At 70.8% G+C, this 111,942-nt stretch carries 113 protein-coding genes and 1 pseudogene (1 of these 114 only partly in view); 82 read left to right on the top strand and 32 right to left on the bottom strand.

Going from position 1 to position 111,942, the window contains the following annotated elements; all coding sequences use genetic code 11:
• The 36 genes from ABZ079_RS20070 to truA form a co-directional block, all read left to right on the top strand.
• Nucleotides 1-1,745 carry the 3' portion of a hypothetical protein gene (locus ABZ079_RS20070; RefSeq protein WP_356940764.1) on the top strand. 295 nt of this gene lie to the left of the window's left edge, so only the last 1,745 of its 2,040 coding nucleotides appear in the window; its start codon lies beyond the left edge, outside the window; the stop codon is at nt 1,743-1,745.
• Nucleotides 1,742-2,281: a hypothetical protein gene (locus tag ABZ079_RS20065; protein WP_356940763.1), complete on the top strand. Its 540-nt coding sequence runs from the start codon at nt 1,742-1,744 to the stop codon at nt 2,279-2,281. The genes ABZ079_RS20070 and ABZ079_RS20065 overlap by 4 nt, the downstream gene beginning before the upstream one ends.
• Nucleotides 2,282-2,435: 154 nt before the next feature.
• Nucleotides 2,436-2,858: a hypothetical protein gene (locus ABZ079_RS20060; protein WP_356940762.1), complete on the top strand. Its 423-nt coding sequence runs from the start codon at nt 2,436-2,438 to the stop codon at nt 2,856-2,858.
• 50 nt (nt 2,859-2,908) lie between these two features.
• Nucleotides 2,909-5,137, top strand: coding sequence for a hypothetical protein (locus ABZ079_RS20055; protein WP_356940761.1), 2,229 nt, complete (start codon nt 2,909-2,911; stop codon nt 5,135-5,137).
• Between the two features lie 36 nt (nt 5,138-5,173).
• Nucleotides 5,174-6,280: a hypothetical protein gene (locus ABZ079_RS20050; RefSeq protein ID WP_356940760.1), complete on the top strand. Its 1,107-nt coding sequence runs from the start codon at nt 5,174-5,176 to the stop codon at nt 6,278-6,280.
• A 408-nt stretch (nt 6,281-6,688) separates the two neighbouring features.
• Nucleotides 6,689-6,997: a 30S ribosomal protein S10 gene (gene rpsJ / locus ABZ079_RS20045; RefSeq protein WP_003948644.1), complete on the top strand. Its 309-nt coding sequence runs from the start codon at nt 6,689-6,691 to the stop codon at nt 6,995-6,997.
• Nucleotides 6,998-7,015: 18 nt separating this feature from the next.
• Nucleotides 7,016-7,660 (top strand): 50S ribosomal protein L3, encoded by a 645-nt coding sequence (gene rplC, locus ABZ079_RS20040; RefSeq protein ID WP_020135811.1) that lies wholly within the window; start codon nt 7,016-7,018, stop codon nt 7,658-7,660.
• Nucleotides 7,661-7,668: 8 nt separating this feature from the next.
• The gene (gene rplD / locus ABZ079_RS20035) at nt 7,669-8,322 is read left to right on the top strand and encodes a 50S ribosomal protein L4 (protein ID WP_356940759.1); all 654 of its coding nucleotides are present in this window, start codon (nt 7,669-7,671) and stop codon (nt 8,320-8,322) included.
• Nucleotides 8,322-8,741 (top strand): 50S ribosomal protein L23, encoded by a 420-nt coding sequence (rplW, locus tag ABZ079_RS20030; RefSeq protein ID WP_356940758.1) that lies wholly within the window; start codon nt 8,322-8,324, stop codon nt 8,739-8,741. The genes rplD and rplW overlap by 1 nt, the downstream gene beginning before the upstream one ends.
• A gap of 40 nt (nt 8,742-8,781) precedes the next feature.
• Entirely contained in the window at nt 8,782-9,618 is an 837-nt protein-coding gene (gene rplB / locus ABZ079_RS20025; RefSeq protein WP_356940757.1) for a 50S ribosomal protein L2, read from the top strand.
• 12 nt (nt 9,619-9,630) lie between these two features.
• Entirely contained in the window at nt 9,631-9,912 is a 282-nt protein-coding gene (gene rpsS / locus ABZ079_RS20020; protein ID WP_004984529.1) for a 30S ribosomal protein S19, read from the top strand.
• Between the two features lie 43 nt (nt 9,913-9,955).
• Nucleotides 9,956-10,303 (top strand): 50S ribosomal protein L22, encoded by a 348-nt coding sequence (gene rplV, locus ABZ079_RS20015; RefSeq protein ID WP_006130776.1) that lies wholly within the window; start codon nt 9,956-9,958, stop codon nt 10,301-10,303.
• Nucleotides 10,303-11,127 (top strand): 30S ribosomal protein S3, encoded by an 825-nt coding sequence (gene rpsC / locus ABZ079_RS20010; protein ID WP_010036723.1) that lies wholly within the window; start codon nt 10,303-10,305, stop codon nt 11,125-11,127. The genes rplV and rpsC overlap by 1 nt, the downstream gene beginning before the upstream one ends.
• 5 nt (nt 11,128-11,132) lie before the next feature.
• Nucleotides 11,133-11,552, top strand: coding sequence for a 50S ribosomal protein L16 (gene rplP, locus ABZ079_RS20005; RefSeq protein ID WP_009190136.1), 420 nt, complete (start codon nt 11,133-11,135; stop codon nt 11,550-11,552).
• Nucleotides 11,552-11,776 carry a 50S ribosomal protein L29 gene (rpmC, locus tag ABZ079_RS20000; RefSeq protein ID WP_007494763.1) on the top strand — a complete coding sequence of 75 codons (225 nt, stop codon included), beginning with the start codon at nt 11,552-11,554 and terminating at the stop codon, nt 11,774-11,776. Before rplP ends, rpmC begins: the two co-directional genes overlap by 1 nt.
• Complete coding sequence (gene rpsQ, locus ABZ079_RS19995) at nt 11,773-12,060, top strand: 30S ribosomal protein S17 (protein WP_020941675.1); 288 nt, start codon at nt 11,773-11,775, stop codon at nt 12,058-12,060. The genes rpmC and rpsQ overlap by 4 nt, the downstream gene beginning before the upstream one ends.
• A 95-nt stretch (nt 12,061-12,155) precedes the next feature.
• Entirely contained in the window at nt 12,156-12,524 is a 369-nt protein-coding gene (gene rplN / locus ABZ079_RS19990) for a 50S ribosomal protein L14 (RefSeq protein ID WP_003998823.1), read from the top strand.
• Nucleotides 12,525-12,526: 2 nt separating this feature from the next.
• Entirely contained in the window at nt 12,527-12,850 is a 324-nt protein-coding gene (rplX, locus tag ABZ079_RS19985; protein WP_076097138.1) for a 50S ribosomal protein L24, read from the top strand.
• Nucleotides 12,850-13,407: a 50S ribosomal protein L5 gene (gene rplE / locus ABZ079_RS19980; protein WP_030345436.1), complete on the top strand. Its 558-nt coding sequence runs from the start codon at nt 12,850-12,852 to the stop codon at nt 13,405-13,407. The genes rplX and rplE overlap by 1 nt, the downstream gene beginning before the upstream one ends.
• A gap of 5 nt (nt 13,408-13,412) precedes the next feature.
• Complete coding sequence (locus ABZ079_RS19975; protein WP_003948630.1) at nt 13,413-13,598, top strand: type Z 30S ribosomal protein S14; 186 nt, start codon at nt 13,413-13,415, stop codon at nt 13,596-13,598.
• 213 nt (nt 13,599-13,811) lie between these two features.
• Nucleotides 13,812-14,210, top strand: coding sequence for a 30S ribosomal protein S8 (gene rpsH, locus ABZ079_RS19970; RefSeq protein ID WP_014674378.1), 399 nt, complete (start codon nt 13,812-13,814; stop codon nt 14,208-14,210).
• Between the two features lie 24 nt (nt 14,211-14,234).
• Nucleotides 14,235-14,774 carry a 50S ribosomal protein L6 gene (gene rplF / locus ABZ079_RS19965; protein WP_356940756.1) on the top strand — a complete coding sequence of 180 codons (540 nt, stop codon included), beginning with the start codon at nt 14,235-14,237 and terminating at the stop codon, nt 14,772-14,774.
• A 3-nt stretch (nt 14,775-14,777) separates the two neighbouring features.
• Nucleotides 14,778-15,161, top strand: coding sequence for a 50S ribosomal protein L18 (gene rplR / locus ABZ079_RS19960; RefSeq protein WP_030174556.1), 384 nt, complete (start codon nt 14,778-14,780; stop codon nt 15,159-15,161).
• 41 nt (nt 15,162-15,202) lie between these two features.
• On the top strand, nt 15,203-15,808 hold the full coding sequence (rpsE, locus tag ABZ079_RS19955) for a 30S ribosomal protein S5 (RefSeq protein WP_009190144.1): 606 nt from the start codon (nt 15,203-15,205) through the stop codon (nt 15,806-15,808).
• Nucleotides 15,809-15,810: 2 nt separating this feature from the next.
• On the top strand, nt 15,811-15,993 hold the full coding sequence (gene rpmD, locus ABZ079_RS19950) for a 50S ribosomal protein L30 (RefSeq protein ID WP_003998814.1): 183 nt from the start codon (nt 15,811-15,813) through the stop codon (nt 15,991-15,993).
• Between the two features lie 2 nt (nt 15,994-15,995).
• On the top strand, nt 15,996-16,451 hold the full coding sequence (rplO, locus tag ABZ079_RS19945; protein WP_356940755.1) for a 50S ribosomal protein L15: 456 nt from the start codon (nt 15,996-15,998) through the stop codon (nt 16,449-16,451).
• A 234-nt stretch (nt 16,452-16,685) separates the two neighbouring features.
• Nucleotides 16,686-17,999: a preprotein translocase subunit SecY gene (secY, locus tag ABZ079_RS19940; protein ID WP_356940754.1), complete on the top strand. Its 1,314-nt coding sequence runs from the start codon at nt 16,686-16,688 to the stop codon at nt 17,997-17,999.
• Complete coding sequence (locus ABZ079_RS19935; protein WP_356940753.1) at nt 17,999-18,664, top strand: adenylate kinase; 666 nt, start codon at nt 17,999-18,001, stop codon at nt 18,662-18,664. The genes secY and ABZ079_RS19935 overlap by 1 nt, the downstream gene beginning before the upstream one ends.
• A gap of 121 nt (nt 18,665-18,785) precedes the next feature.
• Nucleotides 18,786-19,622, top strand: a complete 837-nt coding sequence (gene map, locus ABZ079_RS19930) for a type I methionyl aminopeptidase (RefSeq protein WP_356940752.1) — start codon at nt 18,786-18,788, stop codon at nt 19,620-19,622.
• 162 nt (nt 19,623-19,784) lie between these two features.
• A complete protein-coding gene (infA, locus tag ABZ079_RS19925) occupies nt 19,785-20,006 on the top strand; it encodes a translation initiation factor IF-1 (RefSeq protein WP_003948620.1) in 222 nt (73 codons plus the stop codon).
• Nucleotides 20,007-20,066: 60 nt separating this feature from the next.
• Nucleotides 20,067-20,180, top strand: coding sequence for a 50S ribosomal protein L36 (gene rpmJ, locus ABZ079_RS19920; protein ID WP_003998809.1), 114 nt, complete (start codon nt 20,067-20,069; stop codon nt 20,178-20,180).
• 190 nt (nt 20,181-20,370) lie between these two features.
• The gene (gene rpsM / locus ABZ079_RS19915) at nt 20,371-20,751 is read left to right on the top strand and encodes a 30S ribosomal protein S13 (RefSeq protein WP_067240336.1); all 381 of its coding nucleotides are present in this window, start codon (nt 20,371-20,373) and stop codon (nt 20,749-20,751) included.
• A gap of 65 nt (nt 20,752-20,816) precedes the next feature.
• Nucleotides 20,817-21,221 carry a 30S ribosomal protein S11 gene (gene rpsK, locus ABZ079_RS19910; protein ID WP_003956432.1) on the top strand — a complete coding sequence of 135 codons (405 nt, stop codon included), beginning with the start codon at nt 20,817-20,819 and terminating at the stop codon, nt 21,219-21,221.
• A gap of 146 nt (nt 21,222-21,367) precedes the next feature.
• Nucleotides 21,368-22,390, top strand: coding sequence for a DNA-directed RNA polymerase subunit alpha (locus ABZ079_RS19905; protein ID WP_003966937.1), 1,023 nt, complete (start codon nt 21,368-21,370; stop codon nt 22,388-22,390).
• Between the two features lie 160 nt (nt 22,391-22,550).
• The gene (rplQ, locus tag ABZ079_RS19900; protein ID WP_356940751.1) at nt 22,551-23,042 is read left to right on the top strand and encodes a 50S ribosomal protein L17; all 492 of its coding nucleotides are present in this window, start codon (nt 22,551-22,553) and stop codon (nt 23,040-23,042) included.
• Between the two features lie 106 nt (nt 23,043-23,148).
• The gene (gene truA / locus ABZ079_RS19895; RefSeq protein ID WP_356940750.1) at nt 23,149-24,000 is read left to right on the top strand and encodes a tRNA pseudouridine(38-40) synthase TruA; all 852 of its coding nucleotides are present in this window, start codon (nt 23,149-23,151) and stop codon (nt 23,998-24,000) included.
• 1 nt (nt 24,001) lies between these two features.
• On the opposite strand, the gene ABZ079_RS19890 is transcribed toward truA, so the two are convergent.
• On the bottom strand, nt 24,002-24,877 hold the full coding sequence (locus tag ABZ079_RS19890; RefSeq protein ID WP_356940749.1) for a hypothetical protein: 876 nt from the start codon (nt 24,875-24,877) through the stop codon (nt 24,002-24,004).
• Between the two features lie 287 nt (nt 24,878-25,164).
• On the opposite strand from ABZ079_RS19890, the gene rplM reads away from it, so the two are divergent.
• The 3 genes from rplM to glmM all read left to right on the top strand — a co-directional run bounded on the left by rplM (nt 25,165) and on the right by glmM (nt 27,706).
• Nucleotides 25,165-25,608 carry a 50S ribosomal protein L13 gene (rplM, locus tag ABZ079_RS19885; protein WP_014674395.1) on the top strand — a complete coding sequence of 148 codons (444 nt, stop codon included), beginning with the start codon at nt 25,165-25,167 and terminating at the stop codon, nt 25,606-25,608.
• Between the two features lie 42 nt (nt 25,609-25,650).
• Nucleotides 25,651-26,163: a 30S ribosomal protein S9 gene (rpsI, locus tag ABZ079_RS19880; RefSeq protein ID WP_004927169.1), complete on the top strand. Its 513-nt coding sequence runs from the start codon at nt 25,651-25,653 to the stop codon at nt 26,161-26,163.
• A gap of 184 nt (nt 26,164-26,347) precedes the next feature.
• The gene (gene glmM, locus ABZ079_RS19875) at nt 26,348-27,706 is read left to right on the top strand and encodes a phosphoglucosamine mutase (protein WP_356940748.1); all 1,359 of its coding nucleotides are present in this window, start codon (nt 26,348-26,350) and stop codon (nt 27,704-27,706) included.
• A gap of 131 nt (nt 27,707-27,837) precedes the next feature.
• Here glmM and ABZ079_RS19870 read toward each other — a convergent pair whose 3' ends face one another.
• The gene (locus tag ABZ079_RS19870; protein ID WP_356940747.1) at nt 27,838-28,770 is read right to left on the bottom strand and encodes a DUF389 domain-containing protein; all 933 of its coding nucleotides are present in this window, start codon (nt 28,768-28,770) and stop codon (nt 27,838-27,840) included.
• 31 nt (nt 28,771-28,801) lie between these two features.
• Nucleotides 28,802-29,791 carry a type I pantothenate kinase gene (gene coaA / locus ABZ079_RS19865; RefSeq protein WP_356940746.1) on the bottom strand — a complete coding sequence of 330 codons (990 nt, stop codon included), beginning with the start codon at nt 29,789-29,791 and terminating at the stop codon, nt 28,802-28,804.
• A gap of 471 nt (nt 29,792-30,262) precedes the next feature.
• On the opposite strand from coaA, the gene glmS reads away from it, so the two are divergent.
• Nucleotides 30,263-32,110 (top strand): glutamine--fructose-6-phosphate transaminase (isomerizing), encoded by a 1,848-nt coding sequence (glmS, locus tag ABZ079_RS19860; RefSeq protein WP_356940745.1) that lies wholly within the window; start codon nt 30,263-30,265, stop codon nt 32,108-32,110.
• Between the two features lie 19 nt (nt 32,111-32,129).
• Here the strand turns inward: glmS and ABZ079_RS19855 are convergent, their stop codons facing one another.
• On the bottom strand, nt 32,130-32,981 hold the full coding sequence (locus ABZ079_RS19855; protein WP_356940744.1) for a helix-turn-helix transcriptional regulator: 852 nt from the start codon (nt 32,979-32,981) through the stop codon (nt 32,130-32,132).
• 151 nt (nt 32,982-33,132) lie between these two features.
• Between ABZ079_RS19855 and ABZ079_RS19850 the strand changes: the two genes are divergently transcribed.
• The gene (locus ABZ079_RS19850) at nt 33,133-33,894 is read left to right on the top strand and encodes an SDR family oxidoreductase (protein WP_356940743.1); all 762 of its coding nucleotides are present in this window, start codon (nt 33,133-33,135) and stop codon (nt 33,892-33,894) included.
• 72 nt (nt 33,895-33,966) lie between these two features.
• On the opposite strand, the gene ABZ079_RS19845 is transcribed toward ABZ079_RS19850, so the two are convergent.
• Nucleotides 33,967-34,416 (bottom strand): hypothetical protein, encoded by a 450-nt coding sequence (locus tag ABZ079_RS19845; protein ID WP_356940742.1) that lies wholly within the window; start codon nt 34,414-34,416, stop codon nt 33,967-33,969.
• Between the two features lie 383 nt (nt 34,417-34,799).
• Between ABZ079_RS19845 and ABZ079_RS19840 the strand changes: the two are divergent.
• The 3 genes and pseudogenes from ABZ079_RS19840 to ABZ079_RS19830 form a co-directional block, all read left to right on the top strand.
• Nucleotides 34,800-35,171, top strand: a pseudogene (locus ABZ079_RS19840) (histidine ammonia-lyase); the annotation flags it as partial.
• Nucleotides 35,168-36,088 carry a MurR/RpiR family transcriptional regulator gene (locus tag ABZ079_RS19835; RefSeq protein WP_356940741.1) on the top strand — a complete coding sequence of 307 codons (921 nt, stop codon included), beginning with the start codon at nt 35,168-35,170 and terminating at the stop codon, nt 36,086-36,088. The pseudogene ABZ079_RS19840 and the gene ABZ079_RS19835, both read left to right, overlap by 4 nt.
• 98 nt (nt 36,089-36,186) lie before the next feature.
• Nucleotides 36,187-36,771 carry a hypothetical protein gene (locus ABZ079_RS19830; RefSeq protein ID WP_356940740.1) on the top strand — a complete coding sequence of 195 codons (585 nt, stop codon included), beginning with the start codon at nt 36,187-36,189 and terminating at the stop codon, nt 36,769-36,771.
• Here the strand turns inward: ABZ079_RS19830 and ABZ079_RS19825 are convergent, their stop codons facing one another.
• The 5 genes from ABZ079_RS19825 to ABZ079_RS19805 form a co-directional block, all read right to left on the bottom strand.
• Nucleotides 36,772-37,146 (bottom strand): hypothetical protein, encoded by a 375-nt coding sequence (locus ABZ079_RS19825; protein ID WP_356940739.1) that lies wholly within the window; start codon nt 37,144-37,146, stop codon nt 36,772-36,774.
• Nucleotides 37,147-37,156: 10 nt separating this feature from the next.
• Complete coding sequence (locus ABZ079_RS19820) at nt 37,157-37,660, bottom strand: roadblock/LC7 domain-containing protein (RefSeq protein WP_356940738.1); 504 nt, start codon at nt 37,658-37,660, stop codon at nt 37,157-37,159.
• A 31-nt stretch (nt 37,661-37,691) separates the two neighbouring features.
• Nucleotides 37,692-38,492: a transcriptional regulator gene (locus tag ABZ079_RS19815; RefSeq protein WP_356940737.1), complete on the bottom strand. Its 801-nt coding sequence runs from the start codon at nt 38,490-38,492 to the stop codon at nt 37,692-37,694.
• Nucleotides 38,489-38,872: a hypothetical protein gene (locus ABZ079_RS19810; RefSeq protein ID WP_356940736.1), complete on the bottom strand. Its 384-nt coding sequence runs from the start codon at nt 38,870-38,872 to the stop codon at nt 38,489-38,491. The genes ABZ079_RS19815 and ABZ079_RS19810 overlap by 4 nt, the downstream gene beginning before the upstream one ends.
• A gap of 179 nt (nt 38,873-39,051) precedes the next feature.
• Nucleotides 39,052-40,437 carry a diaminopimelate decarboxylase gene (locus tag ABZ079_RS19805; RefSeq protein ID WP_356940735.1) on the bottom strand — a complete coding sequence of 462 codons (1,386 nt, stop codon included), beginning with the start codon at nt 40,435-40,437 and terminating at the stop codon, nt 39,052-39,054.
• 139 nt (nt 40,438-40,576) lie between these two features.
• On the opposite strand from ABZ079_RS19805, the gene hutU reads away from it, so the two are divergent.
• The 4 genes from hutU (at nt 40,577) to hutI (ending at nt 46,192) form a co-directional block, all read left to right on the top strand.
• Complete coding sequence (gene hutU, locus ABZ079_RS19800) at nt 40,577-42,241, top strand: urocanate hydratase (protein ID WP_356940734.1); 1,665 nt, start codon at nt 40,577-40,579, stop codon at nt 42,239-42,241.
• A 176-nt stretch (nt 42,242-42,417) separates the two neighbouring features.
• A complete protein-coding gene (locus ABZ079_RS19795) occupies nt 42,418-43,620 on the top strand; it encodes an allantoate amidohydrolase (protein ID WP_356940946.1) in 1,203 nt (400 codons plus the stop codon).
• Nucleotides 43,617-44,978 carry a formimidoylglutamate deiminase gene (locus ABZ079_RS19790; RefSeq protein ID WP_356940733.1) on the top strand — a complete coding sequence of 454 codons (1,362 nt, stop codon included), beginning with the start codon at nt 43,617-43,619 and terminating at the stop codon, nt 44,976-44,978. Before ABZ079_RS19795 ends, ABZ079_RS19790 begins: the two co-directional genes overlap by 4 nt.
• A gap of 38 nt (nt 44,979-45,016) precedes the next feature.
• Nucleotides 45,017-46,192: an imidazolonepropionase gene (gene hutI, locus ABZ079_RS19785; protein WP_356940732.1), complete on the top strand. Its 1,176-nt coding sequence runs from the start codon at nt 45,017-45,019 to the stop codon at nt 46,190-46,192.
• Nucleotides 46,193-46,354: 162 nt separating this feature from the next.
• Here the strand turns inward: hutI and ABZ079_RS19780 are convergent, their stop codons facing one another.
• From ABZ079_RS19780 to ABZ079_RS19765, 4 genes are all read right to left on the bottom strand, one after another.
• Nucleotides 46,355-47,341, bottom strand: a complete 987-nt coding sequence (locus tag ABZ079_RS19780) for a DMT family transporter (protein WP_356940731.1) — start codon at nt 47,339-47,341, stop codon at nt 46,355-46,357.
• On the bottom strand, nt 47,338-47,502 hold the full coding sequence (locus tag ABZ079_RS19775; protein ID WP_356940945.1) for a hypothetical protein: 165 nt from the start codon (nt 47,500-47,502) through the stop codon (nt 47,338-47,340). Before ABZ079_RS19775 ends, ABZ079_RS19780 begins: the two co-directional genes overlap by 4 nt.
• 409 nt (nt 47,503-47,911) lie before the next feature.
• Nucleotides 47,912-49,468 (bottom strand): RICIN domain-containing protein, encoded by a 1,557-nt coding sequence (locus ABZ079_RS19770; RefSeq protein ID WP_356940730.1) that lies wholly within the window; start codon nt 49,466-49,468, stop codon nt 47,912-47,914.
• A gap of 281 nt (nt 49,469-49,749) precedes the next feature.
• The gene (locus ABZ079_RS19765; protein ID WP_356940729.1) at nt 49,750-50,646 is read right to left on the bottom strand and encodes an RNA polymerase sigma factor SigF; all 897 of its coding nucleotides are present in this window, start codon (nt 50,644-50,646) and stop codon (nt 49,750-49,752) included.
• Nucleotides 50,647-50,892: 246 nt separating this feature from the next.
• Here ABZ079_RS19765 and ABZ079_RS19760 point away from each other — a divergent pair, with 246 nt between their 5' ends.
• The 6 genes from ABZ079_RS19760 to ABZ079_RS19735 all read left to right on the top strand — a co-directional run bounded on the left by ABZ079_RS19760 (nt 50,893) and on the right by ABZ079_RS19735 (nt 57,083).
• Nucleotides 50,893-51,270 carry an STAS domain-containing protein gene (locus ABZ079_RS19760; protein WP_356940728.1) on the top strand — a complete coding sequence of 126 codons (378 nt, stop codon included), beginning with the start codon at nt 50,893-50,895 and terminating at the stop codon, nt 51,268-51,270.
• Between the two features lie 319 nt (nt 51,271-51,589).
• Nucleotides 51,590-52,159: an ATP-binding protein gene (locus ABZ079_RS19755; RefSeq protein WP_356940727.1), complete on the top strand. Its 570-nt coding sequence runs from the start codon at nt 51,590-51,592 to the stop codon at nt 52,157-52,159.
• Nucleotides 52,160-52,892: 733 nt separating this feature from the next.
• Nucleotides 52,893-53,591 carry an LPXTG cell wall anchor domain-containing protein gene (locus ABZ079_RS19750; protein ID WP_356940726.1) on the top strand — a complete coding sequence of 233 codons (699 nt, stop codon included), beginning with the start codon at nt 52,893-52,895 and terminating at the stop codon, nt 53,589-53,591.
• A gap of 121 nt (nt 53,592-53,712) precedes the next feature.
• A complete protein-coding gene (locus ABZ079_RS19745; protein ID WP_356940725.1) occupies nt 53,713-54,483 on the top strand; it encodes a hypothetical protein in 771 nt (256 codons plus the stop codon).
• Nucleotides 54,484-54,675: 192 nt separating this feature from the next.
• Nucleotides 54,676-55,728 carry a hypothetical protein gene (locus ABZ079_RS19740; protein WP_356940724.1) on the top strand — a complete coding sequence of 351 codons (1,053 nt, stop codon included), beginning with the start codon at nt 54,676-54,678 and terminating at the stop codon, nt 55,726-55,728.
• A gap of 2 nt (nt 55,729-55,730) precedes the next feature.
• Nucleotides 55,731-57,083: a hypothetical protein gene (locus ABZ079_RS19735; RefSeq protein WP_356940723.1), complete on the top strand. Its 1,353-nt coding sequence runs from the start codon at nt 55,731-55,733 to the stop codon at nt 57,081-57,083.
• Between the two features lie 69 nt (nt 57,084-57,152).
• On the opposite strand, the gene ABZ079_RS19730 is transcribed toward ABZ079_RS19735, so the two are convergent.
• Entirely contained in the window at nt 57,153-58,691 is a 1,539-nt protein-coding gene (locus ABZ079_RS19730; protein ID WP_356940722.1) for an oligopeptide:H+ symporter, read from the bottom strand.
• 494 nt (nt 58,692-59,185) lie between these two features.
• On the opposite strand from ABZ079_RS19730, the gene ABZ079_RS19725 reads away from it, so the two are divergent.
• Both ABZ079_RS19725 and ABZ079_RS19720 read left to right on the top strand, forming a co-directional pair.
• Nucleotides 59,186-59,863, top strand: coding sequence for a response regulator transcription factor (locus tag ABZ079_RS19725; RefSeq protein WP_356940721.1), 678 nt, complete (start codon nt 59,186-59,188; stop codon nt 59,861-59,863).
• A gap of 32 nt (nt 59,864-59,895) precedes the next feature.
• Entirely contained in the window at nt 59,896-61,167 is a 1,272-nt protein-coding gene (locus ABZ079_RS19720; protein ID WP_356940720.1) for an ATP-binding protein, read from the top strand.
• Between the two features lie 33 nt (nt 61,168-61,200).
• On the opposite strand, the gene ABZ079_RS19715 is transcribed toward ABZ079_RS19720, so the two are convergent.
• Entirely contained in the window at nt 61,201-61,707 is a 507-nt protein-coding gene (locus ABZ079_RS19715; RefSeq protein ID WP_356940719.1) for a GtrA family protein, read from the bottom strand.
• Between the two features lie 182 nt (nt 61,708-61,889).
• Here ABZ079_RS19715 and ABZ079_RS19710 point away from each other — a divergent pair, with 182 nt between their 5' ends.
• Genes ABZ079_RS19710 through ABZ079_RS19700 form a run of 3 tightly spaced genes read left to right on the top strand, consistent with a single transcriptional unit; the run spans nt 61,890 to nt 64,749 of the window.
• Nucleotides 61,890-63,029: a 5-(carboxyamino)imidazole ribonucleotide synthase gene (locus tag ABZ079_RS19710; RefSeq protein ID WP_356940718.1), complete on the top strand. Its 1,140-nt coding sequence runs from the start codon at nt 61,890-61,892 to the stop codon at nt 63,027-63,029.
• Nucleotides 63,026-63,547: a 5-(carboxyamino)imidazole ribonucleotide mutase gene (gene purE, locus ABZ079_RS19705; RefSeq protein ID WP_356940717.1), complete on the top strand. Its 522-nt coding sequence runs from the start codon at nt 63,026-63,028 to the stop codon at nt 63,545-63,547. The genes ABZ079_RS19710 and purE overlap by 4 nt, the downstream gene beginning before the upstream one ends.
• Before the next feature lie 5 nt (nt 63,548-63,552).
• Nucleotides 63,553-64,749, top strand: a complete 1,197-nt coding sequence (locus tag ABZ079_RS19700; protein ID WP_356940716.1) for a dipeptidase — start codon at nt 63,553-63,555, stop codon at nt 64,747-64,749.
• On the opposite strand, the gene ABZ079_RS19695 is transcribed toward ABZ079_RS19700, so the two are convergent.
• Nucleotides 64,689-65,828 (bottom strand): alkene reductase, encoded by a 1,140-nt coding sequence (locus tag ABZ079_RS19695; RefSeq protein ID WP_356940715.1) that lies wholly within the window; start codon nt 65,826-65,828, stop codon nt 64,689-64,691. The two genes, ABZ079_RS19700 and ABZ079_RS19695, sit on opposite strands and share 61 nt — an antisense overlap.
• 59 nt (nt 65,829-65,887) lie before the next feature.
• Here ABZ079_RS19695 and ABZ079_RS19690 point away from each other — a divergent pair, with 59 nt between their 5' ends.
• Nucleotides 65,888-66,247, top strand: coding sequence for a MerR family transcriptional regulator (locus ABZ079_RS19690; protein WP_356940714.1), 360 nt, complete (start codon nt 65,888-65,890; stop codon nt 66,245-66,247).
• A gap of 436 nt (nt 66,248-66,683) precedes the next feature.
• Entirely contained in the window at nt 66,684-67,247 is a 564-nt protein-coding gene (locus ABZ079_RS19685) for a MarR family transcriptional regulator (protein ID WP_356940713.1), read from the top strand.
• A 294-nt stretch (nt 67,248-67,541) separates the two neighbouring features.
• On the opposite strand, the gene ABZ079_RS19680 is transcribed toward ABZ079_RS19685, so the two are convergent.
• Together ABZ079_RS19680 and ABZ079_RS19675 are read right to left on the bottom strand one after the other, a co-directional pair.
• Nucleotides 67,542-67,934, bottom strand: a complete 393-nt coding sequence (locus tag ABZ079_RS19680) for a VOC family protein (RefSeq protein ID WP_356940712.1) — start codon at nt 67,932-67,934, stop codon at nt 67,542-67,544.
• 21 nt (nt 67,935-67,955) lie between these two features.
• Complete coding sequence (locus ABZ079_RS19675) at nt 67,956-68,315, bottom strand: VOC family protein (protein ID WP_356940711.1); 360 nt, start codon at nt 68,313-68,315, stop codon at nt 67,956-67,958.
• 83 nt (nt 68,316-68,398) lie between these two features.
• On the opposite strand from ABZ079_RS19675, the gene ABZ079_RS19670 reads away from it, so the two are divergent.
• Complete coding sequence (locus ABZ079_RS19670; protein ID WP_356940710.1) at nt 68,399-68,905, top strand: CGNR zinc finger domain-containing protein; 507 nt, start codon at nt 68,399-68,401, stop codon at nt 68,903-68,905.
• Nucleotides 68,906-69,032: 127 nt separating this feature from the next.
• On the opposite strand, the gene ABZ079_RS19665 is transcribed toward ABZ079_RS19670, so the two are convergent.
• Nucleotides 69,033-70,376: a UDP-glucose/GDP-mannose dehydrogenase family protein gene (locus tag ABZ079_RS19665; RefSeq protein WP_356940709.1), complete on the bottom strand. Its 1,344-nt coding sequence runs from the start codon at nt 70,374-70,376 to the stop codon at nt 69,033-69,035.
• A 180-nt stretch (nt 70,377-70,556) separates the two neighbouring features.
• On the opposite strand from ABZ079_RS19665, the gene ABZ079_RS19660 reads away from it, so the two are divergent.
• The 3 genes from ABZ079_RS19660 (at nt 70,557) to ABZ079_RS19650 (ending at nt 73,369) form a co-directional block, all read left to right on the top strand.
• Nucleotides 70,557-71,714 (top strand): acyl-CoA dehydrogenase, encoded by a 1,158-nt coding sequence (locus ABZ079_RS19660; RefSeq protein WP_356940708.1) that lies wholly within the window; start codon nt 70,557-70,559, stop codon nt 71,712-71,714.
• Between the two features lie 390 nt (nt 71,715-72,104).
• Nucleotides 72,105-72,467 (top strand): four-helix bundle copper-binding protein, encoded by a 363-nt coding sequence (locus ABZ079_RS19655; protein WP_356940707.1) that lies wholly within the window; start codon nt 72,105-72,107, stop codon nt 72,465-72,467.
• A 119-nt stretch (nt 72,468-72,586) separates the two neighbouring features.
• Nucleotides 72,587-73,369 carry a methyltransferase domain-containing protein gene (locus ABZ079_RS19650; RefSeq protein ID WP_356940944.1) on the top strand — a complete coding sequence of 261 codons (783 nt, stop codon included), beginning with the start codon at nt 72,587-72,589 and terminating at the stop codon, nt 73,367-73,369.
• Here the strand turns inward: ABZ079_RS19650 and ABZ079_RS19645 are convergent.
• Nucleotides 73,366-74,673: an LCP family protein gene (locus ABZ079_RS19645; protein WP_356940706.1), complete on the bottom strand. Its 1,308-nt coding sequence runs from the start codon at nt 74,671-74,673 to the stop codon at nt 73,366-73,368. The genes ABZ079_RS19650 and ABZ079_RS19645 overlap by 4 nt on opposite strands.
• Nucleotides 74,674-74,764: 91 nt before the next feature.
• Here ABZ079_RS19645 and ABZ079_RS19640 point away from each other — a divergent pair, with 91 nt between their 5' ends.
• Complete coding sequence (locus tag ABZ079_RS19640; protein ID WP_356940705.1) at nt 74,765-75,340, top strand: acyl-CoA thioesterase; 576 nt, start codon at nt 74,765-74,767, stop codon at nt 75,338-75,340.
• Nucleotides 75,341-75,521: 181 nt separating this feature from the next.
• The gene (locus ABZ079_RS19635) at nt 75,522-77,180 is read left to right on the top strand and encodes an LCP family protein (RefSeq protein WP_356940704.1); all 1,659 of its coding nucleotides are present in this window, start codon (nt 75,522-75,524) and stop codon (nt 77,178-77,180) included.
• A gap of 86 nt (nt 77,181-77,266) precedes the next feature.
• Here ABZ079_RS19635 and ABZ079_RS19630 read toward each other — a convergent pair whose 3' ends face one another.
• Nucleotides 77,267-78,640, bottom strand: coding sequence for an LCP family protein (locus tag ABZ079_RS19630; RefSeq protein WP_356940703.1), 1,374 nt, complete (start codon nt 78,638-78,640; stop codon nt 77,267-77,269).
• Between the two features lie 281 nt (nt 78,641-78,921).
• On the opposite strand from ABZ079_RS19630, the gene ABZ079_RS19625 reads away from it, so the two are divergent.
• Nucleotides 78,922-79,950, top strand: a complete 1,029-nt coding sequence (locus tag ABZ079_RS19625; RefSeq protein ID WP_356940702.1) for a glycosyltransferase family 2 protein — start codon at nt 78,922-78,924, stop codon at nt 79,948-79,950.
• Nucleotides 79,951-80,022: 72 nt separating this feature from the next.
• On the opposite strand, the gene ABZ079_RS19620 is transcribed toward ABZ079_RS19625, so the two are convergent.
• The 4 genes from ABZ079_RS19620 to ABZ079_RS19605 all read right to left on the bottom strand — a co-directional run bounded on the left by ABZ079_RS19620 (nt 80,023) and on the right by ABZ079_RS19605 (nt 85,982).
• The gene (locus ABZ079_RS19620) at nt 80,023-81,618 is read right to left on the bottom strand and encodes an LCP family protein (protein WP_356940943.1); all 1,596 of its coding nucleotides are present in this window, start codon (nt 81,616-81,618) and stop codon (nt 80,023-80,025) included.
• 251 nt (nt 81,619-81,869) lie between these two features.
• Nucleotides 81,870-83,621: an LCP family protein gene (locus ABZ079_RS19615; RefSeq protein WP_356940701.1), complete on the bottom strand. Its 1,752-nt coding sequence runs from the start codon at nt 83,619-83,621 to the stop codon at nt 81,870-81,872.
• A 232-nt stretch (nt 83,622-83,853) separates the two neighbouring features.
• Nucleotides 83,854-85,035, bottom strand: coding sequence for an LCP family protein (locus tag ABZ079_RS19610; protein ID WP_356940700.1), 1,182 nt, complete (start codon nt 85,033-85,035; stop codon nt 83,854-83,856).
• A 191-nt stretch (nt 85,036-85,226) separates the two neighbouring features.
• A complete protein-coding gene (locus ABZ079_RS19605) occupies nt 85,227-85,982 on the bottom strand; it encodes a TIGR03089 family protein (protein WP_356940699.1) in 756 nt (251 codons plus the stop codon).
• A gap of 130 nt (nt 85,983-86,112) precedes the next feature.
• On the opposite strand from ABZ079_RS19605, the gene ABZ079_RS19600 reads away from it, so the two are divergent.
• On the top strand, nt 86,113-87,528 hold the full coding sequence (locus ABZ079_RS19600) for a peptidoglycan recognition protein (RefSeq protein WP_356940698.1): 1,416 nt from the start codon (nt 86,113-86,115) through the stop codon (nt 87,526-87,528).
• Nucleotides 87,529-87,785: 257 nt separating this feature from the next.
• Nucleotides 87,786-88,868 carry an NDP-sugar synthase gene (locus tag ABZ079_RS19595; protein ID WP_356940697.1) on the top strand — a complete coding sequence of 361 codons (1,083 nt, stop codon included), beginning with the start codon at nt 87,786-87,788 and terminating at the stop codon, nt 88,866-88,868.
• 446 nt (nt 88,869-89,314) lie between these two features.
• On the opposite strand, the gene ABZ079_RS19590 is transcribed toward ABZ079_RS19595, so the two are convergent.
• From ABZ079_RS19590 to ABZ079_RS19575, 4 genes are all read right to left on the bottom strand, one after another.
• The gene (locus ABZ079_RS19590) at nt 89,315-90,337 is read right to left on the bottom strand and encodes a DNA-3-methyladenine glycosylase 2 family protein (protein ID WP_356940696.1); all 1,023 of its coding nucleotides are present in this window, start codon (nt 90,335-90,337) and stop codon (nt 89,315-89,317) included.
• Nucleotides 90,338-90,422: 85 nt separating this feature from the next.
• Nucleotides 90,423-91,730: a coenzyme F420-0:L-glutamate ligase gene (locus ABZ079_RS19585; protein ID WP_356940695.1), complete on the bottom strand. Its 1,308-nt coding sequence runs from the start codon at nt 91,728-91,730 to the stop codon at nt 90,423-90,425.
• Nucleotides 91,727-92,686 carry a 2-phospho-L-lactate transferase gene (gene cofD, locus ABZ079_RS19580; protein ID WP_356940694.1) on the bottom strand — a complete coding sequence of 320 codons (960 nt, stop codon included), beginning with the start codon at nt 92,684-92,686 and terminating at the stop codon, nt 91,727-91,729. Before cofD ends, ABZ079_RS19585 begins: the two co-directional genes overlap by 4 nt.
• 33 nt (nt 92,687-92,719) lie before the next feature.
• Nucleotides 92,720-93,247: a cysteine dioxygenase family protein gene (locus ABZ079_RS19575; RefSeq protein ID WP_356940693.1), complete on the bottom strand. Its 528-nt coding sequence runs from the start codon at nt 93,245-93,247 to the stop codon at nt 92,720-92,722.
• 673 nt (nt 93,248-93,920) lie between these two features.
• On the opposite strand from ABZ079_RS19575, the gene ABZ079_RS19570 reads away from it, so the two are divergent.
• The 3 genes from ABZ079_RS19570 to ABZ079_RS19560 all read left to right on the top strand — a co-directional run bounded on the left by ABZ079_RS19570 (nt 93,921) and on the right by ABZ079_RS19560 (nt 99,650).
• The gene (locus ABZ079_RS19570) at nt 93,921-94,184 is read left to right on the top strand and encodes a WhiB family transcriptional regulator (RefSeq protein WP_003975777.1); all 264 of its coding nucleotides are present in this window, start codon (nt 93,921-93,923) and stop codon (nt 94,182-94,184) included.
• A 211-nt stretch (nt 94,185-94,395) separates the two neighbouring features.
• Complete coding sequence (locus ABZ079_RS19565; RefSeq protein ID WP_356940692.1) at nt 94,396-98,139, top strand: glycosyltransferase; 3,744 nt, start codon at nt 94,396-94,398, stop codon at nt 98,137-98,139.
• A complete protein-coding gene (locus ABZ079_RS19560) occupies nt 98,136-99,650 on the top strand; it encodes a DUF5719 family protein (RefSeq protein WP_356940691.1) in 1,515 nt (504 codons plus the stop codon). Before ABZ079_RS19565 ends, ABZ079_RS19560 begins: the two co-directional genes overlap by 4 nt.
• A 65-nt stretch (nt 99,651-99,715) precedes the next feature.
• Here ABZ079_RS19560 and ABZ079_RS19555 read toward each other — a convergent pair whose 3' ends face one another.
• Nucleotides 99,716-100,102 (bottom strand): metallopeptidase family protein, encoded by a 387-nt coding sequence (locus tag ABZ079_RS19555; RefSeq protein ID WP_356940690.1) that lies wholly within the window; start codon nt 100,100-100,102, stop codon nt 99,716-99,718.
• 350 nt (nt 100,103-100,452) lie between these two features.
• Here ABZ079_RS19555 and ABZ079_RS19550 point away from each other — a divergent pair, with 350 nt between their 5' ends.
• From ABZ079_RS19550 to ABZ079_RS19515, 8 genes are all read left to right on the top strand, one after another.
• Nucleotides 100,453-100,881: a DUF3499 domain-containing protein gene (locus ABZ079_RS19550; RefSeq protein WP_356940942.1), complete on the top strand. Its 429-nt coding sequence runs from the start codon at nt 100,453-100,455 to the stop codon at nt 100,879-100,881.
• Nucleotides 100,882-101,024: 143 nt separating this feature from the next.
• Complete coding sequence (locus ABZ079_RS19545; protein ID WP_356940689.1) at nt 101,025-102,389, top strand: phosphomannomutase/phosphoglucomutase; 1,365 nt, start codon at nt 101,025-101,027, stop codon at nt 102,387-102,389.
• Between the two features lie 332 nt (nt 102,390-102,721).
• Entirely contained in the window at nt 102,722-102,892 is a 171-nt protein-coding gene (locus ABZ079_RS19540) for a Trm112 family protein (RefSeq protein WP_014673093.1), read from the top strand.
• Nucleotides 102,893-103,060: 168 nt separating this feature from the next.
• Entirely contained in the window at nt 103,061-104,188 is a 1,128-nt protein-coding gene (locus ABZ079_RS19535) for an SIS domain-containing protein (protein WP_356940688.1), read from the top strand.
• A 136-nt stretch (nt 104,189-104,324) separates the two neighbouring features.
• Nucleotides 104,325-105,476 carry a mannose-6-phosphate isomerase, class I gene (manA, locus tag ABZ079_RS19530; RefSeq protein ID WP_356940687.1) on the top strand — a complete coding sequence of 384 codons (1,152 nt, stop codon included), beginning with the start codon at nt 104,325-104,327 and terminating at the stop codon, nt 105,474-105,476.
• A 146-nt stretch (nt 105,477-105,622) separates the two neighbouring features.
• Nucleotides 105,623-106,603: a cation diffusion facilitator family transporter gene (locus ABZ079_RS19525; protein ID WP_356940686.1), complete on the top strand. Its 981-nt coding sequence runs from the start codon at nt 105,623-105,625 to the stop codon at nt 106,601-106,603.
• Nucleotides 106,604-107,209: 606 nt separating this feature from the next.
• On the top strand, nt 107,210-108,667 hold the full coding sequence (gene ahcY, locus ABZ079_RS19520) for an adenosylhomocysteinase (RefSeq protein ID WP_356940685.1): 1,458 nt from the start codon (nt 107,210-107,212) through the stop codon (nt 108,665-108,667).
• A 150-nt stretch (nt 108,668-108,817) separates the two neighbouring features.
• The gene (locus tag ABZ079_RS19515; RefSeq protein WP_356940684.1) at nt 108,818-109,432 is read left to right on the top strand and encodes a hypothetical protein; all 615 of its coding nucleotides are present in this window, start codon (nt 108,818-108,820) and stop codon (nt 109,430-109,432) included.
• 29 nt (nt 109,433-109,461) lie between these two features.
• Here ABZ079_RS19515 and ABZ079_RS19510 read toward each other — a convergent pair whose 3' ends face one another.
• Nucleotides 109,462-110,433 (bottom strand): RDD family protein, encoded by a 972-nt coding sequence (locus tag ABZ079_RS19510; protein WP_356940683.1) that lies wholly within the window; start codon nt 110,431-110,433, stop codon nt 109,462-109,464.
• A gap of 143 nt (nt 110,434-110,576) precedes the next feature.
• Between ABZ079_RS19510 and ABZ079_RS19505 the strand changes: the two genes are divergently transcribed.
• Nucleotides 110,577-111,584, top strand: a complete 1,008-nt coding sequence (locus tag ABZ079_RS19505) for a stage II sporulation protein M (protein ID WP_356940682.1) — start codon at nt 110,577-110,579, stop codon at nt 111,582-111,584.
• Nucleotides 111,585-111,942: the final 358 nt, after the last annotated feature.

Below are 111,942 nucleotides of genomic sequence, written 5' to 3'. Positions count from 1 at the left end.
CGGTGCGGCAGGAGGCGACGGAGGCGGGGATGCGGGTCTCCGACCGGGGACTGGTGGCGGTGGACCCCGAGCACGGGAAGGGCGGGGAGCACCGGTCGGCCGTCCGCTCCTGGCAGGACCACATCGACAGGGCGGTCCGGGACGTCACGGACGCGGACACCGGCGTACGGACCGCGCTCGCGGCGGTGGTCGTCGCCTCCGATGCGCTGGCCGGGGGCCGGGGCTTCAACGGCAGGGCGAAGGGCGACGTCGAGAAGTACGAGGCGGTGGAGGCGGAGAAGGCCCTCGCGAGACTGAGCCGGGGCGACCACCTCTCACGCGAGGAGCTCGCCGAGCTGGCGCGGGCGTTCCGGGACAACGCCGACGACGAGGCCTTCTCGCGGACGCTGCTGGACGACCTGGGAGCAGCGGGCACCATCAGGCTGACGAACGAACTGAACGACCTGGTCCATGTGCGGGGCGGCGACCGAACCGGCGACTACTCGACCCTTGAGAAGGGCCTGGCGCAGACGCTGGCGACGGCGACGAGAGACACGGACTCGCCCTGGTACCAGCGCTGGCGCGCAGACATGCGGCAGGCCGGCATCGAGCACTACGCCACGGACGTGCAGGGCGAGCGGCTGGACAAGGCGGTGGGCTACCAGTCGCTGGTCACGCTGATGAGCCACGGCAACGGATACGCGCCGCGCATGCTCGAGGACCTCACGGACGACATGATCACGGCGGAGAAGAGCCATCCGGGCGTCTGGCGGTCGAAGGGGGACTACAGCGGCAGACATGGCGGCTGGTTCGCCAACGACCCGGTGGACGGCGCGCTGGGCATCATGAGCCGGGATCCCGCGACGGCTGCGCACTATCTGTCCTCGGACGCCCATATGAAGTACCTGATGCATGACCGTGACTGGAAGGTCAGCCTGCACGAGCAGGACGGGCCGAAGGCGGGCCGCTACACGGCGCGGCCCGACGCGGACGACCGGGCGGGCTTCGGGGCGGCGCTCCAGGCGGCGGCGACCGGGATCGACCCGTCGGACCGGCACGCGCACTACGCCGCGCACGGCAAGCAGAACGAAGCGGTCTTCAAGTCGGCCCTGGGCCACCTGGCGGACCAGGGCGACGACTTCCCGCCGTCACTGCGGCGCCCGATGGCCAACGTCCTGGTCAATCACGGTGCCACGGTCCACGCCTCCATGAGCGAGATCGACATCGCCCACTCCCCGCTGAAGCAGGACCAGCTCTTCGAGGTGGCGAAGCAGATCTCCAAGGACAAGGAGGCCTACGGCACGCTGAACGGGGGGTTGAACCAGGCGATGGTCTCCCAGATCCACGGGGACCACTCCAACTCCGCGGAATCCCTGACCCGAGCCGGCCGCACGGTGGGCTTCCTGGAAGAGGCCCGCGTCCAGGCGCAGGGGGAGCCCAAGGCCGCGGAGTTCGAAGCAAAGCCTCTCTTCGACACGGCGATCAGCTATCTGCCGGTGGCGAGCGGCGATGTGCAGGCTGGGTTCGACTATGTGACGGATCAGTGGCTTGCGGATGAGCAGAAGAGGCTGGATGAGAACCAGGCGGAAGACAATGTTAGGGCCTATTCCAAGAGGAACGGCCAGCTGATGGCACTAGCGAAAGAATGGATGAAAACACACAAGGTGGATGAGAATTCGTATTGCCAGCCGAAGGAAGAGATCAATAGGTCCGCCCGCGATGGGATCGCTCACGCGGCTGGGATGTCAGGGGAACGGCCTGCGTGAACCTGTTCCGGCGGTTCGTCTTCTTGGGGCTGGTTGCTCTGCCCCTCTCCCTCTGTGCGCTCTCGTGCAGCAGCTCCGCTGACGGCACTGTCCCTGCAACTCTCTGTGGCACTCGCATCGATCCTGCTTTGACTCGTCTGCTCCTGCCGTCCTCCGAAGACCTGCATGAGTTCACCCGGGTCGATCGAGAGGAAGCGATCACGGCACCTTGCGTGCTTTTGGCGGGACGTGAGCCTGCGCTCGAATTTCAGTTTTCGTGGGATGAAGGTGCCACGAACCTGATGTACCTAGCGACGGGCAGTGGCTCTGTCTCACATGTGAATGAGCCTCGCAATGCGGATTTCGCCATGAAGGCCGTCGTAGGGACCGATGGAGCCATCGCTACCACTCGATGTAAAACCAAAGGCGGAAACTACTTCACCCTCACCCTCCAGCTACCCCGGATCAAGACCGGGGACCATTCCCACCGCGAGGACATCGAGACGTTCATGCGGGCCTACTTTCCTGCCACCGTCAAGACGCTCGGCTGTTCGTGATGTGGCGGTCTCGGCCATGCAGGTCAACGGCACCCCATCGGCGAGCCATGGGACGTTAAAGAAACGCCAGGCGGCAGTGCCCAACTGCCGCTTGCGGGCCCGGCGTTGTTAGCGTGACGCGAGCACGCCAGAGGCACAGACGGGGGTTGGCATCGTGGCGGGAAGTGATGGCGAACAGGCCGTGGGAATGCGGCTCAACCAGTACCCGGCCGACCCGGGCGGCGGCGGATCGACCGGCGGCGGCCAGCCGGACCTCGCCTCCTCGCCCGCTGAGAAGCGCGCCGCGGCGAACTCGATCGAGAACAACATCGAGCCCGGCACCAAGAAGGCGGGCGACGCCGCCGACGAGCAGACCGACGCGGTGGTGAAGGCGTTCGACGCGAAGGACGGACACGGCTGGCTCACGTCCGCTGCCGTCAGCAAGGCGCACAAGACCTGGGGCGAGCAGGTCCAGACCCTGATGACCCGGCTGTCGTCGGAGAAGGCGGCGCTGCGCGGCACGAACACCGTGCTCTCGGGCACGGACCTCGGCGTCGCGTCCGGCGTCCGCACCTCGTCCGCGCTCGACGCGTACTGAGCCCGCGCCCGACCGCCGCCGGAACATCATCGCTCACTCAACGGGGAACCATGCCGACCTACCACGAGATCCTGGCCACCGACCTGTCCACACTCAGCACGGCAGCCGAACACTGGGACGACGTGGCCAAGGGCTTCCACACGCAGGAGACCACCTATCGGCGTGACGTGCACGGGATCACGCTCGGGTCGACATGGCAGGGGCTGAGCGCGAACGCCGCCAACGGGCGGTTCGACGTCACGCTGAAGGAGTTCCAGAAAGCGCAGACGGAGGCGAAGGCGATCGCCTCGCTCTTCCGTGACGCGCACACGCAGTTCGTGGACCTGCGCAAGAAGCTCGAGTCGGCCCGGGACGACGCCGTGGCCCAGGGGATGAAGGTCTCGGACCAGGGAGTGGTCTCGTACGACACCGGGAAACTCAGCCAGGGGAACCGCCAGGCGCTGGCCCACGACCCCGACTACCAGGAGAGCGTCCGTACGTCCGTCGCCTCCTGGCAGGCCCGTATCGACCAGTGCGTGAAGGACGTGAACGACGCCGACAAGGGCGTCGAGGTCGCCTTCCAGGCCGTGGTGACCGACTCCGACACCGCCGACGGCACGATCGGCGGGTTCAACGGCAAGGCGCAGGGCGACATCGAGAAGTACGAGGCGAACGAGGCCAAGGACATCGCCGCGCGCGTCAACACCGGCAAGGCGACCGCGAGCGACTACAAGGAACTGCAGCGGCTCTTCCACGACAACTCCGGCGACACGGCGTTCAGTCAGACCCTGCTCGACGACCTCGGCGCGCGGGGCACGCTGCAGCTCTCCAACAGCCTCGACAGCCTCGCCCACTACGACGACAAGAAGCACGGCGGCCAGTACCTGGACATCCAGAAGGGCCTGGCCACCACGCTGGCGACCGCGACGCAGGACCCGCACTCGTCCTTCTACAAGGACTTCCGCGCGGACATGCGGAAGGCCGGGACCGAGCAGTTCAAGGTCGACGGCCTCAGCCCCATCCCGGACGAGAAGGTCCGCGGCTACCAGAGCCTCGTCACGCTGATGCAGCAGGGGAACGGCTACTCCGGCCAGTTCCTGGAGGACACCGCCGACGACATCCGGCACGCGGAGGAGTCGCACATGGCCGAGGGCAACACCGAGTCCCTCTGGGCCCTGCGGGACGAGTTCAGCGGCAAGGACCGCGGCTGGTTCGCCAACGACCCGCTCGACGGCGTGCTGGGCATCATGTCCCACGACCCCAAGACCAGCACCGAGTACCTGGACCCGGCCCACAACGACAATCTGCAGTACCTGCTCCACGGGCGGGACTGGGACACCGTCGTGGACCACTTCGCGACCCCGCCCGGCGGCACGACGACCGGCATGCCCGTCATGGCGGAGGACGGTGACGTCCGCAAGGGCTTCGGCGCGGCCCTGGAGGCCGCCACGACCGGGCAGGCGCCGGGCGACTACCACGCGATCGGCCGGCACACCGAGCCGCAGGCCCGCATCCTGCAGCACACGATCAACACGCTGTACACCGACAAGCACGCCCAGGACCTGCCGAAGAACCTCACCACCCCGCTGGCCCACATCCTGACGTCGTACACGCCCGACACGCACGAGATCTACGCGGAGTCGTCGTCGAAGTACGACACCGACTGGGACAGCGAGGGCTCCGTCTGGACCGACAAGGACGGGACGCACATGGCCGTGGGGCACCAGCGTCTTGCCGCCGTCATGAGAGGCGTCGCCAACGACCCGGAGGCGTTCGGGCATCTCTACGGGGCGGAACAGCAGTACTCACACCATGTCCTGGAGACGATTCCCGCGGACGCCGGCGACAAGACGATCCGGGACCGGATCGTGGAGTCGTCCCGTGCCATGGGCGCCTACGACGGCATCCGGTCGGACATCATCTACGACGAGCGGTTCAAGAAGACGCAGTGGGCCGCCGACTTCAACCAAGGGCTCGGCACGTCCTTCGGCACGGCGCTGCTGTTCAACCCCGTGAAGGATCTCAGCCCCGTCGGAGACCTCACCTCGAAGGCCCTCGACGTGTGGGTGTACGAGTCGAACAAGGAGCACGTGGCCGAGGCGAACCTCGCCGCCACCGAGCAGAACGCCAAGACGTACGACGCCGGTCAGCATGACGTCGAGAAGCTGGTCAGGGCCTGGGCGGACAGCCGTGGCCATGCCGTCGACAGCGACTGGACGAAGTACTACGTCCACGCGGGTCAGAACGATTACGAGCACGGCCGTGACCGCACGCTGAGCACGCTCCGCGCCGACCGCTGACACGGCCCGCAACGGCCTCCCGACAGAATGAGCACGATGCAGATGAAATCCGGGTTCCGGCGTATGCACGCGGGATGGTACGCAGGGGCGTGCCTGCTGGCTCTGGCGGTGCTGGGTCTCGTGCTCTACGGCACCGGGACCCTCGGCACGCGTGACGACCGCTCACTGGACCGGGCCTGCGACGGCACCCTGGCCCAGGGCGGGCTGCGGGCTGCTCTGCACTCGTCGGACCTGAGCGCCGGTGACGAGGGCGACGGCGACTATCTGACCGCCTGCAGTGTCCACACCGCGGAATCCGGACCCCAGGGCAGCTCCCTGCGGCTGAAGCTGCGCTGGAGCACGGCGGCGCCCCCCTCCGACACCCTCACCTGGTACAACGCCGACTACAACGGTGTGAGGGCGCAGGCGGCCCCGCTCGGCCACGGCTGGTCCGGTGTCGTCAGGCGCGACGGCACCTACCAGGTCATGGTCACGCTCGACTGTGTGAACCAGAAGAACAAGGCCCTGGTCGCCTACGGTGACCTGCTCGGCACGGCGAACAGCTCGACCCTGGGCGGTCTCGGCCGGGTGACCACCGAGACCGCCCAGAAGGCAGCCGGGAAGCACGGCTGCCAGGTGAGGGCCGGGAAGCGCCTCACCAGCCTGTCCACGGCACGGCTCGGCCCGCCCGGCACGGCGAAGCCGCTGGAGCGGGCTCAGGGGTCGTGCGTCGCGCTGCGCGGCACGGCGGCGGCACGCAACGGCATGCCCGAGGTCATGGAGTACCCCGCGGACCCGGACGCTCCGCAGACCAACTGCTACCTGGTCACGAAGGCGAAGAAGCCGGGTTACGGCCTCTACGCCTATTACGGTGCCGCCGCCAAGGACTTCCTGAGCAGCGAGGGCAGCCGGCTCAAGGAGGGCTACGGCCCCACCCACGGTGACCGCGACTACGCCTGGGCCACCGCGACGTGTCCGCAGTCGGCGCAGCCCGCCGTGTTCGTGCTGTACCGCCTGTACGACAGGGATACCGACACCTATCCGGTCCCGCACCACTCCGCCTCGTTCGCCGACGCCGCCCTCAAGGCGTTCGCCGATCACGAGGCGAAGCAGCACGGTTGCACCGAGTCGTCGAAGGCCCCCCGAACGGGCGCGACGGTTTGACCTACGTCACCTTCGGGGTAATCTCTTCCGCCCGATTGGCCAGGCCCCTGCCCCATATGGCAAACTGTCGGAGTTGCTCGGTCGAGTGTTGATGCTGCGCGCCTCCCGCCGGGAGGACTGGAAGCGAGTCCCACAGTACTCGTCGCCCTAACTGCCTGATGGCAGCACTGGGGCGGACGTACGGGAATCTTCCGGGAAGCGTGGGCGCGGCACCGGCCAGGCGCCCGGTGGGCCTTCCGCCCCTGGCTTGCGGTTCCGGAAGGGCCGTGTGCATTCCCCGCAGGGATGTTCGAACAAGGGACATCTGTGTCAGCGGGAACGCGACACGCCCGACCGCGTGGGTCGGAGGAGAAGGGTACGGAACCACCGGGTTCCAGAGCGTAAGAGAGACAGGACTACTGAGTAGCCATGGCGGGACAGAAGATCCGCATCCGGCTCAAGGCCTACGACCACGAGGTCATCGACTCCTCGGCGAAGAAGATCGTCGAGACGGTGACGCGCACTGGTGCGTCGGTCGCGGGCCCGGTGCCGCTGCCCACTGAGAAGAACGTGTACTGCGTCATCAAGTCGCCGCACAAGTACAAGGACTCGCGCGAGCACTTCGAGATGCGCACGCACAAGCGCCTGATCGACATTCTCGACCCGACCCCCAAGACCGTTGACTCTCTGATGCGACTCGACCTCCCGGCCGGTGTCGACATCGAGATCAAGCTCTGAGGCCCGGTGATCTGAAAGATGGCTAAGCAGATCAAGGGCATCCTGGGCGAGAAGCTCGGCATGACGCAGGTGTGGGACGAGAACAACCGTGTTGTTCCGGTCACCGTCGTCAAGGCCGGCCCCAACGTCGTCACCCAGGTCCGCACGAACGACGTCGACGGCTACGAGTCCGTCCAGATCGCGTTCGGCGAGATCGACCCGCGCAAGGTGAACAAGCCCCTCAAGGGCCACTTCGCCAAGGCCGACGTCACTCCCCGCCGCCACCTCGTCGAGATCCGTACCGCTGACGCCAGCGAGTACACCCTCGGCCAGGAGATCACCGCCGAGGTGTTCGAGGCCGGCATCAAGGTCGACGTGACCGGCAAGAGCAAGGGCAAGGGCTTCGCCGGTGTCATGAAGCGTCACAACTTCAAGGGCCTCGGCGCCGGACACGGCACCCAGCGCAAGCACCGCTCGCCCGGTTCCATCGGTGGCTGCGCCACCCCGGGCCGCGTGTTCAAGGGCCTCCGCATGGCGGGTCGCATGGGCAACGAGCGGGTCACCACCCAGAACCTGACCGTCCACGCCGTTGACGCGGAGAAGGGTCTGCTGCTCATCAAGGGCGCGGTTCCCGGTCCGAACGGCGGCCTCGTCCTGGTCCGCACCGCGGCCAAGGGGGCCTGAGGTAACCGATGAGCACTGTTGACATCCTTTCGCCGGCGGGCGACAAGGCCGGTTCCGTCGAGCTCCCCGCGGAGATCTTCGACGCCAAGGTCAGCGTTCCGCTGATCCACCAGGTCGTCGTCGCGCAGCTGGCCGCTGCCCGTCAGGGCACGCACAAGACCAAGACCCGTGGCGAAGTCCGTGGTGGTGGCAGGAAGCCGTACCGCCAGAAGGGCACCGGTCGCGCCCGTCAGGGTTCGACCCGTGCGCCGCAGTTCGCCGGTGGTGGCGTCGTGCACGGTCCCGTGCCGCGTGACTACTCGCAGCGGACCCCGAAGAAGATGAAGGCCGCCGCCCTGCGCGGTGCCCTCACCGACCGGGCGCGTCACAACCGCATCCACGTCGTCTCCGGCGTGGTCGAGGGCGAGAACCCCAGCACGAAGGCCGCCAAGAGCCTGTTCGGCAAGATCTCGGAGCGCAAGAACCTGCTCCTGGTCGTCGAGCGCGCCGACGAGGCCGCGTGGCTGTCCGCCCGCAACCTGCCCCAGGTCCACATCCTGGAGCCGGGCCAGCTGAACACGTACGACGTTCTCGTCTCGGACGACGTGGTCTTCACCCAGGCCGCGTTCGAGTCCTTCGTGTCTGGCCCCAAGGCCGCTGACACCGAAGGGAGCGAGGCCTGATGGCTACGCGTCACCCGAGCATTGCCTCGAAGGCCGCCAAGGCCGCCAAGGCCGCGCGCGTCGCCAAGGCGCGTCGCCACGCCACCGAGGGCAAGAACACTGTCGAGACCCCGCTGAGCAAGTCCTTCACGGACCCCCGTGACGTGCTGCTCAAGCCGGTCGTCTCCGAGAAGAGCTACGCGCTCCTCGACGAGGGCAAGTACACGTTCATCGTCGCCCCGGGCGCCAACAAGACCCAGATCAAGCAGGCCGTCCAGGCGGTCTTCGACGTCAAGGTCACCGGGGTCAACACGATCAACCGCCAGGGCAAGCGCAAGCGCACGAAGACCGGTTTCGGTCAGCGTGCCGGCAGCAAGCGCGCGATCGTGACCCTCGCCGAGGGCGACCGTATCGACATCTTCGGCGGTCCGACCGCCTGAGGGCGGTCCGGATCGTCCGATATCGGACGAGGACTGAGAAATGGGAATCCGCAAGTACAAGCCGACTACGCCGGGCCGTCGTGGCGCCAGCGTCGCCGACTTCGTCGAGGTCACGCGGTCCACGCCGGAGAAGTCGCTGGTCCGCCCGCTGCACAGCAAGGGCGGCCGTAACAACGCCGGTCGTGTGACCGTTCGCCACCAGGGTGGCGGACACAAGCGCGCCTACCGCGTGATCGACTTCCGTCGTCACGACAAGGACGGCGTGCCGGCGAAGGTCGCGCACATCGAGTACGACCCCAACCGCACCGCGCGCATCGCGCTGCTGCACTACGCCGACGGTGAGAAGCGCTACATCCTCGCCCCGCGCAACCTGCAGCAGGGTGACCGCATCGAGAACGGTCCCGGGGCCGACATCAAGCCGGGCAACAACCTGGCCCTCCGCAACATCCCGGTCGGTACCACGATCCACGCGATCGAGCTCCGTCCCGGTGGCGGTGCCAAGTTCGCCCGCTCCGCCGGTGCCTCCGTGCAGCTGCTCGCGAAGGAGGGCTCGATGGCCCACCTCCGCATGCCGTCCGGCGAGATCCGCCTGGTCGACGTCCGCTGCCGCGCCACCATCGGCGAGGTCGGCAACGCCGAGCAGAGCAACATCAACTGGGGCAAGGCGGGCCGCAAGCGGTGGCTGGGCGTTCGCCCGACCGTCCGTGGTGTGGTCATGAACCCGGTTGACCACCCGCACGGTGGTGGTGAGGGCCGGACCTCCGGTGGTCGCCACCCTGTGTCCCCGTGGGGCAAGAAGGAAGGCCGTACTCGTTCGCCCAAGAAGGCGTCGAACAAGTACATCGTCCGCCGCCGCAAGACGAACAAGAAGCGCTAAGGACGGGTTGAGATGCCTCGTAGCTTGAAGAAGGGGCCCTTCGTCGACGACCACCTGATCAAGAAGGTGGACGCCCAGAACGAAGCCGGCACCAAGAACGTCATCAAGACCTGGTCCCGTCGCTCGATGATCGTCCCGGCCATGCTCGGTCACACGATCGCGGTGCACAACGGCAAGACCCACATCCCGGTGTTCGTCACCGAGTCGATGGTCGGCCACAAGCTCGGCGAGTTCTCGCCGACCCGCACCTTCCGGGGCCACGTCAAGGAAGACCGGAAGTCGAAGCGCCGCTAGTAGCGGATCGCATTCAGACACGTAAGTAACTGAAGGGACAACCATGGAAGCCAGGGCCCAGGCGCGGTACATCCGCGTCACGCCCATGAAGGCCCGCCGCGTGGTGGACCTCATCCGTGGCATGGACGCCACGGAGGCCCAGGCCGTCCTGCGATTCGCTCCGCAGGCCGCCTCCGTGCCGGTCGGCAAGGTGCTCGACAGCGCCATCGCCAACGCCGCGCACAACTACGACCACACCGATGTCGACAGCCTCTTCATTTCCGAGGCCTACGTCGACGAGGGCCCGACCCTGAAGCGGTTCCGTCCGCGTGCCCAGGGCCGTGCCTACCGGATCCGCAAGCGGACCAGCCACATCACCGTGGTCGTCAGCAGCAAGGAAGGAACCCGGTAATGGGCCAGAAGGTAAACCCGCACGGGTTCCGGCTCGGTGTCACGACCGACTTCAAGTCGCGTTGGTACGCCGACAAGCTGTACAAGGACTACGTCAAGGAAGACGTCGCCATCCGTCGGATGATGACGTCCGGCATGGAGCGCGCCGGCATCTCCAAGGTGGAGATCGAGCGCACCCGTGACCGCGTGCGTGTGGACATCCACACCGCTCGTCCGGGCATCGTCATCGGCCGCCGTGGCGCCGAGGCCGACCGCATCCGCGGCGACCTCGAGAAGCTCACGGGCAAGCAGGTCCAGCTGAACATCCTCGAGGTCAAGAACCCCGAGACCGACGCTCAGCTGGTTGCCCAGGCCGTCGCCGAGCAGCTCTCCTCCCGCGTCTCCTTCCGCCGTGCCATGCGTAAGAGCATGCAGTCGGCGATGAAGGCCGGCGCCAAGGGCATCAAGATCCAGTGCGGTGGCCGCCTCGGCGGCGCCGAGATGTCCCGCTCGGAGTTCTACCGCGAGGGCCGCGTGCCCCTGCACACGCTCCGTGCGAACGTGGACTACGGCTTCTTCGAGGCCAAGACGACCTTCGGCCGCATCGGTGTGAAGGTCTGGATCTACAAGGGCGACGTCAAGAACATCGCCGAGGTCCGCGCCGAGAACGCTGCCGCCCGTGCGGGTAACCGCCCGGCCCGCGGTGGCGCCGACCGCCCGGCCCGTGGTGGCCGCGGTGGCGAGCGGCGCGGTCGCAAGCCGCAGCAGGCTGCCGGTGCCGAGGCCCCCAAGGCCGAGGCCCCCGCGGCTGCCGCTCCGGCTGAGAGCACCGGAACGGAGGCCTGACCGAAATGCTGATCCCCCGTAGGGTCAAGCACCGCAAGCAGCACCACCCGAAGCGCAACGGTATGTCCAAGGGTGGAACGCAGGTTGCGTTCGGCGAATACGGCATCCAGGCGCTGACCCCGGCCTACGTGACGAACCGCCAGATCGAGGCGGCCCGTATCGCGATGACCCGTCACATCAAGCGTGGCGGCAAGGTCTGGATCAACATCTACCCGGACCGTCCCCTCACCAAGAAGCCGGCCGAGACCCGCATGGGTTCCGGTAAGGGTTCTCCGGAGTGGTGGATCGCGAACGTCAAGCCCGGACGTGTGATGTTCGAGCTGTCGTACCCCAACGAGAAGATCGCCCGTGAGGCGCTGACTCGTGCGGCCCACAAGCTGCCGATGAAGTGCCGGATCGTCAAGCGCGAGGCAGGTGAAGCGTGATGTCGGCCGGTACCAAGGCGTCCGAGCTGCGCGAGCTGGGCAACGAGGAGCTTCTGGCGAAGCTCCGCGAGGCCAAGGAAGAGCTGTTCAACCTCCGCTTCCAGGCGGCGACGGGTCAGCTCGAGAACCACGGTCGGCTGAAGGCCGTCCGTAAGGACATCGCGCGGATCTACACCCTGATGCGCGAGCGCGAGCTGGGCATCGAAACGGTGGAGAACGCATGAGCGAGAACAACGTGACTGAGCAGAACACCGAGGCGCGGGGCTTCCGCAAGACCCGTGAGGGCCTCGTCGTCAGCGACAAGATGGACAAGACCGTCGTCGTCGCCGTCGAGGACCGCGTCAAGCACGCGCTGTACGGCAAGGTCATCCGCCGTACCAACAAGCTCAAGGCGCACGACGAGCAGAACGCCGCGGGTGTCGGCGACCGCGTCCTCCTCATGGAGACCCGGCCGCTGTCCGCGACGAAGCGCTGGCGCGTCGTCGAGATCCTCGAGAAGGCCAAGTAATTCCTGCGGGGCAAACCCGCAGGTCAGTTCCGCCAGGCTCCGGGGGCCGCTGAAAGGCGGCCCCCGGGGAACCGGCAGACGATCAGGAGATAGACGTGATCCAGCAGGAGTCGCGACTGCGTGTCGCCGACAACACTGGTGCGAAGGAGATCCTTTGCATCCGTGTGCTCGGTGGCTCCGGTCGCCGCTACGCGGGCATCGGTGACGTCATCGTCGCCACCGTCAAGGACGCGATCCCCGGTGGCAACGTGAAGAAGGGTGACGTCGTCAAGGCGGTCATCGTTCGCACCGTCAAGGAGCGCCGCCGTCCGGACGGCTCGTACATCCGCTTCGACGAGAACGCCGCCGTCATTCTGAAGAACGACGGCGACCCTCGCGGCACCCGCATCTTCGGCCCGGTCGGGCGTGAGCTGCGCGAGAAGAAGTTCATGAAGATCATCTCGCTGGCTCCGGAGGTGCTGTAAGCATGAAGATCAAGAAGGGCGACCTGGTCCAGGTCATCACCGGCAAGGACAAGGGCAAGCAGGGCAAGGTCATTGCCGCTTACCCGCGCGAGGAGCGTGTCCTGGTCGAGGGTGTCAACCGGGTCAAGAAGCACACCAAGGCTGGTCCGACCGCTCGCGGTTCGCAGGCCGGTGGCATCGTCACGACCGAGGCGCCGATCCACGTCTCCAACGTCCAGCTGGTCGTTGAGAAGGACGGTCAGAAGGTCGTCACGCGTGTCGGTTACCGCTTCGACGACGAAGGCAACAAGATCCGCGTTGCCAAGCGGACGGGTGAGGACATCTGATGGCTACCACCACCACTCCGCGTCTGAAGCAGAAGTACCGCGAGGAGATCGCGGGCAAGCTGCGTGACGAGTTCAAGTACGAGAACGTCATGCAGGTTCCCGGCCTCGTCAAGATCGTGGTCAACATGGGTGTGGGCGACGCCGCCCGCGACTCCAAGCTGATCGAGGGCGCCATCCGCGACCTCACCACGATCACCGGTCAGAAGCCGGCCGTCACCAAGGCCCGCAAGTCCATCGCGCAGTTCAAGCTGCGTGAGGGTCAGCCGATCGGTGCCCACGTCACGCTCCGTGGCGACCGCATGTGGGAGTTCCTGGACCGCACCCTGTCGCTCGCGCTCCCGCGCATCCGCGACTTCCGTGGTCTGTCCCCCAAGCAGTTCGACGGCCGTGGCAACTACACCTTCGGTCTCACGGAACAGGTCATGTTCCACGAGATCGACCAGGACAAGATCGACCGTGTCCGGGGTATGGACATCACCGTGGTCACCACGGCGACCAACGACGAAGAGGGCCGCGCCCTTCTCCGTCACCTCGGCTTCCCGTTCAAGGAGGCGTGAGCGAGATGGCGAAGAAGGCTCTGATCGCAAAGGCTGCTCGCAAGCCCAAGTTCGGTGTGCGTGGCTACACGCGCTGCCAGCGCTGCGGCCGTCCCCACTCCGTGTACCGCAAGTTCGGCCTGTGCCGCGTGTGCCTTCGTGAGATGGCTCACCGTGGCGAGCTGCCGGGCGTGACCAAGAGCTCCTGGTAATCCCCGTATTTAGGGATTCCTGGACCTCTCGGTAAGCAACTGGGTCGGCGGAGGCCCACCCCTTCCATGCCGTAGGCTAGGGGGGTTGGGCCTCTGTCGCCCTGGATCGACTTACTACGCCGTAGGTCCCCGCGCCGCACCCGTCCCGTCCATGTACGGGGAGAGGGATGGCGCATATAGGAAACCCCGGCGAGAAAGGCCACAGGCCAATTCATGACCATGACTGATCCGATCGCAGACATGCTTACGCGTCTGCGGAACGCGAACTCGGCTTACCACGACTCGGTGTCGATGCCGCACTCCAAGATCAAGTCGCACATCGCGGAGATCCTCCAGCAGGAGGGCTTCATCACGGGCTGGAAGGTCGAGGACGCCGAGGTCGGCAAGAACCTCGTTCTCGAGCTGAAGTTCGGCCCGAACCGTGAGCGCTCCATCGCGGGCATCAAGCGGATCTCCAAGCCCGGTCTCCGGGTGTACGCGAAGTCCACCAACCTGCCGAAGGTGCTCGGCGGCCTGGGCGTGGCGATCATCTCCACGTCGCACGGGCTCCTCACCGACAAGCAGGCCGGCAAGAAGGGCGTGGGTGGGGAAGTCCTCGCCTACGTCTGGTAGCAGAAGGGAACGGAGGAAACAGCTATGTCGCGCATCGGCAAGCTCCCCATCGCGGTTCCCGCCGGCGTGGACGTCACCATCGACGGCCGTACGGTTTCGGTCAAGGGCCCCAAGGGCTCGCTGACCCACACCGTCGTGGCGCCGATCGACATCGCCAAGGGCGAGGACGGCACCCTGCAGGTGACCCGCCCCAACGACGAGCGTCAGAGCAAGGCCCTGCACGGCCTGTCCCGCACGCTGGTGGCGAACATGATCACCGGCGTGACCCAGGGTTACGTGAAGAAGCTCGAGATCAGCGGTGTCGGTTACCGAGTGACCGCCAAGGGTTCGAACCTCGAGTTCGCGCTTGGCTACAGCCACCCGATCCTGGTCGAGGCCCCCGAGGGCATCACCTTCAAGGTGGAGTCCCCGACCCGTTTCTCGGTCGAGGGCATCGACAAGCAGAAGGTCGGCGAGGTTGCGGCCAACATCCGCAAGCTGCGCAAGCCCGACCCGTACAAGGCCAAGGGCGTCAAGTACGAGGGCGAAGTCATCCGCCGCAAGGTCGGAAAGGCGGGTAAGTAAGCCATGGCATACGGACAGAAGATCCTGAAGGGCGACGCCTACAAGCGCGCCGCGATCAAGCGCCGTCACATCCGGATCCGCAAGCGGATCGCGGGTACGGCGGAGCGTCCCCGCCTGGTGGTGACCCGGTCCAACCGCCACATCGTGGCCCAGGTGATCGACGACCTCAAGGGTCACACCCTTGCGTCGGCGTCCACCCTGGACACCTCGATCCGCGGTGGCGAGGGCGACAAGTCCGCGCAGGCCAAGCAGGTCGGCGCCCTGGTCGCCGAGCGTGCCAAGGCCGCCGGTGTCGAGGCCGTCGTGTTCGACCGTGGTGGTAACCAGTACGCCGGGCGCATCGCCGCCCTGGCGGACGCCGCCCGCGAGGCCGGACTCAAGTTCTGAGTCGGTTCCGTAGCTAGCGGAGACAGAGAGAGGTAATTCCAATGGCTGGACCCCAGCGCCGCGGTGGCGGTGCCGGTGGCGGCGAGCGGCGGGACCGGAAGGGCCGTGACGGCGGCGCAGCTGCCGCCGAGAAGACCGCGTACGTTGAGCGCGTTGTCGCGATCAACCGCGTCGCCAAGGTTGTGAAGGGTGGTCGTCGCTTCAGCTTCACCGCGCTGGTCGTGGTGGGCGATGGTGACGGCACCGTGGGTGTCGGTTACGGCAAGGCCAAGGAGGTGCCGGCCGCCATCGCCAAGGGTGTTGAGGAGGCCAAGAAGCACTTCTTCAAGGTCCCCCGTATCCAGGGCACCATCCCCCACCCCATCCAGGGTGAGAAGGCTGCCGGCGTCGTGCTGCTCAAGCCCGCGTCCCCGGGTACCGGTGTTATCGCCGGTGGTCCGGTGCGTGCCGTGCTCGAGTGCGCCGGTATCCACGACGTGCTGTCGAAGTCGCTCGGCTCCGACAACGCGATCAACATCGTGCACGCGACCGTGGAGGCCCTGAAGGGCCTGCAGCGTCCCGAGGAGATCGCGGCCCGCCGTGGTCTGCCGCTCGAGGACGTCGCTCCCGCGGCCCTGCTGCGTGCGCGTGCCGGGGCGGGTGCGTAATCATGGCGCAGCTCAAGATCACGCAGGTCAAGTCCTACATCGGCAGCAAGCAGAACCACCGTGACACCCTGCGGTCGCTTGGTCTCAAGGGGATCAACACCGTGGTCGTCAAGGAGGACCGCCCCGAGTTCCGCGGCATGGTGCACACCGTCCGCCACCTCGTGACGGTCGAGGAGGTCGACTGATCATGGCGGAGAGCAACCCGCTCAAGATCCACAACCTCCGTCCCGCCCCGGGCGCCAAGACCGCCAAGACCCGTGTCGGTCGTGGTGAGGCGTCTAAGGGTAAGACGGCCGGTCGTGGTACCAAGGGCACCAAGGCCCGCTACCAGGTTCCGGAGCGCTTCGAGGGCGGCCAGATGCCGCTGCACATGCGCCTCCCGAAGCTGAAGGGCTTCAAGAACCCGTTCAAGACCGAGTACCAGGTCGTGAACCTCGACAAGCTGGCCGCGCTCTACCCCGAGGGTGGCGAGGTCACGGTCGAGGGTCTGGTGGCCAAGGGTGCCGTTCGCAAGAACAGCCTCGTCAAGGTCCTCGGCCAGGGCGAGATCTCGGTGGCGCTGCAGGTGACGGTCGACGCCGTCTCCGGCTCCGCCAAGGAGAAGATCACCGCCGCCGGCGGTACGGTCACCGAGCTGGTCTGAGTCCCTCAGGCTCCTCGATGACGTGAACGATCCCGACCGGGGATACCCCACAAAAGGGGTATCCCCGGTCGGTCGTTCCTAGGGCGGTGCTCTCGCCGGTAAGGTGGCTTGCACTGCCCACTTTCACTGGGTGCTCCCCATGGGGCACCCTGAGCGGCAGTTGACCGTTATCTATTCGTCGAACCTCAAGACCGTCACCCTTGACGCAGTTGCGCGGGGGTCGCAGGAGGCACCGTGCTCACCGCGTTCGCCCGGGCGTTCAGGACGCCCGACCTGCGCAAGAAGCTGCTCTTCACGCTGGGCATCATCGTGGTCTACCGGGTCGGTACCCACATCCCGATCCCAGGCGTCAACTACAAGAACGTCCAGCAGTGTGTCCGCGAGGCCTCCGGTAACCAGGGTCTCTTCGGGCTGGTCAACATGTTCAGCGGTGGTGCGCTGCTGCAGATCACGATCTTCGCGCTCGGGATCATGCCGTACATCACGGCCAGCATCATCCTGCAGCTGTTGACGGTCGTGATCCCGCGTCTGGAAGCGCTCAAGAAGGAGGGACAGGCCGGCACTGCCAAGATCACGCAGTACACCCGCTACCTGACCGTGGCGCTGGCCATCCTTCAGGGAACCGGCCTGGTGGCCACCGCCCGCAGCGGTGCTCTGTTCGGCACCTGCTCCGTGGCCAACCAGATCGTCCCCGACCAGGCGATCTTCACGACGATCACCATGGTCATCTGCATGACCGCCGGTACCGCCCTCGTGATGTGGCTCGGTGAGCTGATCACCGACCGCGGCATCGGCAACGGCATGTCGATCCTGATGTTCATCTCGATCGCCGCGACGTTCCCGTCCGCGCTGTGGGCCATCAAGAAGCAGGGCACCCTGGCCGGGGGCTGGATCGAGTTCAGCACCGTGATCCTGGTCGGCCTGGTCATGGTCGCGCTCGTCGTCTTCGTCGAGCAGGCCCAGCGCCGTATCCCGGTGCAGTATGCGAAGCGCATGATCGGCCGGCGCTCCTACGGTGGTACGTCCACATACATCCCGCTCAAGGTGAATCAGGCGGGTGTGATTCCCGTCATCTTCGCCTCCTCGCTGCTCTACATCCCGGCGCTCGTGGCGCAGTTCGCGGGAGGCAAGTCGGGCTGGAAGACCTGGATCGAGCAGAATCTGACCAAGGGCGACCACCCGATTTACATCACCTTGTACTTCTTGCTCATCGTGTTCTTCGCGTTCTTCTACGTGGCGATCTCCTTCAACCCCGAGGAAGTCGCCGACAACATGAAGAAGTATGGTGGCTTCATCCCGGGCATCCGGGCTGGCCGACCGACCGCTGAGTACCTCAGCTACGTGCTCAACCGGATCACCTGGCCGGGTTCGCTGTATCTGGGTCTGATTGCTCTCGTGCCAACAATGGCGTTGGTCGGGTTCGACGCGTCGAACAACTTCCCGTTCGGTGGAACCAGCATCCTGATCATCGTGGGTGTCGGTCTCGAAACGGTGAAGCAGATCGAGAGCCAGCTCCAGCAGCGCAATTACGAAGGGTTCCTCCGCTGATGCGTATCGTCCTCGTCGGGCCGCCGGGTGCCGGTAAGGGAACGCAAGCCGTCCGCCTCGCAGAGAAGCTGGCCGTCCCGCACATCTCCACGGGTGACCTGTTCCGGGCCAACATCAGCCAGCAGACCGAGCTGGGCAAGCTCGCGAAGTCCTACATGGACGCCGGCAACCTCGTACCCGACGAGGTCACCATCGCGATGGCCAAGGACCGCATGGAGCAGCCGGACGCGGAGAACGGCTTCCTGCTGGACGGCTTCCCGCGGAACGTCTCGCAGGCCCAGGCGCTGGACGAACTGCTGGAGACCGAGGCCATCACGCTGGACGCCGTCCTGGACCTGGAGGTCCCCGAGGACGAGGTCGTCAAGCGGATCGCCGGCCGGCGCATCTGCCGTAACGACTCCTCGCACGTCTTCCACGTGACGTACAGCCCGCCGAAGCAGGAGGACGTCTGCGACGTCTGCGGTGGCGAGCTGTACCAGCGCGACGACGACTCCGAGGGCACGGTCCGCAAGCGGCTGGAGGTCTACCACACGCAGACCGAGCCGATCATCGACTACTACAAGGCCCAGGGCCTGGTCGTGACGATCTCCTCCCTGGGTCCGGTGGACGAGATCACGCAGCGGGCGCTGGAGGCGCTGAAGCGCGAGAAGGCCGGGAACAAGTAGATCGCGGTTCTTCCGGCCGCGGTGCCCTCCCCCAGACGTCGTCCGGGGGACCCCAGGGTGCCGCGGCCGTACTGTTGTGTAGGTAACCAGCCGACGTGAGTGACGGAGAGCGCAGGCCCCCATGGTGCAGATCAAGACCCCCGAGCAGATCGCCAAGATGCGTGCGGCGGGCCTGGTCGTAGCCGCCATCCACGCGGCCACGCGCGAAGCCGCCGTCCCCGGGGCCTCCACCAAGGATCTGGACGAGGTCGCCCGCAAGGTCCTCGCCGAGCACGGTGCCAAGTCGAACTTCCTGGGCTACGGCGGCTTCCCGGCGACGATCTGCACCTCGGTCAACGACGTGGTCGTCCACGGCATCCCCTCCGAGGACGTCGTCCTCAAGGACGGCGACATCATCTCCATCGACTGCGGCGCGATCGTCGACGGCTGGCACGGCGACGCCGCCTACACGGCCTTCGTGGGCTCCGGTCACGCCCCGGAGCTGGTCGAGCTGTCCCGGGTGACGGAAGAGTCGATGTGGGCCGGCATCGCGGCCATGAAGCAGGGCAACCGGCTCGTCGACATCTCGCGGGCCATCGAGACGTACATCCGCCGCCAGCCGAAGCCCGGCGGCGGCCGTTACGGCATCATCGAGGACTACGGCGGCCACGGCATCGGCACCGAGATGCACATGGACCCGCACCTGCTGAACTACGTCGACCGCCGTCGCGGCAAGGGCCCCAAGCTGGTCCCCGGCTTCTGCCTCGCGATCGAGCCCATGGTGTCCCTCGGCACGCCGAGGACCGAGGTCCTCGAGGACGACTGGACGGTTATCACCACGGACGGCACCTGGTCCTCCCACTGGGAGCACTCGATCGCGCTCACCGAAGAGGGCCCCCTGGTCCTTACGGCCCCGGACGGCGGCAAGGCGAAGCTGGCCGAGTACGGCGTCACCGCGGCACCGGACCCGCTCGCATAGTCACCCTCCGCGTGGGGCAGGCTTCCTCGATTCGCCTTTCCGGGTGCGCCGACGTAGACTGACTCGTCGGCTCTCGTGCACCCGCATGTCCGCATGCACGCGCACTTGCCTCCCGGGGTAAGCGAGAGAGTCGATCAAGGTAGTCGATTCGAAGGGCGAAGCGTGGCCAAGAAGCAAGGTGCCATCGAGATCGAGGGCACTGTCGTCGAGTCTCTGCCGAACGCCATGTTCAAGGTCGAGCTCCAAAACGGCCACCAGGTCCTGGCACACATCAGCGGCAAGATGCGTATGCACTACATCCGCATCCTCCCTGACGACCGGGTCGTGGTGGAGCTGTCTCCGTACGACCTGACGCGTGGCCGGATCGTCTACCGGTACAAGTAGATCTTGCCCGCGCCCCGGGCCCGCCCGGAGCGATGGCACTGACCCGGAGAACCTCACCCAATGAAGGTCAAGCCGAGCGTCAAGAAGATCTGCGACAAGTGCAGGGTGATCCGCCGTCACGGCCGGGTCATGGTCATCTGCGAGAACCCGCGCCACAAGCAGCGCCAGGGCTGACGCACGACCGATCCCTCTGTATCCATCGCAGAGATTCGCGCGACGCAAGCTGAATATGTTCATACGCAGGGCCCGAGTCCGAGATGGCTCGACACCCCCGGTTCGGAGGCCGGGGACCCAGTTCGTACCTGATACGGCGGCTGGGAGCCGGTTCTGCGGAAGACCTCCGAAGATCACCAGGAGCCATTGAATGGCACGCGTTTCCGGTGTTGACATCCCGCGCGAAAAGCGCGTGGAGATCGCCCTCACCTACGTGTTCGGCATCGGCCGGACCCTCTCGAAGGAGACGCTGGCTGCGACCGGCGTCGACCCGAACACCCGCGTTCGTGACCTGACCGAAGAGCAGCTGGTCGCGATCCGCGAGTACGTCGACAACAACATCAAGACCGAGGGTGACCTCCGTCGCGAGATCCAGGCCGACATCCGCCGCAAGGTCGAGATCGGCACCTACCAGGGTCTCCGTCACCGTCGCGGTCTGCCCGTCCGCGGTCAGCGCACCAGCACCAACGCCCGCACCCGCAAGGGCCCGCGTCGCGCCATCGCCGGCAAGAAGAAGCCGGGCAAGAAGTAGTCCGCAGCGGACACCTGTCCACGGTCTTCGCTGTAGGACCGACCACCTCCCGTAGGAGTTAGTAGATGCCCCCCAAGGGACGTCAGGGCGCTGCCAAGAAGGTGCGCCGCAAGGAAAAGAAGAACGTCGCTCACGGCCACGCGCACATCAAGAGCACGTTCAACAACACGATCGTCTCGATCACGGACCCGTCCGGCAACGTGATCTCCTGGGCCTCCGCCGGCCACGTCGGCTTCAAGGGCTCCCGGAAGTCCACGCCGTTCGCCGCGCAGATGGCCGCCGAGTCGGCTGCCCGCCGCGCCCAGGAGCACGGCATGCGCAAGGTCGACGTGTTCGTCAAGGGCCCGGGCTCCGGTCGTGAGACCGCGATCCGCTCCCTGCAGGCCACGGGCCTCGAGGTCGGCTCCATCCAGGACGTCACCCCGACCCCGCACAACGGCTGCCGTCCGCCGAAGCGTCGTCGCGTCTGACGCACGGTCGCGTGAAGAGTCCGGGCGGTACGGCTTCGTAAAGGGTCGTGCCGCCCGTACCCTTGCAATACCCGCGCTTTTCACAGGTGCGGTTTCCGTCGGGCGTCAAATAGCGGGCGTCCACGAATGAAGGATCTGATCCACACATGCTGATCGCTCAGCGTCCCTCGTTGACCGAAGAGGTCGTCGACGAGTTCCGCTCCCGGTTCGTGATCGAGCCGCTGGAGCCGGGCTTCGGCTACACCCTCGGCAACTCCCTCCGCCGTACCCTCCTGTCGTCGATCCCCGGCGCTGCTGTCACCAGCATCCGCATCGACGGCGTCCTGCACGAGTTCACCACCGTGCCGGGTGTCAAGGAGGACGTCACCGACCTGATCCTCAACATCAAGCAGCTGGTCGTCTCCTCGGAGCACGACGAGCCGGTCGTGATGTACCTGCGCAAGCAGGGCCCGGGTCTGGTCACCGCCGCCGACATCGCGCCCCCGGCCGGTGTCGAGGTGCACAACCCCGACCTGGTCCTCGCCACGCTCAACGGCAAGGGCAAGCTGGAGATGGAGCTGACCGTCGAGCGCGGTCGCGGCTACGTCTCCGCCGTGCAGAACAAGCAGGTGGGTCAGGAGATCGGCCGTATCCCGGTCGACTCGATCTACTCGCCGGTCCTGAAGGTCACGTACAAGGTCGAGGCCACGCGTGTCGAGCAGCGCACCGACTTCGACAAGCTGATCGTCGACGTCGAGACCAAGCAGGCGATGCGTCCGCGTGACGCCATGGCCTCCGCGGGCAAGACGCTGGTCGAGCTGTTCGGTCTCGCCCGCGAGCTGAACATCGACGCCGAGGGCATCGACATGGGCCCGTCGCCGACGGACGCCGCCCTGGCCGCCGACCTCGCGCTGCCGATCGAGGAGCTGGAGCTCACGGTCCGCTCCTACAACTGCCTCAAGCGTGAGGGCATCCACTCCGTGGGTGAGCTGGTCGCGCGTTCCGAGGCCGACCTCCTGGACATCCGCAACTTCGGTGCGAAGTCCATCGACGAGGTCAAGGCGAAGCTGGCCGGCATGGGCCTGGCCCTGAAGGACAGCCCGCCCGGATTCGACCCGACGGCTGCGGCTGACGCCTTCGGGGCCGATGACGACGCCGACGCCGGTTTCGTCGAGACCGAGCAGTACTAAGAGCTCGGGACCGACGGCCGGACCTTCCCTGCGGACCCGCTGCGGCTGGTCGCGCAGTTCCCCGCGCCCCTGTGGCGCGGGGTCTCCGACAGGCGACCGCCTGCTCGGATACTGACCCCGGTACCTGATACGGCCGGGGCAGACACACAGGAGAAGAACCATGCCGAAGCCCGCCAAGGGTGCCCGTCTGGGCGGCAGTGCCGCGCACGAGAAGCTGCTCCTCGCGAACCTCGCGAAGTCGCTGTTCGAGCACGGCCGCATCACCACCACCGAGGCGAAGGCGCGCCGCCTGCGCCCGTACGCCGAGCGTCTGGTCACCAAGGCGAAGAAGGGCGACCTTCACAACCGCCGTCAGGTGCTCCAGGTCATCACGGACAAGAGCGTCGTCCACACGCTCTTCACCGAGATCGGCCCGCGGTACGAGAACCGCCCCGGTGGCTACACCCGCATCACCAAGATCGGTAACCGCCGTGGCGACAACGCGCCCATGGCCGTCATCGAGCTGGTCGAGGCGCTGACGGTGCAGCAGAAGGCCGTGGGTGAGGCCGAGGCCGCCACCAAGCGTGCGGTCAAGGAGTCCGAGGAGGCCAAGGCCGAGGAGACCCAGGTCGAGGAGACCGAGGCTCCGGCCGAGGAGTCGAAGGACGCCTGAGGCTCTGCCTGACACTGGAAGCGGGCTCGCCCTTCGGGGCGGGCCCGCTTTCACGCTTTCACACGGCTCTGCCCGGGGAGGAGTCAGAGCTTGAGAGGATCTGTTTGTGAGTGAAGTACAGCCCGGATTCGTACGCATCCGCCTCGACCTCTCCTACGACGGCACCGACTTCCACGGCTGGGCCAAGCAGGCCGGCGGCAAGCGGACCGTGCAGGGGGAGATCGAGGACGCCCTGCGAACGGTGACCCGGTCGAAGGAGACGTACGAGCTGACCGTGGCCGGGCGGACGGACGCGGGCGTACACGCGCGCGGGCAGGTGGCGCACGTCGATCTGCCGGCGGAGCTGTGGGCCGAGCACCGCGAGAAGCTGCTGAAGCGGCTCGCCGGGCGGCTGTCGAAGGACGTACGGGTCTGGCGGCTCAGCGAGGCTCCGGCGGGGTTCAACGCCCGGTTCTCGGCGATCTGGCGCCGGTACGCGTACCGGGTGACGGACAACCCCGGGGGCGTCGATCCGCTCCTGCGGGGTCATGTGCTCTGGCACGACTGGCCCCTGGACGTCGACGCCATGAACGAGGCCGCGGGGGCGCTGGTCGGCGAGCACGACTTCGCCGCCTACTGCAAGAAGCGGGAGGGCGCGACCACGATTCGCACGCTGCAGGAGCTGAGTCTCGTGCGGGGCGCGGACGGGGTGGTCACGGCGACGGTCCGGGCGGACGCGTTCTGTCACAACATGGTGCGCTCGCTGATCGGCGCGCTGCTCTTCGTCGGGGACGGGCACCGGGGGCCGGAGTGGCCCGGAAAGGTGCTGGCCGCCGGCGTGCGGGACTCCGCCGTGCACGTCGTACGGCCGCACGGGCTGACCCTGGAGGAGGTCGGCTACCCCGCCGACGAGCTGCTGGCCGCGCGCAACAAGGAGGCGCGGAACAAGCGCTCGCTGCCGTCGGCGGGGTGCTGCTGAGCTACTGGTTCGCTGCCGCGGAGGCCTGGGCCTGGCCGCGGCGGTAGATCTGGTCGAAGGTGAACTGCTGGAGGTCCTTGCCGATGGCGAAGACCTTCGCGTCCTTGTTGGTGACGTTCTTGCCGCTGGTGAAGCCGCCGGTCGTGAAGTAGGCGTAGCGGCCGACGGCATTCGTGGTCGTCAGGCAGATGGCGGCGTTGCAGAAGTCCTTGACGCCCTTGCCCGGCAGGGAGCGCACCATGGCCTTCTTGGTGGCCTGCTTCCTGACCTTCGCGGCCTGTGCCTGGTCGTCGAAGACGGCGACGCCGACGGTGAACGCGATGCCGCCGTTGGTGTAGGTCGCGCGGATCACGCGGGTGCAGCCGTTCGCGGTGAGGATCTTCGGCAGGTTGCCGCCGGCGGCGGAGACGCAGGTTGTGGTGTCGGCCGTCGCGCCCTTCTTGTACACCGTGTCGCCCATGGTCAGCCGGGTGCCCGGGAAGAGGGCGTCGGGGCTGAGCGGCGCGGTGTCCTTCTTGGCGCTGGAAATGAAGTCCTTCGGATCCAGCGGTGGCGGGGCGCTGGTGGGCGCGAAGGACGGCGTCGCGCCGGCCGAGCCGGGCAGGGAGGCGCTGGCGGGCAGATTGGTGGGGCCGCCGTGCGGGTCGTCGCTGTTCGCGGAGACGACGGCCATCGCGACGGCGGTGCCGATCGCGACCGTGGCGAGCGCGCCGCCGCCGATGAACAGGAGCCTGCGGCGCTTGTTCCGGGTCTCCGAGGCCTCCGCCAGCGCGGCCCAGTCCGGAGTCCCGTCGTCGTCGCCGCTGCTCCATGGCTGCTGGGAATGCGGTTTCCAGGGATCCCACTGAGACTGGGGTCCCCCCTGCCCGTAACTCATGGGGCGCATCTTAGACGGGGGCCGGGGGGTGCTGGAGCGCGTCCGTCGGCATGCCGTGTTTGTCCGTCGGCATGCCTCGTTTTGACCCGTACGGGGGCCTACCGGTAACCTGCTTCTTCGTTGTGTATTGGCTTGCTCATTCTCACGGGACGGGCCCTTACACCGGTCCACCGGGCCGATGACCAGCGATCAGCACGCGGTTGCGTCACCGCAGTGCGGTCAAGGCTGTCGTGATCGTTTCGGTGACCTTGTTTAGGACCATTCACTCGAAGCGAAGGCTACGAACCGTGCGTACGTACAGCCCCAAGCCCGGCGATGTGACGCGCCAGTGGCACGTCATCGACGCTCAGGACGTTGTCCTGGGCCGTCTCGCCACCACCGCAGCCACCCTTCTCCGGGGCAAGCACAAGCCGATCTACGCGCCGCACGTCGACGCTGGTGACTTCGTCATCATCATCAACGCCGACAAGGTGCACCTGTCCGGCAACAAGCGGACCCAGAAGATGGCGTACCGCCACTCCGGCTACCCGGGTGGTCTGCGCTCCGTCCGCTACGACGAGCTGCTCGACAAGAACCCCGAGAAGGCCATCGAGAAGGCCGTCAAGGGCATGCTCCCCAAGAACTCCCTGGGCCGTCAGATGCTCTCGAAGCTGAAGGTCTACAAGGGTGACCAGCACCCGCACGCTGCCCAGCAGCCGGTGCCGTTCGAGATCACCCAGGTCGCGCAGTAAGTCCGGCCACCCCCTAAGACTGAAGAGAATCTGAGGAGAATCGTGGCCGAGACCACTGCCGAGCAGCCGCTCGAAGAGCTTGACATCGACAGCTACACCACCGAGTCCGAGGTCCCCGTCGAGGGCGAGTACACCTCGGAGTCCATGGCCTCCCGCTTCGGCGAGCCGCAGCCGGCCGCCGGCCTGGGCCGTCGCAAGAACGCCATCGCCCGCGTCCGGATCGTCCCGGGCACCGGCAAGTGGAAGATCAACGGTCGCACCCTCGAGGACTACTTCCCGAACAAGGTGCACCAGCAGGAAGTCAACGAGCCCTTCAAGGTGCTCGAGCTGGAAGGCCGTTACGACGTCATCGCCCGCATCGCGGGTGGCGGTGTCTCCGGTCAGGCCGGTGCGCTCCGTCTCGGTGTCGCCCGCGCCCTGAACGAGGCCGACGTCGACAACAACCGCGGCCCGTTGAAGAAGGCCGGCTTCCTCAAGCGCGACGACCGTGCGGTCGAGCGCAAGAAGGCCGGTCTGAAGAAGGCCCGCAAGGCTCCGCAGTACAGCAAGCGCTAACCAGCAGCTGCCTGCTCGTACTCCGAACGCCCCGGCGGCACGCCACATGTGCCGTCGGGGCGTTCGTTTATCCCGGCCAAGGGCGTATAACGACACAAGACGCTCAAGGGCTTATGCGATCGGATGTTACGGCGCCTGCCATCATTTCCGGCAGCAATGCAGTGACGCTTCCTCTGGAGGACAAGTGGGACGACTCTTCGGCACGGACGGCGTGCGCGGTGTCGCCAACGCGGATCTGACGGCCGAGATGGCGCTCGGTCTCTCCGTCGCGGCGGCGCATGTGCTGGCCGAGGCGGGCACCTTCGAGGGCCACAGGCCGACGGCGGTGGTCGGACGGGACCCGCGCGCGTCCGGGGAGTTCCTGGAGGCGGCCGTGGTCGCGGGCCTGGCCAGCGCGGGCGTGGACGTGCTCCGCGTCGGTGTGCTGCCGACGCCGGCGGTCGCGCACCTCACCGGCGCGCTCGGCGCCGACCTGGGGGTGATGCTCTCCGCCAGTCACAACGCCATGCCGGACAACGGCATCAAGTTCTTCGCCCGCGGCGGCCACAAACTCGCCGACGAGCTGGAGGACAGGATCGAGGCGGTGTACGAGTCGCACCGGCACGGTGAGCCCTGGGAGCGGCCGAGGGGCGCCGGGGTCGGCCGGGTGCGGTCGTACGACGAGGGCTTCGAGCAGTACGTCGCCCATCTCCTGTCGGCGCTTCCCAACCGGCTCGACGGACTGAGGATCGTCCTGGACGAAGCGCACGGCGCGGCGTCCGTGGTCTCGCCGGAGGCGTTTGCCCGGGCGGGCGCCGAGGTCGTCACGATCGGTGCCGAGCCGAACGGGCTCAACATCAACGACGGCTGCGGCTCGACCCACCTGGGCAAGCTGAAGGCCGCCGTCCTCGAGCACGGTGCGCACCTCGGCATCGCGCACGACGGTGACGCCGACCGCTGCCTGGCCGTGGACCACACCGGTGAGGAGGTCGACGGCGACCAGATCCTCTCCGTGCTCGCGCTGGCGATGCGGGAGCACTCCGCTCTGCGGGCCGACACGGTGGTCGCCACGGTGATGTCCAACCTGGGCTTCAAGCTGGCGATGGAGCGTGCGGGCATCCGGCTCGTGCAGACGGCCGTCGGCGACCGTTACGTGCTGGAGGAGATGAAGGAGCACGGGTTCGCCCTGGGCGGCGAGCAGTCCGGGCACGTGATCATCCTCGACCACGCGACGACCGGTGACGGCACGCTGACCGGGCTGCTGCTGGCCGCTCGGGTCGCCGAGACCGGCCGTACGCTGCGGGAACTGGCCTCCGTCATGGAGCGGCTGCCGCAGGTGCTGATCAATGTGCCGGACGTGGACAAGTCGCGGGTGAAGACCTCTGCCGACCTGGCCGCCGCCGTTGCCGAGGCGGAGCGGGAGCTGGGGGAGACGGGGCGGGTGCTGCTGCGGCCTTCGGGAACCGAGCCTCTGGTCCGGGTGATGGTGGAAGCCGCGGACATCGATCAGGCCCGGTCTGTTGCCGGGCGGCTCGCCGATGCCGTGAAGTCGGCGTTGGGATAGTCCCGCGTCCGGGGTGCCGTGGCTACCGCTTGCGGGCTGCGGGCTGCGGGCTCCGGGCTGCGGGCTGCGGGCTTCGGGTTCGTCGTGGCTCGTCGCGCAGTTCCCCGCGCCCCTGGGTCGGCTGCGCCGCCCTAGTGGAGATGTTCCCTCTGCCTGGCCCAGAACCACCTCTGGGCCAGGAGTGTGAAGGTGCCTGCCAGGACGATGCCCAAGAGGTTCAGCAGGAGCTGGTTCGTCGAGCCGATCGTCTGGGACGTGTCGCCATAGGCGAGGGCCACCGCCGCGTTGGCCGCGGCCGGGACCGTTGTCACCGAGATGGCCACGCCCACCAGCGCGCCCGACTTCGCGGAGGTCAGGGAGAGGGTGCCGGCGATGCCGGCCAGGACCGCGACGATGAACGAGAAGGCGTCGGGGGCGTAGACGAACGCCGTGTTGGGGCGTTCGCCCTCCAGGTCGGACTCGTGGAACAGGCCGAGGGCGTCCATGAACAGGCTGAAGCCCACCGTCACCGCCATCGCCAGCGCGAAGCCCACCAGCAGCGCGATCAGTGAGCGCAGGGCCAGTCGCGGGTGACGCCGCACCAGGGCCGTGCAGAACCCGGCCAGCGGACCGAACTCCGGTCCCACCGCCATCGCGCCGACGACGAGGATGGCGTTGTCCAGCACCACACCGCACGCCGCGATCATCGTGGCCAGCGTGATGAACGCGACATAGGTGACCGACAGCGTCGACTCCTCATGGGTCGCGTCGGTCAGGCCCTCCCACAGCACCGCGTCCGCGCCCTCGCCCGGAGCCTCCTCCTCCGCCTTGTCCGCCCGCCGGGACAGGGAGAGGTCGATGTTCTCCACCGCGATGGACCCGGTCCTGTCCAGGCCCAGCTTGCGCAGCGAGGTGAGGAGTTCGTCGCCCGCCTCGCGCGCCACGTCGCACATCACCACGTCCCCGGCGGGATTGCGGGCGGCTCCCGGCAGGACCACGAGGTGGGTGGTGCCGACCGTCTTCTCGATCAGCCGCACCACCTCGTCCGTCGACTCGGCCGGGGTGATCAGGCGCAGATGCAGCATGGCGCCTTTCTAACAGGCCCGGCAGGACACCTCACAGCTTGCGCAGTCGCAGGCGCTGCACCTTGTGGTCCTGGCCCTTGCGCACGATGAGGGTGGCGCGGCCGCGGGTGGGGGCGATGTTCTCGACCAGGTTGGGCTTGTTGATCGCCCGCCACAGCGTGCGGGCGTAGTCGAGGGCTTCTTCCTCGGAGACCTGGGTGTACTTGCGGAAGTAGGAGTTCGGGTTCTGGAAGGCCGTCTGACGCAGCTTCTTGAAGCGGTTGAGGTACCAGCGTTCGATGTCCTCGACGCTCGCGTCGACGTACACGCTGAAGTCGAAGTAGTCGGCGAGACCGACCCGGGTGCGGCCGTCCTTGCCGGGCAGGGCGGGCTGGAGGACGTTCAGGCCCTCGACGATCAGGATGTCCGGACGGCGGACGGTGAGCCGCTGGTCGGGGACGATGTCGTAGATCAGGTGGGAGTAGACGGGGGCCGTCACCTCGGCCTTGCCGGCCTTGATGTCGGCGACGAAGCGGGTGAGGGCCCGGCGGTCGTAGGACTCGGGGAACCCTTTCCGCGACATCAGGCCCCGGGCCTCCAGCTCTCTGGTGGGGAGCAGGAAGCCGTCCGTGGTGACCAGTTCCACATGCGGGTGTTCGGGCCAGCGGGAGAGCAGGGCCTGGAGCAGGCGGGCCACGGTGGACTTCCCTACGGCGACCGATCCGGCGACCCCTATGACGAACGGGGTGCCGGACTGGGAGCCCTGCTCGCCGAGGAAGGTGTTCAGCGCGCCTCTCAGGCCGTCCGTGGCGCCGACGTAGAGGTTGAGGAGCCGGGAGAGCGGGAGGTAGATGTCCCGTACCTCGTCGAGGTCGATGACGTCACCGAGACCGCGGAGCTTCTCCACCTCCTCGGCCGTGAGCGGCAGCGGAGTCTTGTCGCGCAGCGCGCTCCACTCGGCGCGGGTGAGGTCGACGTAGGGAGTCGCCTCCGGCTTGTGCCGGTGGGCGCTCCGGGGCATCGAGGAGACCGGTGAGATCACAGTCCATTGTTAACGGAGTTCGAACGGACCGGCGGGTGGGGTCCGTCACGCACCCGGCCCCCGCCGGTCACTCCGGTCGCACCAGCCTCGCCAAGCGGTCGGTGCCGTGGTCCTCGTGCCGTCGCCCCGGCTGGTGCCGTCCAGCCGGGGCCGATCTCGCGCGGCGTCGGGCCGGGCGGAGTCCAGCAGGAGCCGTATGCCCCTGCCTCCCTCTGCGGCGCGGGCGGGCGGGGCCCGGGGGGCCGGGCGCGGCCCGCAGCCGCAACAGAGGATCCGGTCAGCCCGCTCAGGCCGAAGTCCTCCTCCTACGCGGCGCCGTACGGCGCGCGGTGCCGCCTGGCCACCCTCATCTCCCCGACCGGTCCTCGCACCGGTGCCTGCGCGCGGGACCCTTCGTACGACGGTGGGAATTTCCGATTTCGGGCAGGCGGAGGCCGGTTCGGGACGTTCCCGAGCCGTAGGCTGCCGCCCATGTGCGGAATCGTGGGATACGTAGGGCCGCAGCCGGCGCTCGATGTCGTGATGGCCGGGCTCAAGCGGCTGGAGTACCGGGGGTACGACTCGGCGGGTGTCGCCGTGCTCGCGGACGGCGGGCTGGCCACCGCGAAGAAGGCCGGGAAGCTGGTCAACCTCGAGAAGGAACTGGTCGAGCGGCCGCTGCCGACGGGTCCGACGGGCATCGGCCACACGCGCTGGGCCACGCACGGCGGTCCCACGGACGCGAACGCGCACCCGCACCTGGACAACGCCGGCCGGGTCGCGGTGGTCCACAACGGCATCATCGAGAACTTCGCGGTGCTGCGGGCCGAGCTGGCCGAGCGGGGTCATGAGCTGACCTCCGAGACGGACACGGAGGTGGTCGCCCACCTGCTGGCCGAGGAGTTCTCGGTGACCGCCGACCTCGCGGAGGCGATGCGGCTGGTGTGCCGGCGGCTGGAGGGCGCGTTCACGCTGGTCGCGGTGCACGCCGACGATCCGGGGGTGGTCGTCGGCGCACGGCGGAACTCCCCGCTCGTGGTGGGCGTGGGGGAGGGGGAGGCGTTCCTGGCCTCCGACGTCGCCGCGTTCATCGCCCACACGCGGTCGGCGATCGAGCTGGGCCAGGACCAGGTGGTGGAGCTGCGCCGCGACGGCGTCACGGTGACCGGCTTCGACGGCCGCCCGGCCGAGGTCCGCTCCTACCACGTGGACTGGGACGCCTCCGCCGCGGAAAAGGGCGGCTATGACTACTTCATGCTCAAGGAGATCGCCGAGCAGCCCAAGGCGGTCGCCGATACGCTGCTCGGGCGCATCGACCCGTCCGGCTCGCTGACCCTGGACGAGGTCCGGATCAGCCCGTCCGAGCTGCGCGAGGTCGACAAGGTCGTCATCGTCGCCTGCGGTACGGCCTTCCACGCCGGTCTGATCGCCAAGTACGCCATCGAGCACTGGACGCGCATCCCGTGCGAGGTGGAGCTGGCGAGCGAGTTCCGCTACCGGGACCCGATCCTGGACGGGCGCTCCCTTGTCATCGCCATCTCCCAGTCCGGCGAGACCATGGACACCCTCATGGCCCTCCGGCACGCCCGCGAGCAGGGCTCCAAGGTGCTGGCGATCTGCAACACCAACGGTTCGACGATCCCCCGCGAGTCGGACGCGGTGCTGTACACGCACGCCGGCCCGGAGGTCGCCGTCGCCTCCACGAAGGCGTTCCTGACCCAGCTGGTGGCCTGCTATCTGGTGGCCCTGTATTTGGGCCAGGTGCGGGGCACCAAGTGGGGGGACGAGATCCAGGCCGTCATCAGGGACCTGTCCCGGATCTCGGAGGAGGTCGAGCGGGTCCTGGAGACGATGGAGCCGGTACGGGCCCTGGCCCGCACCCTGGCCACCAAGAACACCGTGCTGTTCCTGGGCCGGCACGTGGGCTACCCGGTCGCCCTCGAAGGCGCCCTGAAGCTCAAGGAACTGGCCTACATGCACGCCGAGGGCTTCGCGGCGGGCGAGCTGAAGCACGGGCCGATCGCGCTGATCGAGGAGGATCTGCCGGTGGTGGTGGTCGTACCGTCGCCACGTGGCCGGTCCGTCCTGCACGACAAGATCGTCTCCAATATCCAGGAGATCCGGGCGCGGGGGGCGCGGACGATCGTGATCGCGGAGGAGGGGGACGAGGCGGTGGTCCCGTACGCCGACCACCTGATCCGCATCCCCGCGACGCCGACGCTGCTGCAGCCGCTGGTGGCCACGGTGCCGTTGCAGGTCTTCGCGTGCGAACTGGCCACCGCCCGGGGCAACGAGGTGGACCAGCCGCGCAACCTGGCGAAGTCCGTGACGGTGGAGTGAGGTGGGTGCCGGGCACCGCTCAGCGGGCGGTGCTCGACTCCCAACTGCCCAGCAGACCGAGGCGTTCCGCGGTCTCCGAGCCCGGCTCCGGCGTGTACACCACGATCGTCTGTTCCGGGTCCGCCGGGACCGTCAGGGTCTCGTACGGCAGGGTCAGCAGGCCGGCCACCGGGTGGCGTACCTTCTTCACGCCGTACGCGCACTCCCTGACCTCGTGGTCCGCCCACAGTCGGCGGAAGTCCTCGCTCTTCAGCGACAGTTCGCCCACCAGCGCGCACAGTTCGGTGTCGTCGGCGTACCGGCCCGCGTTCAGGCGCAGGTGGGCGACCGTCTGGGCGGCCACCGCTGCCCACTCCGGGTAGAGGTCCCGGCCCGCCGGGTCGAGGAAGACCTGCCGGGGGACGTTCCGCTCGGCCGGTGCCATCCGGCTGAAGCCGTTCACCGCGTCGCCGAGCGCGTTCCACGCCAGGACGTCCATGCGGCGGCCCAGGACGAACGCCGGGCTGCGCTCCATGCCGTCCAGCAGTGTCCGGATGCCGGGGCGGACGCGGGGCGCGGGCCGCTTGCGCGGCCGGCGGGGCGGGCGGGCGACCGTCCGCAGGTAGGCGTGTTCGGTCTCGTCCAGCCGCAGCACCCGCGCGATCGCGTCCAGGACGGCGTCGCTCACGCTCGCCCCCCGGCCCTGCTCCAGCCGGATGTAGTAGTCCACGCTCACCCCGGCGAGCTGGGCCACCTCCTCGCGGCGCAGGCCCGGCACGCGGCGCCGCCCGTGCGAGGGCAGCCCCACGTCCTCGGGCTGGATGCGGGCGCGCCGCGAGCGCAGGAAATCGCCCACCTCTCCTTCCCGCCCGTCCCGCCGTTCCCCGTTCATGCCTGAGATCGTAGGGCAGCGGCGGCGCGCCAACCTGGTACTGCCAGACCCAGGACAAGCGCATCCCTGGGTACGGCCGCCGGATGCGGCGAGGCTGGTGCCAGCCGCCGGGGAGACGCCTCGGCAGGGCACTGAGCCAGGGGGAACACCCATGTCGTACGAGAACCTGTCCGGCCGTACCGCCGTCGTCACCGGAGCCGCCAGCGGCATCGGCGAGGCCGTCGCCCTGCAGCTCGCCGCCGCGGGCGCCCGCGTGGCGCTGCTCGCCCGGCGCGCGGACCGGCTCCAGGCGCTGGTGCAGAGGATCCGGGCCGGCGGGGGCCAGGCGCTCGCCGTGGCCGCCGACGTCACCGACGACGCGTCCGTCGAGGCCGCCCGGCATCTGGTGCACGAGACGTTCGGAGCCGTCGACCTGGTCGTCAACAACGCCGGTGTCATGCTGCCGAACCCGATCGACGAAGGACGGTTCGACGAATGGCAGCGGATGCTCGACACCAACGTCGCCGGTGTGCTGCGGATCATCCGTGCCTTCGCCGCCGACCTGGTGGCCGCCGGCGCCGAGGGCCGCACCGCCGACCTGGTCAACGTCTCCTCCATCGGCGCCCACGTCCCCTTCCCCAACTACGCGGTGTACGGGGCGACCAAGGCGGCCGTGACCTATCTGTCGCAGTCCCTGCGCACCGAGTTCGGGCCGCGCGACGTGCGGGTCACCAACATCGAGCCGGGGCTGACGGAGACCGAGCTGAAGACGCACGTCGACAGCGCCGAGCTGTCCGGTCAGCTGGACGGCATGTTCGAGGCGATCGGGGCGCTCGGGGCGGCGGATGTCGCGGATGTCGTCGCCTACGCCGCCAGCCGGCCCCGGCACGTCAACCTCCGCCAGATGATCGTGCTGCCGACCCGGCAGGCGTGAGGCCGCGGCCACCGGGCGGACCGAGGTACCGCCGGCGGCCGCCGGTCCGGTCGGCCGCCCTGGACGGGCCGGTCAGTCGTCCGGGGTGGACCGGTCCCGGCCGCGCCGGCCGGTGAGGAGTTCCGGGTCGAGCCGCACGGCCTGCACCGCGTTGACGCCGACGATGCCGACCCAGGTGGCCACCATCCCGGACATCCCGGCGAGGGCGCCGGCGATCGCGGACAGCGGGATCGCCAGGACCAGCGTGATCAGCGCGAAGCCATAGCGTTCGGCCCAGGAGTCGGCCGGTTTCGGCCGCCGGGTCCCGCGGACCGCCGCCATCTGCTGCTCGGCCAGGTACCGCCGTGCCCGAAGGTCCACCACGTCGTCGATCCGCTGCCCGACCTTCTCCAGGAACGAGTCCACCAGCGCGGAGTCGTACTCCTCGCCCAGCTCCCTGCGTGCCCGTACGGTGGCGTCGAGGTCCTTCCGCAGATCCGGATCCTGCTCGAGGCCGACGTTCCGCGGGTCCAGTGCGCTCATGTGATCCACCCTAGGGAGCGCTCACGCCCTCCACACTGGGGACAGCCCCCCTGTTCGTGCCGTTGCCGCCCAGTGGGTCAGCGCCCGCGGGGTGGTCGTGAGATGCCCCTTGCCCGGTTGTATAACCTCATGCAGAGTTCTTGGTGTCTGAATAGGTTGCCGGTGCTCGGTCTCGATCCGAGGTGACCGATGACCCCAGAGCAAGATCGGATGTCCGGGTCGAGGGGAGTTTGGGCGTGATGTCGTCTCCCGTCATGGACGCTCCGGAGGCCGTGCGGTCCGCGACGATCGTCCTCGACGGGGACGGACCCGCCGTCGAGGACGCCGTACGGCTCGCCGACGGGGTCGCCTCGCACGTGCCCACCGAGGCCGCCGCCGGACACGGCTTGCGCCTGCTGGCCGGGGCGGCCCTCGGCGATCCGCGGGCCTTCCCGGCCCCCGCCTCGCTCGGCCACGCTGTACTCTCCCGGGGCGTCGAGGAACAGGCGGGTTTCGCCTCGCTCACCGCGCGGCAGACCCTGCGCGCGTGCGGTGCGTACCGTCTGGTGGTCGGCTGCGAACTCGTCGCCGCCGTCCGGGGGCCGCGCCGGCGCGATCCGCGGCCCGGCCCGGGGCTGCCGTCCGGACGGGCGTTCGCGCTCGCCGAGTCGGTCCTCGACGCCGAATCGGCCGACCGGCCGCGTACGGACGATGTGACGGTGGCGGCCGCACCGCTCGACCGGTTCACGGACATCTGGAGGGGGAGCACGTCATGAGCGCGGACAGCAGCACCGGAGCGACGCCCGGGGTGACCAGCGGTGGGCCGGCCGGGGTGACGTCCGGTGGGCCGTCCGGTGTGACGGACAGCCCGGCCACCCGGCTGCAGGCCCTCTTCGAGGGGCACCGGCTCACGCCCACCCAGCGGCGCATCGCGCACAGCATGGTGCGGCGGGCCGCCGACGTGGCCTTCCTGTCCAGCGTGGAGCTGGCCGAGCTGGCGGGTGTCAGCCAGCCGTCGGTGACCCGGTTCGCGGTCGCGCTCGGCTTCGACGGCTACCCCGCCCTGCGCAGGCATCTGCGCGAGGTCGTGCCCGCCGAACCGGCCGCCGAGGCGGGCTCGTACAACGAGTACCAGCAGGCCGTCGAGGCCGAGATCGAGAACCTCAGGCACCTCGCCGAACTGCTCGCCGACCCCCGCCCGGTGCAGAAGGCCGGCCGGATCCTGGCCGCCTCCCGGCCGCTGCCGGTACTCGGGCTGCGCGCCGCCGCCTCGCAGGCGTACGGCTTCGCGTACTTCGCCGCCAAGGTCCACCCGGACGTCCGGCTGCTCCACGAGGGCGGCACGATGATCCACGACCGCATCGACGCGGCCGTCCGTGCGGGCGCCACGGCCCTGCTGTGTTTCGCGCTGCCCCGGCATCCGCGCGAGGTCGTCGACACCCTGGCCTACGCCAAGGAGGCGGGTCTGACCGTCGTCACGGTCGCCGACTCCGCCTTCGCGCCGGTCGCCAAGTACTCCGACCTGCTGCTGCCCGCCGCCGTCGGCACCGGGCTCGCCTTCGACACGGCGTGCGCGCCGATGCTGCTGGGCCGGGTGCTGCTGGAGGCGCTCTGCGACGATCTGCCGGACGCGCAGGCCCGGTTGGAGGAGTTCGACGCGCAGGCGGCGGCCCGCGGGCTGTTCGTGGAGTGACCTTGTCCCCGGCGGGCTCTCAGATTCGTCTCGCGTTCTGCTATTAGCCTTCCTACGAGACACAGGCGCTTTGCGGAGACGTGACACGGGAGGCTGACGTGACACGCGGAGGACAGGGGCTGGCTCGGGTGGCCGTCGTCGTACGGGCGGGGGCCGCGCCGATGTGGTGGCTCGGGGTGTTCGCTGCGGCGATCGGTGTGCTGGTGCCCGGGGTGACCGGGCGCCGGATCGGGGTGCTGGCCGGGGCCGCGCTGTTCCTCATCGGCGCGGCCGTCGTGGTGCTGGTGCGCCGGAGCCGGTATGCGGCCCTCGCCCGCGGGGCGGCCCGCGCGGGCAGGTACGACGTCCTGCAGGACCGGGCGGTGACCGTGCGCAACTGGCGCCGGGGACACCGCTGGTGGCTGTTGCTGGCGTTCCTGGTCGCGCTCGGCGGCTCCTTCGCGGTGCCCGCGGCCGGCGGCATGCTGCTCGCCGGGATCGGCACCGGGCTCCGGCTGAAGGCCGCCTGGCTCGGCCGGCGCGAGCGGGCTGAGGAGACGCTGCTGTGGGTGCGCGTCGACTGGCTCGACAAGCGCGGCGGGTGCCCGGCGGGCAAGGCCGTGAAGGGCCTGCGCGCTACGGGTATCGCGGCCGGCGACGCGGCCCCGGGCGGGGCCCGCCGCCGTACCGCGGCGCTGGTCTGACTAGACCTCCAGCTCCTCCTCGATCTTCTTCAGCTGGTGCCGGGCCATCGCCAGGTTGGCCCGGCTCGAGTCGAGGACCAGGTAGAGGAACAGGCCGTTGCCGCCGCGGCTGCTGAGCAGGCGGATCAGGTGGTACTGGTCCGACAGGGTGATCAGGATGTCCTCGATGCCGGCCTTGAGGCCCAGCATTTCCATCGTGCGCATCTTGGCGCGGATCACGTCGGTGTTGCCGGCGGCGGCCACGTTCAGGTCGAAGGTCTTGCTGCCGCCCATCGTGCCCAGCGCCATCCCGCTGGTGTAGTCGACGAGCGCGACGCCGGTGGCGCCCTCGATGGAGGTGAGGGCTTCCTTCAGTGCGGTCTCGGTGTTGGCCATGGTGGTCCTCTCAGCAGTCGGTTGCGGTGCGCGCTTCGGCGCTCGTGGTGCGGGTCGTACGGGTACGGGTCGGGGGTGCGGTGCTGACGGCGCCCAGCGGTCTGCCGGCCGGGCGGGCGGCCCGGGCGGCGGCCTCGGCGGCGTCGAGCAGTTCCCCGACGCGCGCGCCGGCCCGGCGGCCCTCCAGGTGGAGCCGGCCGACGTTGACCCGGTCCTGGGCGAGCAGGGTCAGTACGGCGGTGCGGCCGGCCGCGTAGGTGGCGACGTAGCCGCGCTCGCCGCGCACCAGCAGCTCGCGGAAGCCGCCGTGTCCGGTGGTGTCGGTGACCCGTACGGCTACGCCGAGCGCGGCGGCGGTGAGCGCCGACAGGCCCTCCGGGTCGACCCCGGGGGTGTCGTGGGCGACGACGAGGCCGTCGACGCCGGCCGCGAGGGCGCCGGTGAGCTGGGGCACCCGGCTGCGCAGCCGGTGCAGCTCGTCCAGGACGGCCTGCCGGTCCTCCTCGGACAGCATCAGCTCTCTCCTCTCGGCGGGGCGGTGCCGTTCAAAGCGCCTCCAGCGCATCCCTGAGCCTCTTCAGCAGCGCGATGTCGGGGTCGGTGACCGGGGGTGGGGGCGGTGGGGCGGGTTCCGTGAACGCGGGTGTCACCGGGGTGACATGGCCGGCGGCCGCGAGTCGGCGCACGTCGACGAGCGTGTGGAAGGCCTGCCGGCCCAGGTTCCGGGCGATCCCGACGGCCGTGCGGACGCCGTCCACGCGGTCCAGGACCGCCCGCTGCCGGGGCGTGACCGGCGCGGCCGTCGCCGGGTCCGCGCGGATCAGCGGGGCGCTGTCGGCGGCCGGGTCGGGCCAGAGCCGGTGCAGCAGCAGGCGGCGGCGCAGCGTCTCGCGTTCCAGCGCGATGACCGGTACCGAGGGCAGCGGGCCGATCCGGGGCGTGTTGTCGTAGCGGAACCGGCCCGGAGCGCTGCTCGGCGCCAGCGCGAAGTACCCGGCGTCGTACAGCGCGTCCAGGTGGCACAACTCCAGGGCGCCCGCCGGTAACAGTCCGGCTTCCAGCAGAAGTTCGGCGGCCTGCAGTGGGCCCGCGCTCCGGGCGGCGGCCCGCTGCCAGGCGGCGGCCGCGAGGGTGCCGTGGGCCGTGAGGAGCACGTCGAGGCCGGGGGCGAGGGGGCTCTCGGCGTGCACCACCCGGCCCTCGGCGAGGTACAGGGTGCCGTGCTCGCGGAGCAGGACGCCGGTGGCCCGCTCCTCGGCGAGCCGGGTCAGCATCGGGGACAGGGCGCGGGTGGCCGCCTTGTCCCGCACCGGCAGGGGCGGCGGAGGTGTCTGGACCACGGTCATCCCAGCACCAGCCGGGCGGCCATCTCGCCGAGCCGGATGCGGGCGAGCGCGAGGTTGCCCTCCTCGCGGCCGAGCCACAGATGCAGGAACACGCTGCTGTCGAAGGACGTGTCCACGAACCGCAGCAGGTGGTAGCTGTCGCGGTTGCTGACGATCACGTCCTCGATGGGCGGGTGCCCCTCGCCGTGGACCGCGAAGGCGCCGTGTTCGGCGGCCATCCGGGCCAGTTCGGCGGCCTCGGCGGCGGTCGTCTCGTGATCACCGCCGGGTGCCTCCCCGACCGTGCCGAGGGCCAGTCCGCTCGTCCAGTCCACCAGCGCGGCTCCCCGGGCACCCGGTAACCGCATCGCTTCCAGCAGGCACTCGTCGATTCCGGGCACCGTGGCTCCCCTCCCGCCTGGGACTCCGGCTGAGTGACAGAGACACTACGCAACGTGTGTGCGGGAGGGTGAGGCCTTTGGCATTTTCCAGTGGAACGTGCGTCCGGCGTACTAGTGTGGGTCAACTGACGTGTGTTCCAGGCTGGTTGGCCCATTTGTTCGAGTGAGGTCGGTGTGCGTCAACGGCTTCTGGGGGCGTGGAGGGTGGTGAGCGCCGCCGCGTGCGCCCCGCCGCACTCCGCCACGACGTCCGCGATCGTCTGCGGTTCCCGTACGGTCGCGAAGGCGATGCCGCCCGAGCCGTCCGGTGCGAAGCCGTAGATGCCGGGGCGGACGAGGGAGTTGTAGGCGTAGTGGTGCGTGAAGTAGTACGCGCCGGTGTCGAGTGCCGCCGCGTGGTCGCCCTGCTCCAGGAGGGGCAGCGCGCGGCCCTCGGCCAGCAGGTCGCCCGAGAAGCAGGCCGGTCCGGCCACGTCCTGCACCACGTCCGGCCCCGCCTTGGGGCACCCCTTGGCGTCGTACGCGGCGATCCTCAGCGGCCACGCCCCCGGCGCGTACACCGTCCGCGTCGCCAGCTGCACGCCCGCGTGCGTCACCGCGATGGGCCGCCCGCCCGCGCTCTTGGCGTACTCCACCCGGGCCACCACCGTCCCGTGTTTGGCCAGCAGTGACCGCCCGAACTCCGTCACGAGCCCGTACCGCCCGTCGAAGAGCCCCGGCACCTCCTCCGCCAGCAGCCGCGCGAACCGCGCGTACGTCGGTGTCGTCCCCTCGGAGGCGAAGTTCACCGGCAGCCCGCCGCCGATGTCGAGCGTGTCGATCTGGTGGCGTCCGGCGCGCGCGTTGATCTCCTCCGCGAGCGCGTACGTCTCTGCCGCACCCCGCGCCATCAGTGACAGCGGGATGCCCTGCGAGCCGGTGTGCGCGTGCAGCCGGGTCAGCCACGGCCGCTCCAGGCAGGCCCGTACGATCCACTCGCGCGCCCCCTCGTCGCGCAGCGCCACCCCGAACTTCGACGTCTCCGTCGCCGTGGAGGTCGCCCCGATCGTGCCGCCGCCGACCTGCGGGTTGATCCGGATGCCGAGCGGCGACCGGCTGGGCGTGGACCGTACCAGGGCGTCCAGCCGGTGCAGCTCCTGTGGATTGTCGGCGTTCACGGCGATGCCCAGCGCCAGCGCCTCGCGCAGCTCCGCCGGCGTCTTGGCGGGCGAGTCCAGCACCGTCCGGGTGGGCGGCACCCCGGCCGCCCGGGCCAGCGCCAGCTCCCCGGGGCTCGCCACCTCCGCGCCGATGCCCGCCTCGTGCAGCAGCCGCAGCACCGGCACCAGCGGGGTCGCCTTCACCGCGAAGGCGTGCAGGACCGGCGTGCCGGGCGCCGTGACCGCGTCGAACGCCGCCCGCAGGGCCGCGGCCGACTCCTGGATGCCCGCGACGTCCAGCAGTCCCACCACGGCCGCGTCCGGGCCCAGCAGCCCCTGCTCGACCGCCGCCCGTACCGCCTGGTCCCGCCGGCTCGCGCGTTCCCGGGCCTCGCTCGCGATGTCGTGCTCGTGCTCGTTCTCCACGGCGTCCCCGTCCTGTCTCGGCTACCGGTGCTTCCAGCCAAACACCCACCGCGCCCGGACGGGGTCGCCCCGATGTATTGACTAGTTCTATTCAGATCGACAGGATGTGAATAGAAGCAGCTACAGGAGGAGGCAGACGATGTCGGGACCCCGCCCCGTACGAGCACCGCGCGGCACGGAACTGAGCGCCCTGGGATGGCAGCAGGAAGCCGCCCTGCGGATGCTGCAGAACAACCTCGACCCCGAGGTCGCCGAGCACCCCGACAAGCTCGTCGTCTACGGCGGCACCGGCAAGGCCGCCCGCGACTGGCGCTCCTTCGACGCGATGGTCCGCACGCTGCGGACCCTCAAGCAGGACGAGACCATGCTGGTCCAGTCCGGCCGCCCGGTCGGCGTGATGCAGACCCACGAGTGGGCCCCGCGCGTCCTCATCGCCAACTCCAACCTCGTCGGCGACTGGGCCAACTGGGAGGAGTTCCGCCGCCTGGAGGCCCTCGGCCTGACCATGTACGGCCAGATGACCGCCGGCTCCTGGATCTACATCGGTACCCAGGGCATCCTGCAGGGCACCTACGAGACCTTCGCCGCCGTCGCCGCGAAGAAGTTCAACGGCACCCTCGCCGGGACGATCACCCTCACCGCCGGTCTCGGCGGCATGGGCGGCGCCCAGCCCCTCGCGGTCACCATGAACGACGGCGTCGCCATCTGCGTCGACTGCGACCCGCGCGCCATCGAGCGCCGCATCGAGCACCGGTACCTGGACGTCAAGGCCGACTCCCTGGACCACGCGCTCCAGCTGGCCGTCGAGGCCCGCGATCAGCGCAAGCCGCTGTCCATCGGCGTCCTCGGCAACGCGGCCGAGGTACTCCCGCAGCTGCTCGCGATGAACGCGCCGATCGACATCGTCACCGACCAGACCTCCGCCCACGACCCGTTGTCCTATCTGCCCGTCGGCATCGCCTTCGAGGACATGGCCGACGCCGCCGCCAAGGACCCGGCCGGTTTCACCACGCGTGCGCGTGAGTCCATGGCGAAGCACGTGGAGGCCATGGTCGGCTTCCTGGACGCCGGCGCGGAGGTCTTCGACTACGGCAACTCGATCCGAGGCGAGGCCCGACTCGCGGGCTACGACCGCGCGTTCGCCTTCCCCGGCTTCGTCCCCGCGTACATCCGTCCCCTCTTCTGCGAGGGCAAGGGCCCCTTCCGCTGGGCGGCGCTGTCCGGCGACCCCGCCGACATCGCCAAGACCGACAAGGCGATCCTGGAGCTGTTCCCCGAGAACGAGTCCCTGGCCCGCTGGATCAAGATGGCCGGTGAGCGCGTCCACTTCCAGGGCCTGCCCGCGCGCATCTGCTGGCTCGGCTACGGCGAGCGCGACAAGGCCGGCGAGCGCTTCAACGACATGGTCGCCTCCGGTGAGCTGGCGGCTCCGCTGGCCATCGGCCGCGACCACCTGGACTGCGGCTCCGTCGCCTCCCCGTACCGCGAGACCGAGGCCATGCTCGACGGCTCCGACGCGATCGCCGACTGGCCGCTGCTGAACGCCATGGTCAACGTGGCCTCGGGCGCGTCCTGGGTGTCCATCCACCACGGTGGCGGCGTGGGCATGGGGCGGTCCATCCACGCCGGCCAGGTGACGGTGGCCGACGGCACGAAGCTGAGCGGGGAGAAGATCCGCCGGGTGCTGACCAACGACCCCGGTATGGGTGTCATCCGGCACGTGGACGCGGGATACGACGTCGCGGAGTCCGTGGCGCAGGACCGCGGGGTCCGGGTGCCGATGCGCGAGGGTGACCAGGCGTGAGCGACCTTCAGGGCGGGCCGGGCGACTCCCGGGCGGGGACTGAGGTCTCGCCGCCGCCCGCGGGTCCGGCTGTGCCCACCCTCCCCGAGGAATCTCCGGCAAGCTCCGGCCCGACCCCCATCGCTCTGCGGAGCGACTGCCCGCAGCCCGTGCCGACAGCGCGTTCCTTCCACCAGATGTGGCGCGAGCTGCTCCCCATCGGCCGGCACCCCGGCTCCGGCGGCTACCGGCGTTACGCCTGGACCGGTGCCGATGCCGACTGCCGGGCCTGGTTCAAGGAGCAGGCCGAGGCACGCGGGCTGTCGTACGAGGTCGACCGGAACGGGAACCAGTGGGCCTGGCTCGGGGACCCGGCCGCCGGGGACGCCGTCGTCACCGGGTCGCATCTGGACTCGGTGCCGGACGGCGGTGCCTTCGACGGGCCCCTCGGTGTCGTGTCCTCCTTCGCCGCCCTGGACGAGCTGCGCGGCAGGGACGTGCGGTTCACCAGGCCCCTGGCGATCGTCAACTTCGGGGACGAGGAGGGTGCCCGGTTCGGACTCGCCTGTGTCGGCTCCCGGCTCACCGCCGGGCAGCTGACCGTCGAGCAGGCCCACCGGCTCACGGACGGGGACGGGGTCAGCCTGCCGCGGGCCATGGCGGCCGCCGGCCACGACCCCGACGCCATCGGACCCGACCCCGAGCGGCTGGGCCGGATCGGCGCCTTCGTGGAGCTGCACGTCGAGCAGGGCCGCGCGCTGGACCTGTCCGGCGACCGGGTCGGCATCGCCAGCGCCATCTGGCCGCACGGCCGCTGGCGGTTCGACTTCCGGGGCGAGGCCAACCACGCCGGCACCACCCGGCTGGCCGACCGCCGCGACCCGATGCTGTCGTACGCCGAGACCGTCCTCGCCGCCCGCCGCGAAGCCCGACTCGCCGGTGCCGTCGCCACCTTCGGCAAGATCGCGGTGGAGCCGAACGGGGTCAACGCGATCCCCTCGCTGGTGCGCGGCTGGCTCGACTCCCGCGCCGCCGACCAGGAGACCCTGGACACGGTGGTCGGCGGCATCGAGAAGGCGGCCCGGGAGTACGCGGCCGCCCACGGCATCGACCTGGACGTCGTCCGGGAGTCCTTCACGCCGGTCGTGGAGTTCGACCACGCCCTGCGCGACGAACTCGGCCGCATCCTGGGCAAGGACACCGGTCTGACGGTGCCCGTCCTCGGGACCGGCGCCGGACACGACGCCGGAATCCTCTCCGGGAGCATCCCGACCGCCATGCTGTTCGTGCGCAACCCCACCGGTGTCTCGCACTCCCCGGCCGAGTTCGCGGCCGAGGACGACTGCGCGGCCGGGGTGAGCGCGCTCGCCGACGTACTGGAAGGGCTGGCCTGCAGGTGACCGAGCGGACCTACTGGTTGGAGCATGCCTGGCTCGGCACGAACGTCGAGCCGGGGGTCGTGGTCACGGTGCCGATCAGCGGCTCCGCCGCGGGCGCGGCAGGCCGGATCGGCACCGTCCGCACCGGCGTGCCCACCCCGCCGCCCGGTGCCGAGATCCTGCGCGGGCTCACCCTCCCCGGACTGGCGAACGCCCACAGCCACGCCTTCCACCGGGCGCTGCGCGGCACCGTCCAGGTCGGCTCCGGGACCTTCTGGACCTGGCGCGAGGTGATGTACTCCGTCGCCGACCATCTGACCCCGGAGACCTACCACGCCCTCGCCCGCGCGGTCTACGCCGAGATGGCGCTGGCCGGCATCACCTGCGTCGGCGAGTTCCACTACGTGCACCACGCGCCCGGCGGCACCCCCTATGCCGACCCCAACGCGATGGGCGAGGCGCTGATCGCGGCCGCCGCCGAGGCCGGCATCCGGATCACCCTCCTCGACACCTGTTACCTCTCCTCAAGCTTCGGCGAGCCACCCAGCAGCCACCAGCTGCGGTTCTCCGACGGCAGCGCGGAGGCCTGGGCCGAACGCTGTGCGGTTCTCAAGGAACGGGATCACGCACGGATCGGGGCGGCGATCCACTCGGTACGGGCCGTGCCCTCAGGGCAGTTGGCGACCGTGGCGGGGTGGGCCGAGGAGCGGCGGGCCCCGCTGCACGTCCACCTCTCGGAGCAGACCGCGGAGAACGACGCGTGCCTCGCCGCGCACGGCCGCACCCCCACCCGGCTGCTCGCCGACCACGGCGTCCTCGGGCCGCGCACCACCGGCGTGCACAACACCCACCTCACCGGCGAGGACATCGCCCTGCTCGGCGGCTCGGGCACCGGCACCTGCATGTGCCCGACGACCGAACGCGACCTGGCCGACGGAATCGGCCCGGCCGTCGCCCTGCAGCGGGCGGGCTCCCCGCTCTCCCTCGGCTCCGACAGCCACGCCGTCATCGACCTGCTCGAAGAGGCGCGCGCGATGGAGCTGAACGAGCGGCTGCGCACCCGCACCCGGGGTCACTGGACGGCCGCGGCCCTGCTGCGCGCGGCCTCCGCGGACGGTCACGCGGCGCTGGGCTGGAAGGACGCGGGCACCCTGGAAGCGGGGGCACTGGCCGACTTCACGACCATCGCCCTCGACTCCGTCAGAACAGCGGGGCCGGTGCCGCGACTCGGTGCCGAGACCGCCGTATTCGCCGCGTCCGCCGCGGACGTACGCCACACGGTCGTGGGCGGCCGGCATGTCGTACGGGACGGCGCGCACGCGCTCGTACCGGACGTGCCGTCGGCACTGGCCGACGCGATCGAAGCCCTCCGCGGCTGAACCCCGCCGACCCCGACCCGGCCACCCCTGAGGACACCATGAGCAGCAGCACCGTCATCACCAACATCGCCACGCTGGTCACCAACGACCCCTCCCTCGGTGACGGTTCCCCCCTCGGTCTGATCCACGACGCGGCCGTCGTCATCGACGGCGACCGCGTCGCGTGGACCGGTGAATCCAGCAAAGCACCCGCCACTGACAACCGGGTCGACGCGGGCGGCCGGGCGGTGCTGCCCGGCTTCGTGGACTCCCACTCGCACCTGGTCTTCGCCGGTGACCGCACCCAGGAGTTCAACGCCCGCATGTCCGGCCGCCCCTACACGGCGGGCGGCATCCGCACCACGGTCGCGGCCACCCGCGCCGCGAGCGACGCGGAACTGGAGGCGAACCTCACCCACTACCTGGCGGAGGCGCTCCGTCAGGGCACCACCACCTTCGAGACCAAGTCGGGCTACGGCCTCACCGTCGAGGACGAGGCCCGCGCCCTGCGCATCGCGGCCGGGCACACCGACGAGGTGACGTATCTCGGCGCCCACATCGTCTCCCCCGACTACGGCGACGACCCGGCGGCCTATGTCGCCCTGGTCACCGGTGAGATGCTGGACGCCTGCGCGCCGCACGCCCGCTGGATCGACGTGTTCTGCGAGAAGGGCGCCTTCGACGGCGACCAGGCCCGTGCGATCCTCACCGCAGGCAAGGCGAAGGGCCTGCATCCGCGCGTCCACGCCAACCAGCTCTCCCACGGCCCCGGCGTCCAGCTGGCCGTCGAGCTGGACGCCGCCAGCGCCGACCACTGCACCCACCTCACGGACGCGGACGTCGACGCCCTCGCGCACAGCGGCACGGTCGCCACCCTGCTGCCCGGCGCAGAGTTCTCCACCCGTGCCGAGTGGCCGGACGCGCGCCGTCTGCTGGACGCGGGCGTCACGGTCGCCCTGTCCACGGACTGCAATCCGGGCTCGTCCTTCACCTCCTCCGTGCCCTTCTGCATCGCCCTCGCGGTCCGCGACATGCGGATGACCCCCGACGAGGCGGTCTGGTCGGCCACGGCGGGCGGCGCGGCGGCCCTGCGCCGCACGGACATCGGCCGCATCACCCCCGGCGCCCTGGCCGACCTGACCCTCCTGGACGCCCCCAGCCATGTCCACCTGGCCTACCGCCCGGGCGTGCCGCTGGTCAGCGGGGTGTGGCGCAGGGGCGTACGCGTCGTCTGAGCGGGCGTCAGACGGCCTGGGAGGCCGCACCGGGCACGGCGCCCCTCCCGGGCCTCGTGGACCGCGGCCCGGATCGGCCACACCGGTCGCCGGCACCTGTGCACCATCGGGTGCTCGCCGCGCCTTCGGGCAGCCGCCGCACCGTCAGGGGTCGCCGCCCCCTCAGGAGGCGGCCGCCCCCGCGGAGATCGCCGCCTCTTCAGGAACGGCCGCGCCGTCCACCACAGCGGTCTTCTGCGTAGCGGCGACCCGCTCCCGGTCCGCCAGCGACCGCCCCCAGGCCGTACCGGCGAGCACCAGCACCGCACCGGACAGGCCCGGCCACCCCGGCCGCTCCCCGCCCAGGGCGATGCCCACCGCCGCTGCCCACACCGGCTCCGTGCCGAGCAGCAGGCTCACCCGGGACGGGGAGGTGCGGCGGACCGCCCACATCTGCACGAAGAACGCGAACAGGGTGCAGAACGCGGACAGGTACAGCAGCCCCACCCAGTCCCCGGCGCCGAAGCCGGCCGCGGCCGCCCAGGGCGAGGCGCCGCCGCCCGGTACCGCCGCCAGCACGGCGAACACGACGACCGCCCCGCCCAGCTGGACGGTGGTCAGAGACAGCGCGTCCGCACCGCGCACCGACTCCATGCGGGACATGGCGAGGACGTGCGCGGTACGGGCGACGGCGGCTCCCAGCATCAGCAGGTCGCCCCCGGACGGGGCGCTGAACCCGGTGCCCTGGGTGAGCAGCGCCACCCCGAGCACCGACAGACCGGCGGCCGCCATGAAGGAACCCGGCAGCCGGGTGCCGCGCACCCGGCTCTCCGCCAGCGGTGTGAACACCATGGTGAGACTGATGATCAGCCCGGCGTTCGTCGCCGAGGTGTGCACCACGCCGTACGTCTCCAGCAGGAAGATCACGGCGAGCATCAGCCCCAGCAGCCCGGCGCCGCGTATCTGGACGGCACTCAGCACCCGTAGCCGCCGCCATCCCGCGGCGACCAGCACCGGCAGCGCCACGGCGAACCGGAGCACCAGCACGGCCAGCACGGTCCGCTCCGTGGTGACGCCCTTGGCGGCCAGATAGCTGGAGCCCCACACCACCGCGACCAGCAGGACGGGAAGATCGGTCAGCCGGGCGCCGCGGGCCGCGGTGACGCTCATGGGCACTCCTCTGGAGACATACGGAAGGACACGGGCAACGGGCGGAGGCAGGCGCTCAGCGCGCCGTGTACGCGCACCGGGACGTCAGGGTGGGCGGGCAGCGCGGGGTCCACCGGGCGCACCGGGGTCACCGGGTGCGGCGTGCGGCGGTCGTCGCCCAGCAGCAGGTCACCGGGCCCGGCCAGCGTAGTCGTGAGCAGGGCGGGCGCCGTGTCGGCCTACACACCGCTCTCGCCGCCGCTGACGTCGGTGCGGCCGATCGGCAGCGAGGTGGTGAAGGGGCCCCGTCGCGCTGCCGGCCCTCCTGCCCCGTCCGGCGCGGCCAGCCGGCCCTCCTGCCCCGTCCGGGGCGTCCGGCCCGCCGCTGAACAGGTCACGGCCGGCCGGTCGGGGTCCAGGCCCGCGCGCCGGCCGAGGGGGCGGACGAGACGGGTGGGTGCGGTCTTCGCAGCCCCTGCTGCGGTCGCGACGACCAGACGCCCGCCCCGGTACGGCCCCGGACAACGGTGTGCCCCGGCCACGCCGGGACCCGGACGGCCGGTCACCGGAGACGTTGCCCGGCCGTGCGGCCTACGCCGTCCGCCCGGCCCGCCACCGCTGCCCCAGCCCCCCCTTCAGCGGCTCCAGCACCACCCCGTCGCCGCCGTCCGGTGTCACCGCCGTCTCGATCGCGATCACCGGGCGGATCGTGCCGTCGGGATCGACGGCGAAGCGGAGGTTGTCGCCGTTGCGGCCGTACACCGCGTCGCAGCCCCAGATGCCCACTCCCCGGTCGACGGAGCCCCGGCTGTCGAGGCAGAAGCCGTCGTCGGCCGCCGAGCGCAGCACGCCCAGGTAGGCGTCGACGCGCCAGCGCTGGGTCGGGGAGGACGAGCAGGGGGCGGTGACGACATCGTTGCCCTGGCCCAGGACGCCGTCGCGGATGTCCAGGCAGCGGCCCGTGGCGAGATTCACCACCTGGGCGTAGGAGATGCCGGGCAGCGAGGGCGGGGGCGTCGGCCGGGGCGTCTTCCGGCGCGGCGGAGGCGGGGTCGGACGGTGCGAAGCCGGGGTGGGCGCCGGGCGTCTGGAGGTGGCCGAGGGGGACGGGGACGGGGAGGGGGAGGGGGAGGCCGTGGGGGACGGGGTGACGGAGACCGTGGCCGTGACCGTCACCGGGGGAGGTGCGGGCGTCGCCGCCGTACGCTGCTGGCCGGAGCGGTGCGCCGGGGAGAGCAGGAACACCAGGAACGGGGTCAGGGCCACGCCCAGGGCCGCCGAGGCCAGCAGATAACGGCGGTGCCGGGGCCGCCGGCTCCCGCCGCCGTCGGGCGCCTCGGGGCGCGGGTCGGTTCCGCTTTCTCGTATGTACGACGTTCCGCCCCACGGCAGCAGGCCCTCCGCCAGTGCCTGCCTCGGGGTGTCCCGCAGCGCGGTCAGGTCCTCGAAGGCGGCCGTGCAGTGCGGACAGCGGGTCATGTGGGCGTCCAGGTCGCTGCTGAGGCGCGGGCCGTCCGGCCGTACCGCCTCCTCGATCAGCCGGCGGAAGTCGGCGCAGCGCGGGTCGTCCGAGGCGGCCAGCCGGTGTCTGAGGCAGGCCCGGGCCAGGGCCTTGAGGGCCTGCGGGGTGCCGTGTGCCACGTCCACGCGGCTCAGCCCGAGGAAGGCGGCGGTGCGCTCCTGCGGTTCCTCCTCCAGCAAGCCGTACCAGACCAGTCCCTGGGTGCGGGACGGCAGCGACTGGAACGCCGGCAGCAGGGGCGGTGTCGGGCCGTCGGGCAGGCCGGCCGCGTTCAGCACCAGCAGCAGCCCCGGGTCGACGCCCGCGGACCGCTCGTCGCGCGCCCAGACGGCCGCCGACCGGGCGGTGAGCAGCAGGAGCCGGTGGCGCAGGGGGACGCCCGGCTCGACGCCGCGGGCCGTCTCGCGGGCCGCCGCGGTGAAGGCCTCCGCCGCCAGCCGGCGGGCCGCGGACTCGCTCGCGGCGCACAACCGGGCGTAGGCCAGGACCGCCGGGTGGTGCCGTCGGCGCAGCTCCTGCAGCGCCGGGTACGCCGTCGCCGTGGGGGAGCGCAGCAGTTCGGTCAGCCGTGCCTCCGGCGCGTTCTCCTGGCCCCCGCCCGCCTCGGCCCGGTCCCCCTGAGCCATCGTCCAGCCTCCTCGCGACAACGTGTGGCCGCGCTCTTGCGGCCCCGGTCCGGCTACCGGCCGGTCAGGGGGCCCCATAGTGCTGGAGGGGGCGGATCATGAAAAGAGGTTTCCGGCGGTAACCGCATAACGGTTGGGACGCTGGGTACCGGCCAGCCGGGGAGGTGGCGGGGCGGGTACGCCGAAGCGGCCCGGCCGCGACGGCCGGACCGCTTCCACGGCTTCGGCGGGGCGGAGCGGACACGGAGGTGACACCTCCGGGGCCGGTCCGGACCAGGAGGTCACTCCTCCACGGTCAGTCCCTTGCGCAGTCGTACCAGCGTGCGGGAGAGCAGCCGGGACACGTGCATCTGGGAGATGCCGAGTTCCTCGCCGATCTCCGACTGGGTCATGTTCGCCACGAAGCGCAGGGAGAGGATCTTCCGGTCCCGAAACGAGAGTTCGGCGATCAGGGGCTTGAGCGACTCGATGTACTCGATGCCCTCGAGCCCGTGGTCCTCGTACCCGATGCGGTTCGCGAGGGCGCCCTCGGTCTCGTCCTCCTCCGGCTGGGCGTCCAGCGAGGAGGCGGTGTAGGCGTTCGAGGCGGCCATGCCCTCGACGACCTCGTCGTTGGAGATGCCGAGCCGCTCGGCGAGTTCCGTGACCGTGGGGGCGCGGTCCAGCTTCTGCGCCAGCTCGTCCCCGGCCTTGGCGAGGTCGAGCCGCAGCTCCTGAAGGCGGCGCGGAACGCGCACGGACCACGAGGTGTCACGGAAGAAACGCTTGATCTCGCCGATGATGGTCGGCATCGCGAAGGTGGGGAATTCCACACCGCGGGAGAGTTCGAAGCGGTCGATCGCCTTGATCAGGCCGATGGTGCCGACCTGGATGATGTCCTCCATCGGCTCGCTGCGGGAGCGGAAACGGGAGGCGGCGAACTTGACGAGCGCGAGGTTGAGCTCGACTAGCGTGTTGCGGACGTACGAGTACTCGTACGTTCCTTCCTCCAGCGACTCCAGCCGCTCGAAGAGGGTCTTGGACAGGGCCCGCGCGTCGACCGGGCCGATCTCGTCGTACGGGGGGATCTCCGGGAGTCCCTCGAAGGGGTCCAGGGGATCGATGGGATGATCCAGTTGTTCCGGTGGGGGTGTCGACGTCGCGATCGGGGTATGCGATGCGTCGAGCCGGGGTGACATGGGTGTCCTCCATCGTTCTCGGCATATGGCTGCCGAAGCCAGTACGTGCACTACGGTGTGCGGCGCCTCCGAAGCCGGCGTGTAGGGGTGTGTGTCTTTACTAGCCCTACCCGCTTGACCGAGCGAGTCGCAAGTGCGTTCTGTTGCGATATGTCCGTTTGTGTGCGGTTGTTCGGGTGTCGGAGTGCGCATGGAAGGCGTAATGTTCGAGGGCATCAGCAGCCACGACCGCGGGAGAGAGACGGCATGGACCACGGGACGGTCGGCAGCGCACAGTCGGGCCGGCTTCTGGTGGAGGTGCGGGAAGAGGGCTCCAGCGCCGTTGTGACACCGGCGGGTGAGCTCGATCACCACACCGCCGATCTTTTGCGTGAGCCCCTCGACGACCTTCTGGACAAGGGCTTCTCGCGGCTCGTGGTGGACTGCTCACGCCTGGAGTTCTGTGACTCCACGGGCCTGAACGTTCTGCTCGGGGCGCGCTTGAAGGCGGAGGCCGCCGGTGGCGGGGTCCATCTGGCGGGCATGCTGCCAGTGGTCGCCCGCGTGTTCGAGATCACCGGGGCCGAGGCGGTCTTCACCGTCCATGACTCCGTGGAGGCGGCCCTGGCCGACGGCGCCGACTGAGCCCGTGCCCCCGGCCCTCCTGCGCCCAGACCACTTTCGGCGTTGCGTCCGTCACGCCGAATACGGGGGTGTTTCGCCGGATCCGTCGGGCAGGAGAGGGCAGGAGGGGGCGGGAGGTGTCCCGCCTACCGCCCGCCGCTGGATCGTCCCGGGGCCGGTGAACGACCCTGGGTGGCGGCTTGGGCGGGACGTATGTGCGACGGACGGACGAGCAAGCGACCCCGCACGGAACCCGGGCGGACGACGTACGGATCGGACGGCACCGAACGGTGCCGGACTGTTAAATCGTGAACTGGTGAATCGGTGAGGTGAAGCGCTGATGAGCACCACCCGGCCTTACTCGCCGGGCGACCGCGGCCCGGAGCCCAGCGGCGCTTCCGGGGCGTCCGAGGGGGATGTGCCGGTCACCGGCGCAGCCACGGGGGCAGCCGCGCCGTCCGAGTCGTCCGGGCCGCCCGGCGGCACACAGGGGGCACGGGGCCGGCAGGTCCGCAGACTCGCCCTGGAGGGCGAGAGCGGGGTCGTCCCGCTCGCCCGCGACTTCAGCCGCCAGGCGCTGTACGCATGGGGCTGGTTGCCCGCCGCCACCGCCGACCAGCGGGCCGCCGCCGAGGATGTGCTGCTCGTCGTCTCGGAACTGGTCACCAACGCCTGCCTGCACGCCGAGGGCCCCGATGAACTCGTCCTCGCCTGCGACAACAAGGTGATCCGGGTGGAGGTCTCCGACCGCGGCACCGGCCAGCCGGCCCCGCGCACCCCGCACCGCGCCGGCCGCCCCGGCGGTCACGGCATGTTCATCGTGCAGCGGCTGTGCCTGGACTGGGGCGTCGTCCGCGCCACCGGCCGCCCCGGCAAGACGGTGTGGGCGGAGCTGGGCGCTCCGGCGTAGCCGCGCGGTGGTGGACCGCGGCGCTCCCGCGTGACACACGGTGCTTCCGCTCAGGGCGCCGGCGACTGGCCCGACCGGGAGGAGTTCCGCCGTGCGGCCCTCGGTCCCCAGGCACGGCAGATGTCGCCGGCTCCTGGATCCCCAGTGGCGCCCAGGGCGTCACGGTGTGCGGGAAATCCGGTTACGGCCGGGTGTGACACTTCCCGCCCGGTCACCACGCGCTGACGGAGACGAGCAGCCCGGAATTCCGCGAGCCGCGCTTCCGGTCAGGTGGAGAGACGGGCCGCCGGGCCACGGCGGCCGACCGGGACACCGAGGCCGGCGTACGAGGGCGAAGGCGTGTGGCGCCACCGGCACCTCGCCCACGCCCCGAGGAACGACCCCCGAGCGAGCGCTGCCGCCCCGTTGCCCGGACCGGGGGCACCATGCCCGACGTCCCCCTCATCCGGCGGCATCCCGAGCGGGTCCGTGACGGACTGCGCAAGCGCGGCCCGGACGTGGACCCCGCCGCCGTCCCCGAAGTGCCGCGACGGCCGTGACTCCCCCGGGCTCGCGCCGCCGCCCGATCCCGCGTCTCCACTCCGGCACTTCGCCGCGCCGGATCGCCACAACTCCGGCGTGTGCCGCGTCTTCCTTCCTCACGACCCCGGGCGTACCTTGACGGCCGAATCTGATGTGCCGTCAGGTGCCGCGTCGTGAACGACCCATGGAATGAACGGAAGGTGGACCGATCGTGTCGTACCCGAAGCGAACCGCCGCGCTCGCGTCCGCCGCGGCCCTGGCAGGCTCGATGGTGCTGCTGACCGCACCGGCCGCCCATGCCGACGTCGTCGACGTCGACTACCGCTGTCAGACACCGATCGGCGTCAAGAGCGCCGTCTCGCCCATCGACATCAAGGGCGTCGAGAGCGGCGGCGGTTACAAGATCACCATGTCCTGGCAGAGGGGCGTCTCCTCCAGCCCGGTCGAACTCGGCAAGGGGGCGATGACCCCGAGCGCCACCATCGCACTGGGCGGCGCCGACAGCGGCACGCTCGCGGTCAGCGGCCCTGCCAACGCGGCCGCCATCCCCGCCGACACTCCGATCAAAATAAGCGACTTGAGCGGCACCTACACTCCGAAGAAGACCGGCAAGGTCACCTTCACGGCGGCCACGCTCACCATCAAGGCGCTCGGTACGACGACGACCTGCACGCCGGCCAACAACCCCGAACCGTCCCTGACCCTGGACGTGACGGCGGCCGGCGGCTCGCCCTCGGACGGTTCCTCCTCCTCGTCGCCCCCGGGTGGTTCCTCCTCCGGCGGGCGGCTCCCGCAGACCGGCCCCGAGGACTCGGTCGTCGCCATCGGCACGCTCGGCGGCACGGTCCTGCTCGCCGGCGCGGCGGGCGGGCTGTGGCTGACCCGGCGCGGCCAGGCCGCACGCCACTGAAACCCCGGCCCACCGCCCTCCGGCATGCAACCGCACCCGCCCAGGCCCCCCGGCCACCGACCGCCCCGGCCACGGCCGCCCTACGGCCCACGCCCCCGGCCCACGACCGCTGGAGCCGCCCATGCCGTCCGCCACCCGTGTCCGGCTCCGTCGCCGGGGCCTGTGCCCGGCCATCGGCATGCCCGCACCCCTGTGCCTGAGCGCCGCGATCGCCCTGCTGAGCGCGGCGCCCCGGGCCGTTGCGGCGGGCGTTGACCGCCCGTCCCGCTACGCCGAGGGGCCGCCCGGAGCGGTCCCGCAGGACACGGTGTCCTCCACCCACCCCGGGCGGACGCCGGTCGTCGTACGGCTGCCGGGCACCGGCGTCCGGATCACGTTCGCCGACGAGGGCCCACGCGTCCCCGCCCACACTCGGGCCGGCGTGCCCGTCACGGTGACCGTTCCGGCGCGGGCCGAGCCCGGCGATCGCTCCGGTGCCATCCTCGCGCGCGACGCCGACGGCCGGACGGCGACCGTACGGCTGCGGGCCGCCGGCCCGGCGCTCGCCGCGCTGACCGTGGAGCATCTGTCCGTACACGCCGACCGGCTCACGTACGGCCTGGTCAACCGCGGTACCACCGTCCCCGTGCGGCTCGCGGTGCGCGTGGACGGCGTCCTCGGCCGGGTCCCGGACCGACCGCCGCGCCTCCTCCCCGTCCCTCCGCGCCCGGGCACCCGCCTGAAGCCCACCGAGCCCTGGCGGGACCGGCTCGCGCCGGACGCGGGTCGCCGTACGGCTGACGGTCACGGCCCCGGACGGAGCACACGCACGGCGACCGTGTCCGCGCGTTCGTGCCATGGGGCGTGCTGGCGGGCGTGGCCGGCGCGGTGGTCGCGGGGGCGGGCGCGGTGATCGTCGTACGACAGCGGGGGAGCCGTAGGGCAGACGTGGCCCGGCGGTCGTCGGTGGCTCGGTGGCCGCCCGGCATGGCTGCTCTGCCGCGGTCGAATCCACGCGCCCGAGCGCGGAGTGGACGGGAGGCACGGTGAAGTGAGCGGTACCGTTCGGATTCTGCGGCCGTCCGCGTGCTCGGCGGTGCTCGCGATGCTTCTGCTGACCCTCGCGGGCCCGGTGGCCGCGGCGGACGGACCGGCCGTGAAACTGTCGGCGGCGCAGGCCGGCACCGGCGGTTCGGTCACCGTCAGCGGCACCGGATGGCGGCCCCACGCCCTGCTGATGATGCTGGTCTGCGGGCGGGCCACGCCGTCCCGGGGCGTCATCGGCGGCACCAACTCCTGCGCCAACGGCGACGGCCGGGCCGTGACGACCGACGCCCGGGGTGCCTTCAGCCGCGCACTCCCGGTCGCCGAACCGCCCGTGCCCTGCCCCTGCGTGGTGCACGTGGCCACCGTCACCGGCGCCAAGGCCGAGACGGACGCCGTTCTCCGGGTTGCCGGGCATCCCGTCGCCCCGCTGCCCGCCGTGCGCGCCGGCGGCCGGCTGGCGGTGCTCTCCGACACCCGGCTGACCGGCTCCAGCGGCTTGCTCACCTGGTTCGGGGCCCCGCCCGGCCGGGCCCTCGTGCTCACCGTCGGCAACTCCGGCACGAGCCCGATCGAAAACCCGGTCTTCCAGGTCGGCACCGCGCACGGCGTCTTCGCCCCGCAGTGGGACGACCGGCAGTGGCACGGCACCCTCGCGCCCGGGAAGAAGACGCGGATCAAGCTGCCGGTCGAGCTGTCGGCCGGGGCGCACGGCGACTACACCGTGTCCCTGAAGTACGGCGGCCGGGTTCTCGCCGAGCAGCCGTGGCACGTCGGCCGCCCCTGGGGCGTGACGCTGTTCTGGCTGCTGCTCTGCCTGGTCGTACCCGCCGCCCTGTTCCGCATCGGAATGGCCCTGGTGGACCGGGTGCGGCCGCGCCGCCCGGGCGGCGCGAGCCGTCGGCGCCCGGGCAATCCCGCCCCGCGTCCGCCCCGCCCCGCCCCGCCCCGGCCGCGCTCCCGGGCGGCCCGGCAAGCCCCGCCCCCCATGACCCCGACCCTGCCGTGGTTCGACCCGGAGTCCGCTCCGGGCGGCCCGGCCGGCCGGCTCTCCGCACCGCCCGACGACAGCCCGACGAGTCCTACGACTCCCACTCCGAAGGGACCCACGTGAGCATGCGAAGGAGAGGCGCACCGGCCGGCGCGCACCGGCTGACCGCGGCGGGCGCCGCGCTGGTGCTGAGCGGTGCGGGCGTCCTGCTGGGCCTGGCCGCGGTGCCCGCCCAGGCGGCGCAGGTGTCGTTCGCCACCCACTGCGTGCCGCCCGCGGGCATCGATCCCGTCGACGGCACCACGAAGGTCGAGATCACGGCGCCCGCCACGGCGAAGGTCGGCGACACGGTCGACATCGTGTGGAAGTTCGTCCAGGCCGCATCCAAGAACCCCGACATCATCGACCTGCCCGCGAACTCGGTCCAGCCGTCCGGCGTCCTCAAGGCGGCCGGCGCGCAGACCGCCGACGTCGCGATGCGGGGACCGCGGGAGAACCCCGCGATCCCCAAGGGCGGCGGCATGGTGCTCTCCGACATGAAGGGCACCCTGAAGCTGACCGCGGCCGGCGAGGTGGCGCTGACGCCGGACGCGTACACCGTCAACGCGATGTCCACCGACACCACGTGCGCGCCGAAGGAGACCGTGCGGAAGGCGGCGACGATCCAGGTCACGGCGGGCAGCGGCGGCACATCCAGTACGACCCCCACCCAGTCGACGACGCCCACCCAGTCGACGACGCCCACCCAGTCGACGACGCCCACCCAGTCGACGACGCCGACGGACACCGCCACCGCCACGGCGACCGGCGGCACCGGCCAGACCGACTTCACCGGAAAGGAGGTGCAGGTCCCCTACGCCTGCAAGACCCCGATCGGCGACAAGAAAGCGACCTCGCCGGTGCAGATCAACGCCAAGAAGAACGGCGGCGGCTACGACCTCACCGTGCGGTTCAAGAAGTCGGTCATGAACAGCCCCGCCGAGATTCCCAAGGACTCCGTGAAACCGTCCATGGAGGTGGTGCTGGGCGGCGCCGACAAGGGCACGGTGCACGTGGAGGGCCCGATGAACGCGGGCCCCGTCAAGCCGGGCGACCCCATCGAGATCCCCGACCTCGCCGGCACCTACAAGCCCGGCGCGAGCGGCACCTCAACGCTGTCCCCGGGCGTCCTGACGGTCAAGGCGCTCGGTACGACCACGACGTGCACACCGACCAGGACGGAGGTCTCGCTCACCCTGGACACCACCCAGCAGCCGGGTGGAGCCTCGGGCGGCACCTCGGCCTCCGGAGGAACGTCGTCGTCCGGGGCGTCCGGATCGTCTGGATCGTCCGGAGGAGGCGGCAGCGGTTCGGGCGGCCTCGCCGAGACCGGCGCGAGCGACCACGGCGGGCTCAGGGCCCTGGGTCTGGTCGCGGGCACGGCGGTCCTGCTGGGCGGGGCGGTGTTCACGTTCCTGCCGGGGCGGCGGACGCGCTAGTCCCGGACGCACGCGAAGAGGGCCACCGCATCCCGTGACGCGGTGGCCCTCCCGGAGCCTGGGACCAGGTCAGTGGACGTCGCCCATCAGGGCCTTCACGTTGCGGCGGTACATGTAGACCGCGACACCCGCGACGGCGGCGAGGACCGCCTCCACCAGGACCGCGCCGGACCCGCTGAGGTCGACGCCGGCGATGGCCGGGTTGGACAGCAGGCTGGTGATGGAGTCGCCCGCGGTGACCGCGAGGAACCAGACACCCATCATCTGGCTGGCGTACTTGGCCGGAGCCATCTTCGTGGTCACCGACAGGCCGACCGGCGACAGGCACAGCTCGCCGACGGTCTGGATCAGGTAGATGCCCACCAGCCACATCGGGCTGACCTTCGTGCCGTCGGACGCCATGCCCAGCGGCAGCAGGAAGAAGAAGAACGAGACACCGATGAAGAACAGGGCGGCGGCGAACTTCGCGACCGTGCTCGGCTCCTTGCCCTTGCGGCTCAGCCACAGCCAGAACCAGGCGAAGACCGGAGCCAGCGCCATGATGAACACCGGGTTCAGCGACTGGTACCAGGAGGACGGGAAGTCGAGGCCGAACAGCGAACCGGCGGCCTTGTTCTCACCGAACGCCTGGACGGTGGAGCCACCCTGGTCGTAGATCATCCAGAAGGCGGCGGCGGCCACGAAGAACCAGATGTAGCCCGTCATCTTGGACTGCTCTACGGACGACAGGTCCTTGTCGCGCTTGATGCGCAGCAGCACACCGGCCGGGATGACCAGACCGATCACGGTCAGCGGGATCATCGCCCAGTTCAGGGTGAAGTGGCCGGTGAGGCCGACGATGCCGTAGAAGACGGCGGCGACGGCCAGCCAGGTCAGACCCTTGCGCAGCCAGGTGGCGCGCTCCTCGGCCGCGAGCGGCTTGGGAACGACGTTGCTCTGCGGGCTCAGGTTGCGGGTGCCGAGCAGGAACGCGGCGAGACCGATGGCCATGCCGACCGCGGCGAGGCCGAAGCCGAGGTGCCAGTTGACCTCCTGGCCGACCGTGCCGATGACCAGCGGCGCGAAGAACGCACCCATGTTGATGCCCATGTAGAAGATCGTGAAGCCACCGTCACGGCGCGGGTCGTCCGGGCCCTCGTACAGGTGGCCGACCATGGTGGAGATGTTGGCCTTCAGCAGACCGGAACCGAGCGCCACCAGCCCCAGGCCGGCGAAGAAGGGCGCCTGTCCGCCGGGCAGCGCCAGCACCACGTGACCGGCCATGATCGTGACGGCCGCGATGGCGACGGTCTTGCGGGGGCCCCAGACGCGGTCGCCGAGCCAGCCGCCGGGCATGGCGAGCAGGTACACCATCGACAGGTACACCGAGTAGATCGCCGTGGTGGTGGCCAGGTCCATGCCCAGCCCGCCACCCGTGCTGCCCTTCTTGGCGTCGGGGCCGCCGGAGAGCAGGTACACGACGAGCAGGGCCCTCATGCCGTAGAAGCTGAAGCGCTCCCACATCTCGGTCATGAAGAGAGTGGCCAGTCCGCGGGGGTGGCCGAAGAAGGTCTTCTCGGATCCGGGGGTGCCCGGGTGGACCGAGTCCTTCGTCAGGCTGGACGCCATGGTCGTTCCTTGCTGGTCGGGACGCGCGGTGAAGCGTTGCGCGCCCGGTGGGGGTGTCGGCCGGCACCGGCGCGGTCGGTCGTCCACCCCAACGCCCAGGGGGGAGTCCGCTCCGGATCGCGGAGTGGCGGACGGCGACCATCGGGATCCACGCCCCGCGACGCGTCAATGCGTCCGGAGTCCGGCCAGGGGTCATTCCTTGCGAGGCTGGTCTGGACCAGCCCGCACACAAAAGAAGACCTTCAGCGTCAAGTGCCCGCCAAAGGTCCCCGGTGTACTACAGGCGTTCAGGTCACCATACGGCAGGACAGTGCCGGATATGGAAGGACTTGAGACACGGATCACAGGTGTCGCGGGAACCGCAGGACCCGTTTCGAAGGTCTCCCTACGATCGCATCCCCAGGTCAATGGTTCGGACCAGGACGCCGTGAAGGTAAGGATCCCGGGAACCGATCACACCCCAGCAGTCCTCGCGGGCGGTCTACCATCACCTCATGACCCGTGTACTGCTCGCCGAGGACGACGCGTCCATCTCGGAGCCGCTGGCCCGCGCCCTGCGCCGGGAAGGTTACGAGGTCGAGGTGCGCGAGGACGGACCCGCCGCGCTCGACGCCGGATTGCAGGGCGGCGTCGATCTGGTCGTGCTGGACCTGGGCCTGCCCGGCATGGACGGCCTGGAGGTCGCCCGCCGGCTGCGCGCCGACGGCCACACCGTGCCGATCCTCATCCTGACCGCGCGAGCCGACGAGGTGGACACCGTCGTCGGCCTGGACGCGGGCGCCGACGACTACGTCACCAAGCCCTTCCGGCTCGCCGAACTGCTCGCCCGGGTGCGGGCCCTGCTGCGGCGCGGCGCCGCCGAGCCGCAGCAGCCGCCGGCCACGCACGGCGTGCGGATCGACGTCGAGTCGCACCGGGCGTGGATGGGCGAGGAGGAACTCCAGCTCACGGCGAAGGAGTTCGATCTGCTGCGGGTCCTCGTGCGGGACGCCGGCCGGGTCGTCACCCGCGACCAGTTGATGCGCGAGGTCTGGGACACCACGTGGTGGTCGTCGACCAAGACCCTCGACATGCACATCTCCTGGCTGCGCAAGAAGCTGGGCGACGACGCCGCGAACCCCCGCTACATCGCCACGGTGCGTGGTGTGGGCTTCCGGTTCGAGAAGAGCTGAGCCCCCCCCGGGGCCTGCTCGGGTAACAGGACATGCGCCGACGTCTCATCCAGTCCACCCTCGCCGTCGTCCTCGTGGTGATCGCCGTCTTCGGTGTGTCCCTGGTGATCGTCGAGACGAAGACGATCAGCAACAGTGCCCAGGAGCGGGTGGAGTCCGAGGCGGTGCGGCTGGCCAGCATCGTGGACAGCCGGATCCTCGCCGCGGAGAACGTCAACGCGAACGCGCTGCGCAACCCGGTCGGCAAGGACCAGTACGTCCTGATCCGCATGCCCGGCAAGGCGCCGATCGAGATCGGCACCAAGCCGCAGGGCGATGTCATCCACTCCACGCAGCGCGGCGAGGAGGGTGAGACGGTCACCGTGCAGGAGCCCCGCTCCTCGGTGACCCGCGAGGTCGGCCGGACCCTGCTGATCATCGGACTGGTCGCGCTGCTCGCGGTGGTCGCGGCCGTGCTGCTCGCCGTACGGCAGGCCAACCGGCTCGCCTCCCCGCTGACCGACCTCGCCGAGACCGCCGAACGCCTCGGCTCCGGCGACCCGCGTCCCCGGCACAAGCGGTACGGCGTCCCCGAGCTGGACCGGGTCGCCGATGTGCTGGACGCGTCGGCCGAGCGGATCGGGCGCATGCTGACCGCCGAGCGGCGCCTCGCGGCCGACGCCTCCCACCAGCTCCGCACCCCGCTGACCGCCCTGTCCATGCGGCTCGAGGAGATCACGCTCACCGACGACCCGGACACGGTGAAGGAGGAGGCGACCATCGCGCTGACGCAGGTCGAGCGGCTGACGGACGTGGTGGAGCGGTTGCTGACGAACTCGCGCGACCCGCGCACCGGCTCCGCGGTCTCCTTCGACCTGGACGAGGTCATCCAGCAGCAGCTCGCCGAGTGGCGGCCCGCCTACCGCAGCGCCGGCCGGGCCGTCGTCAGCTCGGGCAAGCGGCACCTGCGGGCCGTCGGCACGCCGGGCGCGGTCGCCCAGGTGCTGGCCGCACTGATCGAGAACTCGCTGATGCACGGCGGCGGGACCGTCGCCCTGCGCACCCGGGTCACCGGCAACCAGGCCGTGATCGAGGTCACCGACGAGGGCCCCGGCGTTCCGGCCGACCTCGGCGCGCGGATCTTCGAACGAACGATCAGCGGCCGGAACTCCACGGGCATCGGTCTCGCCGTCGCCCGTGACCTCGCGGAGGCCGACGGCGGGCGTCTGGAGCTGCTGCAGGCACAGCCCCCGGTGTTCGGTCTGTTCCTCTCGCGCACGCCCCCCGCCCACAAGCCGGACGAGGGCCGGCCGACGGTCCGCTAGACCGGAGCGCCCGTCGGCTCCGCCGGGAATTCCCTACGGAACCCGCTGCTTGGGCGCGGGCTTCTTCGGCGCGGGCTTGTTCGCCTCGGCCGCCAGGATCGACTGCGCCTCCCGGGCCGGCAGCGCCTGGAACACCCAGGTGCGGTAGGACCAGAACCGGAACAGGGTCGCGACGCCGATGCCGACGAACTTGAAGACGTTGCTCTGCAGCGGGCTGTCCCAGCCGAAGCCGTAGGTCGCCAGGTACAGCACGCCGTTCTCGATCACCAGACCGACCGCACTGAACAGCAGGAACAGCGTGAGTTCCTTGGTGCGGCCGCTCTTGTCGCGGTCCCGGTACGTCCAGTAACGGAAGCCGACGTAGTTGAAGGCGATCGCGACCACGGTCGCGATGATGCTGGCGCGCACCACCGGCAGGTCGGAGACGTGCCGGACCAGGTTGAACACGCCGAGGTTGACCAGGACACCGGCGCCGCCGACGGCGCCGAACTTGGCCGCCTCGCGTACGAGCCGTTGCAGCCCCGAGGAACGAGGTTCCATGGCTGTGCAGCTCCCGTCGGTAGGTTTCGTCAACCCCGCCATGCTATCCAGCCGGGGCCGCCGACGCCTGTGGACCCGGCCACGGCTCGGAAACGGGTGGGACGGAGGCGGGAAAGCACGGGCTGAGCGGCATGAGCGGGATGCGTTCCGGCCGCCCCCTGCGTGGCCGATACGCTAGGGGTGTGACGTTCCCGGTAGTCGGCATGGTCGGCGGGGGGCAGCTCGCGCGTATGACGCACGAGGCGGGCATCCCGTTGGGCATCAGGTTCAAGCTCCTCAGTGACACCCCTCAGGATTCCGCGGCGCAGGTCGTGAACGATGTCGTCATCGGCGACTATCGCGATCTGGACACGCTGCGTGAGTTCGCGCGCGGTTGTGATGTGATCACCTTCGATCACGAACATGTACCCACCGAGCACCTCAGGGCCCTGGAGGCGGACGGCATTCCCGTGCGCCCGGGACCCGACGCGCTGGTGCACGCCCAGGACAAGGGGGTGATGCGCGCCAAGCTCGACGCGATCGGCATCCCGTGCCCACGGCACCGGATCGTCGCCGATCCGCAGGACGTCGCCGCGTTCGCGGCGGAAGGTGACGGCTTCCCGGTCGTCCTGAAGACCGTCCGCGGCGGCTACGACGGCAAGGGTGTGTGGGTCGTCGACTCCGTCGAGGAGGCCGCCGAGCCGTTCAGGGCGGGTGTGCCGGTCCTCGCCGAGGAGAAGGTCGACTACGTCCGTGAGCTGGCCGCCAACGTCGTGCGCTCCCCGCACGGCCAGGCCGTCGCCTACCCGGTGGTGGAATCGCAGCAGGTGGGCGGCGTCTGTGACACGGTCATAGCCCCCGCTCCCGGCCTGGACGGGGACCTCGCGCTCAGGGCCGAGGAGATGGCCCTGACCATCGCCAAGGAACTCGGCGTCGTCGGGCACCTGGCCGTCGAGCTGTTCCAGACCCGCGACGGCCGCATCCTCGTCAACGAACTGGCGATGCGCCCGCACAACTCCGGCCACTGGAGCATGGACGGCGCGATCACCTCCCAGTTCGCCAACCACGTCCGCGCCGTTCTGGACCTGCCGCTCGGCGACCCGCGTCCGCGCGCCAAGTGGACGGTCATGGTCAACGTCCTGGGCGGCGACTACCCGGACATGTACGCCGCGTACTTGCACTGCATGGCCCGCGACCCCAAGCTCAAGATCCACATGTATGGCAAGGACGTGAAGCCCGGCCGCAAGGTCGGCCACGTCAACACCTACGGCGACGACCTGGACGACGTCCTGGAGCGCGCCCGTCACGCAGCCGGCTACCTGAGAGGGACGATCACCGAATGAGCCCGGTCGTAGGCATTGTCATGGGGTCGGACTCCGACTGGCCCGTCATGGAGGCTGCCGCCAAGGCCCTCGACGAGTTCGAGATCGCCTACGAGGTCGATGTCGTCTCCGCGCACCGCATGCCCCGCGAGATGATCACGTACGGTGAACAGGCCGCCGACCGCGGTCTGAAGGTGATCATCGCCGGTGCGGGCGGCGCCGCCCACCTGCCGGGCATGCTCGCCTCCGTGACCCCGCTGCCGGTCATCGGCGTCCCGGTGCCGCTGAAGTACCTGGACGGCATGGACTCCCTGCTGTCGATCGTGCAGATGCCGGCCGGTGTCCCGGTCGCCACGGTCTCCGTCGCCGGTGCCCGCAACGCCGGTCTGCTCGCGGCCCGCATGCTCGCCGCGCACGACGAGGAGCTGCTGCACAAGATGCGCGACTTCCAGCAGGACCTCAACGACCAGGCCACCGAGAAGGGCAAGCGGCTGCGCTCCAAGGTCGAGGGCACGAGCGGTTTCGGCTTCGGGAAGTGACGCCGATGACCTCGTCGGCGTCGCTGGACGCGGCCCGCGCGCTGCTGCGCGAGTTCCCGGTCGTCGACGGCCACAACGACCTGCCGTGGGCGCTGCGCGCGCAGGTCCGCTACGACCTCGACGCCCGCGACATCGGCGTACGCCAGGACGCCCATCTGCACACCGACATCCCGCGGCTGCGTGCGGGCGGGGTCGGGGCGCAGTACTGGTCGGTGTACGTGCGCTCGGACCTGCCGGACGCGGTGCCGGCCACGCTCGAGCAGATCGACTGCGTCCGGCAGCTGATCGAGCGGCACCCTGGGGAGCTGCGGGCCGCGCTGACGGCCGCCGACATGGAGGCGGCGCGCCGGGACGGCCGGATCGCCTCCCTGATGGGCGCCGAGGGCGGCCACTCCATCGCCAACTCCCTCGGCACGCTGCGCGGTCTGTACGCGCTCGGCGTGCGCTACCTGACGCTCACCCACAACGACAACGTGGACTGGGCGGACTCCGCGACCGACGAGCCGAACGTGGGCGGCCTGTCCGCCTTCGGCCGCGAGGTCGTCCGGGAGATGAACCGGCTCGGCATGCTCGTCGACCTCTCGCATGTGGCGGCGACCACCATGCGGGACGCGCTGGACGCCACGTCCGCGCCGGTGATCTTCTCGCACTCCTCCTCGCGGGCGGTGTGCGACCACCCGCGTAACATCCCCGACGACGTCCTGGAGCGCCTGCCCGCCAACGGCGGCATGGCGATGGTGACGTTCGTGCCGAAGTTCGTGCTCCAGGCCGCCGTGGACTGGACGGCCGCGGCCGACGAGAACATGCGCGCCCACGGCCTGCACCACCTGGACACCAGCCCCGAGGCGATGAAGATCCACCGCGCCTTCGAGGAGCGCATCCCGCGTCCGGTCGCCACGGTCTCCACGGTCGCGGACCACCTGGACCACATGCGCGAGGTGGCCGGCATCGACCACCTGGGCATCGGCGGCGACTACGACGGCACGGCGTTCACCCCGGACGGCCTGGACGACGTCTCCGGCTATCCGAACCTGCTCGCCGAGCTGCTGGACCGCGGCTGGTCCACGGCCGACCTGGCCAAGCTGACCTGGCAGAACGCGGTACGGGTGCTGGGCGCGGCGGAGGACGTGGCCCGAGACCTTCAGGCCACGCGCGCCCCGTCCAACGCCACGATCGAGTCACTCGACGGCGCGGAGGGCTGAGCGTCGAGGGTGGGGTAGTCGGTGTAGCCGTCCGCCCCGCCCACGTACATCAGGTACCGGTCCCGGACCGCGTTGAGGGGTGCGCCGAGGCGTAGCCGTGTGACCAGGTCGGGGTTGGCGAGGAAGGGGCGGCCGAGCGCGACCAGGTCGGCGCCGGCGGCCAGCATCCGGCGGGAGGCCCGGGTGACGGCCGCCGTGGTGAGGTCGGGCAGCACCGGGTTGCCGATCAGCGGGCCGGGCCAGTCGGCGCGGATCCGCCGGTACCAGCCGGCCGCCGGGTCGGCGTACACGAGGTGCAGATAGGCCAGGCCCAGGTCCTTCAGACGGGCCACGAGCGCCGGGTACAGGGTGTCGGTGTCGTCCTCCCGGATGCCGTTGACTGTGGCGCCGGGGGAGAACCGGATGCCCACCCGGTCGGCGCCGATCGCGTCGGCCACCGCCTCGGTCACCTCGGCCGCGAACCGCACGCGCCGCTCGACGGAGCCGCCGTAGGCGTCCGTGCGGCGGTTGGTGTTGCCGGCGAGGAACTGGTGCAGCAGCATCCCGTTGGCCGAGTGCACCTCGACGCCCTCGAAACCCGCCTCGACCGCCCGGCGCGCTGCGGCGGCGAAGTCGGCGACCGTGGCGCGGATGTCGTCCGCCGTCATCTCCCGGGGGACGGCGGACGGCCGGTGACCGCCGTGCGTGAAGATGGTCTCCGGCAGCGGGATCGGGGAGGGCGCGACCGGCGTCAGCCCCGTGGTCGCCGGGTGGCTGACCCGGCCGCCGTGCTGGAGTTGCAGGAACATCCGCCCGCCGGCCGCCCGTACCGCGTCGGTGACCTGCCGCCAGCCGGTCACGTGCCGGTCGGTGTGGATCGCGCTGATGTCGGGGTACGTCTGCCCCACCGGATTGGGCGTCGAGCCCTCGGCGATGATCAGGCCGGCCGACGCACGCTGGGCGTATTGCGCGGCCATGAGCGGGGTCGGGGTACCGTCGGCCTCCGCGCGGTTGCGGGTGAGCGGGGCCATCACAAGATGGTTGGGGAGTGCCAGCCGGCCGAGCCGGGCCGGGGCCAGGAAGTCCGTGGTCTGCGTCATGCCCGTACGCTAGAACCTCACACTGATGTCAGATTCAAGCCCGCGCCACGGAGGTCGGCATGCGGATCGGTGAACTGGCCCGGCGCACGGGCGTGAGCGAGCGGTCGCTGCGCTACTACGAGACCCAGGGGCTCCTCGCGGCCGAGCGCACCCCCGGCGGACACCGGGACTACCCGGAGGCGGCCGTCGACCGGGTCATCCGGATCCAGGAACTGTACGCGGCCGGACTGCACAGCGAGAAGATCCGGCAGCTGCTGCCCTGCATGCGCGACCGCGACGGCGGGCCCTCCGCCATCGCCACCCCCAGGCTGGTCTCCGACCTCTCCGCCGAACGCGACCGCATCGACCGCATGATCGCCGATCTCGAGCGGTCCCGCGAGACCCTGGACGAGGTGATCCGAACGGCCCGCGAGGCCTGACCGGAGTACCGCCGGACGCCCCGGCCCTCCGTGCGGACCGTGTCGTAGGCGGCCGTCAGGTCCGTGGCGGACTGGCCGGGCCCGTAGGGCGGCTGCGCGTCATCGGCGCCATCACGACGCGGTTGGCCAAGCGTGTGCCGGCCAGGTCGTAGGGGGTGAAAGCCTTGTTCCTGGTCGTCGTTCCCTTGTCCGTGCGGGTTTCGTACGGGCCCGTCGCCGGGCCGCTGTCTCCAGGCGTTCTGGAAATACCTGTTCGCGCCGGTAAAGCAGGTCGGGCATTTTCTCCGGTCTGCCATCAAGGGGATTTCTCCGCCCCCGAACCGGCGGAATTCAACGCGAAGAACCGGCGCCCCGCCGGGCCGACTGGGGCCGATAGGCTGCCGATAGGCTGGGGATATACATGTTCGAGCAGTTACACGGAGGAGCGCAGCATCACATGATCCGCCCGGACTCCGAGGCTCCCCGGCCCGACGCTGCCGAGGCGGCCCACATGCCGATGCCGCCCTCGGTCCAGGCCGGGCGGATGGCGCACGCGATCTTCCGGGTGGCCCGGCTGCACCGCATGCTCGCCGGGCAGCTCCTGCGCCGGGTCGGTCTCCACCCCGGCCAGGAACTGGTGATGATGCAGCTGTGGGACCTCGGTCCGCAGCGCCAGATCGACCTGATCCGGCTGCTCGGCTCCGACGCGGCCACCATGACCCGCACCATCAAGCGGCTCGAACACGCCGGGTTCGTTCGCCGCCGCCCCAGCCCCACCGACAAGCGGGCAACGATCATCGAGCCCACCGAGGCCAGCCTCGCCCTGCGGCACCAGGTCGACGAGGTCTGGGCGGAGCTGGAGGAATGTACCGCTGGGGGACTGCCTGAGGAGCGGCAGGCCGAGGCCGTCCAGGTCCTGGAGCTGATCGAGGCGAGCCTGGCCCTCGCCGCGACCCGGCACGCGCACCGGGAAACCGGCGGCCAGGCCGCACCGCCCGAGGGGCGGGCCGGTCGCACGTAGCCCGCCCCGCCCAGGGCGCAGGGGGGTGACCGGTGCCTCGACCGTGGTCCGAGGCGGGCCCGGGGCCTGCGTCGCCCGCGACCTGGCCGGCGCCTCCCGCTGTCCGCACGGGAGCGCCGAGTTGATCCGGCACGGCTGGGCCGGGACCGATCCGGCCCAGCCGACCTGGGGCACAGCAGAGCGGTGCTGCGCACCGCGGACTTCACGGCCCGCGCCGCCCAGCACCTCCGGGAGGCGTCGACGGCACGGATCACCGAATTCGACGGCTGAGTCCGAGCCGAGTCCGAGCCGGTGTCAGGGGTGGTCGATCCGGCACAGGCAGAACGGGTGCCCGGCCGGGTCGGCGTACACCTGGAAGTCCTTCTTCTCACGGTCCTCCAGGTCCAGCGGACGGGCGCCCAGCGCCAGTACCCTCTCGTGCGCCGCGTCGACCTCCGCCCAGGTCCGCCCCGCGTCGAAGTCGACGTGGAACTGCTGGCCGTTGCGGTCCGCCCGCGGCCACTCCGGCGGGGTGTAGCCCTCGGCCCGCTGGAAGGCCAGCCGCGGCCCGTCCGGAACCTTCAGGACCACCCAGTCGTCGTCCTCGGCCCGCGGAGTCCCTCCGGCCACCGCCGCGTAGAAGTCGGCCAGCGCACGCGGATCGGGACAGTCGAGCACGACGTTACGGAAGCGGGCCACGGACGTCATGGGCTCCTCCTTCGGGACGGTTCAGCAGGCGCAGAGACAGAACGGGTGCCCCGCCGGGTCGGCATAGACACGGAAGGTGCGCGAACGGTCCTCCGCGTCCAGCGGCTTCGCGCCCAGTTCCAGCACCCCCTTCTCCGCCGCGTCCAGGTCCTCGACCACCAGGTCCAGGTGGAACTGCTGCGAGTGGTCCGCCGCGGGCCACGTCGGCGGCACGAACCCGGGCGCCTGCTGGAAGGCCAGCGCGGGGCCGCCGGGCACCTTCAGGTCCACCCACTCTCCCTCCCCCTCCACCGTGCCGCCCAGCACCCCGGCGTAGAAACCGGCCAGCGCACGGGGATCGGGACAGTCCAGGACCACGACACCGAGCTTGGCAAGAGCCATGACTACCTCCTTGCGTTACCCGTATAGGCGGGTAACCAGTAACGGTTACTGCATGCTGCCCCATAGCGGGTAACGTCGCAAGCATGAGCGAGAGATCGGCTGCCCCCGGCGGCCTGGCCCTGATCGAGTCCCTGGTCAACACGCTGGACATCGAGACGGGCGCCGACTCGCTGGACTCCGCCGAGGGCCGCGGCCGCTTCGGGATCACGGAGGCCGGACTGGACGACGCACGGGATCTGCGGGAGTCACTGCGGGCCGCGCTGCTCGCACACGCCGGCCACCCGCCGCACCGTCCGGTCACCCCGCTCGGCGCCCTGCTGGCACCCGCCCCGCTGTACGTCTCCGTCGACGACCGCGACGGCTCCGCGGCCCTCACCCCCGCCGACGACGGCCCCCTGCTCTGCAAGGTCGCCGCCGCCGTCGCCGAGGCACTCGTCGCGGGCACCTGGACCCGGCTGAAGGCCTGCGAGGCCGAGACCTGCCACTGGGCCTACTACGACCGCAGCCCCGCCGGACGCGGCCGTTGGTGCTCCATGCAGGTGTGCGGGGCCCGCGCCAAGATGCGCCGGTACCGCGCGAAGGGGCCGTGACACCCGGCGACTTGGTGCAGAATGCGGAAAGACGCCGGTTCGGCCGACTGAGCCTCGGCCGAACCGGCGTCGCCAGTCCGTGCGGTCGGCTGAGCTCTGACCGAACCGGCGTCGCCAGTCCGTGCGCCTACGCGGTGGGGCGCCCCATCGCCCGGTACGTCCAGCCCGCCCGCCGCCACACCTCCGGGTCGAGGGCGTTGCGCCCGTCCAGGATCACCCGGGCCGCCACGGCCTCGCCGAGCACCGCCGGGTCCAGCTCGCGGAACTCCTGCCACTCGGTCAGGTGCAGCACGATGTCGGCGCCCCGGACGGCCGCCGGCGCCGAGTCGGCGTAGCCCAGGGTCGGGAAGACCCTGCGCGCGTTGGCCATGCCCTTCGGGTCGTACACGGTCACCTGGCCGCCCTGGAGGTGGATCTGGCCGGCCACGTTCAGCGCGGGCGAGTCGCGGACGTCGTCCGAGTCGGGCTTGAAGGTGGCGCCGAGAACCGCGACCCGCCTGCCGAGGAAGGAACCGCCGCCGAGCGCCTCCCGGGCCATCTCGACCATCTGGCCGCGCCGGCGCATGTTGATGGAGTCGATCTCCCGCAGGAAGGTCAGCGCCTGGTCCGCGCCCAGCTCGCCCGCCCGGGCCATGAACGCCCGGATGTCCTTCGGCAGGCAGCCGCCGCCGAAGCCGATCCCGGCGCGCAGGAATTTCTTCCCGATCCGGTCGTCGTGCCCGATGGCCTCCGCCAGCTTCGCCACGTCACCGCCCGCGGCCTCGCACACCTCCGCCATCGCGTTGATGAAGGAGATCTTGGTCGCGAGGAAGGAGTTCGCGGCGGTCTTCACCAGCTCCGCGGTCGGGAAGTCGGTCACGACGAACGGCGTGCCCTCGCCGATCGGGGTGGCGTACACCTCGCGCAGCAGCTTCTCGGCCCGCTCGCTGCGCACCCCGGCCACGATCCGGTCCGGGTGCAGGGTGTCCTGGACGGCGAAGCCCTCGCGCAGGAACTCGGGGTTCCAGGCCAGCTCGGCGTCCGCGCCGGCCGGTGCGTGCTCGGCGAGGTAGGCGGCCAGCCGGTCGGCCGAGCCCACCGGGACCGTCGACTTGCCGACGACCAGGGCCGGGCCGGGCAGATGCGGGGCGAGAGAGGCGATGGCGGAGTCGACGTACGACATGTCGCAGGCGAACTCGCCGTGCTTCTGCGGGGTGTTCACGCACACGAAGTGCACATCGCCGAAGGCGCCCACCTCGGCCCAGTCCGTGGTGAACCGCAGCCGGCCCGAGGACCCCTCGATCCCGGCCACGTGCCGGCGCAGCAGTTCCTCGAGACCCGGCTCGAACATCGGGGTCTCGCCGCGCTCCAGCATGGCGATCTTCTCGGGGACGACGTCGAGCCCCAGCACCTCGAAGCCGAGCTCGGCCATGGCCGCGGCGTGCGTGGCGCCGAGATAGCCGGTGCCGATCACGGTGATCTTCAGGCTCATGGGTGCGCTCCAGCTCGGGGACTCTCTCGTGCGGTGCCTGAGCATAGTCGGGCCGTTCCCCGGGCAACTTTCCCGCTGTCATCAAGGTCACGTAGGCGTGTCCGGGGCGGCCCTCTAAAATTTGAGTTACTTAACGGTAATTAGCGTCAGTATCACTGCGTCTTTGGAGCGTGAGAGACCTTGGCCGGATCGGCTGACTTCGACCTGTACCGCCCGTCCGAGGAGCACGACATGCTCCGCGACGCCGTCCGCTCGCTGGTCGAGGCGAAGATCGCGCCGTACGCCGCCGCGGTGGACGAGGAGGCCCGCTTCCCGCAGGAGGCGCTGGACGCCCTCGTGGTCAACGACCTGCACGCCGTGCACGTACCCGAGGAGTACGGCGGCGCCGGTGCCGACGCGCTCGCCACGGTCATCGTGATCGAGGAGGTGGCCCGCGCCTGCGTCTCCTCCTCCCTGATCCCGGCCGTGAACAAGCTCGGCTCCCTCCCGGTCATCCTCTCCGGCTCCGAGGACCTGAAGAAGAAGTACCTCGCCCCGCTCGCCAAGGGCGACGCGATGTTCTCGTACTGCCTGTCCGAGCCGGAGGCGGGCTCGGACGCGGCCGGCATGAAGACCAAGGCGGTCCGCGACGGCGACCACTGGGTCCTCAACGGCGTGAAGCGCTGGATCACCAACGCGGGCGTCTCCGAGTACTACACGGTCATGGCCGTCACCGACCCCGAGAAGCGCTCCAAGGGCATTTCCGCCTTCGTCGTCGAGAAGTCCGACCCGGGCGTCTCCTTCGGCGCCCCGGAGAAGAAGCTCGGCATCAAGGGCTCCCCGACCCGCGAGGTCTACTTCGACAACGTCCGCATCCCCGCCGACCGCATGATCGGCGCGGAGGGCACCGGCTTCGCCACCGCGATGAAGACCCTGGACCACACCCGCATCACCATCGCCGCCCAGGCCCTCGGCGTCGCCCAGGGCGCCCTCGACTACGCCAAGGGCTACGTCCAGGAGCGCAAGCAGTTCGGCAAGCCGATCGCCGACTTCCAGGGCATCCAGTTCATGCTCGCCGACATGGCCATGAAGGTCGCCGCCGCCCGCGCCCTGACGTACCAGGCCGCGGCGGCCTCCGAGCGCGGCGACAGCGACCTCACCTTCCAGGGTGCGGCCGCCAAGTGCTTCGCCTCGGACGTGGCGATGGAGGTCACCACGGACGCGGTCCAGCTCCTCGGCGGCTACGGCTACACCCGCGACTACCCGGTGGAGCGCATGATGCGCGACGCCAAGATCACTCAGATATACGAAGGCACGAACCAGGTCCAGCGGATCGTGATGGCCAGGAACCTGCCGTAACGGCACCGGTTCCGGATCTCGGAAGGCGTCCTTCGGGGCGCCTTCTTCTTCGTTCGCGCGCATGACGGCTGCGGACCGAGATGCCTCCCTCCGGCCGCCTGCCCGGCGGCGGAGACGGCCGCCTGCGGAAGCTGCGCCGGCGAGGCCCGCCGGCCGCGCGGGGGCGGTCGGATCGCTGCACCGCGTATGCCACCGGGTGGAGCTGCCGGAGCGCGGCCCGGTCTCCTGCTCGCGCCTTCCGGCCGGGGCCGGTGACGGGGAGCCGGTGGAGGCCGCCCACCGCGGCGGGGAGGGCCGGAAGCCGTAAGCCGACATGCGGGGTGGCGGTCCTCGACGTAGGACGGAAGCACACGGGATCCGATCCGGGTCCCCGCCTCCCAGGAGGAAGCCATGACCCAGTCCGGAATGATGCCTGCCCTCACCCAGCAGATGCAGGACTGCATCGAGGCCTGCATGAGCTGCCACAGCATGTGCGAGGAGACGATGAGCTCCTGCATGCAGAAGGGCGGCCCGGAGCAGATGCAGATCATGCGCGCGCTCATGGACTGCTCCGAGACCACCCGGATGAGCGCCGACATGATGATGCGGCGCTCGCCGATGTCCGCGGAGATGTGCATGCTCTGCGCGAAGGTCTGCGACATGTGCGCCGAGGCGTGTATGTCCATGCCGGACGACCAGCAGATGATGCGCTGCGCCGAGGCGTGTCGCCGCTGCGCGGACACCTGTCGAGCGATGGCGGGCGCCGGCATGTGAGCCGCCCCGCCTGACCGCGATCAAGGGCATCCCCTGGGTGCCCTTGATCTCAGTGCGGCAGACTGGGACCCGTGAACGCGACGGATGCGACCGCGGCCTTCGACGCCGCCGAGCGGTCGATGTGGGCGGGTCGGGCCGAGGCGTACGCCGGGAGCTTCGGCCGGCTGTGCGCGTACCCCGTGCCGGCGCTGCTGGACGCCGCCCGGATCACGGCGGGGACGCGGGTGCTCGACATCGGCACCGGCACCGGCGCGGCCGCGCTCGCGGCGGTGGAGCGGGGCGCGCTGGTGCGGGCCGTGGACGCCGACTCCGGGATGGTGGCCGGGGCATGCCGGCGCGGGGTCGCCGCCGAGGTGGCCGTGCTGCCGGAACTGCCTTTCGCGGACGGCGAGTTCGACGCCGTGGTCGGTAACTTCGTACTGAACCACGTAGGTCGTCCGCGCGCCGCCCTCGCCGAGCTGCGGCGCGTGCTGCGTCCCGGGGGCCGACTGGCCCTGACGCTGTGGGGCGCCCGGCGCGGGGCGGGACAGGACCTGCTCGGGAACGCGTGTGCGGCGGGCGGGGCGGTGACGCCGTCGTATCTGCCGCGCCTGGACCCCGCCGAGGACTTCGCCCGGACCGCCGAGGGGCTGGCCGGGCTGCTCGCGGAGGCCGGATTCGTCGGTGCCGAGGCACGTGAGCTGGCCTGGGAACACCGGACGACCGTCGAGGAGTGGTGGGCCGGGGCGGCCGGCGGAGTGGCCACCGTCGGGCTGGTCGTCACCTCGCAGCCCGCGGAGACCGTGGCCCGGATCCGGCGGGAGTACGAGCGGCTGTGCGCCGCCTTCGCCTGCGAGGACGCCGATGGGGAAGGGCGGCTGGCCCTTCCCCATGTGGCACTGCTGGCTCTCGCGGTCCGCTAGTCGCCGGTGACGGTGACCTTCTGGTCGTTGTTCAGCTCGTTCACGAGGGTCTTCACCTTCGCCTTGTCCCAGACGAGGTTGCCGCCGGCGGAGCCGGAGATCGGTATGTTCATGGACGTGCCGTCACCGCCGCTGACGCCCTTCATCGCCCAGAACATCGAGGCCAGGTCGAACAGGCCCATGTCCTTGTCGACGATCAGCGAGTCCAGGCCCGCGCCCATGGTCGGGTAGAACCTGAAGGGGTTCAGGACCGTCGACGGGGTGGCCACCTGGTGGGCCAGGGCGGCCAGGAACTTCTGCTGGTTCTTGGTGCGCTGCAGGTCCGAGGCGGCGAACGCGTGCCGGGTGCGGACGAAGGCGAGGGCCTGCTTGCCGTTCAGGGTCTGCTTGCCGGCCTCGAAGTCGGCGCCCGACCACTTGTCCTTGAAGCCCTTGTCGATGTCGATCTCGACACCGCCCACCGCGTCCACGATGTTCGCGAAGCCCTGGAAGCCGATCTCCACATAGTGGTCGATGTGCAGGCCGGTGTTGTACTCGATCGTGCGGACCAGCAGCGTCGGTCCGTCCTCGGCGTAGGTCGCGTTCAGCTTCGCGTGCCGCCCCTGCGCCGGATAGGTCTTCCCGGACGTCGACCCCTTGTACGACGGGACCACCACGTCCGAGTCGCGCGGCAGCGAGATCAGCGTGTCGCCGCTGTCACCGACGTGCAGGATCATCATCGAGTCCGTGCGCTTGCCCTTGGCGCCACCGGTGTGCAGGTTCTTCTCGTCGTCCTTGGACATGCCCTCACGGCTGTCCGAGCCGACGATCAGGTAGTTGGTGCCGTCACCCCCCGCCGGCCGCTCGATGACCTTCGACAGGTCGACCTCGCGGCGCAGCTTGGAGTCGGCCCAGAAGTACGTCGCCACGGATGTGACGACCACCACGGTCGCCAGCGAGATCGCCGTCCACTTGATCCGGCGCCGCCAGTTCGGCGCGGGACGCGGCGCCCGGGTGGACGCACCCTCCGGCCCGCCCGGCCCGCGGCCGCCGGGGCTGCCGTAGACCTGGCCCGTGTTGTAGCCGCTGTCGTACTCGACGTATCCCCGGCCGTCGACGTACGACGGCTGCTGCGGGACACCGGCGCCGTGCGGCGGTGCCGACGGGCCGGGGGTGCCGTAACCGGAACGCTGTCCGGGCGGTACCGCCGGGCCGCGCCGCACCTGCCGCATCACGCGGGCGCTCTCCGGCTGCGCACCGGCACTGCCGCGTCCGTAGCGCGGGCCGCGGTTGTCGTCGGACCATCCCTCGGGCCAGTCATTCATGCGCCCCAGTGTGCAGGGCGTGGCCGTGTGCCTTACAGGCTTGTCGGAAAATCAGGGCGCCGCTGTTGCCAAGCTGACACAAATTCCGCGAATGTCGCTTCGGCATAAGGTGGAGGGCATGACAGACCAGGCCACGGACATGGAATCGGACATCCCGGGCAAGCCCACGTCCGCCTCGCGCACCACCCTCAGCCACATCATGACCCACAACGACACCAACCTGCTGGGGACGGTGCACGGCGGCGTGATCATGAAACTGGTCGACGACGCGGCGGGTGCGGTGGCCGGCCGGCACTCCGGCGGTCCCGCCGTCACCGCCTCCATGGACGAGATGGTGTTCCTGGAGCCGGTCCGTGTCGGCGACCTGGTCCATGTCAAGGCACAGGTGAACTGGACCGGCCGGACCTCCATGGAGATCGGCGTCCGGGTCCTCGCCGAGCGCTGGAACGAGTCGGCCCCGGCCACCCAGGTCGGCTCGGCCTATCTGGTCTTCGCGGCCGTCGACGCCGACGGCAAGCCGCGCCGGGTCCCGCCGGTGGTGCCGGAGACCGACCGCGACCGCCGTCGCTACCAGGAGGCCCAGATCCGCCGCACCCACCGCCTGGCCCGCCGCCGCGCGATCCGCGAACTACGCGAGAAGCGCGCGGCCGAGGGGTTCCAGGACTAGCAACTTCCCGCGCTCCCAAGGGGGTTGTACGGGAGTGGGAAGTATCACGGCGGTCGCCGGTCGAAGGACTGTGCGGATAGTGTGTGCGATCCGGTGGGTGGCCGTGCGGCCGCTCGCCGTCCGGCAGATGGAGAGTGGGGCGGGACACTCGGCGTGTGGCCCCGACGGGGGGGGCAGAGGCGTGGACGCACCGGGCCGTGACAGTGGTGACGACATCGATCCCGCGGACCGGTGGGCGCTGAACCCGCGCACGGGGGAGTACGAGCTGCGCCAGCCGGACACCTCCGCCGGGCGGCCCACCGTGCCCGGGCCCCGCTCCGCGCCGGAGCCCGCCCGGGAGCCGGCAGCGGAGCCCGGTCGCCGCCGCGCCACGGGGCACCGGCAGGGCAAGGCGAAGAAGAAGTCCAGGGCCAAAAGGATTCTGCTGTGGACCGGCGGCACCCTGGCGTTCGTCCTGGTCGCCGGCGCGAGCAGTGTCTACCTCTACCTCAGGCACCTCGACGGCAACATCACCACGACCGACACCGGCGGCGCCACCAGCGACTCCTTCAGCAAGGACAAGGCGTTCAGCATCCTGGTGATCGGCACCGACAAGCGGACCGGCAAGGGCGACTCCGGTTACGGCGACGCCAACAGCGTCGGCCACGCGGACACCACCATCCTGCTGCACGTCTCCGAGGACCGCACGAACGCGACCGCGCTCAGCATCCCCCGGGATCTGATCACCGACATACCGGCCTGCCGCACCAAGCAGCCGGACGGCTCGTTCAAGACCATCCCGGGCACGCAGGGCAAACGTTTCAACACCAGCCTCGGGCAGCTGGGCCGCGACCCCGGCTGCACGGTCCGCACGGTGAAGAAGCTCGGCGAGGGACTTGAGGTCGACCACTTCATGATGGCCGACTTCAACGCCGTCAAGACGCTGACGGCGGCCGTCGGCGGCGTCGACGTCTGCCTGGCACACGCCGTGCACGACGAGAAGTCACACCTGAACCTGCCCTCCGGGCCGTCGAGGATCGAGGGCGAACAGGCCCTGGCCTTCGTCCGCACCCGGTACAGCTGGGGCAACTTCGGTGATCTGGACCGCATCAAGGTGCAGCAACAGTTCCTCGGGTCCCTGTTCCGCAAGATGAAGTCCGACTCCACGCTCACCAGCCCTACCAGGCTCATGGGCCTGGCGGAGACGGCGACCAGCGCGCTCACCGTGGACAAGGGCATCGGCCACATCACCACGCTCAAGGACGTGGCCATGGAGCTGAAGAAGGTGCCGCCGAAGAACATCTCCTTCCTCACGCTGCCGGTCCGGGACAACCCCGCCGACGGTCCGGTCCACAAGACCGTCATCGAGGACGAGGTGCCCGCCCGCCAGCTCTTCTCCCTGATCAAGAACGACGTCTCCTTCACCGAGGTGAGGAAGAAGCAGAAGGCGCAGCAGGACGCCAAGCTCAAGGGCGCCCGCTCCGCCCCCGGCGACGTCCGGGTCGATCTCTACAACGCGGGCGCGCCCGGCGGCTCCGCCCAGACGACGCTGTCCTGGCTGCAGACCGAGAAGGGCGTGACCAAGTCCAGCCAGCTGGGCAACGCCGGCGCGACCCAGAAGAAGACGACCCTGCGGTACGCGCCCGCCCAGGCCGCCCAGGCCCGCGAACTGGCCGACCTCATGGGGCTCCCGGCGTCCGCCCTGAAGCCGGGCAAGAGCGAGACCACCGCACAGGGGCTGCCCGCGATGGTGCTCAGGCTGGGCGCCGACTTCAGGGGCGCGGGCGTACCGCTCACCGGCCCGGCGAAGGCACCGTCGGTGCCCAGGACAACGGCGGACGAGGTGAAGTGCGCCTCATGACGGGCCCGGCGCGCTGAGCCGTGCGACGCCGAGGACTCACGGCCGACATGGCCGAGTGCGCCTCGTCAGGCGCCGGGCGCGCTGAGCTACGCGTGCCCGGAGCACACCACCTCGCTGCCCCGCACCACGCTCTGGTCCGGCTGTCCGGGGTCCTCGAACCGCACCTGGTTCACCTGCTTGAAGTCGGCCCCGACCGTCACCTTCATCAGGGGCCCCTGGCCCGGCACCGCGCGCAGCTCGCTGCCGGGCAGGGCCACGGCCAGGGAGCGCGCGGAGCGGTCCCACCGGGGGTCGTAGGAGATCACCGTGCGCTTGACGTGGGCGAGCGCGGTCACCGGCTGGTGGGTGGTGGCGAAGCCGGTCGCCGCGAGCGCCGCGTCGACCCGCTTGGCGAGCCCGATGATGCCGGTGCCGTTCGCCACCAGGACCCGGATCCGCCGCGGGTCCGCTTCCACCGGGGCCGCGGTGGGGCCGCGGTCCGGGCGGTCCACGGCGAGCGGCTTGTCGTCGTGCAGCGACCGGAAGAGCTGGGCCGCTTTGGCCGGGTCCCACTTCAGGGTCGAACCGATGCCCTTGACCTGGTAGTTCATCTGCCCGACGGGGACGGTGGTGAACTCCGAGGAGGAAGGGGAGAAGCTCCGCATCGCCCGGCCCAGGTCGAGCAGCTCGTCGGTGCCGAAGCCCGCGTCGGCGCGGACCGAGCCGAGCACTGCCCGGGTCACGTCCCGGAACTTGATCGGGTTCAGCAGCACCCCGGAGGAGGTGGCCTTCTCGATCAGCGCCGCCATGAACCGCTGCTGCCGTTTCATCCGGCCCAGATCGCTCGCCCCGTCGAGGTGCCGGGCCCGCACGTACTGCAGTGCCTGCCCGCCCATGAGGGTGTGCGTGCCGGGCGCGAGGTCGAGCCCGGTGTACGCGTCCTTCAGCGGCGACGGCGTGCAGACCTGCACCCCGCCGAGCACGTCCACCGTCCGCATGAAGCTGGTGAAGTCCACCTCCAGGTAGTGGTCGATCTTCACATGGGTCATGTTCTCGACCGTGCGGATGGTCAGCTGAGGGCCGCCCTCGGCGTAGGCCGCGTTGAGCTTGACCGGGTGCGGGCCGTGCCGCCGGCCGGTGTTCTGGTCGACGTGCGCGGGCGTGTCGGCGTAGGAGTCGCGCGGCAGGCTCACGACGGTGGCCCGCTCCCGGTCCTCCGAGATGTGCACGATCATCATCGTGTCGGTGCAGTGGCAGGGCTGACCGCCGAGCCGGTAGGTGCGCCGCTCCTGTTCACTGATCTTGTCGCGGCCGTCGGTGCCGACCAGCAGGACGTTCATGCCGTGGCCGGCGTGGGGCCGGTTCTTCATGTCCTTGAAGGCGTCGATCCGGGCGATGCCCGCGTCCAGGCTGGTGACGACGGCGTGCCCGATTCCGGCGGAGGCGAGCACCACCACGGACAGCGTGGTGATCGCCCGCATGGCCCAGCGCGGCCGCCTGGGCGGCCGGACGGACCTCACAGGCCGCGCGGGCGGGCGGGGCACCCGGCGAGGCGGTTGCGGGCGGCGCAGGGGCCTGGGGGCGTCTCCCCGGCTTTCGGCGGTGCGGGAGGGAGACCGAGGCGGGTTGGGCAAGGGGGACACCTCCGGACGAGGCCGTACGTGGGATCCGTGAGCACAGTAGGCCGATACGATCTCCAGCCCGCTCCTCAGCCCCGGCGGCGCGCACCGGTGTCCCCCGTTCGCGGTAACGTGAGCGTCCTATGAACGCCAAGTCCGACGTGCGGCTCCCCGCTGTTTCCGTGATCATGCCCGTCCTCAACGAGGAGCGGCATCTGCGCGGGGCCGTCCAAGCGATCCTCGCGCAGGAGTACGCCGGCGAGATGGAGGTCGTGATCGCCCTGGGTCCGTCCACGGACCGCACGGACGAGATCGCCGCCGAGCTGGTCTCCGAAGACCCGCGCGTGCACACCGTCCCCAACCCGACCGGCCGTACGCCCGCGGCGCTGAACGCGGCGATCAAGGCGTCCCGGCACCCGATCGTGGTCCGCGTGGACGGCCACGGCATGCTCTCGCCGAACTACATCGCCACCGCCGTCCGGCTCCTGGAGGAGACCGGCGCACAGAACGTCGGCGGCATCATGCACGCCGAGGGCGAGAACGACTGGGAGCACGCGGTCGCCGCCGCGATGACCTCGAAGATCGGCGTCGGCAACGCGGCCTTCCACACCGGCGGCCAGGCCGGCCCCGCCGAGACGGTCTACCTCGGCGTCTTCCGTCGCGAGGCCCTGGAGCAACAGGGCGGCTACAACGAGGAGTTCATCCGCGCCCAGGACTGGGAGCTGAACTTCCGCATCCGCGAGGCGGGCGGTCTGATCTGGTTCTCGCCGGAGCTGAAGGTGTCGTACCGCCCGCGCCCCTCGGTGCGGGCGCTGGCCAAGCAGTACAAGGACTACGGCCGCTGGCGGCACGTCGTCGCCCGCTACCACTCGGGCTCCATCAACCTGCGCTATCTCGCCCCGCCGACGGCGGTGTGCGCGATGGCCGCGGGCCTCGTGGCGGGCGTGGCGCTGACCCCGTGGGGTTTCGTGATCCCCGGCGGCTACCTGGCGGCGATCGTCGCGGGCTCCGTCCCGGCGGGCAAGGGCCTGCCCCCCAAGGCCCGCCTGCAGATCCCGGTCGCTCTGGCCACCATGCACATGTCGTGGGGCTTCGGCTTCCTGACCAGCCCCAGATCCCTGGCGAAGAAGGTCATCGCCTCCCGGCGGCCGGCGGTCGTGAACGCCGCCTGAGCACCCGTCAGGGCCCCCTCCTCCGTGGAGAAGGGGGCCTGAGCGTTGCCGGCAGCTCGCCACCGGGCCTCGCTACCACCGGTAGACGTCGTACACGTCCATGCACTTCGTGTCGTCCGAGCCGTTGACGGCGTCGCTGCCCTCGGGCAGGTCTCCGGCCTTCGGGGCGGACTGCTTCGGGTAGGACGTGCCGGTGCGCCAGTCCGCGCCGACGACGACCGTGACCCCCGACACGTCGGTCGACTTCTTCACCGAGCTCGGGGGGATGCCGAGTGCCTTGGCCACCGCCTGGGCGTCACCCTCCAGGTCCGCGCTCGGGTACCGCACGACCGTCCTGTCCTCGGAGAGCGCCCCCGAAGTGTCGGCGGCCGCCCTGCCGTAGCCCTGCTGCGCGAGCGCCTGGGCGATCGCCCGAGCCCGCTGCGAGACCGGGCCCTCGGTGGCGGTCCGGGTGGCGTTCTGCACCAGCACGCCGAGCCGGCTCGCGTCGACCGAGGGCTTCTTGGCCGGCTTCCCGCTCGCGGACTCCTTCGACCCCGACTCCTTGCCGTTCTTGTCGAACGGCACGTCGTCCTGGAGCATCTCCCACATCTTGTCGGCGTTGGGCTTGTCCGGCACGACGTGGTTGCCGTCCAGCCGGTCCGGCACGTTGGGCATGGTCAGCGACGTGATGCGGTCCGACGGCACCGACTTCAGCTGCATGCCGAGGTCGTAGAGCTTCTTGACCGTGCCGATCTCCTCGGAGACCTTCAGCGACTTGGTGGCCGCCTCCGCGAGGTCCATCAGCCGCCCGGTGTCGGTGAACACGTTCTGCTTCCGGAGCGTGCGGATCATCGAGTTCAGGTACATGTGCTGGGCGCGGGCCCGCATCAGGTCGCTGCCCCAGGCGTGCCGGGTGCGCAGCCACTGCAGGGCCTGCTCACCCTTCACCTTCCGCGTCCCCTGCCTCAGCTTCAGGCCGGAGCCGCCGGGGACCCTGGGCGTCGGGCGGTCCCACACGTTCTGCTTCACACAGACGTCGACACCGCCGATGGCGTCGGCCATCCGCACCACACCCGAGAAGTCGATCGTCATCCAGTGGTCGATGTAGACCCCGGTGAGGTTCTCCCAGGTGAGCAGCGTGCATCCGGCCCCGCCGCGGCCCAGGGTGATGTTGATGATGTCGTTCGTCGGCGGATAGACCTTGCCGGTCTCGGAATCCGTGCACTTCGGGATGTCGACCCGGGTGTCGCGCGGGATGCTGACCATGGCGGCGCTCTTGCGGTCCGCGGACAGGTGGATGAGCATCTGTACGTCGGCGAGCGGCGGATCGCCGCGGTGGTCCTTGCCGCCGCCGAGTTTCACGTTCTCGTCCGAGTTACGGCTGTCGGAACCGATCAGCAAGATGTTCAGCGGCGTCTGACCGGCCGCGTTCGGCTGGGTCCGGTGCGCCTTGGAGTCGTCCCCGCCCGTCCGCGCACCCTTTCGGATGTTGCCGTTGAGGTGCTGGTAGTACAGGTATCCGGCGCCGGCCGTGCCGAGTATCACCACCGCCAGCACGGTCGCGGACCAGCGCAGCACGCGCCGTCTGCGCCGACGCCGGTCGGCCTTCGGTCTGCCCGTGCCCCGCCCGCCCCCATGCCGTCCGGAACCCGCCGACGCATCCGAGGCCTGCGGCTTGAGCGACATCGTGTCCTCGACCGCAGGAGCCTCCCCGCGCACCTCGCTCTGCGCCAACTGCCTGCCCTCCCCACCCTGCGCCATGCAACGGGCCCGTCCCGCGTCCAGTTAGACGCATGACGGGCCCATTGGGTTACCTACGAGGCGCACCCCATCTGCTGGTCATCGCACAGGATACGCATTCCTATGAAATGAACTCGTTTCCGTGGAGGTGAAATCCCGGCTTTCTACGCCTGTGCAGATGTGGCGCACCGGGCCGGCTACGAGGCGCACTGCACCTTGTCCGCCGTCGACTTGTCGACCTTGGGTGCCTTTGTCGAGGGAGTGAGGGAGACGCCCGCCCCCTTGAAGTCCTTGCCCAGGGTCAGCGTCATCGCCGGCAGTCCCTGGGAGTTGGTCACGCTCTTGCCGGGCTTCAGCGCGGAGCCGGACAGCCCCATGATGGCGGCCAGCCGGCGTGCCTGGTCCGCCTGGTCGGGCGCGTACTCGAGCGTGGTCTTGGCCAGTGCGGCCGGGGCGTTGCCCGCGTTCTCCGACTTGGTCACGCCCTCGTCGTTCTGCAGCCAGTTGAGCGCCGCCTGCGCGCTGCCCGCCGCGGCCCCGCCGTTGAGGATGCGCACCCGCACCTCGGAGGCGGGCGCCTTAGTGCCCTTGAGCCGGGCGGCCTGGGCATCCTTCGCCGCCTTCTGCTTCTTCTTCACCTCGGTGAAGGAGACGTCGTTCCTGATGGCGTCGAACACCGCGGGCGCCTTCGACTTGTTGAGGACGACCGTGGCCTTGACGTTCTCCGCCGGGTTGTCCACGACCGGCACCGTCGTGAACGTCAGGTTCTTCGGGTTGAGCTTGCCCAGCTCCAGCCCCAGGTCCTTCAGCTTCCCGATGCTGTCCAGCTTGTCGTCGACGGTCAGCGCCTCGGTGCCGGCCTCCGCCAGCTTCACCATCTTCGTCGGGCTGGTGAGCGTGGAGTTGCCCTTCAGCTTGCGCATCAGCGCGCTCAGGAACTGCTGCTGCAGCCCGATCCGGCTCAGGTCACCGCCGAAGCCGACCGAGTGCCGGGTGCGCACGAACGCCAGCGCCTGCTCGCCGGAGATGTTGTGCGTGCCCTTGGGCAGCTTCAGGTGCGAGTCCTTGTCGTCGATGGCGTGGGCCAGGCAGACCTCCACACCGCCCACCGCCTCGGTCAGCGTCTTGACCGCGTTGAAGTCGGCGACCATGAAGTCGTCCGGCTTGATACCGGTCAGCTCGGTCACCGTGCGCATGGTGCAGCTCGGTGTGCGGTCGTCCTGCCCGAGGCTCGTGTTGAAACGGACGCCCTCGGAGCCCGCGATCACCTTCTTGGTGCCGTCCTCCTGCTCCGTCGGGCAGTCCGGGACGTCCACGATCAGGTCGCGAGGGATGCTCAGCGCGGTGGCGTTGGACCGGTCCTTGGAGACGTGCAGCAGGATGGTGGTGTCGGCGTGTCCGACGCTGCCCGCGTCGCCGTAGCCCTCATTGCCCTGGCCGGTCCGCTTGTCGGTGCCGATCAGCAGGATGTTGATGGCCTCGTCCTTGCGGAAGCCACCCGTGCTCGCACCGTCGTCGGGGATGGTCGTGATGTTGTCGTTCAGGTGCTTGATGTAGAGGTACCCGGCGGCCGTCACGGCGACCAGCACGAAGGCCATGGACCCACCGGTCCACAGCAGCGCCTTCTTCACCTTCGACTTCTTCTGCACCGGACGTCGCGCCGCGCGCCGCCCCTGCGGCGGCTCCGGCTCGGCGTTTCGGCGCCGGGCGCGCGGCGCGGGGACGTCCCCGGGGCGCACCCGGCGCGTCTCACGCGGCCCGCCGGACACCGCGTCGTCACGACGACGCGGCGCACCGCCGTTGCCCTGCGCCGGCTTCCGGGGACCGGGGACCGGCGACTGCGCTGTGGAAGGGCTCAGTCGCAGTTCGTATTCGCCGGTGTTCGGATTGAGTACCCACTGGTCTGCGGGGTCGATGTTGTCCGCCCGCCCACGGCCTTGCGCGTCCACGGTTGTCCGAATCCTCCGTCGGGGCCACGCGGCGCCTTCCCCCCTGCAAGGCGCTCGGGTCTCGGTGAATCAGTGCACGGCCCCAGGACGGACCTCGCGGCCGGGTGCACCGGATCGCTCACACTATCCGCCCAGTTCAGCGTGGGGCGACGCCCGTGACAAATTCGACCTTCCTACAACCGGGCAATCCCCCTCATTTTCTGAACGAAAGTTCGTCGTTTTGATGATCGCCTTACGCGCAGGTGGGCTCGGCGGCCGTGTTCCCGCGGAAGGTCGGGGCGGGGGAGGGGTCGCTCTTGCCGTTCCCCTCCGAAGTCTTTCCGGGAATCCCCTGTGAAGGGTCCTGGCTCACCGCCACCGGCTGGTCGGCCCGCAGTCGCGCGAACAGCTTCTCGGCCTCCGGCTCCACGAGTTGATCACGGTTGGTGTCGTAGACGTACGACTTCCTCGGCACCGTCAGGAACTGCACACGTCCGGTGGGGATGTCGCGCAGCCCGCGCACCAACTGGTACAAACCGCGCAGACTGGCCAGTTCCCGATCGGTGGTCAGCGAGGAGGTCGCCGCGTCCAGCACCGGATACAGCTTCACCGGATTCAGCAGCACGTCGTTGCCCTGCACCTTGTTGACGAGCGCGCCGAGGAAGAGCTGCTGCCGTTCCATCCGCTCGGTGTCGCTGCCGCCGCCGAGCGACTTGCGCACCCGCACGTATCCGAGCGCCTGCTCGCCGTCGAGGGTGACCCGGCCCGCGGGCAGCTTCAGCTTGGCCGCCTTGTCGTCGACGGGTTCCTTCAGGCACACCTGCACGCCGTCGACGGCGTCCACCATCTCCTTGAACCCGTCGAAGTCGACGACCACGTGATGGTCGATCCGAATGTCCGTCAGCCTCTCGACGGTGCGGATCGTGCACGCCGAACCCCCGACCTGGAACGCGTGGTTGAACATCGCGAACACCGGCTCGCTCCGGCTGCCGTCCGCCCGCCGGCAGCCGGGTATGTCCACCATCAGGTCCCTGGGCAGCGAGACGGCGGTGGCGCTGCGCCGGTCGGCGGCCAGGTGCAGCAGGATCGTCGTGTCGGAGCGCTCGCTGCCCAGGTCCCGCCCGTACTCGCTGTTGCCGTCCCCGGCCCGCGTGTCGGAACCGATCAGCAGGATGTTCTGCGCGCCCCGCACCAGCGCGGTGGGCCGCTCCCGCTCGTACCGGGCCAGCTCGGCGGCGGCCGCGTCGTCGGCGGTGATGTTGGCACTGAGCTTGGCGTAGACGGCCCAGCCGGTCCCGCCGGCCACGACGAGAAGCCCGGCGACGCCCAGCGCCGAGCCTTTCAGCAACCGCCGCCGGCGCCGCCGTGCCGGCCCTTCCCCGGTGGCGGAGGCCCCGAGGCCGGGACCGAGGGGTTTGCCTGCGGTGTCGGTCACGGCCGGGCACCCCCTCATGGCGTACGAGCGTCATGTGCTGCTTCTACGACCATGGCGGGGAGGAGGAGGGGTAGCTCCCTTTGCTACTCCAAGTGGGGGAACCACGCCTCCGGGGGCGCGGGGCTGTATCGCTGTGCGGCTCCGCCGGGTGGGCGCGCCGAGCCGCAGCGCACCGCATCCGCGAAGCGGACCTACCGCAGCACCGCGGTCACCCTCTCGCTCTCGATCCGCTGGGCGAGGGCCTCCTCCTCCAGCCGGTCGAGATGCCGGCACAGCACCACCGAACCCCCGACGGCCAACGGCGAGTACAGCCCCGCGCTGAGCCCCTCCCAGGTGTCGTAAGGAAGGGTCGACAGCATCCGGGACCCGGGCCCGGTCAAGCCCAGCGACGGCGCCTCCGCCGAGGCCAGCTCGGCGACCTCGGACCCGCTGAACTCCCGGCCGGCCACGACGAGCGCCGGCTCCTCCGGATCCACCGGCGCGAACGGGGCGAACCGGTCACCCTGGCCCGGCACTTCCACGGCGTAGTCGATGAAACCCTCCGGCGTCTGCGGGAACCGCCCGCCGAGCGGCCGCAGCGCCAGCGCGACCCGCTCGCCACGGCAGGCCCGCGCGGCCTCCAGTGCGTCCGGCCCGCTGACCACCACGTCGGCCGCCGCCGGGTCCCCGGCGACGTCCGCGATCGCGCCGACCGAGGAACAGGCCAGCAGCCACACCGCTGTCTGCCAGTGCGCGGGCAGCAGCAGTGCGACCCGGTCACCGGGCCCGGCGGAGAGGTCGCCCTGAAGAAGGTTGGCGGTCTTGGCCACCCAATTGGCGAAGGTGGCGACGGACAGTTCGACACGTTCGCCCGTGGCGTCGTCGTAGAAGGTCACCAGAGGGCGGCCGGGGTCCGCGGCGAGCGCGGAAGTCAGCAGGTCGGCAGGGGTGCGATCGGTGGCGTTCACGCGGGACAGGGTACGCGCGGGCGGGTGCGCGCACCGGGTGCCGGGGCCACCGGTTCGGCGGAACGTTCTGCCGACGGCCCGTCAGTTCACCGATGGACAGATTAATATGACTATGTCCAGGATCATGGACATGCGTGGATTCCTTGCTTCCTTCCCTTCCTCCATCGGCGCCCCCTCGCTCGTCGCCTCCTCGATCGGCGTCACGTGCGCCGCGGCCCTCGCACTCCCCATGGCCCTGCCCGCGGCCGCCGCGCCGTCCACACCCTCCGCGACCGCCGTACCCTTCCCGGGCGGCGCCATCTCCGCGTCCGCCGAGCCCGCGGTTGCGGGCAGCACCCGCTCGCTGCCGCTTGTGCCCCTCTCCCCGGACCGCGTCCTCGGCACGGCCCCGGAGCAGGGTCTGTACCGCGCCGACATCGAACGCTTCTCGCTGGTCGGGGTCGTCTGGGACGACCCGGACACCGAGTTGCACGGCCGGGTCCAGGTGCGCACCCGGTCCGCGGCGACGGGGAGGTGGTCCGGCTGGCAGGACGTCGAGACCCACAACGCCGACCACGGCGCCGACCCGGGCACGGCGGAGCGGACCTCGCGGCGCGTGCACGGGGCGACCGCGCCGCTGTGGGTGGGCGACTCGGACGGCGTGGACGTACGGGTCCGTGCGGACACCGCCAGCGCGCGGGGCAGCAGCAGCGGAGGGCCGCGGGCCGTGCTGCCCTCGGGGCTGCGCCTGGAGCTCGTCGATCCGGGGGACGGGGAACCACCGGAGGACGCACCGGTCGACGCACCACCCCGCACCGGGCTTTACACGGACGCGGCGATCGCCGCCTCCGCCACCAACACCGACATCACCCACATCGGCGCCACGGAGATCCCCGCGCTGGGCCAGTGGGACACCGAGCGGGAACTCGGCCTGCTCCGGGGCTCGGTGGGGGCGAAGCCGTACATCGGGCCCCGCCCGCGGATCGTCACACGCCGGGGCTGGGGCGCGGACGAGTCACTGCGCGAAAGCGGGTTCGTCTACACGAAGAAGGTCAAGGCGGCATTCGTGCACCACACGGCCTCGGGCAACAGGTACACGTGCTCCCAGGCCCCCTCCGTCATCCGCAGTATCTACCGCTACCACGTCAAGAGCATGGGCTGGCGGGACATCGGCTACAACTTCCTCATCGACAAGTGCGGAACCATCTACGAGGGCCGGGCCGGAGGCGTGACGAAGGCGGTCCAAGGCGCGCACACCCTCGGGTTCAACGCCAACAGCATGGGCATCGCCGTGATCGGCAGCTTCGGCGTGAGCAAGCCGCCCGGTGCGGCGGTGACGGCGATCGCCAAGCTCACCGCGTGGAAGCTCGGGCTCTACGGGGCCAATCCGCGCGGAAAGACGTATCTCACGTCGGGCGGTGGCAATCTCTACCCCAAGGGGAGGAACGTGCGACTGAACGTGATCTCCGGCCATCGGGACGGATTCGCCACCGAGTGCCCCGGAAAGTCGCTCTACGCCAGACTCGGCACGGCCCGTGCCAACGCGGCGCGGTACCAGGGGCGCTGAGGCCGGGGCGCGCGTTCACCGCCGCCGGGGAACCGATGAGGGCGGCTCGGGGCACGGGACGGCGCGACCGAGGGATCGGCCGGCGGTCGGCCGGGACCGGACGGGGTCGGCCGGGGTCGGCCGGGGGTTCCGCACACCGATCCCGCGGGACACCGCGCGGCCGTCGAGGCGTCGTCGCACGGACTGCATACACTGACCGGCCGAAACGTGTAGTGACGAGTAGTTCGGCCGGTCCCGGCAGGAAGCAGAGACGACAGGTGACAGAAGCGATCCTCCTGGTCGGCGGCAAAGGCACCCGGCTGCGCCCGCTCACGGTGCACACTCCCAAGCCCATGGTCCCGGCGGCCGGGGTGCCGTTCCTCACCCACCAACTGGCGAGAGCGAGAGCGGCGGGCGTCGAGCACATCGTCCTCGCGACGAGCTACCTCGCCGAGGTCTTCGAGCCCCACTTCGGCGACGGCGCCTCCCTCGGTCTGCACATCGAGTACGTGACCGAGGAGGAGCCCCTCGGCACGGGCGGCGCGATCCGCAACGTGGCCTCGCGCCTCCACTCCGGCCCCGACGACCCGGTGCTGATCTTCAACGGCGACATCCTGACGGGCCTGGACATCCGGGCCCTGGTCGACACCCACGAGTCGACGGGCGCGGACATCTCCCTGCACCTGACCAAGGTGACCGACCCGCGCGCCTACGGCCTGGTCCCGACGGACGAGACCGGCCGCGTCCTCGCCTTCCTGGAGAAGCCGCAGACGCCGGAGGAGATCGTCACCGACCAGATCAACGCAGGGGCGTACGTCTTCCGCCGCTCGGTCATCGACACGATCCCGGCGGGCCGCCCGGTGTCCGTGGAACGCGAGACCTTCCCCGGCCTCCTTGCCGCCGGCGCCCACCTCCAGGGCCTGGTCGACTCCACGTACTGGCTGGACCTCGGCACCCCGGCCGCCTTCGTGCGCGGCTCGGCCGACCTGGTCCTCGGCCGTGCCCCCTCCCCGGCCGTCCCGGGCCGCTGCGGCGACCGGCTCGTCCTGCCCACGGCGACGGTCGCCGCCGACGCCAAGCTGACGGGCGGCACGGTGGTGGGCGAGGGCGCGTTCGTGGCGGAGGGCGCCTGCGTCTTCGGCTCCATCATCCTCCCCGGCGCCGTCATCGAACCGGGCGCCGTCATCACCGACTCGCTCATCGGCTCCCGCGCCCGCGTCGGCGAACGCTCCGTCCTCACCGGCACGGTGATCGGCGACGGCGCGATCGTGGGCGCCGACAACGAACTGCGCGAGGGAGTACGGGTGTGGTGCGACGCCCGCATCCCGGCGGGGGCGGTGCGCTTCTCTTCCGACCAGTAGCCGAGCCGAGCGGAGCCGCGCCGGGCCCGGGGGCGCCGTCTCTCGGGCCGCGCCCCAGGCCCCATCGTCCGTGGGCGCCCCCGACCGAAGGTCATCCGCGCCTGATCGGTGGCTGATCGCGCAGTTCCCGGCGCCCCCAGGGGGCCGGTTCCCCGCACCCCTGCGGAGCGCTGTGCCGTCACCGGCCGGTCAACCGCAGCCGCAGAGCCGCACCCACACGGCTGCGCGCAGCCGTACCCATCCAGTGATACCCGCGTAGCCGCCGGCGCTCGGGCGGCACGGGTGGGCGCAGCGGCACCCGGCCCGCGCCGGTGCGCGACCGGCCCCCGGCCGGCCGGAGCGCAGCGGCACCCCGCCGGCGTGGGCGAGCGGACGCCGCCGCTCAGCCGTGGCACAGGGCGCCGGGAAAGCGCGGAGCGGTGAGGAAGGCACCGGCACAGGGCGCCTCACAGCAACCCGATGTCCACCCGAGGCATCTTCGGTGCCCGCCGAGCCGGCACCTGCCCGCTGAGCAGAATCAACCGGGCAGCCCGATGCCGCTGCCCCGCATACGGCTCCAGCAACCGAAGCATCACCGCATCGTCGGCATGACGATCCCCCGCGAGCGCCCACCCCACGATCCCCGGCAGATGCAGATCCCCGACCGTCACCGCATCCGGCGCCCCATGACTGCGCTGCACGACCTCCGCCGACGTCCATGGCCCGATCCCGGGCACGACCTCCAGCCGCGCCTGAGCCTCGGCCGCCGGCATCCCCACAGCCTGCTCCAGCCGCGCGGCGACCCGCACGGCCCGCAGAATCGTCGACGCCCGCTTGTCGTCGACCCCGGCCCGGTGCCACTCCCAGGAGGGGATCAGCGCCCAGGTCCGCGGTGCGGGCATCACCCACATCGGCCGTTCGCCCACCCCCGCGGGCCCCGGCGCCGGCTCCCCGAACCTCCGTACGAGCAGCCGCCACGCCCGGTACGCCTCATCCGTCGTGACCTTCTGCTCCAGCACCGACGGGATCAAGGACTCCAGCACCAGCCCGGTCCGCGTCAGCCGCAACCCCGGCCGCCGGTGCCGCGCCAGCGCCACCACCCGGTGCCGGGGCACGAACGCGTCCGGCTCGTCGGCCGCGCCGAGCAACTCGGGCAGCCGGTCCAGCAGCCACTCGGCACCCGGCCCCCATGCCTCACCGAACACCTCACCGCCGTGCGCGCGCACCCGCAGCGTCCCCGGCCCGGCGGGCGTGCGGGCGGCCCGCCACACGGACCCGTCCGCCGTGGCCCGGAACGTCGGGTCGGCGGGCCCACGCCGGAGCGGCCCGAGCACCAGGCCGAGGTCGAGCGGCCCGTCCGGCACCCACCGGCGTACCCGCACCGGGGCCGTCGCCTGCCGCGGTATCCCGGCGCGCACCCCCGCGGGTACGCCGACCTGCCCGCGGCGCACGGTCGTACGCGGGTGACGCGGGGTGAAACGTCCTGCCACTGGTGAGGTCCTAGGGGTGCGGGGGCCGTCCTATGAGACTAGGCGGTCGCCGCGGAACGCATCCACGGAACGCATACGCGGGAACTCACCGCACCTCGACGAAGGCCGCCGCGTCCCGCTCCGGCCGCGGTCTCGGCTCCTCCGCCGGATGACCGACCGCCACCGCGCCCATGGGTTCCCACTCCGCCGGCAGCCCGAGCACCTCGCGCACCACGTCCCGGCAGAACATCGTGGACGACACCCATGCCGAACCCAGCCGCTCCCCGGCCAGCGCGACCAGGAGGTTCTGCACACCCGCGCCCATCGCGACGACGAACATCTCCCGCTCGGCGCCGTCCCGCCGCGCGTCCCCGTAACGGTGGGAGCCGTCCATGACGAGGCAGGGCACGACGAGGTGGGGCGCGTGGCGCAGGACGTCCCCGCGGCGGACGCGCTTGGCGATGGACTCCTCGCTCTTGCCGTCCCGGCGCAGGTCGGCGATCCAGGCGTCCCGCATCGCGTCCAGCAGCCGGGTCCGGGACTCCTCCGACTCCAGCAGCACGAACCGCCACGGCGTGGTGTGGTGCGGGGCGGGCGCGGTGACCGCCGCCGCCACCGCGCGCCGTACCGCGCCGGGGTCCACGGGCTCGTCGGTGAAGGCCCGTACGGTGCGCCGCTGGGTCACGGCCTCCCGGACCGCCTCGGAGGTGCCGAGCCGGAACATGTCGTCGCGCGCGGTGCGCACCAGCACCCGCGCGCCCTCGCCGTCCTCGCCGTCCACGACGTGGGGCAGCCCGCGCACCACGGCGACCGGCCGCCCGGCTGCCTTCCCCTTGACCAGGTCACCTGCGGCGGCCAGCTCGTCCGCCGTGGCCACGACGGTCGCGCTGAGCGGATTGCCGTACGCGTCCGTGCCACCGCGCAGATCGTCCAGCACGCGCACCCCGGCGGCGCCGATCGCGACGTCCGTGAGCCCCGCGCGCCAGGGTCGCCCGAAGGTGTCGGTGACGACGACACCGACGTTGACGCCGAGGGCGTCGCGCAGGCCGTCGCGGATCGCGCGCGCGGACGCGTCCGGGTCCTCCGGCAGGAGGAGCACCGTGCCGGCGGGGGTGTTGGAGGCGTCGACCCCGGCGGCGGCCATGACCAGGCCCTGCCGGTTCTCCACGATGCGCAGGGCGCCGCGCCGGGCCACGACCCGGACCGTCTCGGCGTCGATGGCCGCCTCCCGGTCGGCCGCCCGCACGATCCGGCCCTCGGCCTTGGAGACGATCTTGGAGGTGACGAGCAGCACGTCTCCGTCCGCAAGTCCCGGTCCGGCGGCGGCGATCAGCTTGGCGAGGTCGTCGCCCGGCTGGACCTCGGGAATGCCCGTCAGGGCCCGGACCGAGTACTCCGGGCGCTCCTCGCTCACGCTCCCCGCACCTCCTCGGCCAGTGCCAGTGCCTCCCGCGCCATCTGCGCGGCCGCGTCCACGTCGGTCATCATCAGCGGTACGGCCCGGCAGCGGATGCCGTCCGCCTCGACCCGCTCGATCACGGCCGCGTCCACCGTGTCCACCAGCCAGCCGTCCAGCAGCCCGGAGCCGTAGTGCTCGGCGACCGCGGCGGCCGTCGACTCCACGCCGACTGCGGCGAGCACCTTGTCGGCCATCCCGCGCACGGGCGCGTCCCCGACGATGGGGGAGAGGCCGATCACCGGTACGCCCGCGTCCGCGATGGCCTCCCGGACGCCCGGCACGGCGAGGATCGTGCCGATGGACACGACCGGGTTGGACGGGGGGAAGAGGATGACGTCGGCCTCGGCGATCGCCTCCAGGACGCCCGGCGCGGGCTTGGCCCGCTCGGCGCCGACCGGGACCACGGCCTCGGCGGGGACGGAGGCCCGCAGTCGCACCCAGTACTCCTGGAAGTGCACGGCCTTGCGCTCACCGTCGACCTCCACCGCGACGTGCGTCTCCACGCGGTCGTCGGTCATCGGGATCAGCTTCACGCCCGGCTTCCAGCGGTCGCACAGCGCCTCGGTGACCGCGCTCAGCGGATAGCCGGCGCTCAGCATCTGCGTCCGCACGATGTGCGTGGCGAAGTCCCGGTCGCCGAGCCCGAACCAGTCCGGGCCGACCCCGTAGGCCGTCAGCTCCTCCTTGAGGTGGAAGGTCTCGTCGGTCCGTCCCCAGCCCTGCTCCTCGTTGATGCCGCCGCCCAGCGTGTACATCACCGTGTCCAGGTCCGGGCAGACCTTCAGCCCGAAGAGGTGGATGTCGTCGCCGGTGTTGCCGATCACCGTGACGTCCGCGTCCGGCACGGCCTGCTTCAGACCGCGCAGGAACCGGGCACCACCGATGCCGCCTGCCAGAACCACAATGCGCATGGGACAAGTCTGGCAGGCGGGTCCGAGAACGCGTCAGGCAGTCGCCGGACGCGCCTCGCAGTGCGGCGAGACGGGGGTCCCCGCGGTCGAAGGCCGAGACTGGGGGAGCATCGGCATCTCGGTCAGGCCGGGGTAGTACACGTGCAGGCTGACCGCCGGCTCCAGGGCGTCGTTGACGACCTCGTGCACGTAGCCCGGCGCGAACACCCGCTGCGTGCCCGCCGCCAACGCGCGCGTGCCCCGCTCGGTGCGCTCGGTGAGAGCGCCCTCCAGGACGGTGAGGACACCGGAGGAGGGGCCGTGGTCGTGCAGTCCGCTGCCCTGCCCGGGCACCCAGGACAGCAGCCACACCTCGTAGCCGGGTCCGGTGCGCAGCCGGTGGTACCAGCGGGTGGTGGCGTCGTAGCGGACGAGATGCGCCCACTGGGAGCGGTCGGCGGCGATCGAGCGGGCGAGCCCCACGAACTCGGCGACGGTGGCCGGGTGCTCGCGCGGCGGCTGGAGCAGGTGCGGGACTTCGAGGATGTCGCCGGCGATCTGGAGGTCGTTGTCGCTGTTCATCGGATGCGGTGGTCCTCGACGGAAGAAGTGGGGGCTGGAGCTGGGGGACGCGTACGGTCAGCCCGGGTCTCGGGCGGACGGGGTGCCCTGGATGAGGGATCACGAAGAGGGAAACGCGACCGAGTCGAAACGGACTCGGGAACAGCCGGAGCGAGCGTGGCTCAACAGCTGGGACAACAACAGCTACAGCGCGCGCGGGCGGCACCGTGGGACCCGGCGGGGCGGGTCGAGGTGAGTGCCAAGTTCGCGAGCATGCCCACTAGGACATCGGTTCACACCCGCAGTGTCAACTCGACGACCGGTATGTGGGACGTGTTTCACCTCATCCGGTTCATCTGACAGGTGAAAGGTTTGTTCACCGGGATGCCGGGACACATGGGGCACATCCGAGCGCGCTCGAGCCTCGCGGAACGCGATCGAACACGGAGGCGTCCTTGTCCGTACAGAGATGCGTACGGGGTCCAGCCGCCCCGTAGGTCTCGTCTGCACGTCGAGGTTTATGGCGATTTGAACACTTTCTGCATGGCCTTGGTTCCGCAGAGTGAATAACGGGCCCAATAGCAGATCTCGGCTTGACTCGCCCGGAGCAGCACACTTGTAATTTCACTCGTGTCGTTCAGCCGAAATCGGTAACGGCTACGCACGGGGACGTGAAGACAGACGAGGGGCGCACATGACCGAGCTGGTGCAGCAACTGCTGGTCGACGACGCGGACGAGGAACTCGGCTGGCAGGAGCGCGCGCTGTGCGCCCAGACCGACCCCGAGTCCTTCTTCCCCGAGAAGGGCGGCTCCACCAGAGAGGCGAAGAAGGTCTGCCTCGCCTGCGAGGTCCGCTCCGAGTGCCTCGAGTACGCCCTCGCCAACGACGAGCGCTTCGGTATCTGGGGCGGCCTGTCCGAGCGCGAACGCCGCAGACTCAAGAAGGCCGCCGTCTGAAACACGCGCACCCACGCGCGCACACGCGCACGCGTACACCCCGCGGAACCGTCGCGAACGGCCCGTCGCCGGTGGGTTATCCACAGGCGGCGGGCCGTCGTCATGGCCAGCCGATAGTGTGGTCGCTCGTCCGAGACGCCCGGCTGTCCCCTTGACGCACGAGGAGACACAGGCGTCCACCGCAGTCCATCGAACCGGGGCCCGTACCTCGATGTCCGTGCACAGCCATGCGGCAGCCCAACACGACGCTGCCACCCCTGAGTTCCCGCGTCATGTGGTGACCGCGGTCCTCGTCTCCCACGACGGTGCCCGCTGGCTGCCCGACGCGCTCGCCGGCCTGCTCGGCCAGGAGCGCCCCGTCCAGCACGCGGTGGCCGCCGACACCGGCAGCGCGGACGACTCCGCCCAGCTGCTCACCGACGCCCTCGGCGACGGCAATGTGCTGCACCTCGCCCGCCGCACGGGCTTCGGCCAGGCCGTGGAGGAGGCGAGCCGCACCGCCCCGGTCCTCACCCCGGAAGAGCTGCCGTACCTCAAGCGCCCCAGCGGCTGGGACCCGGTCACGCGCTCGTGGCGCGACGACGCCTACGACCTGCCGGAACTGCCGCACGGCGAGCCCATCCAGTGGCTGTGGCTGCTGCACGACGACTGCGCCCCCGAACCCGACGCCCTCGCGCAGCTGCTCCGGGTCGTCGACAACGAACTCGAACTCGGCCGTGACGACGTGGCGGTCGTCGGCCCCAAGCTGCGCGGCTGGTACGACCGCCGGCAGCTGCTGGAGGTCGGCGTCTCCATCGCCAACTCCGGCCGCCGCTGGACCGGCCTGGACCGCCGGGAACAGGACCAGGGCCAGCACGACCACGTCCGCACCGTGCTGTCCGTCTCCACCGCCGGCATGCTCATCCGCCGCGACGTCTTCGAACAGCTCGGCGGCTTCGACCGCCGGCTGCCCCTGATGCGCGACGACGTCGACCTGTGCTGGCGCGCCCACACGGCCGGCCACCGCGTCCTGGTCGCCCCCGAGGCGGTCGTCCGGCACGCCGAGGCCGCCTCCCGCGAGCGCCGCACCGTCGACTGCGCGGGCCGCACCGTCGCCTCCCCGCACAAGGTCGACAAGGCGGGCGCCGTCTACACCCTGCTCGCCAACACCCGTACCGTCGCGCTGCCCTGGGTGCTGCTGCGGCTCGTACTCGGCACGCTCCTGCGGACCGTCGCCTACCTCGTCGGCAAGGTGCCCGGCCAGGCCGTCGACGAGATCCGCGGCCTGCTGAGCACCCTGCTGCGGCCCGAGCGGATCATCGCCGCACGGCGCCGCCGCGGCCCCGCCCAGATCGACAAGGCCGAACTGCGCCAGCTCTTCCCGCCGCCGGGTGCCACCGTACGGGCCACCGTGGAACAGCTCGCGGGCAACTTCACCAGCGGCTCCGACACCGACACCTCCTCGGCCGGCCGGCACGGCGGCGCCGTGGAGTCCGGGCCCGGCGACGACGACGCCGACTTCCTGGAGGTCGAGCAGTTCGCCCGGCTCAAGCGGATCGCCCGCAAACCCGGCCCCGTGCTCTTCGTCGTCCTGCTGCTGGCCTCCCTGGCCGCCTGCCGCGCCCTGCTCGGCGGCGGCGCGCTCGCGGGCGGCGCCCTGCTCCCCGCCCCCGCCGACGCCGGCGACCTGTGGTCCCGCTACCTGGACTCCTGGCACCCGGTCGGCGCCGGCGGCACCCCGTCCGCACCGCCCTACATCGCGGTCCTCGCGACCCTCGCCTCCCTCCTGTTCGGCTCCGCCGGACTCACCGTCACCGTCCTGCTGGTCTGCTCGGTGCCGCTCGCCGGAGGCACCGCCTACTTCGCCTCCCGGCCGCTCGTCACCTCCCGGCTGCTGCGCGCCTGGGCGGCCATCGCCTACGCCTTCCTGCCCGCCACCACCGGCGCCCTGGCCGGCGGCCGCGTCGGCACCGCGGTCCTCGCCGTGCTGCTCCCGCTCATCGCGCGCGCCGGCATCGCCGCGAGCGGCCTCGCGAGCCGCACCGGCGCCCGCGGCAGCTGGCGCGCCACCTGGGCATACGCGCTGCTGCTGACCATCACCACCGCCTTCACCCCGATCGTCTGGCCCCTCGCGCTGATCCTCGGCCTCGGTGTGCTCGTCCTGCGCCGCGGCGACCTCCTCGCCCACGGCCTGCGCTTCCTCGCTCAGCTCGGCACCCCGCTGCTCGTCCTCGCCCCCTGGTCGCTGACCCTGCTCCCGACCGGCTTCTTCCAGGAGGCGGGCCTGGAGTACGGCCCCTCGACCGCCTCCGCGCTGGATCTGCTCGGCTCCAGCCCGGGCGGCCCCGGTACCGTGCACGGCCTGATGCTCATCGGCATCGTGCTCGCCGCCCTCGGCGCGCTCCTGCGCTCCGAGCGGCAGCTGGGCATCCGCACCGCCTGGGCCGTGGCGCTGCTGGGCCTCGTCTTCGCCGTCCTGTCCAACCAGTCCGCCTGGGCCGGCCCGGCCACCCTCGTCTACGGCATCGCCCTGCTGGCCGCCGCCGCCCTCGGTGCCGACGGCGCACGCGCCCGCGTGGCCGAGCAGAGCTTCGGCTGGCGTCAGCCCGTCGCCGCCCTGATCGCCTTCGCCTCCGCCGCCGGCCCGCTCCTCGTCGCCGCGGGCTGGATGATCCGCGGCGCCGACGGCCCCCTGGAGCGCCGCGACCCGGCCCAGGTGCCCGCCTTCGTCGCCGAGGACTCCACCGGCGGCGACCAGGCGCGCACCCTCGTCCTCGACAGCGACTCCACCGCGCGCGTGCGCTACACCCTGGTCCGGGGCTCCGGCGCCCGCCTCGGAGACGCCGAACTCGCCGCCGCCGGCGGCGAGAACGCGCGCCTGGCCAAGGTCGTCGCCAACCTCGTCGCCGGCTCCGGCGCCGACCAGGCCGATGAACTCGGCGGATTCGCCGTGCGGTACGTCCTCGTCCACAAGGGCGCGCCCCGCGAGATCACCCGCGTCCTCGACGCCACCCCCGGCCTGGCCCGGCTCAGCCAGCAGGACGGCAGCGCCCTGTGGCGCGTCGACCAGGAGGTCTCCCGCGCCGCCATCGTGCCCGCCGACGGCTCGGGCAAGGCCCAGCCGCTCACCGCGGGACCGGTGGAGGTCCACACGACGATCCCCTCCGGCTCCGGCAGCCGTGTCCTGCGCCTGGCCGACAGCGCCTCCGACGGCTGGACGGCCACCCTCGACGGCAAGTCGCTCACCCGTACCACCGTCGACGGCTGGGCCCAGGGCTTCCAGCTGCCCGCGGGCGGCGGCAGGCTGGACGTCGTCCACGACGACCCGATCGGCCACACCGCCTGGCTGTGGGTGCAGGGCGCGCTCGCCGTCGTCCTGGTCGTCCTCGCCCTGCCCGGCCGCCGCCGCGACGTCGACGACGACCTCCCCGAGGAGCAGCCGCTGCCCGCGCAGGCCACCGCGGGCGAGGGCCGCCGGGCCCGTCGGCTGCGCGCCCAGGCCGAGGAACCGGCCGCCGAGGAGCAGCCGCTGCCCGCGCAGGCCACCGCGGGCGAGGGCCGCCGCGCCCGTCGGCTGCGCGCCCAGGCCGACGAACCGGCCGCCGAGGAGCAGTCCGGCACCCCGTCGTCCCCGGCACAGGCCCCGGCCGCCGTACCGCACGAGCAGTCCTACGAGGAGTGGGACCCGGCCACCTACGCGAACGCCGGATACACCGGCTACGGAACCGACCAGTACCAGGGCGGTGGGCAGCACCAGAGTTCCGGTTACGACCAGCAGGCCTACCCGCCCGACCCCTACCAGGCGGCCCCGTACGACCCCTACGCCTACGGCGGCACGGCCGACCAGGTGCCATACGACCCGACGGCCTACCAGCAGGACTACGACCCGGCGTACGACCCCGCCCAGCAGGGCTACGACCCGGCCCAGCACCCCCACGGCAACGGCGGCGAGCGCCCCGACGGGAGCCAGCAGTGAAGCGCACCACCCTGTCCCTGATCGCCGGCACCACCGCGCTGGCCGCCGTCACCGCGTTCGCCGCCTTCGACACCCCGTCCGCGTCCGGCGCGTCCGCACCCAAGGCAGCCGCCCAACTGCCCGTGGAACGCACCAGCCTGCTGTGCCCGGCGCCGAGCGTCTCGGAGATCGCCGAGACGTCGTACACCTCGTTCACGCCCGTCACCAAGGGCACCGCGAACAGCGGAAAGGCCGAACTCCAGGCGGCCACCGAGCAGTCGGCGGACGCCGCGGACGACTCCCGGAAGAGCCAGAGGGGCAGGGCCAAGAAGAAGTCGGACCAGACGGTGCTCACTCCCAAGGCGCCGGGCACGCCGGTCACCGGCGACACCTCCGGCTCCGACGCGCCCGCGCTGATCGGCACCGCCGACGGGGGGTTCGCGCCCGGCTGGACCGTCCAGGAGACCACCGAGGTCGCCGTCGGCACCGGCCGTGGCCTCCACGGCGTGAACTGCACCGCAGCGGACACCGAGTTCTGGTTCCCCGGCGCCGGTACGGCCACCGGCCGCACCGACTACGTACATCTGACCAACCCGGACGACTCCGCAGCCGTCGTCGACATCGAGCTGTACGGCAAGGACGGAGCGATCACATCCCCGCTGGGGGAGAACCTCACGATCAAGCCGCACACGAGCGAGCCGATCCTGCTCTCCACGCTCACCGACGAGCACCAGAGCGATCTGACCGTGCACGTCAGCGTGCGCAGTGGCCGGGTCGGCGCGGCCGTGCAGGCCCTGGACGACAAAACCGGCGGCGACTGGCTGGCCGCGGCCACCGACCCGGCCGGCAGCCTGGTCCTGCCCGGCATCCCCAAGGACGCCACCGATGTCCGCCTGATCGCCTTCACACCCGGCGACGACGACGCCGACCTGAAGGTTCGCCTGGCCTCGCCCGACGGCCTGATCACCCCGGCCGGGAACGAGACCCTGCACGTCAAGTCCGGCATGACCGCCGCGGCCGACCTCGGCGACGTCACCCGCGGCGAGGCGGGCTCCCTGGTCCTCACCCCCACCGACCAGGCCGCCCCGGTCGTCGCGGCCCTGCGTGTCGTCCGCGGCAAGGGCGACAAGCGGGAGACGGCCTACATCCCCGCCACGGCCCCCGTCGGCACGCGCGCGACCTCGGCCGACAACAGCGCCAAGGGCACGACCCTCGCGCTCACGGCCCCCACCGCCACCGCCACGGTCAAGGTGACGGCCTCGGCGGGCAGCGAGGGCGGCACCACGGTGACGAAGACCTACACGATCAAGTCGGGCACCACCCAGAACATAGACGCCCCGGCCCCGTCCGGCCTGGAGGGCACCTACGCCCTGACCGTGGAACCCGTCTCCGGCGGCCCTGTCTACGGCTCCCGCACCCTCTCGGCCACAGAGGCCGGCATCCCCGGCTTCACCATCCAGACCCTCCCGAACGACCGGGGGACGGTGGCCGTACCGAAGACGGAGGAGGACCTGTCGGTGCTGCAGAAGTAGGGGAGACACAGCGCTACGGGAGCCACAGGCCCACGCGGCGGGCCGGCACAGGGCAACGGCCCGGCCTAGTCCTCCCCGTACCGCGGATCCACCGTCTCCGGCGTGAGCCCCAGCAACTCGGCCACCTGCTCCACGACCACCTCGTGCACCAGGGCGGCCCGCTCGTCCCGCCCCTTGGTCCGGATCTCCACCGGCCGCCGGTACACGACCACCCGCGGCCGCCGCCCGTCGCGCGCAGGGATGATCCCGCCGAGCGGCACGGCGTCGTCCCCCCATGCCGCCTGATCGCCCCGGCCCTCCAGCCGAGGCACCTCCAGCACGAGGAAATCGATGTCTGCCAGCTGCGGCCACCGCCGTTCGAGGCGGTCCACGGAGTCCTGCACCAGATCCGCGAACACCTCGGCACGGCTGGCCGCCAGCGGCACCTGAGGCGGTGCGATCGGCCCCCGCATGCCCCGCCCGTGACGATCACGACGACGGGGCCCGGGGCCGGCGGCACGGGGAGGTACACGGTTGTCCATCACTGGTGAAGCGTAGTCGCCGCGCGCTCTGCCCGCCCGGTCCCACGCGGCAACCGGCCACCGGCACATCCCCTGTCACAGGATGACCATTCCAGCCAAGGTCTGGCTCGTTTCCGTAACCCTCCAAGACCGCCGATCTCAAGGCAATTGACGGTGTTTGTGCCGGCTCGTGACCGGACGCAGTCGCTCCGCGGATCCGCCGACAATCCGTACCCGCAGGTCAGCGCGTTCTGCGAGAAGGGGTATGTGGGGCGTTTCACAGTACGACACGGTGGAGTGACCTGGGGGAGAGTCGTCGCGGCCCGCTCAAGAGTGCGGTACCGTCCAACGTCGTGAGCCCTGTACGTCGCTGTTCGCGCACCGCCTGCGGCCGACCCGCCGTCGCGACGCTGACGTACGTCTACGCCGACTCGACCGCGGTCCTCGGCCCGCTCGCCACCTACGCCGAACCCCACTGCTACGACCTGTGCGCCGAGCACTCCGAGCGCCTGACCGCCCCGCGCGGCTGGGAGGTCGTCCGCCTCCTCGACGGTTCCGCTCCCGCGCGGCCCAGTGGGGACGATCTGGAAGCGCTTGCCAACGCGGTGCGTGAAGCGGCCCGCCCGCAGGAGCGGGCGGCAGGGGCGGCCGGCGGCGGAGCCCGCACGGTGGACCCCATGGAGGTCGCCCGCCGCGGCCACCTGCGGGTCCTGCGCTCCCCCGACAACTGAGCCATCCCACACCACCGCCCGCACCCGGCCGTCCCCTCGGTACGGCTCGGAGCCCACTGAGCCTTCACCCGGTGTCCGCGCACCTGCCGCTTACCCCCGGCGGGTAGTTTGTGGGCACCCATAGGACTTCAGGAGGGTTGACCGTGGCTGCTGATCTGTCGCAGATCGTGAAGGCGTACGACGTACGCGGAGTGGTGCCGGACCAGTGGGACGAGACACTGGCCGGACTCTTCGGTGCTGCCTTCACGGAGGTGACGGGTGCGGCGGCGATCGTCGTCGGCCACGACATGCGGCCCTCGTCCCCCGGCCTGTCGCGCGCCTTCGCGCGGGGCGCGGCGAACCGCGGGGCGGACGTCACCGAGATCGGCCTGTGCTCCACGGACCAGCTGTACTACGCCTCGGGTGCGCTGAACCTGCCCGGCGCGATGTTCACGGCCTCCCACAACCCGGCCCAGTACAACGGCATCAAGCTGTGCCGCGCGGGCGCCGCCCCCGTCGGTCAGGACACCGGCCTCGCACAGATCCGTGAACTGGTGGAGAAGTGGGTGGAGTCGGGCGCCCCCGAGCCGGTCGCCGAGCCCGGAACCCTCACCGCCCGCGAGACGTTGGAGGACTACGCGGCGCATCTGCGTTCCCTTGTCGACCTGACCTCCATCCGCCCCCTGAAGGTCGTGGTCGACGCCGGTAACGGCATGGGCGGCCACACGGTTCCCACGGTCTTCGCCGGCCTGCCCCTGACCCTCGTCCCGATGTACTTCGAACTGGACGGCACGTTCCCGAACCACGAGGCCAACCCGCTCGACCCGGCCAACCTTGTGGATCTGCAGAAGCGGGTTCCGGTGGAGGGCGCCGACCTCGGCATCGCCTTCGACGGCGACGCCGACCGCTGCTTCGTCGTGGACGAGCACGGCGACCCGGTCTCCCCGTCCGCGATCACCGCGCTGGTCGCCGCGCGTGAACTGGCCCGCAACGGCGGCAAGGGCACGATCATCCACAACCTGATCACGTCCCGCACGGTTCCCGAGGTGGTGCGGGAGAACGGCGGGACCCCGGCCCGTACCCGCGTCGGCCACTCCTTCATCAAGGCCGAGATGGCCCGCACCGGCGCGATCTTCGGCGGCGAGCACTCCGCCCACTACTACTTCAAGGACTTCTGGAACGCCGACACGGGCATGCTGGCCGCCCTCCACGTCCTCGCGGCCCTCGGCGGCCAGAAGGGCCCCCTCTCCTCCCTCGTCGCCCAGTACGACCGCTACAGGGGCTCCGGCGAGATCAACTCCACGGTCGCCGACCAGACCGCCCGCCTCGCCGCGATCCGCACCGCGTACGAGGGCCGCGCCGACGTCATCCTCGACGACCTCGACGGCCTCACGGTGGCCGCGGCCGACTGGTGGTTCAACGTCCGCCCCTCCAACACGGAGCCCCTCCTCCGCCTGAACGCGGAGGCGAAGGACGAGGCCACGATGACCAGGATCAGGGACGAGGCCCTCGGGATCATCCGAGCCTGACCCCACCCGACGGATCGAACCGCCCATCGTTGCCTGCCGGCATCCGTCGGTTCCGCGGCTCACCCTTCAGCCCACCGGGCCGGTGCCTGCCTCATCCTTCGGCCCACCCGGCCGGGCGCTGCCCCACCTCGCAGCCCACCGAGTCGGGTGGCTGCCTCGCTTTATTTCCAGCCAACCGAGTCGCGTGGTGGGCGGGCAGAGGACCGGTGGTCCGGGGGGCGGAGCCCCCGGGAGAGCGACGGAAGCCGGCCGAACCCTCCGGCGCGGCCCTGCCAGCGGTACGCTGACCAGCACATCCACAGAGCCGTACCCGCCTCCGAAAGGGACACCCCATGCCGCTCGAAGCCGGCCTTCTGGAGATCCTCGCCTGCCCGGCCTGCCACGCCCCCCTGAAGGAGCAGGACACCGAGCTGATCTGCACGGGCCAGGACTGCGGCCTCGCCTACCCGGTCCGCGACGGCATCCCGGTCCTGCTGGTGGACGAGGCCCGCCGCCCCGAGTGACGAGACGGTTCACTCCTAGCGACGAGGCGCGACCACGCGCAGACGAGGCGCTGCCACTGATACGGGACGCGGCGCCGCCACCTCCAACGGTGGCACTCCGCCCGTAGGCGACCAGGCACCCCCAGCACCCCCGCACAGGACCATGGCGATCGGAAGAGGCTGCCGCCCATGCTGGACGAATCGCTGCTCGACACCCCGGAGGGCCTCGCCGAGGCCGACCGCCGAGGCCTGCTGCGTGGCGCGGCGGAGGCCGGCGCCCGCGTCCGCACCGCCGCCCGGCACGCGGCCGAGGCCGGCGTGGGCAACCTCAAACCCGACGGCCGCCCCCGCGCCGTCCTGATCGCGGGCCCCGGCGCCGCCGCCACCCACACCGCCGACCTCCTCGGCACACTGGCCGGCGCCGGCAGCCCCGTCGTCCGTCTGGCCCCCACCGGCGTCGCCCCGGCCGCAGGCGCCCTGCGCTGGGAACTCCCGGGCTGGGCCGGTTCCGTCGATCTGCTCCTGATCGCCACCCCGGACGGGAGCGAACCCAGCCTCTCCCTGCTCGCCGACCAGGCGTACCGCCGCGGCTGCTCGGTCGTCGCCGTGGCACCGCCCGGCACCCCGCTCGCCGAGGCGGTCGCCGGCGCGCACGGTCTGTTCGTACCGATGGCGACGGCACCGTACGACCAGGAGGAACCGCTCGCCGCGTCCTCCCCGGGCGTCTTCTGGGCCCTGATGACCCCGCTCCTGGCGCTCCTGGACCGCATCGGCCTGATCGGCGCCCCACCGGACGCCCTGGAGAAGGTCGCCGACCGCCTGGACCAGATCGCGGAGCGCTGCGGCCCCGCCATCGCGACCTACAGCAACCCGGCCAAGACCCTCGCCGCCGAACTGGCCGACGCGCTTCCCGTCGTGTGGACGGAGGGCATCTCGGCGGGCCCGGCGGGCCGCCGGTTCGCCGCCGCCCTCGCCGAACTCGCCGGCCGCCCCACGCTTGTCGCCGAACTTCCCGAGGCGCTCGCCGCGCACAGCGCCCTGCTGGCCGGCCCGCTCGCCGCCAGCGCCAACCCGGACGACTTCTTCCGCGACCGCGTGGAGGAGCCTCCCGCGCTGCACGCGCGCGTAGTGCTGCTCCGCGACCGCCCGCTCGGCGGCCTCACCGCCGCCCCCGCCGCCCGTGACGTGGCCCTCAGCCACGACACGCCCATCAGTGAACTCGAACCGGAGGAGGGCGGCGAACTGGAGACCCTCGCGGAACTGATCGCCGTCACGGATTTCGCCGCCGTTTACCTGGCGCTCGCTTCCAGGGCCTGACCTTGTTCGAGGCCGGACCACCCGCGCCCGCGCCCGCGACCGGCACAGGGACGGGGGCCGGTACAGGCAGCGGCACAGCGACCGGGGACAGGCCCGACGCCGGCTGAGCAGCGTACGTACGGAGCAGAGAAGACACATGGACCGCCTCGGCAACACCATCCGCCCCTACGCCTGGGGTTCCCCCACCGCCATCCCGCACCTCCTCGGTGTCGAGCCGACCGGCGAACCCCAGGCGGAGATGTGGATGGGCGCGCACCCGGGCGCCCCTTCCCGCACCACGCGTGGAACGCTCGTCGAGGTCATCGAGGCCGACCCGGACCAGGAACTCGGCGCCCGCGCGGTGGCCAGGTTCGGCCCCCACCTCCCGTTCCTGCTCAAGATCCTCGCGGCCGGCGCGCCCCTCTCCCTCCAGGTGCATCCCAACCTGGAGCAGGCCAAGGAGGGTTACGCCGACGAGGAGCGCCGCGGCATCCCGATCGACGCCCCGCACCGCAACTACAAGGACGCCAACCACAAGCCCGAACTGCTCTGCGCCCTCACGGAGTTCGACGGCCTGTGCGGCTTCCGTGACCCGGTCCGGGCCGCCGGCCTGCTCGACGGCCTCGGTGTCGACTCCCTCAAGCCGTACGCCGACCTCCTGCACGCCCACCCCGAGGACGCGGCCCTGCGCGAGGTCCTGACCGCGATCCTCACCGCCGACCCGGAGGAGATGGCCCACACGGTGGCCGAGGCCACCGCCGCCTGCACCCGCCTCGGCGGCGACTACGCCCCCTACGCCGACATCGCCCACCACTACCCGGGCGACCCCGGCGTCATCGCGGCCATGCTGCTCAACCACGTCCGCCTGCAGCCCGGCGAGGCCCTGTTCCTCGGCGCCGGCATCCCGCACGCCTACCTCAGCGGCCTCGGCGTCGAGATCATGGCCAACTCCGACAACGTCCTGCGCTGCGGCCTGACCCCCAAACACGTCGACGTCCCCGAACTCCTGCGGATCGTCCGCTTGGAGGCGAGCGACCCCTGCGTGCTGCGCCCGGAGGCGTCCCCGGACGGCGAGGAGGTCTACGAGACGCCGATCGACGAGTTCCGGCTCTCCCGGTACGTCCTGCCCGAGGGCGGCAGCGCCCACGACGTCACCCGTCACACCCCGCAGATCCTGCTCTGCACGGCCGGTTCCGTCCGGGCGGGCGAACTGGAGCTGAGTCCAGGTCAGTCGGTGTTCGTTCCGGCGGGTGAGAAGGCGGAGATCTCGGGTGCGGGCACTGTGTTCCGCGCCACTGTGATCGTATGACCGGGGTTGTGGATACCTGACGAGCCAGTGCCCGGCCGGGCTGCAACAATGACCCACCGGCAAAGGCCGGGTAAAGCGGGGCACACGTTCAGACGGCGTGGGCGTACAGGGCGACCGTCGCCAGAGGTGAAGGGACAACGCGGAACATGAGCGCGTCAGGCGGTACAAGGGCGATCGTGGCGGCACTCGGCGCCAATCTCGCGATCGCGGCATCGAAGTTCGTGGCGTTCGCGTTCAGCGGCTCCTCCTCGATGCTCGCCGAGGGCGTCCACTCGCTCGCCGACTCCGGCAACCAGTTCCTGCTGCTGGTCGGCGGCAAGAAGGCCCAGCGCGAGGCGACTCCGCAGCACCCCTTCGGCTACGGCCGCGAGCGGTACATCTACGCCTTCCTCGTCTCGATCGTCCTCTTCTCCATCGGCGGCATGTTCGCCATCTACGAGGGCTACGAGAAGGTCCGCCACCCGCACGAACTCGAGCACTGGTACTGGCCGGTCGGCGTCCTCACCTTCGCGATCATCGCCGAGGGCTTCTCCTTCCGCACGGCCATCAAGGAGTCCAACGAACTGCGCGGCAAGCTGTCCTGGTCGCAGTTCATCCGCCGCGCCAAGGCCCCTGAGCTGCCGGTCGTCCTCCTGGAGGACTTCGGCGCGCTCATCGGTCTGGTCCTCGCCCTCGGCGGGGTCGGCCTCGCCCTGCTCACGGGCGACGGCATCTGGGACGGCATCGGCACCGTCTGCATCGGTGTCCTCCTCGTCCTCATCGCCCTCGTCCTGGCCGCCGAGACCAAGTCACTGCTGCTCGGCGAGGCCGCCGGCCTCGAGGAGGTCAAGAAGATCGAGGCCGCGATCGTCGACGGCGACACGGTCAGCGGCGTCATCCACATGCGCACGCTGCACCTCGGCCCCGAGGAACTGCTGGTCGCCGCCAAGATCGCCGTCCAGCACGACGACACGGCCGCCGAGGTCACGAAGGCCATAAACGCCGCCGAGGCCCGTATCCGCGCCGCCGTCCCCATCGCCCGGGTCATCTACCTGGAACCGGACATCTACAGCGAGGCCGAGGCCACCAAGGGCCCGGACCCTGAGGCGACCCCGGGCGGCCCCAACCCGCACGCGGCCGGGCACTGAGGGACGAACCGCAGGTCTCGTACCGTGCGAGCCCTCCCGGCTGAGTCGGCTGCACGGGCCAAAGCGGCGGCGGTATCGGCGGCGCCTTCCGCCGCCGTACCGCCACGGCGCCGCCTCCCAGTCCCATGCCCCGGTGAGAACCAGCACCACGCTGATGCCGTCCGCCGGTCCCCCCGCGAAAGGAACCGCAGGTCCCGATCCCTCTGCGTCCCGCATCACCCCGCCGCCGGGCCGAAGACGCAGAAGTCCCAGTTCAGACTGGTCTGCCGACTCCGAGCACGCTCTGGCTCCACGGTTTCCGCACAACCGCCGGCATCCCCTCCTGCCCTCGCACCCCGCCTCGAAGCCGACTTCCGTACGGCTCGAAGTGCGCGAAGGCGGACTGGGGGCGACCGGGTCCTCCGGTGTAGCTTGGGACGGAGCCAGACGTCGCTGCTGATGGCGGTCGGGCGGTCCTTGGTGGACCGGCCGAGGGAGAGAGGGCCTCCGACGGACTGCGCTGCGCGCACGTGGGCATGCCTGTGTCCTCTTCTCGGGCACCCCTGTGTCCGCCGCCGCGCAGACCAGCCGTACCCACCTCGCCCCAATCCCGAGGAGCAGCTCGCAATGACGACTGTCGACAACCGACAGGACTTCAAGGTCGCCGACCTCTCGCTGGCCGAGTTCGGCCGCAAGGAGATCACCCTCGCCGAGCACGAGATGCCCGGCCTGATGGCCATCCGCAAGGAGTACGCCGAGACGCAGCCGCTGGCCGGCGCCCGCGTCACCGGTTCCCTGCACATGACGGTGCAGACCGCCGTCCTCATCGAGACCCTGGCCGCCCTGGGCGCGCAGGTCCGCTGGGCCTCCTGCAACATCTTCTCCACGCAGGACCACGCGGCCGCCGCCATCGCCGTCGGCCCGAACGGCACGCCCGACAACCCGCAGGGCATCCCGGTCTTCGCCTGGAAGGGCGAAACCCTGGAGGAGTACTGGTGGTGCACCGAGCAGGCGCTGACCTGGCCGGACAGCCCCACCGGCGGCCCGAACATGATCCTCGACGATGGCGGCGACGCCACGCTCCTCGTCCACAAGGGCGTCGAGTACGAGAAGGCCGGCGAGGTCCCCTCCGTCGACACCGCCGAGTCCGATGAGCACCGCGTCATCCTCCAACTGCTCCACCGCACCCTGGGCGAGAACCCCCAGAAGTGGACCCAGCTGGCCTCCGAGATCCGTGGCGTCACCGAGGAGACCACCACGGGTGTCCACCGCCTGTACGAGATGCAGCGCGAGGGCTCCCTCCTCTTCCCGGCGATCAACGTCAACGACGCCGTCACCAAGTCGAAGTTCGACAACAAGTACGGCTGCCGCCACTCCCTGGTCGACGGCATCAACCGCGCCACCGACGTCCTGATCGGCGGCAAGACCGCCGTCGTGTGCGGCTACGGCGACGTCGGCAAGGGCTGCGCCGAGTCCCTGCGCGGCCAGGGCGCTCGCGTGATCATCACCGAGATCGACCCGATCTGCGCCCTGCAGGCGGCGATGGACGGCTACCAGGTCACCACCCTGGACGAGGTCGTCGAGACCGCCGACATCTTCATCACCACCACCGGCAACAAGGACATCATCCTTGCGTCGGACATGGCGAAGATGAAGCACCAGGCGATCGTCGGCAACATCGGCCACTTCGACAACGAGATCGACATGGCCGGCCTCGCCAAGATCCCCGGCATCGTCAAGGACGAGGTCAAGCCGCAGGTCCACACCTGGACCTTCCCGGACGGCAAGAAGATCATCGTGCTGTCCGAGGGCCGCCTGCTGAACCTCGGCAACGCCACCGGCCACCCGTCGTTCGTGATGTCCAACTCCTTCGCGGACCAGACCCTGGCCCAGATCGAGCTGTTCACCAAGCCCGACGAGTACCCGATCGGCGTCTACGTGCTGCCCAAGCACCTCGACGAGAGGGTCGCCCGCCTCCACCTGGACGCGCTCGGCGTCAAGCTCACCAAGCTGCGCCCGGAGCAGGCCGCGTACATCGGCGTCGAGGTCGACGGCCCGTACAAGCCGGACCACTACCGCTACTGAGCAGCCCCGCGCAGCCTGTGGCGAGCGCGTCGGTGCGCCGACGCGCTCCCCAGCGGCAGTACCTCCGAGGCAGGCCCCCGCACCCCCGTGCCGGGGGCCTGCCCCTTTGGCCGCTGTGGCTCGACCAGCCCGTCAAGACCCAGGACCCTCATGCCCCGCGGCCGCTATTCGCTCCACGATCCGCACGATCACACCCCCCTGGCAGAAGAGCACTTCCAGTGCGCCCCCGGCCCGTCCGGCTGGCGCTATGTCTCCCAGCTGACGACCCCCGCCGGCGACCACCGCGGCTCGGTCGACCTGGCCCTGGACGACCTCGGCCGGCCCATCCGCCTCGAACTTCACGCGGGAGGCTGGCAGGTGCGCGGCGCCGCCCTCGACGGTGTGACCTGGGTCCGCACCGACCCCACCGGAACCCATGCCACCGAAGGCAATGCGCGCGCCCACGCCTTCACCGGCACGTCCCCCGCGTTCCTCGTCGCCACCGCCCGTCTCCTGCGCCCCACCCCCTCTGCAGCCGCGACCCGCGTACGCCTGGTCGCCTTCACGGATCCGGTGCTCGCCCCCCGCACCGTGGACCAGTCCTGGGCTCTGGTGAACAGCGAAGCACACGCCACTGACAACGGCCCTCTGACCGTGGACGAATACCAGGTCACCGCCCTGGACACCGGCGAACGGCACTCCGTCCACATCGCCGGCGACGTCGTCCTGGCCGCGCCGGGGATCGAACTGGAAGACCTTCAGTCACCGCCGTCGCGGTTCGACTGAACACCACGCCGACCGAGCGCACCGGTGCCCTATGCCGGGGGTGCGAACCCGGTGGCCGGGCGCTCGGCAGGCGGCTCGTCCGGCACCGGCGCCGCCGACGGCGGGAGCGAGGCCTCTGCCTGGGACGCCGCCTGGGGCTGTCGCACCCAGCTCTGCGCCTGAGCCGGCTGAACGGAACTCTGCGGCCAGGCCCCCGCCGGAGGCCGATACGCGGCCGGCGCAACCGGCTGTGCCACGAGGGGGGCGAACGCACCGGCGCCGAACGCCTGCCGGGCATCCCGGGACTGCCGCTCGTGCACCACGGCCGCCAGGAAGGCGGCCGGCGGAACCCCCCGCGGCACCGGGGCCCCCGTCCGGACCGCGAGGTCGTCCGCGAGCCGCTGCGCCATACCCAGGGAAACCTGCGGATCCAGCTGCCGCATCCGCGTCAGGTACTGCCGCACGGCGAGCCACAGTCCGTCCGGAACCGCCGACAGATCCAGCCCGGTGAACCGGCCCGCGAGCCACGGGGGCGGAGGCGGAACGAAACCGGCCCGTCCGACGGGTATCCGCTCGCGCACGACCAGGGTGCCCGCGAACACGTCCCCGAGCCGCCGCCCGCGTGCCGACGCCAGCGAGGCGACGCAGGCCACCACGCCGAACGTCATCAGGATCTCGACGACACCGATCGCGCCCCGCACCAGCGCGTGCCGGAACCGGATCGGCCCACCGTCGTCCCGCACCACCCGCAGCCCGAACGCCAGCTTCCCCAGCGAACGTCCATGACTGAGCGTCTCCACCGCGATGGGCCCGCCGACCAGCACCAGCAGAAACGTCGCGATCGACAACGCCACCTGCGCGGCCTCGTCCAAAGACGACGTCGTCGCCACCAGCACCGCGGTCACGAGGACGTACACGACGATGGCAGCCATCAGGTCGAGCAACACCGCCAGCGCCCTGCTCGGAAGCTTCGCGGGCCGTAGCTCGAGCGCCACCGCCTCGCCCGTCACCAGCTCACTCACGCCCGCCGTCCTTCCCTGGTCCACCGCGTGAACCGCCAGTCTGCCAAGCTGTGGGCGCGGCGCGCCGCAGTACGACAAGCTGACAGCACCCACGAGCATCCACGACAAGCAGTCGGCGACCAGCCGAGGAGCAGGCAGACCCGATGGACCTGGACGTCTTCGTCTCCCTACACCGTGCCGAATGGGACCGCCTCGACGCCTTGCTTCGCCGCCGGCGCCGTCTCAATGGAGCCGAAGCCGACGAAATCGTCGCCCTCTACCAGCACACGGCCACCCACCTCTCCCTCATCCAATCCAGCGCCCCGGACCCGCAGCTGACCGGGCGGCTCAGCCAACTCGTGGCACGCGCGCGTAGTGCCGTCACCGGAACCCGCCGCGCTTCATGGCGTGACGTCACGCGCTTCCTCGGCCAGGGCTTCCCGGCCGCCGTGTACCGCGCTCGCCACTGGTGGGTACCCACCGCGCTCGTCTCCACCGCCGTCGCGATCCTCCTGGGCTGGTGGATCGGCACCCGCCCGGATGTGCAGTCGTCCATCGCGGCCCCCAGCCAGCTACGCGAGCTGACCCGCCCGGGCGGCGAGTACGAGACCTACTACTCCAGCCACCCGGCGACCGCCTTCGCCGCACAGGTGTGGACGAACAACGCCCAGGCAGCGGCGATGTGCCTGGTCCTGGGCGTCTTCCTGGGACTTCCGGTGCTCTTCATCCTCTTCGAGAACATGCTCAACCTGGGTGTCGGTTTCGGCCTCATGTCCTCGGCCGGCCGCCTCGACACCTTCCTGGGCCTCGTTCTGCCGCACGGTCTGCTCGAACTGACCGCGGTCTTCGTCGCCGCCGGCACGGGCCTGCGCCTGGGCTGGACGCTCATCGACCCCGGACCTCGTACCCGGCGCACCGCTCTCGCGGAGGAGGGACGGTCGGCGATCGCCATGGCCATCGGACTCGCCCTGGTCCTGTTCGTCTCGGGCGCCATCGAAGGCTTCGTCACCCCGTCCGGCCTGCCCACCTGGGCCCGCATCTGTATCGGAGTCGCGGCCGAGCTGGCATTCCTGACGTACGTCTACGTCCTCGGCGGCCGCGCGGCACGCGCCGGCGAGACGGGCGATCTCGATGCGGGGGAGCGCAGCGCCTCCGTGCCCACCGCCGCCTGATGTGCGTGCACCCCCTGTGGGCTGCTAGTCTCCTCTTCGCCCCGCAAGAGCCGTTGACACGGCAGGCGTGGGGAGGTAGATTTAAACAGTTGCCTAGAACTGGACAGGTTCGGAGGCGGCCGTTAAGATCTACTCCGCTTCCGAGAAGTCGCTATAGACATTCCGAAGAAGCATCCTCTGATTAATCAGAATGGCAGCCGGTCAGACCGGCCAAGAACTTCTGATAAAGTCGGAAACGCCGGAAAGGAAACCGCGAGAGCGGGAACCTGGAAAGCACCGAGGAAATCGGGTCGAGAAAAGATCTGATAGAGTCGGAAACGCAAGACCGAAGGGAAGCGCCCGGAGGAAAGCCCGAGAG

Origin of the sequence: Streptomyces sp. NPDC006314 (assembly GCF_040613075.1) — a bacterium.
GTDB lineage: Bacteria > Actinomycetota > Actinomycetes > Streptomycetales > Streptomycetaceae > Streptomyces.
This window is presented reverse-complemented; position numbering and strand designations above follow the sequence as displayed.

Bases quoted from the DNA above. Each gene is read 5' to 3' on its own strand.
- rpsM (WP_067240336.1), top strand. From the start codon at position 20,371: ATGGCACGCGTTTCCGGTGTTGACATCCCGCGCGAAAAGCGCGTGGAG.
- rplC (WP_020135811.1), top strand. From the start codon at position 7,016: ATGGCTAAGCAGATCAAGGGCATCCTGGGCGAGAAGCTCGGCATGACG.
- ABZ079_RS19870 (WP_356940747.1), bottom strand. From the start codon at position 28,770: ATGCTGCATCTGCGCCTGATCACCCCGGCCGAGTCGACGGACGAGGTG.
- ahcY (WP_356940685.1), top strand. From the start codon at position 107,210: ATGACGACTGTCGACAACCGACAGGACTTCAAGGTCGCCGACCTCTCG.
- ABZ079_RS19935 (WP_356940753.1), top strand. From the start codon at position 17,999: ATGCGTATCGTCCTCGTCGGGCCGCCGGGTGCCGGTAAGGGAACGCAA.
- ABZ079_RS19565 (WP_356940692.1), top strand. From the start codon at position 94,396: ATGTCCGTGCACAGCCATGCGGCAGCCCAACACGACGCTGCCACCCCT.
- ABZ079_RS19575 (WP_356940693.1), bottom strand. From the start codon at position 93,247: ATGAACAGCGACAACGACCTCCAGATCGCCGGCGACATCCTCGAAGTC.
- rplE (WP_030345436.1), top strand. From the start codon at position 12,850: ATGGCTACCACCACCACTCCGCGTCTGAAGCAGAAGTACCGCGAGGAG.
- ABZ079_RS19570 (WP_003975777.1), top strand. From the start codon at position 93,921: ATGACCGAGCTGGTGCAGCAACTGCTGGTCGACGACGCGGACGAGGAA.
- glmS (WP_356940745.1), top strand. From the start codon at position 30,263: ATGTGCGGAATCGTGGGATACGTAGGGCCGCAGCCGGCGCTCGATGTC.
- ABZ079_RS19675 (WP_356940711.1), bottom strand. From the start codon at position 68,315: ATGGCTCTTGCCAAGCTCGGTGTCGTGGTCCTGGACTGTCCCGATCCC.
- hutU (WP_356940734.1), top strand. From the start codon at position 40,577: ATGTCGGGACCCCGCCCCGTACGAGCACCGCGCGGCACGGAACTGAGC.
- ABZ079_RS19835 (WP_356940741.1), top strand. From the start codon at position 35,168: ATGAGCGCGGACAGCAGCACCGGAGCGACGCCCGGGGTGACCAGCGGT.
- rplV (WP_006130776.1), top strand. From the start codon at position 9,956: ATGGAAGCCAGGGCCCAGGCGCGGTACATCCGCGTCACGCCCATGAAG.
- ABZ079_RS19730 (WP_356940722.1), bottom strand. From the start codon at position 58,691: ATGGCGTCCAGCCTGACGAAGGACTCGGTCCACCCGGGCACCCCCGGA.
- ABZ079_RS19975 (WP_003948630.1), top strand. From the start codon at position 13,413: ATGGCGAAGAAGGCTCTGATCGCAAAGGCTGCTCGCAAGCCCAAGTTC.
- ABZ079_RS19795 (WP_356940946.1), top strand. From the start codon at position 42,418: ATGTGGCGCGAGCTGCTCCCCATCGGCCGGCACCCCGGCTCCGGCGGC.
- ABZ079_RS19640 (WP_356940705.1), top strand. From the start codon at position 74,765: ATGTCGCTTCGGCATAAGGTGGAGGGCATGACAGACCAGGCCACGGAC.
- ABZ079_RS19535 (WP_356940688.1), top strand. From the start codon at position 103,061: ATGCTGGACGAATCGCTGCTCGACACCCCGGAGGGCCTCGCCGAGGCC.
- ABZ079_RS19620 (WP_356940943.1), bottom strand. From the start codon at position 81,618: ATGTCGCTCAAGCCGCAGGCCTCGGATGCGTCGGCGGGTTCCGGACGG.
- map (WP_356940752.1), top strand. From the start codon at position 18,786: ATGGTGCAGATCAAGACCCCCGAGCAGATCGCCAAGATGCGTGCGGCG.
- rplX (WP_076097138.1), top strand. From the start codon at position 12,527: ATGAAGATCAAGAAGGGCGACCTGGTCCAGGTCATCACCGGCAAGGAC.
- ABZ079_RS19700 (WP_356940716.1), top strand. From the start codon at position 63,553: ATGACCTCGTCGGCGTCGCTGGACGCGGCCCGCGCGCTGCTGCGCGAG.
- ABZ079_RS19525 (WP_356940686.1), top strand. From the start codon at position 105,623: ATGAGCGCGTCAGGCGGTACAAGGGCGATCGTGGCGGCACTCGGCGCC.
- ABZ079_RS19670 (WP_356940710.1), top strand. From the start codon at position 68,399: ATGAGCGAGAGATCGGCTGCCCCCGGCGGCCTGGCCCTGATCGAGTCC.
- ABZ079_RS19725 (WP_356940721.1), top strand. From the start codon at position 59,186: ATGACCCGTGTACTGCTCGCCGAGGACGACGCGTCCATCTCGGAGCCG.
- rpsQ (WP_020941675.1), top strand. From the start codon at position 11,773: ATGAGCGAGAACAACGTGACTGAGCAGAACACCGAGGCGCGGGGCTTC.
- ABZ079_RS19825 (WP_356940739.1), bottom strand. From the start codon at position 37,146: ATGGCCAACACCGAGACCGCACTGAAGGAAGCCCTCACCTCCATCGAG.
- rplR (WP_030174556.1), top strand. From the start codon at position 14,778: ATGGCATACGGACAGAAGATCCTGAAGGGCGACGCCTACAAGCGCGCC.
- ABZ079_RS19690 (WP_356940714.1), top strand. From the start codon at position 65,888: ATGCGGATCGGTGAACTGGCCCGGCGCACGGGCGTGAGCGAGCGGTCG.
- ABZ079_RS19655 (WP_356940707.1), top strand. From the start codon at position 72,105: ATGACCCAGTCCGGAATGATGCCTGCCCTCACCCAGCAGATGCAGGAC.
- rplW (WP_356940758.1), top strand. From the start codon at position 8,322: ATGGCTACGCGTCACCCGAGCATTGCCTCGAAGGCCGCCAAGGCCGCC.
- ABZ079_RS19780 (WP_356940731.1), bottom strand. From the start codon at position 47,341: ATGAGCGTCACCGCGGCCCGCGGCGCCCGGCTGACCGATCTTCCCGTC.
- ABZ079_RS19745 (WP_356940725.1), top strand. From the start codon at position 53,713: ATGCCGTCCGCCACCCGTGTCCGGCTCCGTCGCCGGGGCCTGTGCCCG.
- ABZ079_RS19555 (WP_356940690.1), bottom strand. From the start codon at position 100,102: ATGCGGGGGCCGATCGCACCGCCTCAGGTGCCGCTGGCGGCCAGCCGT.
- ABZ079_RS19680 (WP_356940712.1), bottom strand. From the start codon at position 67,934: ATGACGTCCGTGGCCCGCTTCCGTAACGTCGTGCTCGACTGTCCCGAT.
- rplF (WP_356940756.1), top strand. From the start codon at position 14,235: ATGTCGCGCATCGGCAAGCTCCCCATCGCGGTTCCCGCCGGCGTGGAC.
- rpmJ (WP_003998809.1), top strand. From the start codon at position 20,067: ATGAAGGTCAAGCCGAGCGTCAAGAAGATCTGCGACAAGTGCAGGGTG.
- hutI (WP_356940732.1), top strand. From the start codon at position 45,017: ATGAGCAGCAGCACCGTCATCACCAACATCGCCACGCTGGTCACCAAC.
- ABZ079_RS20055 (WP_356940761.1), top strand. From the start codon at position 2,909: ATGCCGACCTACCACGAGATCCTGGCCACCGACCTGTCCACACTCAGC.
- ABZ079_RS19645 (WP_356940706.1), bottom strand. From the start codon at position 74,673: ATGAATGACTGGCCCGAGGGATGGTCCGACGACAACCGCGGCCCGCGC.
- ABZ079_RS19905 (WP_003966937.1), top strand. From the start codon at position 21,368: ATGCTGATCGCTCAGCGTCCCTCGTTGACCGAAGAGGTCGTCGACGAG.
- ABZ079_RS19715 (WP_356940719.1), bottom strand. From the start codon at position 61,707: ATGGAACCTCGTTCCTCGGGGCTGCAACGGCTCGTACGCGAGGCGGCC.
- rpmD (WP_003998814.1), top strand. From the start codon at position 15,811: ATGGCGCAGCTCAAGATCACGCAGGTCAAGTCCTACATCGGCAGCAAG.
- cofD (WP_356940694.1), bottom strand. From the start codon at position 92,686: ATGCGCATTGTGGTTCTGGCAGGCGGCATCGGTGGTGCCCGGTTCCTG.
- ABZ079_RS20050 (WP_356940760.1), top strand. From the start codon at position 5,174: ATGCAGATGAAATCCGGGTTCCGGCGTATGCACGCGGGATGGTACGCA.
- ABZ079_RS19685 (WP_356940713.1), top strand. From the start codon at position 66,684: ATGATCCGCCCGGACTCCGAGGCTCCCCGGCCCGACGCTGCCGAGGCG.
- purE (WP_356940717.1), top strand. From the start codon at position 63,026: ATGAGCCCGGTCGTAGGCATTGTCATGGGGTCGGACTCCGACTGGCCC.
- ABZ079_RS19850 (WP_356940743.1), top strand. From the start codon at position 33,133: ATGTCGTACGAGAACCTGTCCGGCCGTACCGCCGTCGTCACCGGAGCC.
- rplB (WP_356940757.1), top strand. From the start codon at position 8,782: ATGGGAATCCGCAAGTACAAGCCGACTACGCCGGGCCGTCGTGGCGCC.
- ABZ079_RS19720 (WP_356940720.1), top strand. From the start codon at position 59,896: ATGCGCCGACGTCTCATCCAGTCCACCCTCGCCGTCGTCCTCGTGGTG.
- ABZ079_RS19820 (WP_356940738.1), bottom strand. From the start codon at position 37,660: ATGCTGTCCGAGGAGGACCGGCAGGCCGTCCTGGACGAGCTGCACCGG.
- ABZ079_RS19665 (WP_356940709.1), bottom strand. From the start codon at position 70,376: ATGAGCCTGAAGATCACCGTGATCGGCACCGGCTATCTCGGCGCCACG.
- ABZ079_RS19765 (WP_356940729.1), bottom strand. From the start codon at position 50,646: ATGTCACCCCGGCTCGACGCATCGCATACCCCGATCGCGACGTCGACA.
- ABZ079_RS19815 (WP_356940737.1), bottom strand. From the start codon at position 38,492: ATGACCGTGGTCCAGACACCTCCGCCGCCCCTGCCGGTGCGGGACAAG.
- ABZ079_RS19515 (WP_356940684.1), top strand. From the start codon at position 108,818: ATGCCCCGCGGCCGCTATTCGCTCCACGATCCGCACGATCACACCCCC.
- rpmC (WP_007494763.1), top strand. From the start codon at position 11,552: ATGTCGGCCGGTACCAAGGCGTCCGAGCTGCGCGAGCTGGGCAACGAG.
- ABZ079_RS19600 (WP_356940698.1), top strand. From the start codon at position 86,113: ATGCGTGGATTCCTTGCTTCCTTCCCTTCCTCCATCGGCGCCCCCTCG.
- ABZ079_RS19890 (WP_356940749.1), bottom strand. From the start codon at position 24,877: ATGAGTTACGGGCAGGGGGGACCCCAGTCTCAGTGGGATCCCTGGAAA.
- ABZ079_RS19505 (WP_356940682.1), top strand. From the start codon at position 110,577: ATGGACCTGGACGTCTTCGTCTCCCTACACCGTGCCGAATGGGACCGC.
- ABZ079_RS19735 (WP_356940723.1), top strand. From the start codon at position 55,731: ATGCGAAGGAGAGGCGCACCGGCCGGCGCGCACCGGCTGACCGCGGCG.
- ABZ079_RS19755 (WP_356940727.1), top strand. From the start codon at position 51,590: ATGAGCACCACCCGGCCTTACTCGCCGGGCGACCGCGGCCCGGAGCCC.
- manA (WP_356940687.1), top strand. From the start codon at position 104,325: ATGGACCGCCTCGGCAACACCATCCGCCCCTACGCCTGGGGTTCCCCC.
- ABZ079_RS19630 (WP_356940703.1), bottom strand. From the start codon at position 78,640: ATGCGGGCGATCACCACGCTGTCCGTGGTGGTGCTCGCCTCCGCCGGA.
- rpsJ (WP_003948644.1), top strand. From the start codon at position 6,689: ATGGCGGGACAGAAGATCCGCATCCGGCTCAAGGCCTACGACCACGAG.
- rpsH (WP_014674378.1), top strand. From the start codon at position 13,812: ATGACCATGACTGATCCGATCGCAGACATGCTTACGCGTCTGCGGAAC.
- ABZ079_RS19695 (WP_356940715.1), bottom strand. From the start codon at position 65,828: ATGACGCAGACCACGGACTTCCTGGCCCCGGCCCGGCTCGGCCGGCTG.
- rpsK (WP_003956432.1), top strand. From the start codon at position 20,817: ATGCCCCCCAAGGGACGTCAGGGCGCTGCCAAGAAGGTGCGCCGCAAG.
- ABZ079_RS19625 (WP_356940702.1), top strand. From the start codon at position 78,922: ATGAACGCCAAGTCCGACGTGCGGCTCCCCGCTGTTTCCGTGATCATG.
- rplP (WP_009190136.1), top strand. From the start codon at position 11,133: ATGCTGATCCCCCGTAGGGTCAAGCACCGCAAGCAGCACCACCCGAAG.
- rplD (WP_356940759.1), top strand. From the start codon at position 7,669: ATGAGCACTGTTGACATCCTTTCGCCGGCGGGCGACAAGGCCGGTTCC.
- rpsC (WP_010036723.1), top strand. From the start codon at position 10,303: ATGGGCCAGAAGGTAAACCCGCACGGGTTCCGGCTCGGTGTCACGACC.
- ABZ079_RS19540 (WP_014673093.1), top strand. From the start codon at position 102,722: ATGCCGCTCGAAGCCGGCCTTCTGGAGATCCTCGCCTGCCCGGCCTGC.
- ABZ079_RS19760 (WP_356940728.1), top strand. From the start codon at position 50,893: ATGGACCACGGGACGGTCGGCAGCGCACAGTCGGGCCGGCTTCTGGTG.
- rplO (WP_356940755.1), top strand. From the start codon at position 15,996: ATGGCGGAGAGCAACCCGCTCAAGATCCACAACCTCCGTCCCGCCCCG.
- ABZ079_RS19650 (WP_356940944.1), top strand. From the start codon at position 72,587: ATGTGGGCGGGTCGGGCCGAGGCGTACGCCGGGAGCTTCGGCCGGCTG.
- ABZ079_RS19740 (WP_356940724.1), top strand. From the start codon at position 54,676: ATGCTTCTGCTGACCCTCGCGGGCCCGGTGGCCGCGGCGGACGGACCG.
- ABZ079_RS19845 (WP_356940742.1), bottom strand. From the start codon at position 34,416: ATGAGCGCACTGGACCCGCGGAACGTCGGCCTCGAGCAGGATCCGGAT.
- rpsS (WP_004984529.1), top strand. From the start codon at position 9,631: ATGCCTCGTAGCTTGAAGAAGGGGCCCTTCGTCGACGACCACCTGATC.
- ABZ079_RS19770 (WP_356940730.1), bottom strand. From the start codon at position 49,468: ATGGCTCAGGGGGACCGGGCCGAGGCGGGCGGGGGCCAGGAGAACGCG.
- rplQ (WP_356940751.1), top strand. From the start codon at position 22,551: ATGCCGAAGCCCGCCAAGGGTGCCCGTCTGGGCGGCAGTGCCGCGCAC.
- rpsE (WP_009190144.1), top strand. From the start codon at position 15,203: ATGGCTGGACCCCAGCGCCGCGGTGGCGGTGCCGGTGGCGGCGAGCGG.
- ABZ079_RS19855 (WP_356940744.1), bottom strand. From the start codon at position 32,981: ATGAACGGGGAACGGCGGGACGGGCGGGAAGGAGAGGTGGGCGATTTC.